Genomic DNA, 110,240 nt, shown 5'->3' with positions numbered 1-110,240 from the left:
GTCATCGCGCATGACGTACACGGTCACGCTGCCCGGGCCCTGCAACCTGGGCGCCGCCCAGGCCCGGGTCACGCCGGACACTTCCATGGCCCAGTTTTCCCAGTCCACTGCGCGCCCGGTTTGCGCGCCGGCCTTGCGCACGGCGGTGATGCGCTGGCGGTAGCTATCGATGCCCTCTGCGTCAGCCCCGCCGGTCAGGCCTCCAGCCTGCACCCGCGCCTGTGCGTCCACACCTTCCACCCCTGCGGACAGCGTCAGCCACACGTCGGCGTCGGTATCGCCGGCGTAGCCGGCCACCACGGCCTGCACCGTAAGGTCCACATACCCCCCCGCGCCGACAATGCCGCCGGCGACGACGGTGAACTCGACCTGATCGTCGCGCTGCAAGCGGCTATCGGCAGGCACGCCCACTCCGACGTTGCCGGTGAAGCGCACCGTGCCGCTACTGGCCACCGCCGCCTGCGGTTGCGACGATAGGTAGAATGGCCCGTGCCACGCCCGCAGCGTGTCCTCGTCAGCCGAACTGGGCAGGATCTGACGCGCCCGGTCCTGTAGGTAGCCGTACACTCCGTGCAGCGCGCCGGCCAGCGCACGGCCGAAGATGTCGGCGTCGGAGCGCTGCAGCGCGTCGGGATATTCCGCGCCAAGGTCGCGCCGAATGTCAGACATGAGCTGGCTCAGGGTCGGAATCTCATACATTGATCAGGCTCCATAGGTCTTGAATCTCCGCAGTCAGGCGGCGGCCATCGTGCAGTGTGATGGCGATGGCGATCACGATGGCCTCATCGCCAACGCGGAAGACATCGATATCCAACGCCGAGGCCACCCGCTGGTCCAGCCACCATTGCAGTGCCTCGCGGGTGTAGTCCTCGGCATCGCGCATCGCCTGCCGGTCCAGCTTGCGCCGCGCCAGCAGCCACAGCCGCGAACCGATACCGGCCGGCAGCGCCGGCTCGATGCCATCGGCCCACCATCCCCGCCGATCGGCGCCGTCCACCGGGTCGCTGTCCTGCGCGCGGCGCCAGGTGAACAGGCTGATCGCCAGCGCGCGCGCGTACGGGTCGCTGGCGGCCAGTGGCTGGCCGGCCAGCGTGGTTACGATGGTGATCATCACAGCACCTTGATGTCGGGTTGATCGGTGTTGCTGCCGGCCACGTTGTTCTCCTTGTGGCTGTGGTCGTTGTGGGCGGCGCGCACCGCGGCCAGCGAGCTGCCGCCGCCAGCGGCGTTGTCGACGATGTCCATCGCCGCCTCAATGCGGCCAGTGGCTTTGAACAATGGCGTATCAGCCACCACCTCGGCGCTGGCCTTGAGCACGATGCGTGGCGCCGTGACCTCGATGCGGTCTTCGTACAGCACGATGGTGTGGCCGGCGGCGTTATAGGCGGCCGACTCGCCCGGCTTCAGGCCGCGCACGCGGTAGCGCCGGTCACTGACGCTGATCACCACGCCGTTGCTGCGGTCGCCGCCCAGAAACAGCGCGAGCGCTTCCGCGCCCTGCTTCGGGCACGCGGTGAAGCCGAATGGCTCGGCGTGCTCCATCTCGTCTTTCAGTTCGTCGGCGGTCAGCACCAGCTGCAGCTGCTGCAGCTGCGCCGCCGGGTTTGCGCGGGTGACGCGCCCGCGGCCGATCAGACCAAACAGGCGTTGGGCCAGCTCTCTCATCAATCAGACCTCCACTCAGACGGCAGCAGATACTCGAACTTGTCGCCCTTTTTCTTGCGCGCCTTTTTGCTTTTCTCTGGATCGGGCGGCTGCGGCAGGTAGCCCTCCGGCGGCGCCACGGCCAGCGTGACGCGCGAGCCCTGCTCGTCCATCCGGTAGGTAACGGCGGTGATCAGCATGTCGCGGTCGAAGCCCAGAATCGGGTCGATCACGTGTACGATCTGGTTGTGCCGCCACAGGGCGCCGTTGCTCTGGCGCCAGCCGGCCACCTCGTACTGCGCCGCCAGCGCCTTGCCGATGCGGTTGTCACGCTCCCAGCTGGCCCGCTCTTTCGCCATGCCAGGCGTCAGGTTGCCGCTCTCGGTGAGGGTGGCCACCCGCTTGCGGGTAATGCGGCTATCGGTCGCGATTCCGGCAATCTCGTTGGCCGCCGCGCCGTTGCGGTTCGCGCTGGTGCCGTGCTGGCCGAGCACGCGGTATTCACTGAAGCAGCCGGCAAAATCAAAGCTGGCGTCGCCGGCCAGCACGTTGCGGCCAAGCTGGATCGGGTCGTAGGCGCGCCCGGCACTGCCCGGCGCGGCCAGTACAAGCCGGCCCTGGGCGTCGTCGGTGGAGATCAGACGGCTGATCTTCAGCAGTCGGTCGATGCTCTCGAATGCGGTTTCGCCCGGCTGGAGGGTGTGGTCGGCCACGGTGTCGCCGTCGCCCACCTCGCTCAGCACGGCGATGCCGTACGGCGCAGCCAACGCCGCAACAATCGCCCGTACCGACTGGCGCTTGAACTGCGGGGGCTTATTGAGTGCGGCGCAATCGACTAGGTCGGCGGTCAGGCTGCGGCCAGCGATGCCGAACGCCGTGCTGTTCTTATCGTGGGCGCGCGGCGTGGCGAACACCCAACCGGTGAGCACCAGGTCGTTGCCAATGCGCAGCTCACAGCGGTCGCCATGCACAATCGGCACCGGCTCGTCGCCACCCGGCAGCAGCCGGGTGATACCGACGGTGAACGAGCGGCACTGATCGTCCAGGCCGGCGCCGATCTCGACGTTGGTCCACCCCTCCCAGCTCAGGCCGTTGACGGTCAGGCTGACGCGGGTCGCCGGATCGAGCGGTTCGGTTCGCTTGTCATTCATGGGCTACCTGCAGTGGCTGGATTGGCACAAAAAGCGGATGGCGGATGGCGTTGCGGCTGACCATCTCATCCGCCAGCATCGCGTTACCGTGCTCCTGGTATGCCAGCACCAGTGCCGGTAGTACCGTGGCAGGCGTGATGGTCTCCAGACGCAGGCTGACGCTCTCAACCGCAGCCAGGTGCGCGCCCAGCGCGCGCGCCAGCTCGAGGTACGACTGGCCGGCGGCATGCGACAACGGCTGCAAGGCCGACACCGTCGACAGGGGCAGCGCACCAATGGCCGGCGTAGCGCAAAACCTAGTCTCATCACTGGCCATGTCCCACAGCGCTGCCTGCATGGCGTTGCGCACCGCGCGGATATCCTCTGCAACAGGTGCATCGCCACGACCTACCCGCCGCGCAGGAAGCTCGGACAGCGCGTCCGCTGCGGACATAGTCGCAGCAACAGTCATGGTTTTGAGAAGCACCCCAGCCACCCTGCCGGCTGACGATTGGTTGCTTCGTCCGAGCACGGCGCTGCTCCTTGACCGCAGCTGACGAATGACCTGAGCCTGTCTTGCGCCCCACTTCGTCAGATCGGACTGGCCTTGAAACTGCTGTCTGGATAGCTCGAACACGCGCAATAGCTTGGCGATCCCCGTAACCGGTGAAGACAACACCTCAGCAACCATCTGCTGAACCCCGCCGAATACAGACCGTATCCCGTCTGCCACGCCAACCACAGACCGGACATGCCCATCCACCAGACCCATCACCGCATCAGCCTTGACCCTTCCATCGCTGACAAAGCCCATCGCTTTTTCGAGCAAAGACTGCGAATGGCCAAGCAGCTCGGCGCGAGCCGCCCGGACCTGGCTAACGGTTTCCTTGAGCGGAACCGGAAACAGCAAATCACCCGTCTCGACAAACTCAAGCTGCACATCCACCCGGCCACCGGCATCAAGGCTCATCGCCCAGCGCGCCGGCCTGGCCGATACCGTCATGCGGCCGAACAAGGGGTGCACAAGCTCGCCGGATCCGGGAGATTCGATCACCGCCAGCAGTTGGTTGAGTTCTTCCAGCCAGCCATCCCCACTACATACCGCCGTGAACGTGAAGGGTCGGACCATCCGCCCCATGTCCTCGACCCACGGCCGGTCGCGTTGCGGGAATTCGTGCTCGGCCAGCCGGCGGCCGGCCTGCCCCTCCTGCGACAGCCACTTGATCGGATGCCCCTTGAACGAGGCGTCGCGCAGTCGGCTTTTCCAGTCCACGGCCTTCTCCTGGCGTAAAAAACCCGCCGGACAGGCGGGCTACGTTAGTTGCTAGTCGGCGCCAACGATCGGCGGCCAGTGTTCTGGTTGACGGTGAGCCGTGTGTTGCTGGTAGCCGGTCGCTCTACCCGTGTACCTGCCGGCGCATTATTCAGGTTGACGGTCAGTTCGGCCCTAGCCGCCTGCGTCGCACCTTTTATGACACTCGTTCCAGCGTTAAGCGCCCTGCCGGCAGCGCCAGAAACGGCACCGCCAAACCCCTTTGCCGCCCCCATCAGCGGCTCAATGATCGGCCTGACTTTTTCCCATAGGCTCTTGAAATAAGCGACGATCGGCTCCCAATTCTTGATCAACAAACCGAGCGGGGTGAAGTTTTCAAAGCCGAACTTGATGCCCTGCCATGCGACGTCAAACAACAACTTGATGCCGCCCCATAGCGCGGAAAAAAACGCCTTCAATGGCTCCCAGTTGTTGAGCACAACTCCGAGCGGAGTCCAGCCAAGATAGGTCTTGACGAATCCAACCCCGGCATCAAACACGGACCTGATCCCTGCCCACATGCGCGAGAAGAACGGGCCAATATCCTTCCAGTTGGCGACAACAAAACCAGCGGCCATGGCAAACATGCCAATCGGCGACATCCTCATGGCCATATTTGCAAGGTTTAGGGCGCCAACAAGTGCCATGCCCGCCACGCGCAAACCAAGCACTGCCGCGCCAGCGCCGAGCAGCCCCTTGATCAACCATGGATTGGCTGCCGCCATGCTCGACATCGACGTGATCATGGGCCCGACTACTGCCATGAATTCGTTGAGCGGTGGCAACAACACGCTGCCTACGGCGATGCCAACATCGGTGATTCGGTTCCAAAACAGCTGCAAGCTGTTGGCCGTGGTCTGGGCACGCAGGTCGAACTCCTTTTGCATCGACCCTGCATAGCCGGTAGAGTCGCCGACCAGCAGTAGATTGGTCTTCAGCATGTCCAGGTTGGACAAGAAAGGCGCGATCGCCTCGATACTCTCCTTGCCGAACAGCTCGGACAGGACCGACGCCTGCTTTGACGGATCGATCGACTTGATCCGCTGCAAAATGTCCAGCACCGTCCCTTTGCTATCCACTTGCATGGACTGCGCAACCTTCGAAGCATCAAGCCGCAGGGCCTGTAGCGTCTCTTTCTGGGACTTTGTGGCCGCGTTGCCTTGCGTCAGCGCCAGCACGAAGTTCTTGATGCCGGTCGCGGCCACATCAGACGGAACCTTTACCGCATCCATGGTCGCTGCCAACGCGGCAACCGTGCCGGAAGACAGGCCGGCAACCTTACCGATCGCGCCAACCCTGGTCACCACCGCTGCTACATTCTTCGCGCTGCTGTTCCCCGCTGCGTCCAGGTAGTTGATCTGGTCGGACAGCGCACGCACGCCATCCTGGGTCAACCCCATGGATGCGCGCCAGGCGGCCATCTGCTCGCCAGACTCCTGAGCGGTAAGCCCGAAGGCCACACCCATCTTTACCGCATCGTCAGCGAAACCCTGCAGCTCCGATCGGGCAATGCCCGCAGACCCGCCCTGCGCATAAATGGCGGCAATATCCTTGGCCGCCATCGGAAGGCGAAGCGACATCTCGCGGATCTCGTCGCTCATCTGCGCGAATTGCTGTGGCGTATCGAAGTCCACAACCTTGCGGACATCCGCCATCGATGACTCGAAGTCAATCGCCGCCTTGACTGCCCCGACCAGCGGGGCGGTCACTGCGGCGACCGCCCCGAAGTCGATCTCTGCCATGCCGGACTGCCGCAGGCTCTTGCGCAAACTTGCGACGTTCTTCCTGATGCCATCCAGCTTTGGCGACAACTGGTCGACGCCGGTAATCAGCGCCTTGAGCTGGAACTTGTCAGCCATCAGCAGCCTCCAGTCTGATCTTGTTGATTCGCAGCGCCTGGTCGCGCATCTCGATCAGGTGATCAAGGCTGCGTCCCGCCAAGACATACGGGTCGATCTGCCACCAGGCTGCCACATCGAACAGCGTCTCGTTCAGCTGCTCTAGGTCTGCGAACCCCGCTGCCAGAAAAAACCAGTCACTGCCCAGCACGCGGTGTTGAGATCTGCGATGTCCATCTGATCGACAGACGACGGCGGGATGCCTGCACACAGACTGACATAGCGGCAGGCTGCCGAGATATTGATGTCAGGGATACTGGAGTAGTCGTTCATGCGGTACGGCAACACGCCGATGGTCTTCGCTTCGTCAGGCGACGGCTTGCGCAGCACCAGTTCGGTAATCTCTTCGCCATGCGCCTTGATCGGCACGGATAGCTGGATACGGACTTCACTCATTGCCAAATTCCTTTCTCGCCATTGAATTCAAGTTCAGCCTTGCCGTCGTCACCCTTGAGCGCCGCCGGGTTGATCAGAAACGCGCCGGACAGCACATACACGCTGCCGTTGGCGAGCTCGACGGTGATGGTCATGTCGTCGGACTGCGTGATCTTCTCGCGCGGAAAATCCTTTGGAATGACCGCCTCCAGCTTGACGTAAGGCGTCAAATCCTTCTCGCTGTAGAACACCCCGGCGCTAGTATTGATCGCCTCGCGCTCGACGGCGGTAAGCGGAACCTCTACCCCACCTGCGACGGCCAGCTGATCGCCATCCACCTTGATGTAGCAAGTGCCTGCCGCTTTCTTGCCCATATGGACCTCCTGAAATGACTACGGCCCGCTCTAGGCGGGCCGGATGGTTACTGGTATTGCAGCCTGAACTGGTTGAGGACGGCCACCACGCGCAAACCGTTGATGTAGTCCGGCGGGTAAAGCACGTCCAGCCGGCTCGGATCGCTTGCGTTGCGCTCCACGATCAGGTTGGCCGAAAACTGCCTGGCGTTTTCCACCCAGCCCTCGGCCTCCATCTTGGCGTACTCGCTCAGCAGCTCGCCGCGGAAAATGGCCGGCGTGACGATCGGCGCGCCAGCGCCAAAGCGGGTGCCATCATCTGCCAGCTTGTGGCGGCCATACTTACTGGTCACTACGCCCTTGAGACGGCGCAGCACGGCGGCCGACAGGTGCAGCGTTTCGCTGTCCAGATAGCTGTTATCCGGACTGCCCCAGCCATTGCGCTGGTAGGTCGTAATCGCGCGCTCGACACGCGCCACGCCACCGTTCGTCACGCTGGTAGCGATGCCGTTGTTGAGCAGCGTCTGGCGCTCGGAAACGATGAAGCGCTTGCCCGGGCGCGCCGGCAACACGCCGACCAGCTCGCCGCTCTGCGTCGGGCGCGCCGGGTCAGCCTTGATGAATACCGCGTTGCGCGCGGCGTAGGCCGCGGCATAGCCCCACGGTGCGGCCTGAACGTCGGTCTCGTAGCCGGCCAGCGTGCAGTGCGGATCGTTACGGGCGCTGCCCAGCGTCACCAGCGCAGAGACCGTGCCGCGCGCGGCACAGTAGACGTGTCCGTAGATCTGGCGCAGGTAGCTCCAGCGCCCAGCGCTGTCGTTCAGTTCGGTCTGCAGCACGTTCAGCGAGGCGCTGTCGGAGAACGGCATCACGATGAAGTCGTACTCGTCGTCGCCCATACCGGTGATCACCGGCGCAAGGTCTGGCGCACCGGCGCCGGACGCCATACCGACAATGGTGCAGGTCAGCGCACCCGGCAGCACCTCACCGCCAGCCTGGCCGTAGTAGTTGGCAACCAGCGGGATTTCGTTGCCGGACAACCCCTTCCAGCGTGCGGTCAGCGTCACCACGCCAGTGGCTGCCGTCGCGGTAACCGGAAGATCGGCATTGGCATTGATGGCAGCGGCCAGCGCCGTCGCCAGCGTAGCCACCGTATCGGTAGTGGCCACGCCGATCTGCACGCGCTTGCCGTCGATGTAAACCGCCAGCGCTCCCGCTGCAGTGATCGTGCCGGCCAGCGTGATCGTGCCGGTGGCTGCAGCGCCAGTCGGCTCGACAGCAGCCATCCCCCAGACCTCGGCGAGAGGATCGGACAGCAGGTAGCGCTCGTACATATTGGCCAGCATCGAGCCGCGGCCGAACAGCGACCAGACAGTTCCGATGTTGTTGAGCAGCGCAGGCACGCCGGTGAGCGCGCTGCCGGCGGCCAGCTTCATACCAATCAGCAAGGTGCGCTGCACAGCACTGGCGGTGTTAGCGGCGCTGTTGTCCATCTCGGCGTAGAACAGCGGCACGCGCATGTTGCGCGGGATGGTATTGAACGGCACGCTCATTCAGCTACCCCTTTCGCTTTTACCGGCCTGGCTCGCTCGACATCGCCATCGGCAAGGCGACGCAGCCAGTATTGTGTTTCGGGAACCTCACGGCCTTCGGCCGGCAGGATGTCGCCACGGCCAGGATCGGTCACGGCCCGATCCTGCGCTGGTTTAACGTACATGGTGGTCCTCACGGGTTGGTTGTGAATTTCACATCGAGCTGATGCTCAATGCGTCCATCAGGCACTGCGTAATCCACACCGGCACGCATGCCGGACAATCCGGGCAGGCCATCTTGCGCGACGTCATGCCAGGTCTCCGGCGGGGCGCCGGCACTACGCACGCCACCGATTTGCGACTCAAGTCGGAAGGCGTAGCGGTAAAGCACCCTGGCGCGGTTGAGCAGCAGCATGTCACCCCCGTCGTACTCGATCGGCTCATACAGATCAGACGGGCGCCAACCAAGCAGCGCTCGCCAGAGTTCGCTTCGCAAGTCGTGCAGCCGGTCAGCCACCGCCTGGCCCCGCTCGTCCGAAGTGGACAGCGCCAGCACCACATCAAATTGCTCGAGCAGGGGCTGCTGGTACGGGGTATTGGTCGTCACGCTTTCCGGATCGTCGCGCGTCGGCACGACATAGGCTGCCGGCAGCGCCATCAGCGGCGCGTTCTCCTCCAGCAACGCGGACAACTCCAGCGCGCCGGCCACACGCCCGGAAAACGACGGGCAGCGGGCACGAAGATGGGTGATGATCGGGGTTATTTTCATGGCGGCTGGCAATAAAAAACCCCGCCGAAGCGGGGTGGAATTGAATTCAGACTACCTAAAGTCTCGAGCTGGCAGACAACTCCAGCTGCACGCATACATTCATGATCAGGTAGCTAACAGCACTCTGACTTCAACGCAGTACGTAAGCAGCAAGTACCGACTGCAAGTCATGCACGTCCATCTTCTTGCCGAAGTTCTTCTGGATCGGTGCTGCCATCCCGGATACCCAGAGTTTCAGCTCAGACTCCATGTCAAACGTTCCAGCCGTTTCGAGGGAGAAATGCGTGATGCTACGGTAAGGAATTGAATGGTATTCAACCTTGCTACCAGTCAAACCCTGCTTGTCGATCAGAATTAGACGCTTGTCGGTAAACACGAACATGTCGCGAACCAGCTTGTACACTCGCTGAACACGCTCACCCTGCGCCAGCAATGGCGCAAGTTCACCCTGCATATCCTCGGCGCTAATCTCCTTGGCATTACCAAGCAACGCATCCATCAGACCCATACCCACCCCCTAACTAACGATTGATCACGTCGTCATGCTAGCTTGATCACAATGAATTCTGCAACGCGACACAAACCCCCGATCAACAACACGCGCTGATTGGACATTGCTCGATCCATTTATCGTCACTTCGGACGCAACGCTCTCGCCATCGCTCTAGATAGCGTGCTTTCCACTTTCCCTGCTGAATCCTGCAGCGCATCGGTGATGTAGTTGTCCCGCGGCGCGATGCGCCACGGACCGGTCTTCGCCTGTGCCCGGCGATCCTTGCGCCGCACGGCACCGCGGCGCACGCCGTAGTGCAGGTAGGCCGGGTAATAGTCTTTCGCGCCGGCTGGCATGTCCGGCATGATTTTGACCAGAAAGCCCGCCCGGCTGACCTTGTAGTTGATCGCGTGCAGCAGCGCGCCGGTACGGTTATTCGGGTATCCGTCCCGCCCCTTTCCAAGAGCCAGCAGCATCTGCGCCCGTGCAGTGACGATCTGTCCCGCCTTGCGGAAGCCGTAGCGTACCTTGCGCTTGTCGAAGTCGATCTGGTCGAACTGGTCGAACCCCCCGATATGCATCTTGACGGAATCAGCCACGGCCAAGCTCCTCGCAATCGAGCCGCATGAATTCAGGCTGATCGTTCAACGGCGCGACGCGCCGGATGCGGTACACCGTACTGCCTCGCACCACCTCCCATTCGGCAGTGATATTGCGGCGCGTCCTCACATACACGTGATGGGTCACAACGCTGTCGACCTGAATGGAGCCCAGGTACACCGCCCCACTCACGGCATCGATGCGCGCACGAGTCTGGATCTCGGTCACCAGCTCCGGCATGGTGGCCATGTCGATACCGGGGAGCTGGCGATTCAGGCGTAGCCTGACCGGGTGGCGCAACTGGCCTGCAACGATTTTCATAGCGCCACCCCATCCGGCCTGTAGTGGCTGATCAGGCTGTCCACAACACAGCCCGGCAGCTCTACAGCATTGCCACTGGAAATTTCCTCACGGTAGGCATACAGCGTGGCCACACGAAAACGCAGCCACTGCCGCAGATCGTCCGGCACGGCATCCGGGGAGGCACCGAAACCGGCCAGATAGCTGATCTCGATGGCGCCAGGCTCACGGTCTACGGGCGGCCAACCATTGCGCGGCTTGAGGCACAACAGGCGGCCATCTGCTGCGACATGAAATGCGGACAGCGCCACAGGCTGGCGCTGACCAGCCTGCCGCACGGTCACGCCGGTAACCTCGCGCGCCCCGGCGATGCCCAAGTGCAACCAGGGCAGGCTAGGCCAGGCATCGAGCGTGTCCGTGCAGACAGCATCCAGCACCGGTCCACCGATCCTGGCCTCAGCGCTTTTCACTGCGGCGCGCTCGATCTGCGCCAGCAGTACGTCTTCATCAGTAATGTCCGGGTCGATGCGGCATTGCTGCTTGATTTCTCCCAGCGTCAGCACCGCCGCCGCGCTGCGCTGGGTCACGACGGCGGGCACGGTTATTGACCGTCCGGCGCGGGGATTTCGTGGCCGGCCTGACCACCATCGGCGTCAGTCGGAGCAACTACATCACCGGCGGGCGAATTTTTGGCCGCGCCCTTAGCCTTGCGCTCGATGTACTCCTCCGCCACGCCGGCGTCCACCAGTTGGCGATTGACGTGTTCGCCAAAGCCGGCGATTTCACCCTCGTTGTAGTGCCTGTACGGCTTGAGCAACTTCACTGCCTTCATGCTGCATTCCTTTCAGCAAAACAGGCCGCGTTTAGCGGCCTGTTGGGTTACAGACCACAGAATCAGACACCCCACTTCACGGCGGTAAGTACGGCTACGTTCTCGACGTGGCGCGGCGCAAAGTCGTGGCGCAGGATGGCGCGCAGCAGGGTAGCGTTCTCCTGGAAGGCGCTGCGCTGGTTACCACCCGCATCTTTCCAGCTCGCCTCGGTAGCCACGGCAAACTCCATCGCACCGTCTTCACCGATGTAGAAGTCGGCCCAGTCGCCGAAGTAGATCTCCGACTCGTTGACCCCAGTGCCCAGGTTGACCGGGATGTTCGTCGACGCGCGGATCGGGTAGCCCATCAGCTGGCCCTGCTCCATTTCAGGGAAGGCCTTGTTGCCGTTACCGTCCACCAGCGCCATCAGGAAGCGGCGGGTGCGCGGTGCCATCGCCCAACCGCCCTTGAGCAGCAGGCTGTTGCCGGCCTCCACCAGCAGGATCAGCAGCGACAGGTCGGAGCGCACCTTCTGCACAATCTCGGCGGCCGTGCCGGCCAGCACGGTGGCCACCTTCTTGTTGGCCGCCAGCGCCCAGTTGAGCAGGCCCTTGGGCGCCTTGCCGCCGTTGTCGCTGCCGCGCAGGAATTGCGCGTCCTCGGCGGCGGCCAGACCCTTGGTGGCGTCCAGTTCGATCAGGCGCAGCATGGCGTCATTGCCGGCGTTGCGCAGGAAGTCGTTGTTGATCGGCATCAGGCCGGCGAAGGTACGCGACTTCAGGGAGACCGGCTCGAACTTTTGTTCGGACTCGCCGATGCGGTCGGTGTCCTTGTCGCCGATCTGGGTGACGTAGCTGCCCTGCATGCCTTCCTTGTTGCGACCCAGGGTCAGGTTGCCGCCTTGCGGCAGCGGCAGCGGCTCGGCGCCCAGCTGGCGAACCACCGCCATCGGGGTAAGGCGCTCGATGATTTGCTGGCCGAGGTTCTGCGGGATCAGCACGCCACCGCCGGTGGCGACGTTGTCGGCCAGCACGGCCGCGACGTCTTCACCGAACTGCTCGGACGCGTACGGCGCGGCGGCCAGCGGGTGCATGCCCTTGAAGGTGGTCACCGCAGCGATCAGGCGACCGAACTGGTGTGGCCGCGCCTCCACGCCGCGGCGCGGCTCGGCCGGCTGCGTGCCGCTGGCGGCCGGCGGTGCGCCTTGTACGTTCAGGGTTTCCACCTGCGTCGCCGTGGCGGCAGCCATGCGCTCGGCGGCTTCGGCGCGGCTGATTTTGGCGCCGAGCTCGTCGAACTCGCCCTGCATCGCATCGATGCTGGCCAGTTGCTCAGCGCTCAGCGCAGTGCCGGCCGCCTCCAGGTCGGCCAGTTTCTTGACCTCGGCGGACAGCTCGGCGCGACGTGCCTTCATTTCCAGAATCTTGGACATCAATTTACTCCAGACGTAAAAAAAGCCGCACAGGGCGGCAGGGTGAGGTGCGCTTGCGCGCGGTTCGCCGTGCGGCGGTCAGAGTTGTGCGGCCATCGCCATGGCAGCCGCGGCCGCCCGGGCGCCACGCGTCCGGTTGCCGCTGGCGCGCTTGCTGGCCACGCCAGCGGCGATGCGGTTGATGGCGGCTTGCTGGCTCTCCAGCGTATCGGCCAGCCCGGCGTCGATGGCCGCCTGGCCGAAGAACAAGCCGGCCTCGGTGGCACGCACGGCATCCGCCGACAAGTTGCGGTTGGCCGCAACGGTATCGACGAACTTGCCGTAGTAGCCGTCCATGCGCTGGTCCACCACCGCCACCACCTCATCCGTCAGCGGAGCATCGGCAGCCAGGTCGTTCTTGCGCGCGCCACGGAAAAACGTGGTGACCACGATGCCGTCTGCGGCCAACTGCTGACTGAAGTCGGCATGCTTCATGATCACGCCGACGCTGCCGACGCCGGCCGACTCGGACAGCGTGATGCTGGTGCAGGCGCTGGCGATGGCGTAGGCCGCCGAGAACGCCGAGAAATGCACGATCGCGTGGATCGGCTTGAGAGCCTTGGCCGCTACGATGTCGGCCACCAGCTCGAAGCAGCCGGTGACGGCGCCGCCGGGGCTGTCCAGCTCCAGCACGATGGCCTCGACGCGCGGATCGTTGACGCCAGCGTTGATCTGGCTGCGGATGCTCTCGTAGCTGGTCTGGTTGGCGCATAGGCTGACGTTGTTCTCGCGCGAGACCAGCACGCCGTACACCGGAACCACCAGCACACCGGTTTGCTGCGCCGCCTGCAGGCGCTGCTCTTCAGGGCTGATCATTTCGGCGTGGTCGCCATCGTCGTGCCAGGCCTGCGGATGGCTCAGCACAGCGCCGACGTTGACGTGGACCTGGTGCAGGTTGACGCCCATGCGGCTGCCCGCCCAGGCCACCGCCTCGTGCAGCATGTCGGGCAGCACCATGTGCGGCTGGTTGAACAGCTGGTGCAGCAGGAAATGGTGTTTCATTTGGCAGGCTTCCCTTCGCTCTGGCGCGGCGGCTGCGGCTGCAGGGTGGCGGCCGGCGACTTGGCCGCCAGCGCGACCACCAGTGCAGCAACCAGCATCGGCGAGCGCATACCGCCGATGACTGCTACCCGCGGCGCGTGTTGTTTTATATCCATGATTCGCTCCTTACAGCCCGCCAGAATGCGGGGTTATTGCTCGACTTGGCGTGCGCGGTAACCAACGACAAGCAACCCAGCAGTAACGCAAGCGCGGTGGCGGCGGGCTGCGCAAAGGCGGCAGCTGCCGGGGGCCGGCATATCCACCTTCCTTACAAAGCAAGCGCAGCATTCCGCAAAAAAACATGCCGCAAGCCAGAAACCAAGCAAGTAGTAGATAGCCCCACATCACGACACCGCCTTTTCCACATCCGCCAGCGCCAGCTCGCTAGGCTCCTTACCTTCGCCCAGGTCGATCTGGTCGCTGGGCACCATGTTGAGCGGCGTCAGGTACACGTCGCCACCGGCGATCGGCGGCAGGTTTTCCAGGCGCCGGATATCGTTGACCGACAGCCAGCCCCACTGCCGAGCGACGGCATAAGCCGCATAGCGCGACTTCTGGTCGCCGCGCAGCAGGCCGCCGACGTTGAACTCGATGAACAGCGTGTCGCGCTCGGACGGCAGCAGCAGGTCGCGCATGCGCGCCTGCTCGTGCCGCCTGATCCACGGCATCAGGCAATAGATGACGAACTCGATCGCCTGGTGTTCGATATTGTTGTTGGTGGCGCGCTCCAGCAGACCGACCTTGTGCGGCGGCATCTTGAAGATCTGCGCCACCTCCAGCGCTGACAGCTTGCGTGCGTCGATCAGCTGGGCGTCGGCGTTGGTCATCGACAGCGGCTTGAACTGCATGCCGTCCTGCAACAACGCCACCTTCATGGCATTGCCCTGGCCAGCGTACTCGTTCTTCCACGCCTGCTTGACCTGCTCGGTTCGCTCCCGTGATAGCGGGTCCAGCTCCTTGCCGTTAACGACCGCCGGGCGCTCAAGTACGCCGGCTAGGTGCGTACCGTTGGCAAATACGGAACTGGCATGTCCGTGCGCGGCCAACGCCAACCCAAGCGTATCGCAGTGCAGCTGCACCGGACTGACGCCGGTGTAGCCGTTGAGCGAGAACCAGCGCACGTGGTGAATCATGCGCTGCGGCACGGGCTCGTGCCCGGGAATCAAGTAGTACGGCAGCCCGTCGCTGCCTCGCAGCACGGTCATTTTTGCCGAATCCAGAGGCAGCAGCGCCACCGGGCGGCCGGCCTCGTCGCGCTCTATGAACGCATAGCTGTTGCCGTGATGACCGGCGGCGATCTGCGCGCCCTCGGTATGCTCGAACTGCGTCTGCCAGCCGTTCGGCTGGCGCAACAGACGGGCCACGGGGTGGTCACTCACCGGCTCGCGCTGATCGCCATTGCGCCGGTACAGCACGCACGGCAGTTGCGCCAGCGACTCGGCAATGGTGGTCAGGCAAGCCTGGTAAGTGGTGATGGCCAGCGCCTTGTCTGGGGTAACCTGCACCCCGGCTGAGCTCTTGCGGGCAGCGCCAAGCAATCCGGCGAACCAGCCATCGCCCCCGCTCGATGCCGATACGACCCGGCCATCGAACTGGTTACTGGTGAACATCAGCTGCCTTTCTGCGCCGCAGCGCGGGCGGTAAGAAACGACCAGGTCAACGCGAACAGCCCGCCAGTCACCCAACCCGCCGCCGGGTGCAGCAACGTGGCGCCCGTAGTCACCGCCGCGGCACCGGCGACGCCAACGGCGAGCGTGAGCTTGTCGGTGTTGGTCATAGATAAACCTCGTCTTCGTAAGCAGATCTGAACGTTTCGGCCGGTGCCTGATACAGGGCGCGGTTGATCGCCATGGCCAGGGCGACGATGCCGTCGATGCGCTCGCGCGACTTCTTCTTGTTGGGGCGGTAGTTGTCGTTGGTGTCCCTGAGTACAACGACGTTGCCGGCCATCCAGCGCAGCACCGGATGTCCGCCGTGGGCAAACTCGCCCGCCAGCACCTTTGCTTCCAGTTCTTTCGATGGCTCGGACAGGTTCTGGAAGTTTTGTGTCAGGGCGACCATCTCCAGGCCATCTTCCATCAGTTCAGTGGCAATCTTGCCGGCGTTCCATTCGTCGAAGCCGATCGACTGCAAGTCGAAGCTGGCCGCATCCTCGATGATCTGGCGGCGGATCGCCTCCTGGTCGATACGGGTGCCCGCAGTGGGAATGATGTGCCCTTGCTGCGCCCAGGCGGTGTAGCTGACCCGGTCTTTCTGGTCCCGTACCAGCATGTTGTCTTCCGGGATGAAGAAACGGCAGAGAATCACCCACTTTTCGCCCGGCTTTTCCGGCGGGAATAGCAGGATCCACGCGGCGATGTCGGTCTTGCTGGCCAAGTCCAGCCCGCCGAAGCACTTGCGGTGCCGAAGCGCGGCCTCGTCTACCGGGTCGGCATTCTTGTCCCATGCGTCCAGCGACAACCAGCTCTCGCTGACCTGCGTCCAGATGTTCAGGCGCTTGGTCAGAAAATTGCTGAGTGCCGCCGGGACATGCCGGGCCTTGGCCGCCTGTGTGCGCAGCTCATCCAGGAACACCGACACACCAAGATTCGGATTGGCCTTGATCCAGTTGGCCTCATCGAACCAGTCGTCGCCATCGTCCAGGGTGTAGATCACGCCACCAAAGCTATCGTCCTCGAGCTGGCCCTCCAGGATCTGGATAAGGTAGTTGCGCTGCTCCAGGCAGATGGAGCCATCCTGGTTGAAACCGGCCGTGGTGATGGCGTGCATCACGCTGCGCCGCCGCGCACCGCGCGCAGTGTCGATCACATCCCACAAGCTACGCGACGGATGTGCATGCAACTCGTCGATAATGGCGCCGTGGACGTTGAGACCGTCCTGCGTATTGGCGTCGGCCCCCAGCGGTACGAACTTGTTGGCCGTACCCGGGATCCACAGCTTGTTTTTGTGGTTCTGGATCAGCTGCCGCAGCGCTGGCGACTTGGCCACCATCATCTCGGCGGCGGCGTGGGTAATCTTGGCCTGATCCAGCTTGGTGGCGGCGGTATAGACCTGCGCACCCGCCTCCTTGTCGGCAGCGAACAGGTACAGGCCCAGCCCGGCCAGCTTGGTGGACTTGCCGTTCTTGCGCGCAACCTCTTCGTACCAGGTACGAAAACGCCTGGTGCCGTCTGTTCGATACCAGCCAAACTCAACCGCCAGCCAGAACGCCTGCCAGCCGGCCAGCTCCACCGGCTTGCCCGACCACTCACCCTCGAAATGGCGGCAATATTTCGGGAAGAACGACAGCGCATGGGCCGCCATTTCCGGGCGCCACACCAAGCCGCGCGCCACCTGCTGCTGCAGATCGCGGTAATGGCGCTCAACGGCCAGCCTCGTGTAGCGGCCGACCGTGACGCGGCCTTTCAGCACGTCGATACCGTACTGATCCCACGGCTGCAGGACGTAACAAGCCGGGATCAATCCGGTCGGTCGTTGATGAACCCGAGCAGTTCGACAAGTTCCTCGCTTAGAACTCGCCCCTTGCTGAGAGCTTTGTTCTTCGCGCATGAGGTCACCGTCATTCCGTTTTTCTTGAGCATCACGCGGACTTGCTTGGCGATTTTCGGCCGGTTGTAACTGGCGCTCACCTCATAGGGGCGACCTGTATCCTTGGCCACAGCGAAGATCGTGCCCTTGTTGGCCTCGATCCACTCCTTGCACGCCAGCCAGTCGGCGATAGCCGCGCAGATCAACCCAAGCGCGATGCCCGCCGTCGAAAAGTCAAAGCCGCTGGAAGAAAGCAGCGGCTGCATGTCCTTCCATAGCCTGCGCTCGGCCTTGGTAAGCTTCCATGGCGGCTCATCCGGCAGGGCAACACTATTGCCATCCAGCCGGTCCATCATCTCGAACGGGTTCGCGGCGAACAGGTCGCCATTGATCAATCGGTCAATGGCCCGCACCCGGCCGGCGGCGATCACCGTCAACCCGGCCTCGTCCAGGTCATTCAGCACTTCCGCGCGGGCCCGCCGCTCGGCACGGCTCTCGTCGGTCTCCAATGACCCGCCGTTGCTGTCTTCTTCGTACCGGCGGCCCGCCTTCTCGATGTTCTCGACGTGGCTGCGCCAACTATCGGTCTTGTCAGCCAGCAGCGCGATCTGCAGCAATGCCGGCGAGTAGTCCATGCCCGCCTGATCGAGCGCGCGGATGATGTAGCGCCACACCTCGCGCGCCCGTTTTGATTTCAAAAAGGCCGGCGGCTTGGGTGTCGCGCCAGAGCCAGCCTTTTTCGGCGTTTCCAGAGCCATGACGGACCTTTCGCAGCTGCGTTGACTTGCAAAATGAAAACAGGTCAATCCGGGGCGCTACGAGCCAGTCCAGACCCCCCCCCCTGAATTTCTACCGAGGAAAAATTAACACTTAGGCGCGCGGTGCGGAGCCTGCGACTGGCCAGAAGGATTTTCCACCCCCTCCCCACGCCGCCAACCACCTGCAACTCACCATGAAGCGCCGAAAAAACACAGTCAGCACGCCGTCCGGCGCTTGTTTCCGAAACCACCATCCTCGCGCGCCGTTTTGCGCGAGTGGCAGGAATGGCACAACGCCTGGTGATTACTGGACTCGATGAACAACGCCCAGTCGCCCCGATGCGGGGTGATGTGATCGCAATCCGTCGCCCGGTTCACGCACCCAGCCGTTGCGCAACGGAACATCGCCGCCCTCAGGCATGCATCGCGTCGCGCATACCAGATCGGCAGCCTGTACCACTTCCGAATTCTTGCCACGGCCTCATCGGATAGGCGACGAGCATCTGCCTCGCGTCTGACTTGCGCGGCATGGACTTCGCAACAGCTGTTCCTCGGCAAAGCCATCTGCCTGCAACCACGGCTGGCAAACTTGCACGGCCTTTGCGGCGCGATCGGCATGGAAGAAACCTAACCAGAAAGGTCTACCGCTGGCGGCCAGCAGCAGACAGGAATAAAAAAACCGGCCGAAGCCGGTAAAGCGACCCACGCCGCAAGGAGTACCAGAAAGCAAAAAGCCCGCCGGATGGGCGGGCCTTGCAGCGGTCGGTGCACTGGACGCACCAACAACTAGAGTACGCGAATCATGCCATTTCAGTGCACGATTGCGCAAGGGGCTGCCGGCGTCTTTTCTCGAGCTCGTGGTAGAACTGGACGCACAGCTCGCGGGCATCGCGCAGGTAGACGAAGAAGCTGCGCCGGCTGACGCCGACCCGCTTCAACATGCCCGCCTCGTCCGTCGTGCGGAAATACCACTCGTTGATCACCACGAAGTGGAAGCGCGGCAGCAGGCAGACGGCCGAGTCGACCAGCGTGAGGCGCTCGTCGACATCCACATCCGGCGGCAGCAGCGCCGCCTTGGCCGGCGCCGGCTGGTCGCTGGTCGCCCAGGCGGCCAACGCGCTGACTTTGTACCCGAGCCCGGCGTCGGCGCGGCGCGCCTTCCAACTGGCCCACGCCACCAACAGCTCGTCCATCTCTTCAAGCTTCATCGCTTTCTTCCACGAATCCGCCCCAACACCCCTTCGACCGGTCATTGCCGGCCGTTTTGTCGGTCGATTATCCCACACAGTATCGAATCAATCGCCGATTTATATAGTGTGCATACCTTGTGCAGACCATGTGCAGGGTAAAAACCTAATAACCATCAGTGTTTGTGCAGGATGTGCAGGGTGTGCAGTGTTTTTCTTACGCGCATACGCGAAAAATATTCAGGCTGCCGGCCATTCATAAAAGGGGAACGGGGAAATAAAAAAGTCCCGCATGCACGCACGCGAGACCTAAAAACCCTGCACATCCTGCACAAACGCCCGCCAATCAAGCGTTTCAGGCCGTGCACACCCCCTGCACACGGCCTGCACACCCTGCACAAATCAAGCTAAATCGTCACGCATCTTCGCCCCGTAGCTGCGGGCACCGGCCTTGAAGCGGCCGATCTCCTGCGAAATCCAGTCGTGCTCGACCTCGCCGCGCGGCTCGCTGCCCACCTTGAACACCATCGACTGCCGGTTCTTGGCGATCGAGCCGAGCGACCAGCGCGCGCGCTTCTTGGTCAGCAGCTTGTGGTCATAGGTGCTGACGTTCAGCGAGAACTTGTTTTCGCTGATGCACCCCTCGCCCTTCCAGTGGCACCACACCTGATATACCGCGTACAAATCGTCGGTCAGGCAAGAGCAGAACGGCACGCCATCCAGCTCGCCGCGCCGCCACTCGTGCAGGAACAGCTCCCAGCCGGACAGGCCGTAGCGGATCACCCGCTCCTTCTCCATGGTCAGCGGCGGCTTGGTGTGCGCGTCAAAGCGTGCCGGCTTGGCCCGCTTCGCCCACCCGCGCCCCTGGCACACCGGGCAATCCGCCTTGCAGCGCTCGCCTTGCTCGGCACCCTGCGGGCAGCGCTCGGTGGTCAGCATCAGCGGCAGCGCCAGCAAGAACGCCATGAACTGTTCCAGACCGCCATCGGCCACCTCGCGGTCGACCTCGTCGTACAGCGCAGCGTCGGCGCTGTCGGTCGGCCAGATCACCATGAAGCGGCGATCGTACGCCTCGACGTGCAGCGGCTGGATATGGTTGGAGAGAAACACGCAATTGCCGTGGTTCTCTTCCTCCCACGCGTTCATGAACTTCTTCTCGATCACCTGCGTCAGGCCGGTGATCAGGTGCTTGATGGTGCCGGCCATCGCGTAGCGCTGCTTGCTGGAGAGCACCTCCTCGAACAGCAAGAACAGTCTACCCGACCTTGAGCCCGTGTATTGGCTTTCCAGCTGGCTTTGCCCAAGTGTGATCGCGTACTTCCCGTAGATGGGCTTGACGCACTTCTCCCAGAACATCGATTTGCCAGAGCCGTGCACGCTGCCGTGCATCAGGATCGCGGTATCCAGCTTGGCGCCCGGGTGCTGCAGCGGGTAGGCCAGCCAGTTGAGCAGCCACTCGAACACCTCGTTGCGCCCGTCGCACAGGTGGTAGGCCAGCGAGATGATCGACTGGCACCTCGGAAACATCGCGATCAGCTGCCACAAGTCGCGCGGCAGATCCGGCGCCGGGCAGTCCGGCTTCATCTCGATGCCGGTATAGAGGTTGATGTAGCGCGCCTCGTCCAAGTCCTCACCCGGGCTGAAGCGCACGTTCGCCAGCGGGATCACCCGCCGCTCGGGCGAGTCGATCCAGATATCGTAGAAGCTGCCCATCGCCGCGCGGGCGGCGGCCAGCGGGATCACCTCCCTGAGCTGCGCGTCCCACACGTTGGTCGAGCCGTCCAGGTAGACATAGCGCTGCATCTGCGGCACCAGCGCCGGGTCGCTGCGCTGCTCGCGCTCGGCCCGCGCCCGCTTGGCCGCCCCCACCTCCGCCTGCGTCACCAGCAGCTTGTCCTCGCGGGCCAGCCACGCCTCGACCGCCTCCTTGCCGTACTGGGCCTTGAGCGCTGGCAGCGAATACTCGGTGCTGCTGCGCTTGTCCCACACCCGCGTCTTGCCTTCGATCAACGCGAAGTGGCGGTACAGCACCCCTGCCACCCCATCATCCTGGCTGGCCGGCGCCGTATCGTCGGCCACATCGCCCTGCGCGCCCGCCTCCGGCATGTCTGCGCCCGCATCCGCCAGGCCGTCATCCGCCTGCCCCGCCTGCGGCGTCCACGGCGTTGCCGTCGCCAACCAGCGGCGTACCGTGTCGGCATCGCCGCCATCGCCGCCCGCCTCGACGCCGGCGGTGACGTCGGCCACATCCCAGCCATCCTTCACCGCGCCCGGCGCCGGGATCTGCACCATCGACACCGAGCAGCCGTCAGCCACCAGGATGCGCGCGATCTGCTGCGCCGTCTTCACGCCCGGCTGCTCAGGCTCGGGCAGCAACGGCAGCGTGTCCGGGTCAACCCCGGCCGCCTTTTGCTCGGCCGTCGGCACCACCCGCTTGCCGTCGCAGTCCGGCCAGATCACCACGCGGCGGCCGGCCAGCGGCCGCCAGTCGGCCTTGCTGACCGCCTTGCCGCCGCCCGGCCAGCTGATCACCGCGTACTCGTTGCCGACCGCCGCATTGGCCGCGTCCGCGCTCTTCTCGCCCTCGACCACCAGCACCGGCAGATGCTCGGGCAATGCGCCCAGTCGCTCCAGCCCGTACAGCGGGCGCGGCAACGGAAACGACATCCAGCGCCACTCGCGCCGGCCGTCCGGATGCACGCAGAAGGTATGCGGCAGCACCTCCTTGCCGCCATCGCTCGTCCTGAAGCGGTACGCGTACCCCAGCAGCGCGCCGTCCAGGTTGCGGTACGCCCAACGGAACTCAGGCATGCCACGCTTGATATGGGCGACGTGGGCAGGGCCGGCGTCCGCCGGCACCGGCGTCACCACCTGCCAAGGCGTTGCTTCCTTGCGCGACTGCGCCGCAGGCAAGCGGGATGGGGCCGGGGAAGCCGGCAGCAAATCGTTGCCCAGCAGCTTGACCGCCCCCACGAAATCGACGTTCTGGTACTGCTTCACGAAGTCGATCACGTCGCCGCCGGCGCCGCAGCCAAAGCACTGGAAGATCTGCTTGACGCCGTTCACCTTGAACGAAGGCGTCTTCTCGTCGTGGAACGGGCAGCACGCCTCGTACTCGACGCCATTCTTGTGCAGCCGGACATAGCGCCCGATCAGCTCGACGATGTCGTAACGGGCGCGCAGTGCGTCGGTGTCCACCTTCGCCAGCGGCGCGCGGTCTTGGATCTCAGCCACTGATCACCTCCGCAAACGTCGCCAGCGGCGTATCCAGCTCGCGGCACGACACATCGCTGTGCCCCGCCAGCACGCCCAGGCGGCGGGCGAGCAGGCGATTGAGCTGGGCGACCGCCTCCATCTCGCTGCGCATGCGCGCCATCCGTTCCGCCTCGACCAGCGTGCAGCCGCGGGCGTCCACCACCTGGCAGCCGCCCAGCGAGACGTCGACCAGGTAGCGCCCCTCCGGCAACGCCTTCGACAAGGCCGAGATCGCCGGCGGCAGCGGGCTGATGCCATAGGCGCGCTCCCACTCGCCCGCGATCGCCTGCCGGTAGGCCTGCCACGCCGTCGCACTGCTGCGCGTCTCGCTCAGCCGCTCCAGCACGCGCCGCGCGTCCCCCTCGCTGAGGGCGGACAGGTCGGCCACGGCGAACTCGGCCAGCGCGGCCGCCAGCGCCGCTTCGCGCAGATGGGTTTCCCAGCGCAGCATGGCCGGCGCCAACACCCGCGACAGCTGGGCGTCGATCGCCTCGCGGGTCAACGCGCTGACCGGCTGGGTATCGAGGGCGGACACGGCGGCCAGCTGGCCGGCGCGCTGGTAGCCACCGGTCTTGCGGATGGCGGGGAGGACTTCAGCGGTGACCCACTTCTTGAAGCGCTTGGCTTCCTGCTTGCGGCTCTTGAGGATGAGCGAGTACAGGCCGGACTCGTTGATGATGATCACCGACTGAGCGCCGGACGGGTACACCAAATCGGTGTACCCCTTTTCATCGTCATCCAGATAGCGCGTTGCGACTTCGGCATCACGGTATTCAAGCGCGGCAGCGACGTCGGACGCGACAAACCAGATCTCGCCGTCGCGGTTGATGGCGCGAACAGCGTGGGAATCGAACGAGAAGATGGCGGGTGCGGACGCACCTTGGGCGGTGTAGCTCATGGCTGAACTCCAACTAAGCGGTTTTGTGTTTCCGCCACCCGCTTCCAAACGGGTGGGACGGAACCGTGCGGGTTGGAAGACCGGTAGTTGGCACCGGCGGGCGCTTGCGCACCCCCCGCACGGCCCGCCCCATTGAGGGTGCAGCCATGCACGGACACAAAAAAACCGCGAAGCGCGGCGTGTCCGCCAACATACACAGGCTTCCAAACCCGTATCGCGCTATTGAACGCGACAGGGGGAGCATAGCCCGTGCAGTTTGGCGGCGTCAACTGCCGCCGGTGGCGACCAGCACCGCCGGCGCGATGGGTCAGCGCGGATAGGGTCATGATGTTTTCCTTGCTTCCTTCCAGCTCGCCTTCAGCGCACGCTCCATGCGTGCGCGGGCGGCTTTTCCTTGTGTCGCTTCGATCTCGGCCAGCGCGGCACGCCGCGCGGCAAGCTGAGGCATGGCGGCGATGCGCCGCACGGTCTGCCAAAACGACAGATCCCAGTGCGCGAGGTAACAGCACGGCCCGTCGATCACCTGCCCGGCGAGGCCGTCGGTGCGCCAGGGCGCGGTCACGGCAGGCGGCGACCGGCGATCAGCGCGCGGATTTTCAGCCGCTTGATCCAGCGCTCGGTGTGGCTGCGCCGCTCGGCAAGCGCCTCGGCCTGCCGGGCTTGCGCCGCCTTGCGCTGGGCCCGCGCTTCGCGCGCGGCCACTTCTTCGAACACCGGGTCGCGGTAACTGCGCGTCTCGCCTGCCATCTCACTTCCCCTGCCCTGCGGCATCGATCATCCGGCGGATTTCGGCGAGGATGGCCCGCCCTTCCGCCCGCTTGTTGGGCGCCACGCGCATCAGCCGCACCCGGCGGCACAGCGCGCGCCAGTCGTAGCGGCTACGCAGCGCGCCGTTCTGCATCGTCGATCCCGAGCAGCCCGTACACCCGCGCGCGGCTGGCGCCGGCGCGCTCAAGCAGCTTGCTGCGCACCCGCTCGACGTCGAGGTCAAACAACACGCAGATCCAGCGCACCGAGCCGACATCGGTGCCGTCTTCGAACAGCCAGCACAGCGAGCGGTACGCATCGCCCGCCGCGCCCGCTTCAAGGCGGTTGCGGCCCTTCAGGTAGCGCACCGCGTCTTCCACCGCCAGGCGCATCGCCTCGGCCCATAGCGCGAGGCAGCCCTGCACGTCTTGCGGCAAAGTCACTGCGGCCTCCGGCGGGTGCTCGTCGTACTTTTGCGCGTCGACGGGGCGCGCGCGGCGGACGGCGCGGCTCATTCGGCCATCTCCTCCAGCCGCATCACCAGCTGCTGCAGCGCCATCTGCACCGGATAGATCGCGCGGCGTACCCGCTCGACCTCGTGCCGCTCGATGCGCCCGTCGGACAGCGCGTCGTTGACGGCCGCACCTACGTCGCCATTGCTGGCCCAGGCCCGCGCGATGATTTCGAGGATGGCCATGTCGCAGGCCGGCGTTTCGCTGCCGGTGCGCACCGCCACATGGCCGTGATTGGCGGCCAGCGCGTGCAGCACGCGATAGTCGGCGGTGAAGGCCATCAGCTTGTCCGCCTCGGCCAGCGTGAGGTGATGGGTGTCTTTGCCCGGGTCGACCTTGCTATTGAGGACGGCCGGCGACATCGAGCCGCCCGCGCGGGTGATGAACCGTGCTGCCAGCGCGGCCGCGCCGCCGGGGTAGTCGTGCACCGTGCCGTGCGCCGCATCAATGACGTTCATACAGCTCTCCTGAAAACGTTTTTTTTCGGCGTCACGCCACGTAAGGTTTAAAAAACGGTGGGCAAACCACCGAAAGCACCCGCCGGGGTCTGGAAAGCGGGCACGGGGGAAATCAGGCTGCCTCGGCCACCGCCGCGGCGCGTAGCAAGGGCCAGTCGAGCGTCGGGTTCAGGCCTTCGCCGCGCACCGCACCGCCGGTGGCACGCTCGATACGCAGGCACAGGAACACCCCAGGCTTGAATCCGGTGTTCAGGATTTGCCAGATCGTTCCTTGCGTGCAGCCGACCCGTCGAGCGAACTCGGTGGGCGTGGTGCCGGTATCGGCCAGGTATTGGTCGAGGGTTTTGTGCATGCGCGAATACTAGCGCGATTAGTAATAGCGCACAAGGACACAACAACTTAGCTAGTTGCCAATCAGTAAAGTGGCCGCTATTAAGATGCAAACACAACATGCAGGGGGTGCAGATGAACGACAAGGACAAGGAGAAGCGGACCCGACACACCAAGCTCGCGCCGTGGCAGGTTGAAGACGCGGCGCGGCTGAAGGCGCTGTACGAGACGTGGAAGAAAAGCGAGGCCGGCGCCGGCTGGAGCCAGGAAAAGCTCGGCGCCGAGTACAAGATCGGCGCGCAGGCGGTGGTGTGGCAGATCCTGAACGGGCGCATCCCGCTGAACGAGCGCACCGTACTGTCGTGGTGCCGCGCGCTGGGCGTGCGCCCGGAAGAGATCAGCCCGACGCTGGCCGCCCGTATCGGCCAGCAGCACGCGCAGATCCGCCAGCTGGTATCGGACTCTTACGCCAACGTAAAAGAGGGTCCCGCCATCCGTGGTAAAGTTCCTGTCATATCTTGGGTAAGAGCAGGAAACTGGATGGAAGCGATCGACAATTTCGAACCGGGCATGGCGGAAGACTGGGTAGACGTCACTGTGCCGGTGCGCCGCGGGACATTCGCCCTGGTGGTACAGGGCGACAGCATGGAGCCGGTATTTACCGAGGGCGGCGTGATCATCGTCGACGCCGTTGCCGACGGCGCAGACCCGCTCCCCGGCAAGTACGTGGTCGCCAAGCGGCGCTCTGACAACGCCGCCACGCTCAAGCAGCTAACCATGGATGGCGGTATCGCCTACCTCAAGCCGGTCAACCCGCGCTACCCGATCCTGACCCTGGACGAAGACACCGACATCATCGGCGTGGTCCGGCAGTTCACCAAGACGTTCGACTGACCATCAAGCGCCCCACCCGCCCGCCGCCCGGCGGGCTTTTTTACGCCCTCACGGCTCCAGCCAGTCGTCCACCAGGCGCTCGAGCAGCGCCAGCCGCGCCGGCGGCAGCTGCCTGATCCGGTCGCACAGCGAACCGACCTGCGCAGGATATTCACCCTGCCGGTACACCCCGCCTGTCATTAGCCAGTCCACGTGCACGTTGAACAGCCGCGCCAACGCCAGCGCGTGCGCTTGCCGAGGGCGCACCCCGACCAACCACCCAGCCACGGCCGTGCGGCTGACGCCAACCGTGCGCGCAACGGCGCCGCGGCTGAGGCTTCGCTGCCGCATCAGCCGTTGCAGGCGGTTGGAAAAGTCGGTTTCTGGCATCGATCGCACCGTGCGTGAACCCTTCGAAAGTTTCAATTTGCAAAGCGGCAAGTTGCGGTTGTCAGGTTGCCATAATCTGACACGAAAATAAAAATGCTATTTACTATTCGCGCTATTAATACTAGCATTACCTCAACCCAACGCAACTGGCCGCGGGCAGCGAAACCCAAGACACCCACACAAGGAAGTAGCCATGAGACTGATCTCCGACGTACTGCGCGACGTCCGCCACGGCGAACTGATCGAAGACGCCACCACCGCGATGGCCGAGCTGGTCAAGCTGGTCGACGAGACCGGCAAGCCCGGCAAGCTGACCATTGAACTGACGGTCAAGCCGGCCTCCAAAGGCACCGGCACCATGGTTGTCAGCGACAAGATGACCATCAAGAAGCCCGAGCTGCCGCGCGGCGAAACCATCATGTTCGGCACGCCGGAGGGTTCGCTTCAGCTGTCCGACCCGCGCCAGAAAACCATCGAGTTCAAGACCGTGCCGAACGCCCCGCAAGGCGAAAGCGCTCCCCTGAAAAAAGTCTCCTGACCCACTGAAAGCACCCCATGGACCAACCGAACATTGTCGGCGCCCTGCTCGCCGCCATCGCCTCCAACCAGCCGACCTTCACCGTCGGGAACACCCCGATCAAGGTCGTCCCGGAGGGCTATACGCTCGAACAGCTCGACGAGTTGCTACCTCAACCCGCACGCAAGACCGGCACCATTTCGCTGCACGATGCGGACAGCTTCATCCGCTACGTCAACGACCACAAAGCCGCCGAATCGCGGATTTATGTGGACGCTGATTTCGAATCCGGCCACGTCAAGTTCGTGGCCGTCCTGAACGAGCACCAGCCCGGCGCGGACGCGGACATCAACTACGCCGCCTGGCGCGATCACCGCGCAGTCTTCGCGCCGCGGCAGACGCCCGAGTGGAAGGCATGGCTCAGCAAGAACCGCAACAAGTTCAACCAGCAGGAGTTCGGCGAATTCCTCGAGTACCACATGCCCGAGATCGTTTCGCCGGAAGGCTCGCGCTATCCGCAACCCGCTCAGCTGCTCGAGTTCGCCCTGAACCTTGAAGAAACCAAGAAGGTTCGCTTCCGCAGCAGCTCGCGCCTGCAGAACGGACAAGTGCAATTCGAGTACGTCGAGGAAGGCGCCGACTCGACCAAGGGCAAGCTCGACGCCTTTGAAGCATTTGCCGTCGGAATCTCCCCGTTCTTCAACGGCAGCGCCTACCAGCTGGACGCCAAGCTGCGCTACCGCATCTCCAACGAAGGCGTGCTGACTTTCTGGTACGAGCTGCAGCGCCCGGACAAGGCGCTCGAAGACGCTGCGCGCGAGCTGCTGGCTCAGGTGCAGGAAAAAGCCGGCGTGCCGGTGCTGTTCGGCTCGGCGTGCTGATCCACCGTTAACAAAATGCCCGGCTTGGCCGGGCCCTACCGCCAAGCCGCTTGCATCAGGCGGCTTGCCAGTAGGCCAGCGAACCAACAGGAGAAACATCATGGCAATGGAGCTTTTGGACCTCAACGACGAGGCAGCCCGCGAGCTGCGCAAGACCGGCTGGATCATCAAGTGCCCGTTTTTCCGCAACGGCCAAGCGGTGTTCGTCGCGGTCAAGGTCACCCGCTAACGCTGGCGCGTCGTGCTCATGAGCAAGCCATGAGCAGCGCATGAGCAACACATGAGCAGGTTATGAGCAAACAAGCATGGGCAACGCAGGCGGCAGGCAGGGTAAAGGCGCTGCCGGCAGCCCGCACCGAGACGAAAGCCGAGCGGTTCCGGGCGATCTACCCGGACATCGAGGCGGCACTCGGCCGCGGCGTCAGCCAGGCCGCGCTGGTCGAGACGCTCGCCCAGAGCGGGCTCGTCATGACGCTGGATGAGCTGCGCAACGCGCTGTACCGCGAGCGCAAGCGGCTGAAGAAACAGGCAGGCAAGGAGCCCACCCATGAAACACAAGCGCCCAAGGCGCCGCGCACACCGGCCGCCACATCCGATCCCGCGCCCGTCGGGCACCGCCCGCTTGATCTTGGTACGCGGTCGAATGATGGAAATACCGGCGCCGGCTTCAACTGGCCGACCTACCGAGACCAACCCACCACCTGGTGAACACAAGGAGCACAACAAGATGAAAACCGCGCATTTCGTGATGCAGGGCAAAGGCGGCTGCGGCAAGAGCCTGATCGCCGCCACCCTCGCCCAGTACCTGGCTGCCTCGGGCGACACCCCGCTGTGCGTCGATACCGACCCGGTCAACCGCACCTTCAGCCGCACCAAGGCGCTGGGCGTGCGCGGCCTTGAGTTGCTCGACAGCGGCCGCCAGATCGACAGCCGACAGTTCGACAACCTGGTCGAGTGGCTGCTGGAGCACGACGGCGACGCGGTGATCGATAACGGCGCCAGCGTGTTCGTGCCGCTCATGGCCTACCTCGCCCAATCCGGCGCGCTTGATCTGCTGGGGGCGAGCGGCGTGGACGTGGTGCTGCATGTGCCGATCATCGGCGGCGACGCGCTGGACGACACGGCCAACGGCTTCAACGCGCTGCTGTCCTCGACCGGCGCCGACGCGGTTGCATGGGTCAACCCGCACTTCGGCGCGGTGACGCGCGATGGCAAGCACTTCCGGGACAGCGCGCTGGCCGCCCGCCACGCCAGCCGCCTGCGCGGCATGGTCGAGCTGCCGGATTGGGACCGCGCCACCTTCGGTAAGGATCTGGCCCAGATGCGCGAGCACGGCCTGACCTTCGACGAGGCGGCCAGCAAGCCGGAGTACAGCGCGATGACCCGCCACCGGCTCTCGCGCATGCGCGGCGAGCTGTTCAGCTTGCTGGACGGCTGCGCGCTGCGCGCCAGCAAGGAGGCTGCATGAACGCCGAGGCGATCAAAACAAGCGCATCGCTTAGCCAGCAAGAGCAGGCGGCGATGGAGGATCTGGCTACCGCTGTCGCGAAACTTGAGCTGGATACGCACCAGGGCGCCCCCACTGAAGCCGCAGAGGTTGCAGCGCAGCTGCTGGCGCTCATGACTCAAACAGCACTGCTGAAAGCCGCCTACCCGGCTATCCACGATGCGGCGATGTTGCTGATTGCGGCGGTGATGGTGGATGCGGGGCTGATCGACATCGAAGCTATCGAAGGAGAGCAGACATGATATCCCGCATGACAATTTTCGGCGGGCAGGAAGTCCGCGTGAAAACTGAAAGAAACCTCAGCGCAGTGACCGGAGCCCCATTCTGGATAAACGAGATTTCGATTATGGAAAAAGGGAGAGCCAGCCCGGCGGCGACCATCTTGGTGTACATGGACGACGAGACAAGCGACCAGCTCGAGCAGGCGCACCAATCCAGCCAGGCCAGCAAGGAGATCGCCGCATGATGCATGCGCTGAAAGTCACCTTGCACGCGGTTGCCGGCGGCCTCGCCCGCGGCACGCTGGTGGCGGCGGCCTTCTTCGGCACCGTCAAGCTGATGGACATGATCTCGAAAGCGGGGGCGTGATGCTGACCGACAACACCCGACTGATCTCGATCGACCTGGAAACCCTGGGCAAGCAAAAGCCGCGCGCGGCGATCGCCACCATCGGCATGGTCGCCGTCGACATCGGAACCGGCCAAGAGGCGGCTGCCTTCTACGCCCGCGTCGAACGCAGCAGCGCCCTGCGCGTCGGCCAGGCCGATCAGGACACGCTCGACTGGTGGAGCCGCCAGCCGGACGCCGCCCGCGCCGAGATCGAACAGGGCGACACGCCGCTGCGCACCGCGCTGCTGTCATTGGCCGAGGCAATCAAGTTCGCCACCGACGGGCGCGACCCGAGCGACGTTGCCTTCGTCGCCCGCGCACCGTCGTTCGATCTGGCCATTCTCGACTACCACTACAGCTACTACGGGCTCGAGACGCCGTGGCAATACTGGCAGGAGCGCGACCACCGCTCGATCGAAGACGCCTGGTGCGAAGCGATCAGGCTCGGCGGCGGCGAGTGCTTGAGTTACCGCGACGCCACCGTGGTCGAACACCACGCACTCGAGGACGCCCGCTGGCAGGCGCTCTACCTGCTCAACCTGCGCGATGCCTTGCGCAGGATCTGCGTGCCCGCTGACGAAAGGCTGCGCCAGGCCGCCCGCAAGATGCTCGACCACGACGGCGGCGCCGACTCTAAAGACTACGACGCCGGCAAATTCATGCTTGCCCGCACCGCGGTGCGCGTACTTGTTGGCAAAGGAGACGAGGCATGATCCGAGACCAGTTCCTGCTCGGCATGGACAACGAGATCATCGTCGACTTGTTCGCCGGCGGCGGCGGCATGTCCACCGCCATCGAGCTCGCACTCGGGCGACATGTCGACATTGCCATCAACCACAACGCCGACGCGATCAGCATGCACATGGCGAATCACCCGCAAACCGAGCACTACTGCGCCGACGTGTTTGAGGTATGCCCGCACGAAGCGACGCGAGGCCGCCCCGTCGGCCACCTGCACGGCAGCCCGGACTGCACCCACTTTTCGCAGGCCATAGGCGGCCAGCCGCGCAGCAAGAAAATCCGCGGGCTTGGCTGGGTGATGGTGCGCTGGGCCGGCCAGGTCAAACCGCGCAGCATCAGCATGGAAAACGTCCACCAGATGAAACAGTGGGGGCCGCTGATCGCCAAGCGCTGCAAGCAGACTGGCCGCGTCATCCGCCTGGACGGGACCGTAGCAGCCCCGGGCGAGCGCGTGCCGGTGCAAGAGCAGTTTCTTGTTCCTGACCCGAAGCACGTTGGCCGCACCTGGCGGCGCTTCGTGCAGACGCTGGAGCAGCTTGGCTACAAAGTCGAAACAGGCGGAATGGTTGCGGCAGACTACGGCGCGGCCACCACCCGAGACCGTCTATTCATGTTTGCGCGCCGTGACGGACGACCAATCGTCTGGCCGTCAGCCACGCACCACAAGCAGGCCGCAAAAGGCCGGAAGACTCACCGCGCAGCGGCTGAACACATCGACTTCAGCAACCTCGGCGAATCCATCTTCACCCGCAAAAAACCGCTGGCAGAGGCCACCATGCGCCGGATCGCCAAGGGCATGCACAAGTTCGTGCTTGGCTGTCCAAAGCCGTTCATCGTTGAGCTGGCCAACTGGAGCAACCGCAATGGCGTACACGATAGCGAACTACCGCTGAACACGATCACCGCACATCCAAAGGGCGGAAGCTTCGCGGTGGCCACGCCGCACTTGGTCAAGTTTCGTGGGGACAGTATCGGCCACGCGATCGATACTCCTTGTCCGACCATCACAGCTGGCGGTGGTGCGAAACGTCCCGCAGGCGCAGCGCATGCTTTGGGCTTGGCATCGGCAATTCTTGTGCAAGCAGCCCACGGCGAAGGAAAGCCCGGGCGCGCGCGGCGCTGGGGAGATGGCAGCAAGCCGGTTACCGGCCCGGTGAACACCATCACCGCGTCTGGAAGCGGAGGCCAGGCGCTGGCCACCGCCTACCTGATGCAAGCCAACGGCGGCTTCAACACGACGGCCGGGCGCAGCCTGGACGAACCGGCAAGCACGATCACCACCACCGGCAGCCAGCAGCAACTTGTCGGCGCGCACCTGGTCACTCTGCGCCGCAACTGCTTCGGCCGCGAGTTCGACGCACCAATGGCGGCCATCACCGCCGGCGCGGAACACCACGCCGTCGCGTCGTATCTGCTGAGCAAGGATCACGAGGACGCAGCCCTGCGCTGCGCCGCATTCCTGATCAGCTACTACGGCACCGACAACGTAAGCGCTGCAGACCAGCCGATGCCGACTGCCACCACGCGCGACCGCTTGGCGCTGGTAACCGTATGGGTACGCGGAGAACCGTATGTGATCGTCGACATCTGCCTGCGCATGCTGACGCCGCGCGAGCTGTATCTGTGCCAAGGCTTCCCTGCCAGCTACATCATCGACCGCGGCCACGACGGGCGGGTGTTCTCTAAATCCGCCCAGGTGCGCATGGTCGGCAACTCGGTCAGCCCGGGCCCGGCAAAAGCACTCATCTCAGCCAACTGCATGGACCTGGCTGCATGGACTCTGGCAGAGATGAAACAGAGGGAAAGGATTGCTGCATGAATACCGCACGACTCGGCCCCAACCAGCGCATGGCGCTGAAGTTGCTCGCCGCAAGCGCCGAAGGCATGACCCGCGCCGAGCTGCAGGCGTCGCTACACATCACCGACCTGCGCAGCGTACAGGCCATGCTCAAGTCCCTGCTCGGGCGCGGGCTGATCCACATCAGCGCATGGCGCTACGAGTCCGCCGGCGCCAGCTGCCCGGCGTGCAGGGTGTTCGCCGCGGGCAAGGGCGAAGACGCCAAGAAGCCAGAGCCGATGGGCGCGATCCAGCGCAAGCATCGGTACGTCGAAAAGGTCGGGAGAGAGCTGTTCCGACAGGCAGACGCCGCCCGGTCGCGTGGCGCGAGCCGCCTGGTGATCGACGGCGAGGTGGTGTGGCAGCGCGGCGACGGCTTCGGCCTGCGCAGTGGTGGAATCAAGCCGGCCAGGCTGGCGGCGTGAATGAGGATGGCCTGATGGGAACACGCATTATCGATACGAAACAAATGCGCGAGGCAGCGGAGCTTACACGCCAGCGCGGCAATGTAGTGATGGCCGTCTACGTCGACGAGCACATCGAACTGCTAGATGAGATCGACAGGCTGCGCACGCAGCTTTGCAGCTGCCCAAGCGGGGACGGATCGCTGCGCTGGCCGTGCAAGGCGCACCCACCGGAGAAAACACCATGACCGGGCAGTGGATACACGTCGGATACCGGCACGGGAAGCCACTACTGAGATACGTCGCGAAAGACCTGAAGGGAAGCAAACCATGAGCAAGACAAAGATCACCGCCCAGCCGCTCTACCTCGACCTGCCATCCGTCGCGGCCGCACTGTGCGTGTCACCGTCTACGGTGCAAAACCTGGTCCGTGCCGGCGACTTCCCGCAACCGCGCAAGCTGTCCGGCAACCGGGTGGGCTGGTTGATGCGAGAGCTGACAGAGTGGTCTGAAGCTCGGCCGGTGAGCGACATCCCGCCGCCGCCCAACACCGGGGCCAAGAAGCCTAGAGCGCGTCGGCAGCCGCCAGCGACTCTAGATGATCGGACAGCCGCATGAGCCACTCGACCCGCTCGGCATCATACGAGTGCTGGTTGTACACCCCCACAACGCCAGGCAGCAGGTGGCCGAGGATAGACTCGGCCACTGCTTCCGGGCAGCCCAGCGCCGCCAGCCGCGTGCGCACCGTTCGCCGCAGGTCATGCGGCGCCCAGTGCGTCACCGGTAAGCGCGGCCGCACTTCTACAGAACGCGTCTGGCTGTACGGCTGGTGATACCAGACGCTGGTCTGGATCGTCTTCTGCTGTACCGGCTCAACCCTGCCGCCCTGCAGCCGCGCAGGGAAAAGGTAGCCATCCCCGTACAGTGCTTTGCGGCGCAACACCACCGCCTGCCCGCGACCGAATAGCGGCACCCGCAAATCCGTCGCCCGCTCATGCCTAGCGTTCTTGGTCTTGGCCTTCGGCAGCACCCACCACAACACATCGCCCTCGCGCACGATTTCGCGCCCTTCCATCTGCACGACTTCCGCGCCGCGTGCCCCAGTCCACAGGTAAAGCGTCAGTACGTCCTCGACGAGACGCGTGAAGTTTGGCAACCAGCGGATCAGCTGCCCGATCTCGTCAGGCGTCAGCACGCGCTTGGTTGTCCCGGTGCGCTCCCCTTGCACCAAGCGCCCGCGCGAGCGGACCTTGCCACGCAGAATCATCCGCCACCAGTTCGGCGACGTATCAGGCAGCCGCCCCGCGTCCAGCGCGTAGTCCCACGCAGCGCCGAGCTCGGCGCGCAACTTGGCCGCCTGAACCGGGGCACGGGTCGAGACAGACTGGATCAAATCGAAGGCCTGGGCGCGGGTCAGCTCGGCCGCCGGCAAAACCGCAAGATCAGGCGGGATCATGGTGTCGAACATGCGCCACACCTCGTCCGCCCCTTTCTTCTGGCGAACTGGCCGAACGTGGCCCGCCCAGTAGTCGTGGCAAGCGTCGAACACGCTATAGGGTCGCTCGGCCTGCCTGGCGCGTCGGGCTTGTGCCGCATGCCTGGCCGCCAACCTTGCTTCCTTGCGCGCCTCGGCCAGATCCACGCCCTGCTCTCGCGCCTCGCGCAGACGTTCCCACTCAACGATCGCAGCGCTGATCGACATCGCTGGCCACTGGCCTATCTTGACCTGACGCAGACGCCCGTCGACCGGGCTCCTGTAGCGATAGGTCCAGGTGCGGCCGCTGGCGCGCGCCTCAAGCCTGAGCCCCGGATGGTCAGGGCTGGTAAGATATTCACCCGCAGCCAGCAGCTTCGCGGCACGCGCATCAAACATGGGCACTCCGGTATAGGTTTTTTGACCCCGGAAAACCTCGGTATAGGTTTTCAAAAACAGGGCATCAAAAAACTATACCAAATTGCCAAGTTCGCGTGTTTGCGCATGTGTGTACATACCAAACACGCCGCACCGCACAAACGCCGCAAACCCTTTACAAATCAGCGCTTTGACCAACAAAACCACACAGAATCAGTCGCTTATGAACGGCCAGAAAACACCACACACCCCGATGATGCAGCAATACCTCGCGATCAAGCGTGAGCACCCGGACAAGCTGGTGTTCTACCGCATGGGCGACTTCTACGAGCTCTTCTACGAGGACGCCGAAAAGGCCGCCCGCTTGCTCGACATCACGCTGACCACCCGCGGCGCGTCCGCCGGCGTGCCGATCAGGATGGCCGGCGTGCCCTACCACGCGGCCGAAGGCTACCTGGCGCGGCTGGTGAAACTGGGCGAATCGGTCGCCATCGCCGAACAGATCGGCGACCCGGCGACCAGCAAGGGCCCGGTCGAGCGCAAGGTGGTGCGGGTGGTCACCCCGGGCACGCTGACCGACGCCGCGCTGCTCGACGACAAGCGCGACAACCTGGTGCTCTCGCTCAACAGCGTGAAGGGCGTGCTCGGCCTCGCCTGGCTGTCGCTCTCCAGCGGTGAATTCAAGGTCATGCAAACGAGCGTCGACGAGCTCGTCAGCGAGCTGGAACGCCTGAAGCCGGCCGAACTGTTGCTGCCCGAGGACAACCCGCTGCCCATCGTCGAGACGCTGGGCGTGCCCTGCCGCAAGCTGCCGTCGTGGCAGTTCGACGCCGAGTCGGGCAAGACCACGCTGACCCGACACTTCGGCACGCGCGACCTCGCCGGCTTCGGCGCCGACGCGCTGACCGTCGCCGTCGGCGCGGCAGGCGCGCTGATCGAATACGTGCGGCTGACCCAGGGCAGCGAGCTGCAACACATCCAGGCGCTGGCGGTCGAGTCGCTGGGCGACTTGGTGCGCATGGACGCGGCGACCCGCCGCAACCTGGAACTCACCGAGACGCTGCGCGGCGAGAGCTCACCGACGCTCGCCTCCCTGCTCGACACTTGCGAGACCGGCATGGGCAGCCGCCTGCTGCGCCACTGGCTGCACCACCCGCTGCGCGACCACGCCGCCTTGCGCGCGCGCCACGAGGCGGTGCGCGCGCTGCTGCCGCGCTACGACGCGCTGCGCGAGACGCTGTCCGGCGTCGCCGACATCGAGCGGATCAGCGCGCGTGTCGCGCTGGGTAGCGCCCGCCCGCGCGACCTCTCCGCGCTGCGCGACTCGCTCGCGGCGCTGGGTTCAACCCGAGCGCTCGCGCTGGCGTTGCCGTCAAGGCTGCTTGGCGAACTGGCCGCCGCGCTGCCGGAAGACTCGCCGCTGGCAGTGCTGCTTGCGCGCGCCATCCTGCCCGAGCCTTCGGTGCAGCTGCGCGACGGCAACGTGATCAACCACGGCTACTCGGCCGAACTGGACGAGCTGCGCGCGATCCAGCAGAACTGCGGCGACTTCCTGCTGGAGCTGGAGGCGCGCGAGCGCGCACGCACCGGCATCAGCACGCTGAAGGTCGAATACAACCGCGTGCACGGCTTCTATATCGAGGTCAGCCGCGCGCAGTCGGACAAGGTACCCGACGACTACCGCCGCCGGCAGACGCTGAAGAACGCCGAACGCTATATCACGCCGGAACTGAAGGCCTTCGAGGACAAGGCGCTGTCGGCCAACGACCGCGCGCTCGCGCTGGAAAAGCAACTGTACGAGGCGCTGATCGCCGAACTCGCCGCGCATGTGGCCATGCTGCAGAAGACCGCGCACGCGGTCGCCGCGCTCGACGTGCTTGCCGCGTTCGCCGAACGCGCCGACGCCGGGCGCTACGTCGAGCCCGAACTGGTGCCGGATGCGCGCCTCGACATCGTCGGCGGCCGCCACCCGGTGGTCGAGGCCGGCCTCGAGCGCTTTATCGCCAACGACACCCGGCTGGCCGACACGCGCCGCCTGCTCTTGATCACCGGCCCCAATATGGGCGGTAAGTCGACCTATATGCGGCAGACCGCACTGATCACCCTGCTCGCCCACGTCGGCAGCTTCGTGCCGGCCGAGTCTGTGGTGCTCGGCCCGATCGACCGCATCTTCACCCGCATCGGCGCGTCAGACGACCTGGCCGGCGGGCGCTCGACCTTCATGGTCGAGATGACCGAGGCGGCCAACATCCTCAACAACGCGACCGAACAGAGCCTGGTGCTGATGGACGAGGTCGGCCGCGGCACGTCGACCTTCGACGGGCTGGCGCTGGCGTGGGCGATCGCGCGCGCGCTGATCGAGAAAAACCGCAGCTACACGCTGTTCGCGACGCACTATTTTGAACTGACGCGGCTCGCCGCCGAGTTCCCGGCCGTCGCCAACGTCCACCTGTCGGCCGTCGAACACAAGAACAGCATCGTGTTCATGCACCACGTCGAGGAAGGCCCGGCCAGCCAGAGCTACGGGCTGGCGGTCGCCCAGCTGGCCGGCGTGCCGGCCAGGGTCATCCGCGAAGCGCGGCGCCACTTGGCCGAACTCGAGGAGCAGTCGGTGTCGGCGCAGCAGCCTGACCTGTTCGCGACAGCGCGCGCACCGGCCGCCCCCGAACCGCACCCGGTCACCGCCGCGCTCGCCGACGTCGACGTCGACGCGCTGACCCCGCGCGAGGCGCTCGCACTACTGTATGAGCTGAAAGCGCAACTCGATTGAAGCGGCTGTCATCGTAGTGAAAAAAATCTTGCGCCGCGATACAAATATTCCATCAGGTTGTCTATAGTCAGCTTGTACAATTCTTATATAGAGAGCTAGGAAAGTGCAGACCATGGCCCACACCGAAACAAGGAGCGGCATCCAGCGCCTGTTCAACCTGCCCGAGGACGCCGAAGGCCTGCCGCTATCGGCGGTCGAGGATAGGGCAAGCCGTCGCCTGAGCGAATTCTCGGCGTTCGCTTTGCAGACCCTGTCCGAAATGGGGATCACCATTCCGCCGGCAGTCAGCTTCGTCTCCTGCCCCAACTGCCAACTGGAGATCAACAGCCAGCATCCGCGCGCGGCAGAGATCCAGGCGTGGCTGGACGAGAGCCTGGAAGCGCAAGAGCGTTTCAAGAAGGTCGAGGTGCTGTACGAGCTGATCCGCGCCAGCGAACTGGCCGGCCAGACCATTCCACAATCGGTCTGTTTTCACGTCGGACTGACCAGCGCCGGCGCGATCGCCTACTTCGAGACGTTCGTCCCCCGCTGCAACTGATGGTGGCGCCGCCGCCGCGGCCGGGCCGCTGGCGGCGACTTTTTTCACCGCCTCAATCCCAATAGCCGGGCGTGCCGTAACACTGCTTCAGGAACTCGATGAACACCCGTACCCGCTGCGGCAGGAAGCGCCGCTGCGCGACCACCGCGCACACCGGGTAGTCCGGCGACGAGAAGCTGTCGAGCACGGTGACCAGCCGCCCGTCGGACAGGTCGTCCTTCACCTCCCACAAGGACCGCCAGGTCAGCCCCAACCCCCTAAGCGCCCAGTCGTGTAGCACCGCGCCGTCGCTGCACTCGAGCGAGCCCGATACCCGCAAATTGACCGGGCGGCCGTCGACGACGAAGGCCCAGCCGCGGCTCTGGCTCTCGCCGAGCGACAGGCAGTTGTGTCGGGCCAGGTCGTCCAGCGTGCGCGGAATGCCGTGCAGTGCGAGATAGGCGGGAGCGGCGACCACCACCCGCCGGTTGCCGGCGAGCCTGTGCGCGATCAGCGAAGAGTCGGCGAGGTCCGAGATGCGGATCGCGCAGTCGATGCGTTCGCGCGCCAGGTCGACCAGCCGGTCGGACAAGTCGAGCGCCACCTTGACGTCAGGGTGCAGCGCCTGGAACGCCGGCAGGTGCGGCGCGACGTGACGGCGGCCGAAGCCGGCCGGCGCGGACAGCCTGAGCACGCCGCGCGCGCGTGCGTTGCCGGCGCCGACCGCCGCCTCTGCGTCGGCCAATTCACCCAGGATGCGCTGTGCTTCCTCGAAGAACGCCGCACCCTCCTGCGTCGGCGTGACGCTGCGCGTGGTGCGCAATAATAGCCGCGCGCCGAGGCGGTTCTCCAGCGCGTCCAGCCGGCGGCCGACCATCGCCGGGCCGACGCCTTCGGCGCGCGCGGCGGCGGACAGGCTGCCCAGCGTGACCACCGCGACAAAGGTTTCCAGTTGTTTGAACGCATCCATGGGAATAAACGGGCAAAGCGCCAATCTTAACGCATCCTTCAGCCTGGCAAGACCGCCTCGCCGGCCAGGCGGGACGTGAGGTAGCCCGCCAGCAACGCGCAGTCGGCGCGAACCCCGTCCGGCGAGTCCAGCAGCAAGGCGTACGCCCGCTCGAGACGCATCGCCAGCGTGCCGTCGCCCGGCCCTGCCGCGACGGCCGCGTCCAGCAGCACCTCGAGCTGCCAGCGCGGCAGCGCCTGCACTTCCGACGAGGGCTGCAGCCAGACACCGCCCTCCACTCCGTGCACCATTTCCGCTTCAACGCGTTGCAGTTGCCGACACTGTCTGCCCATTTGCCTCACCCTTCTTCAGTAAATTCCAATAAACTGCGCGCAGGCGTCAGGATGCCAGCGATGGCCGGCGGGCGGGCGCGAAAATTCCCCAAATAGATAAATTACCAAGCAATAAAATGACAGATATAGGTCTCGGCCACGCCAAGACGGCCATCCTGATGGGCGAGATGACCGTCCCCCATCTGCGGGCGGTCTACCACGCTTTCGACGGGGACCTGCTGCTTGCGCTGGTGCTGGGCGAGCTCTCCCACCGCTCGCTGTCGAAACTGTTCGAGCGCAATGGCGGCGAGCACCCCGACCTCGACCAATGGCTGCGTCTGCCCGAAGATGAGCGCGCCCGCTACCTGCGCCCGTGCAACGCCTTTTCGCTGGCAGAGGCGACCGGCATCCCGCGCGAGACGGTCCGCCGCAAGGTCAAGATCCTCGTCGACAAGGGCTGGGTTCACGAGGCGCCGAACAAGCAGCTGACGATCACCGACGAGCCGGCCCGCCTGTTCGCGCCGCTCTACCTGTCCCTGAGTGAGCAGTGCACACGCATCGGGGAGGCCTTGCGTGGCGGGACGTCGTATACGCGCCCCGCCGGTGCCTATTAACCACAAAAAAGTAAAAGAAGCTGTGCATCACAAGCGCTTTTACGCCAATTAAAATATCAATACACTGACCGAAAACCTGTTGTCCTAAACAAAGGAGTTTGGTCATGTCCGTTCAACTGCCGCAAGGCGTCGAGATCCTCGCGCCCTTCACGCCCGAGTTCGAGTCCATCCTGAGCGCCGACGCGCTCGCCTTCGTCGCCAAGCTGCACCGCAAGTTCGAAGGCACCCGCCGCGAACTGCTCGCCCGCCGCGTGCTGCGCCAGGCCGAGCTGGATGCCGGCCGCCTGCCGGACTTCCTGCCGGAAACCGCCGCCGTGCGCGCAGGTGACTGGCAGATCGCGCCGCTGCCGGCCGACCTGCTGGACCGCCGCGTCGAGATCACCGGCCCGGTCGAGCGCAAGATGATGATCAACGCGCTGAACTCCGGCGCCAAGAGCTTCATGGCCGACTTCGAGGACTCCAACTGCCCGAGCTGGGAAAACCAGATCAGCGGCCAGATCAACGTGCGCGACGCGTACCGCAAGACCATCTCTTTCACCAGCCCGGAAGGCAAGCAGTACGCGCTGAACGACACCATCGCCACGCTGATCCTGCGTCCGCGCGGCTGGCACCTGATGGAAAAGCACGTCAAGGTCGACGGCGAGATCGTCTCCGGCGCCCTGTTCGACTTCGCGCTGTCGTTCTTCCACAACATCCACTACCTGGTCGGCGAAGGCCGCGCGACCTACTACTACCTGCCGAAGATGGAAAGCCATCTGGAGGCCCGCCTGTGGAACGACGTGTTCGTGTTCGCGCAGGACGAGCTGTCCGTCCCGCAAGGCACCATCAAGGCGACCGTGCTGATCGAGACCATCCTCGCCGCCTTCGAGATGGACGAGATCCTGTACGAATTGCGCGAGCACAGCTCGGGCCTGAACGCCGGCCGCTGGGACTACATCTTCAGCTGCATCAAGAAGTTCAAGAACAACAAGGACTTCTGCCTGGCCAACCGCGGCGCGATCACCATGACGGTGCCGTTCATGCGCGCCTACGCGCTGCTGCTGCTGAAGACCTGCCACAAGCGCCAGGCGCCGGCCATCGGCGGCATGGCCGCGCTGATCCCGATCAAGAACGACCCGGTTGCCAACGAGAAGGCGCTGGGCGGCGTGAAGGCCGATAAGGACCGTGACGCGGGCGACGGCTACGACGGCGGCTGGGTTGCCCACCCGGGCCTGGTGCCGGTGGCGATGGAAGCGTTCAGCGCCGTGCTGGGCGACGCGCCGAACCAGATCGGCAAGCAGCGTGACGACGTGGTGGTCAAGGCGTCCGACCTGCTGAACTTCCAGCCCGAAGCGCCGATCACCGAAGCCGGCATGAAACTCAATATCGACGTCGGCATCCAGTACCTCGGCTCGTGGATCTCCGGCAACGGCTGCGTACCGATCCACAACCTGATGGAAGACGCGGCCACCGCCGAGATCTCGCGCGCGCAGATCTGGCAATGGATCCGCTCGCCCAAGGGCGTGCTCGACGACGGCCGCAAAGTCACACAGGAGCTGTTCGCGGCCTTCCACGCCGAAGTGGTCGCCGAGCTGAAGGCGAAGCTGGGCAGCCGCTGGACCCGCCAGTACGAGGACGCCGCGCGCATGTTCGCCGAGCTGACCAGCTCGGACGACTTCGTTGAGTTCCTGACCCTGCCGGGCTACGACTACATCGACTAAGCCCTACCCCCTGCACGCGATCAGCCACCCGCAAGCGGGTGGCTTTTTTACGCACGAAAATAGCCAGCATATTGCGCTGGAATAGCCTGCACGCAATCTCCACGCGCCACTCGAATGCAATTTACAGCAATATAAAACCAATAAATATAAAAAACATGCAGCTTTAAAGCAAAGCAACCACTGCAAGCGATCATGCAGTGCAATAAGATTGCCGAAAATATCCAAACACTACCGGAGCCCGCCATGCACAAGACCACCCAAGCCCTGCTCGCCGCGCTGATCGCCACTGGCGCCGCCCTGCCCGCGGCCGCCGCCGACATGAAGTCGGTCGCCATCACCGCCATCGTCGACCACCCCGCGCTCGACGCCGCCCGCAAGGGTGTCGAGGACGAACTCAAGGCCGCCGGCTTTGTCGCCGGCAAAAACCTCAAGCTGCAGTACCAGAGCGCGCAGGGCAACACGGCGACCGCCGCGCAGATCGCGCGCAAGTTCGTCGGCGACAAGCCGGACGCCATCGTCGCCATCGCCACCCCCAGCGCGCAGGCAGCCGCCGCCGCCACCCGCTCGATCCCGGTGGTGTTCACCGCGGTGACCGACCCGGTCGCCGCCAAGCTGGTGCCGTCGTGGAAGGCCGGCGGCGGCAACGTGACCGGCGTGTCCGACAAGCTGCCGATCGGCGCGCAGGTCGACCTGATCCAGCAGGTCAAGCCGGGCGCCAAGCGGGTCGGCATGGTGTACAGCCCGGGCGAGGTGAACTCGGTGATCGTCGCGCGCGAGCTGAAGGAAGAGCTCGGCAAGCGCGGCATGACGCTGGTCGAGTCGGCCGCGCCGCGCACGGTCGACGTGGCGCCGGCGGCGAAGAACCTCGCCGGTAAGGTCGACGTGATCTACACCAGCACCGACAACAACGTCGTCTCCACTTACGAGTCGCTGGCCGCCGTCGCCGCGCAGGCCAAGCTGCCGCTGATCGCTGCCGACACCGACTCGGTCAAGCGCGGCGCGATCGCGGCGCTCGGCCAGAACTACTACGACATCGGCCGCCAGACCGGCCGCGTGGTGGTGCGCATCCTCAAGGGCGAGAAGGCCGGCGCCATCGCACCGCAAATGGGGCAGAAGCTGAGCCTGGTGGTCAACCCGGCCGCCGCGCAGAAACAGGGCGCGCCGCTATCGGCAGAACTGGCCAAGCGCGCCAGCGAAACCGTCAAGTAAGCATGCATCGCAGGCGGGGGAAGCCCCCCGCCCCAGCCGGCCGCAGAAGCCGGCACTTCCCGGAGCCATACCATGTCCATGATCGCCCTGATGGGTGCGCTGGAAATCGGCCTCGTCTTCGCGCTGGTCGCGCTGGGCGTGCTGATCTCCTTCCGCATCCTGAATTTTCCAGACCTGACCGCCGACGGCAGCTTCCCGCTGGGCGGCGCGGTCGCCGCCACACTGATCGCAGGCGGCCACGACCCGTACACCGCCTGCCTTATCGCCATGCTGGCCGGCGCCGCCGCCGGCTGGTGCACCGCGTGGCTCAACGTGCGGCTGAACATCCTGCAGCTGCTCTCCAGCATCCTGGTGATGATCGCGCTCTATTCGATCAACCTGCGCATCATGGACGCACCGAACGTGCCGCTGATCGGTGCGCCGACCGTGTTCTCGCCGCTGATCGGCGACGACTTCGAAAGCAGCTGGCTGGTGCAGCCGGCCGTGCTCGCCGCGGTGGTGATCGCCGCCAAGCTGCTGCTTGACGTGTTCTTCGCGTCGCAGGCCGGGCTCGCGATGCGCGCGACCGGCGCCAATCCGCGCATGGCGCGCGCGCAGGGCATCTCGACCGACCGCATGACGCTGGCCGGCATGGCGCTCTCCAACGCGCTGATCGCGCTGGCCGGCGCGCTCTACGTGCAGACCCAAGGCGGCGCCGACATCTCGATGGGCATCGGCACCATCGTGGTCGGCCTCGCCGCGGTCATCATCGGCGAGACACTGATCCCGGCGCGCTCGCTGTGGGTGATCACGCTGGCGACCGTACTGGGTGCGCTGCTCTACCGCGTAATGATCGCCTTCGCGCTGAACGCCGAATTCATCGGGCTGGCCGCGCAGGACCTCAACCTGGTCACCGCCTTGCTGGTCGGCTTCGCGCTGGTGCTGCCGCTTTTGAAAGCCAAGGCGAACGCCGCCCGCGGGAGGACTGCCTGATGCTCGCCGCCCACAATCTGACCAAGACCTTCAACCCGGGTACGCCGATCGAAAACCCGGTGCTGCGCGGATTGTCGCTCACCATCGAGAGCGGCCAGTTCGTCACCGTGATCGGCAGCAACGGCGCCGGCAAGTCGACCTTCCTCAACGCGATCTCGGGCGACGTGGTCCCCGATAGCGGCACGCTGGCGATCGACGGCCAGGACGTGACCCGGCTGCCGAGCTGGCAGCGCGCCGGCCTCGTCGCCCGCGTGTTCCAGGACCCGATGGCCGGCACCTGTGAGGCGCTGACCATCGAGGAGAACCTCGCGCTCGCCTGGCAGCGCGGGCAGAAGCGCGGGCTCGGCCCCGCGGTGAAGAAGGCGCAGCGCGAACTGTTCCGAGACAAGCTGTCCACCCTCAAGCTCGGCCTGGAAAACCGGCTGGCCGACCGCATGGGCCTGCTCTCCGGCGGCCAGCGCCAGGCGGTCAGCCTGCTGATGGCGTCCCTGCAGCCTTCGCGCATCCTGCTCCTGGACGAACATACCGCCGCGCTCGACCCGAAGACCGCCGCCTTCGTGCTCGAGCTGACCGACCGCATCGTGCACGAGAACAAGCTGACCACGCTGATGGTCACCCACTCGATGCGCCAGGCGCTCGACCACGGCGAGCGCACCGTGATGCTGCACCAGGGACGAGTGGTACTCGACGTGGACGGAGACGCGCGCGCGCGCATGCAGGTGGCCGACCTGTTGTCGATGTTCGAGAAGACCCGCGGCGAGACGCTGGACGACGACGCGCTGCTGCTGGGCTGAGTGCGGGCGGCAGCTTGCGCGGCTATCATGGCAAACATTGCACCTTGACCCATGGAGCATGCCATGAAGCTGTACAGCCTCGCCCTCGCCGCCCTGTTGCCGTGCGCCTCCCTGCTGGCCGAACCGGTGGTGCTCAACCTGAGCGCCAACGCTACGCGCGAAGTGGCCAACGACGAGATGGTCGCCCGCCTCTACGTGCAGGCCGACGCACAGAGCCCGGCCGCCCTCGCCCGGGAGATGGGCGGCGCGCTCGAGCGCACGCGCAAGGAGGCCGCGCGTTACCCGCAGCTCTCCTTCGCGCAGGCCGCTTACAACAGCTGGCCTGAATACGGAAAGGACAGGAAGGTGAACGGCTGGCGCGGCCGCGCCAGCGTGACGGTCAGCGGACGCGACCTGCAAGCGGCCTCCGAGCTGGTCGCACGGCTGCAGGGCTTCATGCTGATCGAAAACGTCGGCTTCCAGGTCTCGGAGACGGCACGCCGCGCCGCCCAGCAGGCGCTGATTCCCGAGGCGCTCGCCGACATCGCCGCACAGGCACGCGTGGTCGGTCACAGCCTCGGCAAGCCGCGCCAGGCGGTGCGCGAACTGACGCTGAACGGCCCGGGCAGCGGCGCGCCGATGCCGGTGTTTGCGCAGGCCAGGTTCGCCGCCGCCAACGCCGACGCAGCCGCGCCGGACCCGGTTAACTGGCAGCCGGGCGTCAGCCGCATCGGTGTCGACGCGAGCGCCCGCGTAGAACTGCAGTGACAGCCGGCACGCGCCGCGTTACAGTTAGGGCAAGGACGGCGCCAGCCGTCCTGTCCATTTCCCTGCACGCATCATGAAGCTGATTTCCTCCCCTACCAGTCCGTTCGCCCGCAAGACCCGCATCGTGCTGGCCGAGAAAAAGATCGACTGCCCCGTCGTCGAATTGTCACCGTGGGACGACGCGGAAGCCGTCGCCCGCTACAACCCGTTGGGCAAGGTCCCCGTACTCGAGCTGGACGACGGCAGCACGCTGTTCGACTCGCGCGTGATCGCCGAGTACCTCGACAGCATCTCGCCGGTCTCCCGCCTCTACCCGCAGGAGCGGCGCGCGCTGGTCGAGACCCGCCGCTGGGAAGCGCTGGCCGACGGCGTGTGCGACGCGCTGGTCGCCGCCGTTGTCGAACGGCGCCGCCCCGACGCGCAGCAGAGCGCGGCGAGCATCGAACGCCAGCTGGTGAAAGTCGAGCGCGGCCTCTCAGCGATGGCCGACGCGCTTGGCGAGCGCGTCTGGTGCAACGGCGAGGCGTACGGCATCGCCGACATTGCCTGCGGCTGCTGCCTCGACTATGTCAGCCTGCGCCTGCCCGAACTTGACTGGCGCGAACGCCATCCGGTGCTCGCCCAGCACGCGGACAAGCTCGCGGCAAGGCCGGCATTCGCCGAAACCCGGCCGGCCTGATGGACCGCTTGCGTTGCGTCAATAGCTAGCAAGCACACCTATTTTAAGCTGCGGTTTTTGGAACCGCTCCGTGTCCACGTTGACCGCCTTTGCGCCGCATCCGGCGCAGCGGCGCGCGCTCGTGCAACTGACGCTTGGCGTCTGCTGCCTTGCCGCCTCGCCGCTTCTGGTGCGCCTGTCGCACGTCGGGCCGATCGCCTCGGCCTTCTACCGCCTGCTGCTCGCCCAGCCCGTCCTCTTGTTGCTGATGTACGGCCGCCTCGCCGGGGCGCCCGTCCGCGCGCCTGACGCCGTCCGGCACCACCGGGTATGGGCGTGGGTGGCCGGCGCCTGCCTCGGCCTCAACCTGGCGCTGTGGAATTTGTCGCTGACCATGATCAGCGTCGCCAACGCCACGCTGATCGACAACCTCGCGCCGGTCTTCATCGCCCTGTTTGCCTGGCTCGCCTTCGGCGAACGCCCGGGCGCCCGGCTTGGCGCCGGCATGCTGCTCGCCGTTGGCGGCGCGTCCTTGCTCGCGCTGGGAGAAACCGGCGGCGCCAGCTCCGGCGCGGTGCTCGAAGGGCATTTGATCGCGCTGGCGGGCGCCGTGTTCTACGCCGCGTATTTTCTCGCGCTCAAGCCGGCGATGGCCGGCGGCCGCTTCGAGACGGTGATGCTGGAGAGCAGCCTCGCCGCGACGCTGACGCTGGCGCCCTTGATGCTGATCTCGGGCGAACACTGGTGGCCGCAAGGCTGGATGGCGTGGGGCATCCTGCTGATGATGGCGCTGTGCGTGCACTGCGCAGGCCAGGGCCTGGTCGGCAAGGGCTTCGCCGCCTTGCCGGCGTCTTCGGCCTCGCTGTTGCTGCTGTTGCAGCCGGTGATTTCGGCCGCGCTCGCCTGGCTGATGTTCGGCGAGGCGCTGGGCGCGCTGCAGCTGGCCGGCGCCAGCGCAGTGCTCGCCGGACTCTACTGGGCCGGTGGCGCCAGCCACGATCAGCCGCGCGGGTGATGGCGCGCATGCAAGGCGCGCAGGCGTTCGCGCGCGACATGCGTGTAGATCTGCGTGGTCGAGATGTCGGCGTGGCCGAGCAATAGCTGGACCACGCGCAGGTCGGCGCCGTGGTTGACGAGGTGGGTCGCGAACGCGTGGCGTAGCGTGTGCGGGCTGACCCCCGCGATGCCCAGCATGCCCGTATAGCGCTTGATCAAATGCCACGCCATCTGCCGCGTCATCCCGGCGCGGCGTACCGTCACGAACACTTCTTCGCAGGCGCGCCCTGACAATAGCTGCACCCGCGCGTCGGCCAGGTATAGCCCCAGCCACTGCTGGGCGGGCTCGCCCATCGGCACCAGCCGCTGCTTGTTGCCCTTGCCTATGGTCGACACCACGCCGGCGGCGAGATCGAGTTCCGACAACTGCAGGCCGACCAGTTCGGATACGCGCAGGCCGGTCGCGTACATCAATTCGAACATCGCCCGGTCGCGTAGCCCCAGCGGCGTCGCCGTATCGGGCGCCGAGAGCAGCGCGTCGACGTCCGCCTCGCTGAGCGTGCGCGGCAGCGTGCGCCTGGGCAATGGCCCTTTCAGGCGCTGCGCCGGGTCGTCGGCACGCTGCCCGCTATCGAACAGGAACAGGTAGAAACGGCGGCAGGCGGCAATCAGCCGCGCGCGGGTGGCCGGTTTTTCACCGTCCTGCGGTTGCAGGACGGCGGCCAGGTCTTCGGAGGTGGCCGTCGCCAATGCCCCCCCCTCCCCGGCCAGACGGGAGGCGAGCTTGGCGAGGTCGCGCCGGTACGCGTCAAGCGTGTTGCGCGACAGCCCGTCGGCAAGCAGCAGGTGGTCGACGAACAGGTCGATCAGGTCAAGGTCTTCGTTGTTCATGCGCGAGCAGCCAGCGCTTGACCGACAGCATGTCGCCGTCCGTCGAATGGTTGAAGCCGCCCAGCCCCCGCGCGGCGACCACCCGGTGGCAAGGAATGAAGATCGGCAGCGGGTTGTCGCCGCAGGCGGTGCCGACCGCGCGCGCGACCGAACCCACCCGCATCGCCAGCGCCTGGTAGCTGAGCACCTCGCCCGGCGGGATCTGCGCCAGCGCCTGCCACACGCGCAGGCGGAACGGCGTACCGCGCGGCGCGAGCGGCACCGTGAAGCAAAAGCGCGGATCGGCGAACCAGGCGCCCAGCTCTTCTGCGGCCCGCGCGGCGAGCGAGCCGGCGGCAGGCGCGACCAGCGGCGCGTCAGGCCTCAGGAAGTCGACGCGCAGCAGCGCGTCGTCCGTGCACACCAGCCCGAGCCGGGTGCAAGGGGTGGCGATCACCGCGTCGTAGGCGTCCATCTCGGCGCTCCTTACAGGCATGAAAAAAGCGCAAGGCATGCCTTGCGCTTCGGGTCGCGGCAGGTGAAGCGATGCTCCACCCTGCTGCATTAACCAGCCTTGCGGGCCGGCAGCTTTTCCTTGATGCGTGCGGACTTGCCGGTACGACCACGCAGGTAGTACAGCTTGGCGCGACGCACGTCACCGCGGCGCTTGACTTCGATCGAAGCCACCAGCGGGGAGTAGGTCTGGAAGGTACGCTCGACGCCTTCGCCGGCGGACAGCTTGCGCACGATGAACGAGCTGTTCAGGCCGCGGTTGCGCTTGGCGATCACCACGCCTTCGTAAGCCTGCAGACGCTCACGGTTGCCTTCCTTCACCTTCACCTGGACGATAACGGTATCGCCCGGTGCGAATTCGGGAATGGTCTTGCCCAGGCGGGCGATTTCTTCGTTTTCCAGTTGCTGGATCAGGTTCATCTTAATGCTCCGGTTTTTGGGAATCTTGTTCCTGCTGGTACTCTGCCAGCAGCCGAGACTCCTGTTTTGTAAACGGACGGCCTTCGAGCAGTTCCGGGCGACGTTGCCACGTCCTCCCCAGCGACTGCTTGAGCCGCCATTTGGCGATCAGCGCATGATTGCCGGACAGCAATACATCCGGCACCCGCATGCCCTGATACTCTTCGGGCCGCGTATAGTGCGGGCAATCGAGCAGGCCGTGGGCGAACGAATCCTCGTCCGCCGACTGGGCGTCACCCAATACCCCGGGCAGCAAACGCAGCACCGTATCCGTCAGCACCATCGCCGGCAGCTCGCCGCCGGAGAGGACGTAGTCGCCGATGGAAATTTCCTCGTCGACCTCGGTACGGATCAGCCGCTCGTCGACGCCTTCGTAGCGGCCGCACAGCAGGATCAGCCCTGGCCGTGCCGACAGCTCGACCGCCTTGCGGTGGCTAAGCTGCGTGCCCTGCGGCGACAGGTAGACCACGTGACTGTCCGCCACGCCGGCTGCGGCCTGCCGTGCGCGCGCGGCGCCGATCGCCGCGGCCAGCGGCTCGATCATCATCACCATGCCGGGGCCGCCCCCGTAAGGCCGGTCGTCGATGGTGCGGTAATTGTCGTGGGTGAAATCGCGGGGATTCCACGCCGCGAAGTCGCAGACGCCGATCTGGACTGCCCGCCGGCTGACGCCGAAACGGGTGACCGCGTCGAACATCTCCGGGAACAGCGAGATGGCGTCGATCAGCATCAGTAGTCGAGCCCCCAGTCGGCCGTCAGCCGGCCACCGGCAAGATCGACTTCGAGGACCACCTGCTCGACAAAGGGCAGCAGGCGTTCCTTGCCATGATCGTCGAGGACCAGCACGTCGTTGGCCCCGGTCTGCATCAGGTTCTTCACCTTGCCAAGGCGCTCGCCGGCCGGGTTGAACACTTCAAGGCCGATCAGGTCGGTCCAGTAGTATTCCCCCTCACCGGCTGCCGGCAACTCGGCACGGGCAACGGCGATCTCGCAACCGCGCAGCGCGTGCGCTGCGTCGCGGCCGCTGATCCCCTCGAGCTTGGCCACCAGCGCCTTGGGCTGGACGGCACCTTCCTCGAAGGTATACGCCGACCAGCTGCCATCCTTGCCCAGCCACCAGACAGGGTAGTCGAACAGGCTGTCGGCATACTCGGTATCCGCGTGGATCTTCACCCAGCCGCGGACGCCGAAGGCGCCGCTGATATAGCCCATGACCACCAGGTCTTCGCTGCGCATGGTTTCCGTCTTCAATTCAGGACGGATCAGGCAGCCGCCTTGGACTGCTCCTTGAGCAGCTTGGCGACGGAGTCGGTCACCTGGGCGCCGGTACCGATCCAGTGGTTGACGCGGTCCATTGCGAAGCGGACGCGCTCTTCCTTCTCGTTGGCGACCGGGTTGTAGAAGCCAACGCGCTCGATGAAGCGGCCGTCGCGGCGGCTGCGGGAGTCGGTTACAACGATGTTGTAGAACGGACGGTTCTTGGAACCACCGCGAGACAGACGGATCACTACCATTGTCGTTTGTCCTTGAAAAATTCGGAACGTAGAAAAGCGTGCAATTCTAGGGTAGTTTTTCCTTATCTGGCAAGCGTTTAATCCCGCCGCGCACGGCGGCGGGCGACACCTGCCACGCTATAGCGGCTTGCTGACGATGGTCAGCGCGCGGTCCTCCGGATGCGTCTGCACCTCGAAGCCCAGCCTGTGCATCAGCTTGAGCATGCCCTTGTTGGCGGCCAGCACCTCGCCGCGCATGGTGGTCAGCCCCTGTTCGCGCGCCGCGTCGAACAGCACGCCCATCAACAGCTGGCCGATCCCCTTGCCCTGCCAGTTGTCGGCGACCTCGAGCGCGAACTCGCACGAGGCCATGTCCGGGTCGGTGATGTAGCGGGCGACGGCGAGCATTTCCTCGCCCCCGCCTCGGTCGCACACCATCGCCAGCGCCATCTCGCGGTCGTAGTCAAGCTGGGTGAAACGTACCAGCATCTGCTGCGACAGCTGCTTGATGCTCGACAGGTAGCGGTTGTAGCGGCTCTCGTCGGACAGGTTGCGCACGAACGCCTGCTGCATCTGCGCGTCTTCCGGGCGGATCGGCCGGATGCGCACGCGCGTGCCGTCGGTCAGGGCGGCCTCGCTGACGCGGTGCGTCGGGTACGGCATGATCGCCATATGCCGGTAGCGCAGGGTATCGGGCTCGACCGGCTGCACGATGATGCGCGCGTCCAGCGCGAGCACGCCGTTTTCGTCGACCAAGAGCGGGTTGGCGTCCAGTTCGCGGATCTGCGGCAGTTCGCACACCATCTCCGAGACCCGCAGCAGCACCTCCTGCAACGCGTCCCGGTCGATCGCCGGCAGGTTGCGGAATGCGCCCAGCGTCTTGCCGACCCGGGTGCGCGCGACCATGCGCCCGACCAGGTAGTCGTTCAGCGGCGGCAGCGACAGCGCGTAGTCCTGCAGCACCTCGGCCGCGATGCCGCCGGCACCGAACAGCATGACCGGGCCGAAGGTCTCGTCGTGGCTGACGCCAACCATCACCTCGCGCGCGTGCCCGCGCTTCTTCATGGCTTGCACCGAAATGCCCGAGAGGCGCGCGTCCGGGCGCAGCCGGCGCACCCGCTCGACGATGCCGGCCCAGGCCTGGCGCAGGCTCGCCTCGTTGCCGATATTGAGCTCGACCCCGCCGACGTCGGACTTGTGGATGATGTCGGGCGAGTCGACCTTGAGCACCACCGGGTAGCCAATCCCGGCCGCCAGCAGGGCCGCCTCGTCCTCGTCCCGGGCCAGTTCGGTGCGGTTGACCGGCACGCCGAACGCGGCGAGCACTGCCTTGGACTCGCGCTCGGAGAGCAGGCGCCGCCCCTCGGCGAGCGCGCCGTCGATCACCGCGCGTGCGGCGGTCAGGTCGGGCGCGCGCCGCTCGCCCTCGAGCGGCCCCGGTGTCTGCAGCAGCAACTGCTGGTTCTCGTGGTAGGCCGCGAGGTTGCGGAACACCTCGATCGCGAACTCGGGCGCCCTGAAATGCGCGCACTTGTTCTTGGAAAACAGCTCGCGGCTCTCGGACACCTTGGCGTCGCCCAGCCACGACAGGAAGATGGGCTTGCCGGTCTCACGCTGCAGGCCGACCATCAGTTGGGCGGTGGTCAGGTGGTCGGTGCCGGCCTGCGGCGTGAAGACCACCAGTACGCCGTCGACGCCCGGGTCATCCAGGCAGGCCTTGACCCCGCTGCGAAAGCGCACCGGAGAGGCGTCGCCGATGATGTCGACCGGGTTGCCGCGCGACCAGTTGCGCGGCAGTACGTCGTCGAGGCGGGCGACGGTCTCGGGCGACAGGCGAGCGAGCTCGACCCCGTTGGCGCGCGCGCTGTCGGCGGCGAGCACGCCCGGGCCGATGCCGTTGGTGACGATCGCCAGCCGCCGCCCGCCGACCCGGTAGTTGGCCGCCAGCACCTTGGCCGCGGTAAACAGCTGGGCGATGGTCTGCACGCGCAGCACGCCACCGCGCGAGAGCGCGGCGTCGAACACGTCGCTGCTCTCGAGCATGTGCGGGTGCAGCGTCAGCTCGGTCGCGGCCTCGTCATCGTGGCGACCGGACTTGATCACCACCACCGGCTTGGTGCGCGCAGCCGCCCTGAGCGCGCTCATGAAACGGCGCGCGTCGTGGATATGGTGGACGTGCAGCAGGATGCCCTGCGTGAAGCTGTCGGCGACCAGATAGTCGAGGATCTCGCCGAAGTCGACGTCAAGCGCGGTACCCACCGAAATCACGCTGGAAAAGCCGATCCCCTTGCTGTCGGCCCAGTCGAGCATCGCCGTGCAGAGCGCCGACGACTGCGACACCAGCGCCAGGTTGCCCGCCTTGACCCGGCTCGTGTAGTTGGTCGCGTTGAAACCGGCAACCGGGCGCATCAGCCCGAGCACATTGGGGCCGAGCACACGGATGCCGTGTTCGCGCGCGATGGCCAGCGCCTCGGCCATCAGCTCGCGGTCGGACTCCTCGCTGTCGGAAAACTCCTTGGCCAACAGCATCGCCTGCACGCCCTTCTTGCCGCAGTCGCGCATGATCGCGGGCAATGTCCTCAAGGCGGTGGTGACGATCGCCAGTTCGATTGGCGCCTCGATCTGGCGCACCGACGCGGTCGCCGGCACGCCGCCGACCGTCTTGTGGTTGAGGTTGACCGGGTAGAGCTTGCCCTGGAAGTTGCCGGCGAGCAGGTTGGCGAACACGGCCTGGCCGACCGAGCCGGGGGTGTCGCTCGCACCGACGACGGCGACGCTGCGCGGGGAAAACAGAGGGGTCAGATAATGGGGCTTCATGGATCTATTCCGGGTAAGCGGCCGTACACACGGGCGGGCCTGGCAACGCCTGCGCCAGTCTAACCCAAAGCAATTGCCAACCGACGCCCATGGATTACACTAGCATGCACCACCGACAGGGGCCGGGTGGCGCCGGTTACGCAAACTTGTTACGCTGTAGCGTTTCCTGACGAAATATTGCACCGCAACAATCGCCACGTCGAGTCCGGCCTGCATCCGACCACGGAGTTTACGAACAAATCATGACGAACCGCGTCGTCACCCTTGCCCACTACTACACGCAACCGGAAATCCAGCAGATGGCCGACAAGGTCGGCGACAGCCTGGAATTGTCGCTGTACGCCCGCGAGGCGGAAGCCGACACCATCGTGTTCGCCGGCGTGCGCTTCATGGCCGAAACCGCCAAGATCCTCAACCCGCAAGCCCGCGTGATCCTGCCCGACGCCGGGTCGACCTGCTCGCTGGTCACCCAGACCGACGTGGCCGCGCTCAAGCGCTGGCGGGAAAGCCACCCGGACCACGTGCACGTGTCGTACATCAATTCGAGCGCACAGCACAAGGCGCTGTCCGACTGGATCGTCACCAGCCGCAACGTCGACGACATCATCGCCCACCTGTACGCCGAGGGTAAGCAGGTGATCTTCTCGCCCGACCGCAATATGGGCGCGTACCTCAACTACCAGTACGGCTACGATATGCCATTATGGTCGGCGGTGTGCGAGGTACACGACAAGTTCAACGAGGCCGCGCTGCAGGAGGCGTTCGACGCGGTGCCGGGCAGCAAGTACCTGATCGCCCACCCGGAGAGCCCGCTGCCGGTGCTGAAGAAGGCCGACTACGTCGGTTCGACCTCGGGCATGCTGAACTGGGTCAAGGCCTACCAGGGCGATGCGCGCGCGGTGATATTCGTCGCGACCGAGGACGGCATCCTCTACAACATGGGGCTGGCCCGCCCGGACCTCGACCTGCGCCAGGCGCCGATCTACGCCGGCTGCCAGTGCAACTCCTGCCCGTACATGAAAATGAACACCATCGACGCGGTCCGCCGCGCGCAGGCAGGCGAAGGCACCGAAATCGACTACCTGGGCGAGGCCGAGATGGCCGCCGCCCGCGTGCCGATCGAACGCATGCTCGAGTTCAGCCGCCACTACTACGCGTAAGGCTGCCCCGACCCCAAAGCCCTCGCCCGCGCGAGGGCTTTTTGTTGCATGCAGACGCGCGCTTCCCGCCGGGAAGCCAGACCATTGCCGCATTTTTGCGCAACCCGCTTGGGCGGCACCGCCGGCGAGGATACAATCGGACACTCGCACTAGAGGCCCGCCATGAGATTCCTGATCAGCAACGACGACGGTTATTTTGCCCCCGGGCTCGCCGCCCTGGCGGCCACGCTCGGCCGCCACGGCGAGGTGGTCGTCGTCGCGCCGGAGCGCGACCGCAGCGGCGCGAGCAACTCGCTGACGCTGGATCGGCCACTGACGCTGCGCCAGGCCGCCAACGGCTTTCACTACGTCAACGGCACGCCGACCGACTGCGTGCACCTGGCGGTCACCGGCTGGCTGGACTTCCGCCCCGACATGGTCTTCTCCGGGATCAACCACGGCGCCAACATGGGCGACGACACCATCTATTCCGGCACCGTCGCCGCCGCGACCGAGGGCTACCTGCTCGGCATCCCGTCGGTCGCCGTCTCGCTGTGCGGCAAGAGCGGGCAGAATTTCGCGACGGCCTGCCACGTCGTGGATGGGCTGGTCGAACGCTTCCGGGAGCGCCCGTTCGGCGCGCCGGTGCTACTCAACGTCAACGTGCCGGATATCCCGCTGCCGGCGCTCGCCGGCGTAGCGACGACCCGTCTGGGCCGCCGCCACCACGCCGAGCCGGTGATCCAGGCGCGCAACCCGCGCGGCGAAGCCGTGTACTGGGTCGGCGCGGTCGGCGCCGCGCAGGATGCCGGCGAAGGCACCGACTTCTGGGCCACCGCAAACAACCTGGCGTCGGTCACCCCGCTGTCGATCGACCTCACCGCGTACCCCCAACTGGACGGAGTCAAGGCATGGTTGCAACCGTAGGCCCGCGTGCGCACGGCTGGGGGATGATGTCGGAACGCACGCGTGCTCGGATGGTCGAGCGCCTCCATCAGGGCGGCATCCGCGACGAACGCGTGCTCGAGGCGATGCGGCGGGTACCTCGCCATGTCTTCGTCGACGAGGCGCTGGCCAGCCGCGCTTACGACGACGTGTCGCTGCCGATCGGCCACGGCCAGACCATCTCGCAGCCGTTCACCGTCGCCCGCATGACCGAGCTGCTGCTCACCGGCCGGCCGGCCGGCAAGGTGCTCGAGATCGGTACCGGCTGCGGCTACCAGAGCGCCGTGCTGCTGGAGAGCGGCGCCGACGTCTACTCGGTCGAGCGGCTGGGTCCCTTGCTCGCCAAGGCGAGGCAAAACCTGCGCGCGGCGAAACTCATCCACGCGCGGCTGGTCCATGCAGACGGCCACGCCGGTTTGCCCGACGTGGCGCCGTTCGACGGCATCATCATGACCTGCGCGGCGCGCTTCGTGCCGCAGGCGCTGGTCGACCAGTTGGCCGAAGGCGGCCGCATGATCATGCCGCTGGGCGACGACGAGCAGTACCTGCTGCTGCTCGAGAAGACCCCGCAGGGCTTGCGGCAGACCCGGCTCGACCCGGTCAAGTTCGTCCCCCTGCTCAGCGGTCGCGTCTGACCCGGCGGGTCCCCGAATCCAACGCGGACGGCGCACGGCGCCGCCCAACAGATGGCATGAACAGCATGAACAAGAACCGAAACCCACGCTCCACCCTGCTCAAGTTCGCCGGTACCGGCACCCTGCTCCTGCTGACGGCCTGCGCGCAGACCTCGCAGCCGGCCGCGCCCATCGTCAGCGGTGGTGCCCAGGCGCCCGCCTACGGCGCCGCACCGGCCACGCCCCAGATGCAAGGCAGCGCCGAGGCGATCGCCCTGCCGGCCGGCGCGTCCGCGCAGGCACTCGGCGCGAAGACGCATATCGTGCAGCCGGGCGAAAACCTGTACCGCATCTCGCTGAACAACGGCCTCAAGCATCAGGACGTCGCCCGCTGGAACGGCATGGAGACCTTCGACATCAAGGTCGGCCAGGTACTGCGCCTGACGCCGCCGGGCGGCACGCCGGCCATGGCCAGCGCCTCGCCCGCCGCCGCGCCGGTGGTCCGCGCCAGCCCGTCGCCGGCCCAGGCCGCGGTTGCCGGCGGCACGCTCAAGCCCTACCCGCAGGCGCTGAAACTGCCGTACAGCGCCCAGGCTGGGAGCGAGCTGGCCCGCCTGAGCGAAGGTGGTGCGGGTGCCTCGCCGGCCGCCAAGGCGCCGGCGCCGATTGTCGCAGCCGCTCCCGCTGTCGCGGCAGTACCGGCGGCCAAGCCCGCCGCCCCCGCCCCGGTGGCCGCCCCCGTCAAGCAGGCGGAAGCGCCGGCCAGCAAGGCCGCCACCGACAGCACGCCCCAGCCGGTGGCGGCAGGAACGGGCCGCTGGCTGTGGCCGACCGAGGGCAAGGTGGTCGGCCGCTTCAACGACAAGAACAAGGGGATCGACATCGCCGGCAAGGCCGGCCAGCCCGTCCTCGCCTCGGCCGACGGCAAGGTGGTGTACAGCGGCAACGGCCTCAAGGGTTACGGCAAGCTGATCATCGTCAAGCACGACAAGGAATTCCTGACCGCGTACGCGCACAACAGCGACCTCTTGGTCAAGGAAGGCCAGAGCGTCAAGCAGGGGCAGAAGATCGCGCTGATGGGCAATACCGACGCCGACCAGGTCAAGCTGCACTTCGAGATCCGCGAATTCGGCAAGCCGGTCAACCCGGAAAACCACCTGGGCAGCCAGCCCTGATTGGCTTTCCCGCCACACCCGGCGTCCCTTGCGCGCGGCGTCCCGTAACGGGCCGCCGCGCGTTTGCATTCACCGGCCGATTAGAGCAAACTCTATCAAAAGGTCATAATCTGACCGCCCGCCGCAAGCGCAAGCAAGTAAGGACGTTCCCTTGTTTTCCTGGCTCAAGAATCGCTGGCACCGCACCGGCCTGACCGCGTATATCACCCACAAGGACTGCCTCGGCCACAATATGGGCGTCGGCCATCCGGAATGCCCCGAGCGGCTGATCGCGATCCGCGACCAGCTGATGGCGTCGCAACTCTTTGACAGCCTGCAGGAGGTCGAAGCGCCGCAGGTGACGATGCAGCAGCTCACCCGCGTGCACCCGCCGCGTTACGTCGAGTACCTGGAAGCCTGCGCGCCGCATGTCGGCACCTTCCGCATCGACCCGGACACCGCGATGTCGCCGGGCACCCTGGCCGCCGCGCAACGTGCCGCCGGCGCGGTGGTCAAGGCGGTCGAGCTGGTGTGCGAGGACAAGGCGCCCAACGCGTTCTGCGCGATCCGCCCGCCGGGCCACCACGCGGAGAGCGCCAAGTCGATGGGGTTCTGCTTCTTCAACAATATCGCCGTCGGCGTCGCCCACGCGCTGTCGGTGTACAAGTACGAGCGGGTGGCGGTCATCGACTTCGACGTCCACCACGGCAACGGTACCGAGGAAATCTTCAAGGACGACCCGCGCGTGATGATGGTGTCGACCTTCCAGCACCCCTTCTTCCCGTATAGCGGCGACACGCCGGCCGGCAGCAACCCCAACCTGCACAATATCCCGCTGAAGGCCGGCAGCGGCAGCCGCGACTTCCGCGAGGTCGTCGAGACGGTCTGGCTGCCGCTGCTGCACGACTTCCAGCCGCAGATGCTGTTCATCTCGGCCGGTTTCGACGCGCACCGCGAGGACGACATGGGTTCGATGGGGCTGACCGAGGCGGACTTCGAGTGGGTGACCCGCCACCTGGTGCAGGTCGCCGACCTCTACTGCCAGGGCCGGCTGGTGTCGGTGCTCGAGGGCGGCTACGACCTCTCCGCGCTGGGGCGCAGCGCCGCCGCGCATATCCGCGTGCTGTCCGACCTGTAAGCGGCCGGCACGCGCACAAGACAAAGCCTGCTTGCCCCGCAAGCAGGCTTTGTTGCGGATGAGGCCACCGACGCTGGCGGCCGATCGCGTCACACGCCGATCTGGTTCAGCGGCAGCGCGGTGGTCTGCTTGAAATCCTTGAGCACGAAGCTCGACTTCACGTCCTCGACCCCAGGCTGCTGCAACAACTGGTCCATCACGAAACGCGAGAAGTGCTCGAGGTCCTCGAAGTACACCTGCAAAAGATAATCCATCTCGCCGGTCATCGCGTAGCAGTTGACCACCTCGCTCCAGCCCTGCACCGCCTCGATAAAGCCCTTGAGGCTGCTCCCCCCCCGCTTCTCCAGCTTGACCCGCACGAAGGCGTGCAGCCCCAGCCCGATGCGCGCCGGGTCCAGCAGGGCCACGTACTGGCGGATCACGCCCGACTCCTCAAGTTGCTTGAGCCTGCGCAGGCAGGGCGACGGCGACAGCGCGACCTTCTCGGCCAGTTCTACGTTGGAGAGCCGCCCGTTCAATTGAAGGGCGGCCAGCATTTTCAGGTCTGTTTTATCCAGCGCAACAGTCGGCATGATTTCTCCTGTAAAGACGATTTGTTTGTAATTTTTATCCGTGCAGGCCGGCGCGGCACACCGAGAACGCACATTAATTGCAGCGCTCCTACTCTAGAATGAAATGCCAAATTCAGTCCAGATAATGGTGTCAGATTGCGTCGTTTAGTGTTGCAAGGGAGAAACCGCCATGCTCGCAGCCCCTGCCGTCTCCAGGACATCCAGCACGCGCTGGCCGGATATCCACGGCGTGCCGGTACCGGTCTACGATGAGGCCGAACACGCTGTCTGGCGTACGCTGATCGGGCGCCAGCGCGCCCTGTGGCCCGGCCGCGCGTGCGACGAGTACCTGCAGGCCATCGCCGACACCGGGCTGATCTGCGAGCGCATTCCCCGCCTCGCCGACATCAGCGACCGCATCGCCGCGCACACCGGCTGGCAGCTGGTGCGCGTCGACGGCATCGTCCCCGACGATGAATTCTTCGCGATGCTCGCAGAGCGCCGCTTCCCGTCAACCGACTTCATCCGCGACGCCGCCGACCTCGACTACACGCCGGCTCCGGACATCTTCCACGACCTGGTCGGCCACGCGCCGCTGCTGATCCACCCGCGCTTCGCCGCCTTTTTTCAGCAATTTGGCGAAGCCGGCGTGCGCGCGCACAGCCTTGGCCACCCGGTACGCCACGCGCTCGCCCGCCTCTACTGGTACACCGTCGAATTCGGGCTGATCCGCACCGGCGAGGGCTTGCGCATCTACGGCGCCGGCATCCTCTCCTCGCACCAGGAAGTGGGCTACAGCCTGTCAGACGCGACGCGCAAGCACGCGTTCGATCCCGACCTGATCGCACGCACCGATTACGACGTCTGGCACCTGCAGGACGAACTCTTCGTGATCGACAGTTTCGACGCGCTCGAAGCAGGCTTCGCGCGCTGGACCGAACAAGCCGGGCTTTCCGGCTGAAACGGGACGGGGCAAAGACCCCGACCGTCCGACAACAAGCAAGGAGACAGCATGTTCAACCCCCTAGGCTGCGACGGCTTCGAGTTCGTCGAGTACACCGCACCGGACAAGGCCGGCATCGCCGAACTCAAGCGGCTCTTCACCACGCTGGGTTTCACCGAAATCGCGCGCCACCGCCACAAGGACGTCAGCCTGTTCCGTCAGGGCGACATCAACTTCATCGTCAACGCCGAGCACAGCCACCCGGCCCACCTGTTCGGCCAGGCGCACGGGCCATCGGCGTGCGCGATGGCATGGCGGGTCGAAAACGCCGCGCGCGCGTACGAATACGCGCTCGCCAACGGCGCGCGGCCGTACACGCACCCGGCCGGTTTCATGGAGCTGAACATTCCGGCCATCGAAGGCATCGGCGGCTCGGCGATCTATCTGGTCGAACCGCTGGCCAACGGCTGCGAGATCTACGACGTCGACTTCGTCGCGCTGCCCGGCGCCGATCGCCACCCAGCCGGCGTCGGCCTGCACTCGATCGACCACCTGACGCACAACGTGCACCGCGGCCAGATGCAGCACTGGGCAAGCTTCTACCAGGACATCGCCAACTTCCGCGAGATCCGCTACTTCGACATCGAAGGCAAGCTGACCGGCCTGCGCTCGATGGCGATGACCAGCCCGTGCGGCAAGATCCGCATACCGATCAACGAGTCGGCCGACGACAAGAGCCAGATCGAGGAATTCCTGCACGCCTACCACGGCGAGGGCATCCAGCACATCGCGCTCGCAAGCCACGACATCCACGCGACGGTCGAGGCGCTGCAAGGCGCCGGCGTGCGCTTTCTCGACACCCCGGACAGCTACTACGCGCGCGTCGACGCGCGCCTGCCCGGCCACGGCGAAGACGTCGAGCGGCTGCGCCGCAACCGCGTGCTGATCGACGGCGCGCCGCAGGACGGCGGCGGCATCCTGCTGCAGATCTTCACCGAAACCGTGATCGGCCCGATCTTCTTCGAAATCATCCAGCGCAAGGGCGACGAGGGCTTCGGCGAAGGCAATTTCAAGGCGCTGTTCGAGTCGATCGAGGACGACCAGGTCAGGCGCGGCGTGCTGCAGGAGACGTGAGCCGGCAAGGGGTATTTTTTGGAAAAGCGGGGTTTTTCCAAATTCACGCTTGACCATGCCGTTTTTGTCTGGTTAAATGCACGCCTCTGAACGCGATGCAGCAAAGGCGTGAAGGCCAATTAGCTCAGTTGGTAGAGCAGCGGATTGAAAATCCGCGTGTCCGTGGTTCGATTCCGCGATTGGCCACCAACCACCTTTACGCATTGCTTCGAGAGGCCAATTAGCTCAGTTGGTAGAGCAGCGGATTGAAAATCCGCGTGTCCGTGGTTCGATTCCGCGATTGGCCACCAGATTCCACGCCCGACCGTCACCGGCCGGGCGTTTTTCATTTCCGCCCTTCCCCCTAACGTCCCGCCAGGTCCGGCTCGCCCGACTGAGCGAGAACAGCCGCGCGCGCCGCGTCGCGCAGCGCAAGCGCCGATTGCCAGTCCGTACCGGCCGGAAACAGCGGCGGGTGGATCGTGACCGACAGCCGGGCAAAACGCGGCCAGCGCCGCTCGCCCGGCAACAAGGCGCGGGTCCCGCCCAGCGTCACCGGCAGCACAGGCGCCCCCGTGCGCGCGGCCACGAGGAAGGCGCCCATATGGAAGGGCAACAGCCCCGGCGCTTCGACTAAGGTGCCTTCCGGGAAGAACACCAGCGCGTCGCCCGCCGCGAGCCGCGCCTCGAGCGCTACTGAATCCTGAGCACCGCGCGCGGCATCGAAACGCTCGACGAAGGCTGCGCCCAGCCGGCGCAGCGGCAGCGCCGACAAGGCACCGTTCAGCAGTTCGCGCTTGGCGACGTAGCCGAAGCGCGCGGGTAGTGCAGCGCAAAGCAGCAGACCGTCGACGTAGCTTGCGTGGTTGGCGGCCACGACGACCGGCCCGTTCGCCGGCAACCATTCAAGCCCCTCCACGCGCGCCCGCAGGCCGGCGGCCGCGAGCGCGAGCCTTGCGCCTACGCGGGCCGTCTGCCGGCGCAGGCGCAGCGTCGGCCCCAGCGCGATCAGGCACCACACCAGCGGCACGCACAGCACGAACACCACCCACGCCCAACATGGCCACAAGACGCCAAGCGCCCCGCGCAACGCGGCACGCACGCTCGCCAGTGCGGCTGCGCCAGCCACCGCAGCCGCCTGGCGCGGCGCCGAGCGCGCCCGGCGCAGCAGCGTGCCCTGCTCGTAAGCCGCGCGGCAGGCCGCCCGGCGCAACTTGCCGCTGGACGTCTTGAAGACCGTCCCCGGCGGCGCGAGCACCACGTCGTCCGCCGGCAGCCCGGTCAGGTCGACGGCCAACGCTTCGACCTGCCGGCGGATCGCCGCACTCGCCGCCTCGTCCCGTACGCGCACTTCGGCGAGCACCACCAGGCGCTCGGTGCCGGCGCGCTCGTCGGTCGCGGCAAACACCACCACATTGCCGGCGCGTACGCCGGCGATGCGGCCGACCGCCTCCTCGAGTTCCTGCGGGTGGATGTTGTGGCCGCCGCGGATGATGATGTCTTTCTCGCGGCCGGTGATGAACAGTTCGCCGTCGGCCAGATATCCGAGGTCGCCGGTATTCAGCCACGCACCGTCGAACAGTTTCGCGGTGGCGGTCGGGTTGTCGAAATAGCCGGCGCACGCCGACGGCCCGCAAAACTGGACGCGGCCGACCCGCCGCTCGGGCAGCACCAGACCTGCCGCGTCGACGATGCGCAGCGCGTGCCCCGGCAAGGCGTGGCCGCAACCGGGCACGGCCTGCACGCCGGCATCGGCCGCGGGGGCAGGCTCGGCGACGCCGTCGTCGGCCAGCACGCGCCGCGCCACATGGTCGATGCGCGGCCCGCGCCCCACCGGCGGAAAAGCCAGGCCCACCGACGCTTCGGCCAACCCGTATACCGGCGACAGCGCCTCGCGGCGCAAGCCGTACGGTGCGAGGCGCGCGGCGAAACGCTCGAGCGTCTGCGGGCTGACCGCCTCGGCACCGTTGCACGCCATGCGCCAGGAGGAAAGGTCGAGCCCGGCCAGTTCCTCGTCACCGAGCTTGCCGGCGCAGATTTCGTACGCAAAGTTGGGCGCTGCCGACAGCGTACCGCGGTAGCGCGAGATCGCCTCCAGCCAGCGCACCGGCCGCGCGAGGAAGGCAAGCGGCGACATCAGCACCAGCGTGAAGCCGATCACCATGCTGCCAAGGCCGGCGCCGATCAGCCCCATGTCGTGGTAGAGCGGCAACCACGACACGAACACGTCGTCGGGCGTCGCCCTCGCCGCCTCCTGCATCGCGCGAAGGTTGGCGAGCAGGTTGGCGTGGCTGAGCATGACGCCCTTGGGCTCGCCGGTGCTGCCCGAGGTGTACTGGAGAAAGGCAAGGTCACTGCCCTGCCGGCGCGGCAGGGGCGGCAGGGCTCCTGCCGCGTTCAGTTCGCCGACGGTCAGGATGCCTGACAGCGCCGGGCAGCGGGCGGTCAAGGCGCTGGCGAACACCCGCGCACGCGGATCGGTCACCAGCCAGCGCGCGCCCGAGTTGGCAAGAATGGCGGCGATGCGGTGCAGATGCTCTTCCAGTTGCGCCGGACGCGCCGGCGGGTAGAGCGGCACCGGCACGCAGCCGGCGTAGAGCGCGCCGTAGAAGGCGGCAAAGAAGTCGAGCCCGGTCGGCAGCATCAGCGCGACGCGGCTGCCGGGCGCGGCGCCTCGTGCGAAGAGGCCGGCGGCGACCCCGCGCGCCGCGGCAGACAGCCGCGCGTAGCTGACCGCATCGTCCCGCCCCGCCTCGTCCAGCAGGTGGATATGCACGCGCCCGCCCTGATGGCGGACATGCCAGTCGAGCACATCGGTGAGCGTCGCGAGAGCGTGTGGCGCCGCCACGAACGCGCCGCCAAGCGAGGGTGCGCCCTCGGGTGCAGCCGCGCCTTGGCCCTGATCCGCGACCGCGGCGCAGGCCAGCACCACGAGGTCGGCCGGCGTCTCGGCGGCGAACGCGTCCTCCCCCAGTTGCACGCCCAGTTCGCGCTCGACGCGCGCAAAGAGTTCGACACGGGAGAGGCTGTCCAGGCCGAAATCGCGCTCCAGATGGTGATGGAGCCCGTAGCCCGCCACCTCAGGTGCGCCCGGCTTCAGCTCGCCGGCCAACTCGCGCACGATGGCCAGCAGACGCTCTTCGCGGTTCACTCTTTCCTCCTTCACAAACATCCGCCTCATGACAGGGGTGCGGCCATGGGGCGGGCAGCGGCGGTGCGACCCTGCTTCTGCCATCAGGTTAGCGTGTCACAGGTTGGCGCGTGCAGCACCGGCGCGCAGCACGCCAGCCTTGCCAAGCGGGTCGAGGACTTGATGATCCGCCTCGAACACCCCACGCTCTGCCTGAGCAGCTAAGCGTGCAGCGCAGCCGAAACGACGACGCCCGGCCAAAGCCGGGCGTCGTCGTTGACGGACAGTAGGAAACGGTTAACTGAACTGGCGGATATACGCGGCAATGCCGCCTAGCAGCATCTCGATCGAGATCGCGGCGAGCACGAGGCCCATCAGCCGCTCGAGCGCGGTGATCGCCTGCTCGCCCAGCAGTTTCTGCAGCCGGGTCGAAAACAGGAAGACGATGGTGGTCACCAGCATGGTGATGGTCAGCGCGCCCACCCACTCGAGCATGCGCTCGGGCTCGCGGGTCGCCATCAACAGCACGGTCGCCATCGCCGACGGCCCGGCGATCAGCGGGATCGCGATCGGCACGATAAAGGGCTCGCCGCTAACCTTGTCGCTGCCCAGCGCCCCGCCCTCGCCCGGGAAGATCATCTTGATCGCGATCAGGAACAGGATCACGCCGCCGGCGACGCTCAGCGACTCGTCGGTCAGGTGCATGACTTTCAGGAAGGTCTGCCCGCCGAACATGAAGGCGAGCAGCACACAGAAGGCGATCAGGCATTCGCGGTAGACCACCAGCCGCCGCCGCTCCGGCTTGACCTGCTTGAGCGCGGCAATGAACAGCGGGATATTGCCCAGCGGATCGGTGATCAGGATCAGCAGGATGGTCGCGGAAACGAAGGTTGATTCCATGGTCGTCAGACAAAACAGCACAAAATGATAAAGGCGTGCGAATTATCGCACGCCTTGACCCGTTATGCCGTCGCTTGGCGCGTGTTCACGGTTTCGCGAACGAAGGCGTTTTCAACGCCCTACGCCTCGTGAACAGGCGCTTAGCGGTTAGAGCCGGCGACCATCGGGATCACGAACAGACGGCAATCGAGCGCGCCGTTGTAGAGCGGGATCTTGCGCGCCGGCGTCAGCCGCATCAGCTTGGGCATGCGCAAGTCGCCGGTCAGGAAGTTCGCCGTCCAGCCGGCGAAGTGCTGCTTGAGCCAGCTACCCAGTTGCGGGTAGAGCTCGGCGAGCGCGTCCTGCTCGTCCAGGCGCACGCCGTAGGGCGGGTTGCACACGATCAGCCCGCTCTCGGCGAACGGACGCGCGTCGAGCACGTCGCGCTGCGCGAGCGTTACCGCACCGGCAAGCCCCACCCGACCCAGGTTGTGGCGCGCCTTCACCAGCATCTGCACCGCGCGGTCCGAGCCGTGGATGGCCAGCGGCGCCACCGGCTTCTCGGCCTGGCGCGCACGGGCCTTCACGCCTTCCCAGGCGACAGCGTCATAGCTTCTCAGCTCGGTGAAGCCGAATTCGCGTAAGCGCCCCGGTGCGCGGTTGAGCGCGATATCGGCCGCCTCGATCAGCAAGGTGCCGCTGCCCATCATCGGGTCGAGTAGCGGCTGGCTGCCGTCGTAGCCGGCGAGCAGCAGCACGCCGGCGGCGAGGTTCTCGCGCAGCGGCGCCTCGCCGGTCTCCTCGCGCCAGCCGCGCTTGAACAGCGGCTCGCCCGAGGTGTCGAGGTAGACGGTCGCCCACTCGGCGTCGAGGTAGACCTGGATGCGCACGTCCGGGTAGCGGGTGTCGACGCTCGGGCGCGCGTCCTGCGCGCGGCGGAAGCGGTCGCACACCGCGTCCTTCACCTTGAGCGACACGAAGTCCAGGCTGCGCAAGCCGCTGCCGTGGCCGTCGGTCTTGACCTTGATGGTGCGGCTGACGTCGAACCAGCGCGGCCAGTCGACGGAAAGCGCCAGCGCGTAAATGTCGCGCTCGTCGCGGTAGCGGCCGTGCGCGAGCCTGAGCAGCACGCGGCTGGCGGTGCGCAATTCGAGGTTGGCACGCATCATCAGCATCATGTCGCCGACAAAGCCCACGCCGCCGTCGCCCGCCTCGACACGTTCCGCGCCCAAAGCCGCCAGCTCGCGCGCGAGCACGCCTTCCAGCCCGCGCGGGCAAGGCGCGAACAGGTCGAGTTCACGCGGCGGGCGCACGGCCGCCTCGCGCTGGACGGGGGCGCGCCGCTCTGCGGGCGCCTCGGGCTTGCGCGCCTCGTGCTCGGCTGCCGGCCGGATGAAATGGCGGCCAGCCTGGCTGCGCTGGCGGGATCTGAAACTGGACATGCCGACTCCTTGAACAATCCCGCATCTTAGCGGATTTCGCGCGCCGCTTCCTGACCGCGCGGCGGCATTTGGGCTAACATCGGCGGTTTTCCCGCAAAAGATCGCCGCATGCAAGCGCAAGCCTTCGCCCCCCGCCTGATCGCCTGGCAGGCCGAACACGGCCGTCACGACCTGCCCTGGCAGGTGAACGACCCGTATCGGGTGTGGCTGTCCGAGATCATGCTGCAGCAGACGCAGGTCAGTAGCGTGCTCGAGTACTACCCGCGCTTTGTCGCGCGCTTCCCCGACGTGCAACGGCTTGCCGCCGCCCCTCAGGAAGACGTGCTCGCGCTGTGGAGCGGGCTGGGCTACTACAGCCGCGCGCGCAACCTGCACCGCGCGGCGCGCATGGTCGTCGACGTGTTCGGCGGCCGCTTCCCCGACACGCGCGAGGCGCTGGAAACCCTGCCCGGCGTCGGCCGCTCGACCGCCGCGGCGATCGCCGCCTTCTCCTTCAACGCGCGCGAGACCATCCTCGACGGCAACGTCAAACGGGTACTCACCCGGGTGTTCGGCGTCGAGGGCTGGACGGGCGAGCGCGAAATCGAAAAAGCCCTGTGGACGCTGGCCGAGACGCTGCTGCCACAGGACGCATCCTCGATGCCCGCGTACACGCAGGCGCTGATGGACCTGGGCGCGACCTGCTGCACCCGCAGCAAACCTGCCTGCCAGCGCTGCCCGTTCGCCGCCGACTGCGTGGCGCACCGCGAGGCACGCACAACCGAACTGCCGGCGGCGCGCCCGAAGAAGGCGCAGCCGACCCGCTACGCGACCTTGCTGCTCGCCTGCCACGCGGGCCGTGTGCTGCTCGAGCGCCGGCCGCCAACCGGCGTGTGGGGCGGCCTCATGTCGCTGCCCGAGCTGCCCGCCGGCGAGATGAGCGAAGTGTGGCTCGCGCAGTTAGGTACTGGAGAAGTGCTGCCGGCGTGGCCCGAATTCGTCCACGTGTTCACCCACTTCAAGCTGGTGATCACCCCGCAGCCGGTGCAGATAGATACGCTGGCGCCCTGTGCGGCGGACGACACGCGCCAGTGGCTGACGCCCGAGGCGGCGATCGCAGCCGGCGTGCCGACACCGGTGCGTCGTCTGCTCGAAGCGCTCAGTTCGGGTACACTGTCGGTCAGCCACCAGATCAGTACATAGTGATAGTCGTATGGTTTCCGTCGTCCGCCCTGTTGCCGATACCCTAGCCGACGCCGTCGACACGGCGGCGTGGCTGGACCGGCTCTCCGCTTCCCTACCCGCCGCCGAGGGCGAGCTGCTTGCCCGTGCCTTCGCCGAGGCGCAAACGATCTACCAGGACAAGACGCTGCCCTCGACCGGCGAAGACGTGTTCAGCCACGCGGTCGGTGCCGCCGCCATCGTCGCCGACCTCGACCTGCTGCCGGACGCGATCGCCGCGACCTTGCTGTTCGCGGTGCCCGACTACCGCGACAACGGCCATGAATGGCTCGCGCGCACCTTCAACCCGACCGTCGCCATGCTGGTCGAGGGCGTCGGCAAGGTGCGCCGGCTGACTGAACTGGCCCGCCTCGACCGGCTGGCCACGCCGGAAGACCGCGCGCGCCAGGCCGAGACCATGCGCAAGATGCTGCTGGCGATGGTCACCGATATCCGCGTGGTGCTGATCAAGCTCGCGTGGCGCACGCAGACCATGCACTACCTGCCAAAGGTCGACGACGAGGCGCTGCGCCGGCAGATCGCGACCGAGACCATGGACGTGTTCGCACCGCTGGCCAACCGTCTGGGGGTATGGCAGATCAAGTGGGAACTCGAGGACCTCGGCTTTCGCCACCAGGACCCGGACAGCTACAAGAAGATCGCCCGCCTGCTCGACGAGCGCCGGCTCGAGCGGCTCGACTATATCGAGCGCGTGCTGGACACCCTGCGCAGCGAACTGGCACGCGTCGGCGTGCACGCCGAGGTCGCCGGCCGGCCCAAGCACATCTATTCGATCTGGAAGAAGATGCGCAAGAAGAAGCTCGACTTCTCCGAACTTTACGACATCCGTGCGGTGCGCATCCTGGTCGACAAGCTGCAGGACTGCTACACGGCGCTGGGGATCATCCACAATATGTGGCAGCCGATCCCCGGCGAGTTCGACGACTATATCTCGCACCCCAAGGCCAACAACTACCGCAGCCTGCACACCGCGGTGATCGGCCCCGAGGACAAGGCGGTCGAGGTGCAGATCCGCACCTTCGAGATGCACGAGCACGCCGAATTCGGCGTCGCCGCGCACTGGCGCTACAAGGAAGGCGGCAAGGGCGATTCGGCTTACGAGGAGAAGATCTCGTGGCTGCGCCAGTTGCTCGACTGGCGCGAGGAGATCTCGTCCGAGCGCGAGGACCTGGCCGACGCGTTCAAGACCGAACTGTTCGCCGACACCATCTACGTGCTGACGCCGCAGGGCCGCGTGCTGTCGCTGCCGGCCGGCGCGACGCCGATCGACTTCGCGTACGCGCTGCACTCGGATCTTGGCAACCGCTGCCGCGGCGCCAAGGTCGAGGGGCAGATCGTCCCGCTATCGACCCCGCTTGCCAACGGCCAGCGCGTCGAGATCCTCGCCGCCAAGGAAGGCGGTCCCAGCGTCAACTGGCTGCACGAGGGCTGGGTCAAGAGCTCGAAGGCGATCACCAAGATCCGCCAGTACATCCGCCAGCAGAACGCCGACGCGATCCGCGAGACAGGCCACCAGCTGTTCGAGCGCGAACTCGCGCGCCACCCGGCGCACCACCCCAACCAGGCGGCGCTCGCCGAGAAGCTCGGCTTTACCAGGCTGGACGAGGTGTACGCGGCGCTCGGCCACGGCGAACTCTCCTTGCGCGCGCTGGCGCAGGCGATCGAGAGCTTCGCGCCGCCACCGCCCGAGCTCGCGCCGGAGGATCTCGTCAAGCGCAGCAAGGGCGGCCACAACGCGGGCGGCATCCTGATCGAGGGGGTCGACAACCTGATGACCATCCTCGCCGGCTGCTGCAAGCCGGCACCGCCAGACGCGGTGGTCGGCTTCGTCACCAAGGGGCGCGGCATCTCGATCCACCGCAGCAACTGCCTGACGCTCAAGCGGCTGTCGGCCGAGGCGCCCGAGCGGCTGATCACCGCCGACTGGGGCGAGCAGAAGAACAGCGTGTTCCCGATCGACATCGAGATCATCGCGCGCGACCGCGCCAGCCTGTTGCGCGACATCTCGGACACCCTGTCGCGCGAGAAGCTCAACGTGATCGCGATCAACAGCCAGACCAAGGACGCGCGCGCGCGCATGCGCTTCACGGTCGAGGTGCGCGGCGTGCAGGAAATCAGCCGGGTGATCGCGCATATCAACGAGATCCAGGGGGTGCAGGAGGCGTACCGCTGCTGAGGCGGAACGGGAATGCGTCGCGTTTTGTGCTTTGCACAAAAAACTGCTTGCCATTCCGTGATGCAATGCACATAATTCGTATCGCATCATCACGTCGCACCTCATGCACGTTTTGGTGTTGTCTCCTCCATCCTCCTTCTTTAGGTGGAACTTGGCGCGATCTAACCGATTGCGCTTTTTTTTTGCCCGGCCGGCGCCCCTGATATGCCATAAAACTAGACAGCCGACACCGGCTGCGGCAGTCTCGGGCCAAAACCACCGGGAGAAAACCATGCTCACCCGCCGCGACCTGCCCGCACTCGCCGCCGGCCTTGTCACCGTCCTCGTCGGCTACACCAGTTCGGCCGCGCTGGTGTTCGAGGCGGCGCGCGCCGTCGCCGACACGCCGGAGGCGATCGCTTCGTGGCTGATGGCGCTGGGGCTGGCGATGGGGGTGAGCTGCATCGCGCTATCGCTGCGCTACAAGGTGCCGGTAGTCACCGCGTGGTCGACGCCGGGCGCGGCGCTGCTGATCACCGCGCTATCCGGGGTGTCGCTGCCGGACGCGATCGGTGCCTTCATGTTCTCGGCGCTGTTGATCCTGGTCAGCGGCGCGAGCGGCGCCTTCGAGCGGGTGCTCTCGCGCATCCCGCTGCCGATGGCCGCGGCGATGCTCGCCGGCATCCTGTTCAAGTTCGGCGCCAACGTCTTTCTCGCGATGCAGCACGAGACGCTGCTGGTCGGCGCGATGTTCCTGTTTTATCTCACGCTGCGCGCCGGACGCTCGCGCTACACGGTGCCGCTGGTGCTGCTCGCCGGCGTCGCCCTCGCCTCGCTCGAGGGCAACCTGAGAAGCGACCTGATCCGCTTCGAGCTGGCCGCGCCGCTCTGGACCGCGCCGTCGTTCGACCCGGCTGTGTTGCTAGGCGTCGGCGTGCCGCTGTTCGTCGTCACCATGGCCTCGCAGAACGTGCCCGGCGTCGCCACCTTGCACGCGCACGGCTACCGGCCGCCGATCTCGCCCATCATCGGCTTCACCGGCCTCGTCAACCTGGTGCTCGCGCCGCTGGGCTGCTTCGCGCTAAACCTGGCGGCGATCACCGCCGCGCTGTGCATGAGTCCGGATGCGCACCCGGACCCGTCGCGCCGCTACCTGGCGAGCGTCGCCGCCGGCGGCTTCTACCTGTTGCTCGGGGTGTTCGGCGCGACGGTCGGCAGCCTGTTCTCGGCCTTGCCGCCGGCGCTGGTGCTGGCGATCGCCGGCATCGCGCTCTTTTCCACGCTCGCCGGCGCCCTCGCCACCGCGATGCGCGACGAGGCGATGCGCGAGAGCGCTCTGATCACCTTCCTCGTCACAGCGTCCGGCTTCACCCTGTGGGGGGTCGGCTCGGCGTTCTGGGGGCTGATCGCCGGCGCACTCGCCTGGCTCGCGCTCAAGCCGCGCGCCGCCTGAATCAGGCCGCCGGCACCGCCATGCCGCGTGCCACCGCCGGCCGCGCGCCGACTTCGGCGAGCCAGCGCGCGACGTGCGGGAAGGGTTCGAGGTCCACGCAATGCCAGTCGTGCTTGGCTGCCCACGGGTAGAGCGCGATGTCGGCGATGCTGTATTCGTCGCCGGCGACGTAAGGCTGACCGGCCAGCGCGGTGTCGAGCACGCGGTAGAGGCGCAGCGCCTCGTCGTGGTAGCGCTTTTGCGCGTAAGGGACGGTCTCGGGCGCGTAGCGCAGGAAGTGGTGCGCCTGCCCGAGCATCGGGCCAAAGCCGCCCATCTGGAACATCAGCCACTGCAGCACCCGGTAGCGCGCCTCGCCGGCGGCGGGCAGCAGGCGGCCGGTCTTTTCGGCGAGGTAGACGAGGATCGCGCCCGACTCAAAGAGCGCGAGCGGCTGGCCATCGGGGCCATCCGGGTCGACAATCGCGGGAATCTTGTTGTTCGGGCTGATCTCGAGGAAGGCCGGCGCGAACTGCGCGCCCGCGCCGATATCGACGGGGTGCACGCCGTACGCGAGGCCGAGCTCCTCGAGCGCGATGGAAATCTTGCGGCCGTTCGGCGTACCCCAGGTGTAGAGCTGGATCATGACTTGCCTCCGTCATCAGGAAGCCGCCATTGTGCCAGCCGCCACGTCACGCGAAAACGGGCGTATCAGCGCCCGGCGGTGGTGCCCAGTTCGACCACCTGCTCGGGCGGCAGGCGGTAATAATCGGCAAGGCTCTGCCCTTGCCGGGCGAGGAAGCGGAACAGCGCCCGCCGCCAGCGCGGCACCCCCTCCAGCGTCTCCAGCCGCCCGACCTGGCTCAGGAAATACGACACTTCGCCCGACAGAAGCGGCGCGAGTGCCGGCTCGGCCATCAGCGCGGCGGGCACGTCGGGTTCCTCGCGAAAGCCGAAGCGCAGGTAGACGCTCCAGGTATCCGGCCCCAAGGCGTAGAGCGTCAGCCGCTGCCCGGCGCCGGCCTCGGGCGACTCCAGCATGCCGACGTGTACGAACAGGTTGCGCGCATGCAGGCAGTGATAGTGCTTGAGGTTCTGCTGCAGCGCGAGCGGCACCGCGTTGTCGTGCGAACTGAGATAAACCGCCGTGCCGGGTACCCGTACCACGTCGGGCAGGTGGACGACGAAGTCGTGCAGCGGCAGCGCGCACTGGTGGCGGCGCGCCTCGATCGCATCTTGCGCGCGCTGCCAGCTGGTCATCAGTGCGAACAGCGCGAGCCCCAGCGTCAGCGGCAACCAGCCGCCGTCCGGGATCTTGCTCGCGTTGGACGCGAGAAAGACGAGCTCGACCAGCCACAGCCCGGCAAACGCCGCCAAATAGCGCAGCCTTTGCGCGCCGGTGAAAGTCAGCGCGACCAGCGTCAGGCACAGCACGGTGGTGATGTTCATCGAGCCGGACACCGCGATGCCGTAGGCGGCGGCCATCGCCTCGGCCGAACGGAAGCCGAGCACCAACAGCACGACCACCGCGAGCATCAGCCAGTTGATCCCCGGCAGGTAGACCTGGCCGCGCTCGCGCGCAGAGGTGTGACGCACCGCGAACGGCGGCAGGTAACCCAAATGGCCGGCCTGCCGCGTCATCGAGAACACGCCGGCGATGGTCGCCTGCGCGGCGATCACCGTCGCCATGGTCGCCAGCACCACCAGCGGCAGTTGCAGCGCCGCGGGCGCCAGATGGTAGAAAGGGTGGGCGGCGGCTTCGGGCGAGCGCAACAGCGCGGCGCCCTGCCCGAAGTAGTTGAGCATCAGCGCGGGCCACACCGCGCGAAACCAGGCGACACGGATCGGCGTGCGCCCGAAGTGGCCCATGTCGGCGTACAGCGCCTCGCCGCCGGTCATCGCGAGGAACACCGCTGACAACAGCAGGAAGGCCGCCGTCGGGAACTCGAGCGCGAAGCGCAGCGCGTACCAGGGGTTGAGCGCGGCGAGCACCTCGGGCGAGCGCGCGATGCTGGCGCCGCCAAGCAGCGCGAGCACCGCGAACCACAACAGCATCACCGGGCCGAACAGCTTGCCGACTAGCCCGGTACCGAAGCGCTGCACGGAAAAGAGCGCGAGCAAGACGGCGAGCGAGAGCGGCAGCACCAGGGGCAGCAGCGCGGGGTCGGCGACGCCCAGCCCCTCGACGGCGGACAGCACCGAGATCGCTGGCGTGATCACCGCGTCGCCGAAGAAGAGCGCGGCGCCGAACACGCCGAGCAGCACCGCCAGGCGCGCCACGCGCGGGTGCGCGTCGGACTGGCGGTGCACGCGCGCCGCCAGCGCGAGCACCCCGCCCTCGCCGTCGTTGTCGAAATTGAGCACCAGCGCCATGTACTTGAGCGAGATCACCAGCAGCACCGACCAGAACAGCGCGGAGAGGGTGACCAGCACATGGTCGGGCGTCGGCGTGAGCGCGAACGGCCCGGCAAACGCCATACGGAACGCGTAAAGCGGGCTGGTACCGATATCGCCGTACACCACCCCCATCGCCGTCAGCGCCATCAGCCACGGCGTGCCGCCCTTTTTCGCGTCCATCCTGTCCTCCGTCTGCGCGTACTCCAACAGACTAGATGACAGTTCGCCGAATCGCGCGGCTAGGGCTTGTCCGCGTCATCGGGCGCGCCGACCCCCAGCGCGCGCCAGCCGGCCCAACCGAGCTTGTGCAAGGTTTCGATATTGGCGCGGTAGATCGCGTCCGGGTCGGCCAGCGCGGACACCGCGCGCTCGATGCTGGCCTCGCGCAGCAGGTGCAGCGTCGGGTAGGGCGAGCGGTTGCTGCAGTTGGCGACGTCGTCTTCTTCGGCATCCTCGAAGCGGAAGTCGGGGTGGAAATGCGCGACCTGGATCACGCCGGTGAGCGCGTGCTCGTCGACCACCTCTTCGGCGAGCTCAAGCACATCGTTGAAGGTCTCGAAGTCCGGGAACAGCGTCGGGTGCACCAGCAAGGTGGTGTCGATCTTGGCCGGGTCGGCGTCGGACAGGGTGTCGAGCTCGCGGTCGAGGTCCTCGAGGAAGGCGTCGAGGTGGCGCGCGGCGCTCACCACGATGCGCACCCGCCCCTCGACGTAGACGCTGCGGGCGAACGGGCACAGGTTCAGGCCGATCACGGCCTCTTCCACCCAGCGGCGGGTAACTTGTTCAACGGTTTTTGGATCCATGATCCTTCTCTTTCTGGCGGCGGGACGGTAAACGGGGCGGGGCAGCGCCGAGGCTCAGGGCTTGATGTAGGCCGCGCCCGCCTGCTGCAGTTCGACCAGCCGGACGATGCCTGCCGGCACCACCTGGCAGCAGGCCGGCAAGGCCTCGCGGGCGACCCCGAAATTTTGCATCGCATTATGACAGACCTCGAAGCGCAGCCCCTGCTCGGCAAGCGTGGCTGCCAGCGCTGCGCTGTCGCCGGCCAGGTCGCGCACCAGCAGGATGGCGGGGCCGGTCACCACCAGGGTCAGCTCGAACAGCCGCCCCGGCCCTGAGACGGCCTCGAGCGTATGCCGGATATTGCCCAAGGCCATGCGGAATACCTGGAGATCCTGGTGATCGACGTGGAACGCGGCTTTGAACATGCTAGATACTCCCGGGGAATTGAAAGTATCCACAGCATAGGACAGCCGGTGCGCGCGGCGCCCGGGCAGAAAGACGGCCGCCGGGTCTGATGATCCGGCGGCTAAAGGCTAGGCTTGGCGGGGACTTACTTGCCGGCCTTGAACTGCTGCCACAGGCGGGTGTAGCCCTGGATCACCTTGGGCGGCACGGTCAGCATCACGAAGCTCGACTTCAGGCTGTCCTTGGACGGGAAGATCGACGGATTGCTGACGTATTCCTTCTTGATCAGGGGCTTGGCGGTCAGCGCGCCGGGCGCGTAGGTCACCGTGTTGGCGTTGTTGGCGGCGACCTTGGCGTCGAGCGAGTAGTTGATGAACTTCAGCGCGTTGTCGACGTTGGCCGCGCCCTTCGGGATCGCCAGGCTGTCGATCCAGATGCCGGTGCCTTCCTTCGGCATCAGCACGTCGACCTTGACGCCGTTCTTCGCCTCGGCTGCGCGGCGCTTGGCGATGTTGAGGTCGCCCGAGTAGCCCATCGCCACACAGACCGAACCGCCGGCCAGCTCGTTGATATAGCCGGACGACGAGAAGCGGGTGTACGACTTGCGCGCTTCCTTCAATTGCGGCATCACCGCCTTGTAGTCGTCGAGGTTGGTGCTGTTCGGGTTCTTGCCGTAGTAGTGCAGCGCCATCGGGAAGAATTCGGCCGGCGAGTCGAGCACGCTGACGCCGCAGCCCTTGAGCTTGGCGACCACTTCCGGCTTGAACACCAGGTCCCACTGGTTGGCCGGCAGCGAGCCGCCCAGCGCCTTCTTCACCTTGTCGACGTTGATCGCCAGCGTGTTCACGCCCCAGAAGTACGGCACGCCGTACTTATTGCCCGGGTCAAACTGCGCCATGATGCGCAAAAGCTCGGGGTCGAGGCTCTTGTAGTTGGGGATCTTGCTCTTGTCGATGGGCTGGAACATGCCGGCCTTGATGCCGAGTTCCAGCGTGTTGTTGGTCGGCACCACCAGGTCGTAGCCAGAGTTGCCGGTCATCAGCTTCGCGCGCAGCACCTCCATGCTGTCGTACACGTCGTAGCGGACCTTGACGGCGTTGGCCTTCTGGAAATTGGGGACCGTGTCCTCGGCGATATAGTCCGACCAGTTGTAGATGTTCAGCGTACCTGCCGCGTGTACGCTCCCGGCCATCCCCAGCGCGGCCAGCATGCACCCCAGCGTCTTCTGTGTCTTCATTGTTTTCTCTCCTTGCAGGAAATGCCGTCGTCGTGATGCGACGCTACCGGCAAGGCTAAACCCGGACATCATTTTTGTCTAACAATTTCAACGCCATAACCGGACAAACAGAGCACAAGGTCGACCAACAGAACAAACACCGCACCAAAGCCGAAAACCGGCAATAAAATCAACGGCCTGCGCACAGACCGTTTAACAAGTCAAACACCCACCCCCCCCCGTCCGTCCATTCAGCGTGCGCTCTTCAGGCGCTGCCACAGGCGGGTATAGCCCTGCATGGTCTTCGCGCTGAGCGTCTTTGCCATATAGCTGCCCTGCAGGTCCTGCGCGGTCGGGAACACCGAGCGTTCGCGGGTATAGCGAACATCGATGTACGGGCGCGCCGCGCTCACGCCCGGCGCGTAGCTGACCGCGTTGGCGTTGGCGGCTGCCGTCTTCGGGTCGAGCATCGCGTTGATGAAGGCATGCGCCTCGTCGACGTTGCGCGCGTCGACAGGGATGGCCATGGTGTCGATCCACACGTCCAGCCCCTTCTTCGGCAACAGCACCTGGATCTTCACGCCGTTTTTCGCCTCCTCGGCGCGGCGCTTGGCGATATGCAGGTCTCCGGAAAACCCCATGGCGACACAGATCGAGCCGCTCGCCAGTTCGTTGATATAGCCTGACGACGAAAAACGGCTGTAATGGGGGCGCAGCTTGCCCAAGACCGGCATCAGCGCCTCGTAGTCGGCGAGATTGTCGCTGTTCGGGTCCTTGCCGAAATAATGCAGGGCCTCCGGGAAGAACTCGCTGGGCGAGTCGTACACGCTGATGCCGCACTGCTTGAGCTTGGCGACGGTCGCGGGGTCGAACACCAGCGCCCACGGGTCGTCCGGCAACTTGCCGCCGAGCGCTTTCTCGACCTTGGCGACATTGATGCCGATGGTGTTGATCCCCCAGAAATACGGCACCGCGTAGCGGTTGCCCGGGTCGAAAGACGCCAAGAGCCGCAGCAGTTCGGGGTCGACGTACTTCCAGTTGGGCAGCTTGGCCTTGTCCAGCGGGCGGAACATGCCGGCCTTGACGCCCAGTCCCATCGTATTGTGCGACGGCACCACCACGTCGTAACCGGTCTTGCCGGTCATCAACTTGCCCTTGAGCGTCTCGTTGCTGTCGTACACGTCGTAGCGCACCTTGATCCCGGTGCGCTTCTCGAACGCCGGCACCGTTTCCTCGGCGATATAGTCCGACCAGTTGTAGACGTTGAGCGACTTGGCCGCCTGTACGCCGGGCAGCCACGTACAAAGCAGAAGCACACCGCCTAGCTTGCTCATTTTCATGCTGATTTCTCCTGGGATGCATGGATGGGCAGGCGCCGCCGCGCCTGCCCGGGTAGCGCTTAACGCCGGTAGACCTGCCGCCCCATGAACACGGTCATCTCGACCTGGGCGTCGGCGATCTGCTGCGCCTTGCCGGATGCGACAAGGTCGAACAGGTTGCGGTCGAGCACGATGAAGTCGGCGGACTTGCCCTTTTCGATCGAGCCGCTGACGGCATCCTGCCGCACCGCACGCGCGCCGTTGATCGTGTACGCCATAAGCATATTTTGCAAGGACGTCCGCTCGTGCGCGGTGTAGCCCCCCGTGCCGTCGCCCTCCGTCGAACGGGTCACCCCGCTCGCGATGTTGACGAAGGGGCGCGGATCGCGGCTGTCGACCGGCGCGTCGCTGCCGGCCACCAGCACGGCGCCTTCCTTGCGCGTGCTCTCGACCGGGTAGAACGCCTTCTTGACGTAGCCCAGCGGGTCGTACAACACGTCCTCGATCTTCTGCCCGGCCTTGCTCGGGTGGATGAAGGGCGTGACCAGCAGGTCGTACGCCATCGACGGCGCGGTCCAGGCATAGGTGTAGGTCAGGAAGACGCCCAGCGCGCCCAGACGCTTCTGGTCGTCGGGGTGGACCATCTGCAGGTGGGCGACGGTATGCGGGATCCCGCTTTTGCCGTTGCGTTCGCGTGCCGCCTGCAAGGCGTCGACGGCGGCGCGGGTGCTGCGGTCACCGATGCTGTGCATGTGCACGCTGAAGCCCGACTTGTCGAGCGCGCTGACGTAGTCGTTCAGCAGGCCCGCCTTTTCCTCGTAGTTGACGATGCCCCTTTCGCCGGAGTCCTCGCTGTCGGCGCTGACCGTCACCTGACCGTCCGCGTCCTTTTGCAGGTGGGGCTTGTGGAAGTTCTCCAGCATGCCTGCGTTGGGGAAGGCCAGCGGCGAGCTGAACGGGTCGCCTTCCAGCACGCCGTCGACGAAGATCTTCACCGCGTCGGCCTTGATCAGCGGGTTGCCGGCAAACTGCTGGCGGACCGCCTGTGCCTTGGCCAGGTGGGTGTCGACGTACGCCTGCGCCTCGTCGGCGGACTTGTCGCGGTAGTCGTCACCGATAAAGCAGGTCGCGGCCGTGACCCGCATGTTGAGCACCCCTTGTTTTTGCATGTTGAGGTAGCGCTGGCGGATGAAATCGCTGGTGCACGCGTCCTGCACGCTGGTGATGCCGCGCGAGGCAAGCAGGGAAGAGACCGCAGGCAGGATCGCGTCGTAGAGTTTCGCCGCCTTGTCGTCCGACGCGCTGAGCAGGCCGGAGTCGGGTACCGGGATCGCGCTGCGCGCATCCTCGCGCACCACCCCGCTGTCTAGGCTCACATACGGCGCGAACTCCGCGAATACGCCGCCTGCGGCCAGCGTCGACGCGTTGAAGCCTACCGTCTTGCCTTGCTTGTCCTCTGCCAGATCCAGCGCCCGCTGGTTATACGCGCTGGCATGACCGTCGGTCCCGGCCAGCACCACCGGGTTATCCGGTGCCACCTTGTCGAGCGCCTCCCGCACGTTCCGGTAGTTCGCCGTCGGATTGTTGCCTTCGTAGGGAGACCACTGGTTGACCACCAGCCAGTCGCCCTTGGCCGGCGCGTACTTGGGCAGGCAGGCTTTAACCTTGTCAGCCAGTTCGTCCAGCGTCACCCCCTTGCTGTCCAGGTCGCACATGTCGAGGGCGACCGTCCCCATGGTGTGGATGTGGTTGTCGTGTAGCCCGGGCAGGACCATCTTGCCGCCCAGGTCGACCACCTTGAAGCCTTGGCGCCGGTAGGCCTCGACGTCGGCCTCGCTGCCGACCTCGACAAACTTGCCGTCCTGCACTGCAAACGCGCTCGCCTCCGACAGCTTCGCGTCCTGCGTATACACCTTGCCGTTCAGGTACACGGTTCCCGACAGCGGCGCCCCGCCGCCACCGCCCTGCGAACACCCCAGCAGGAGCCCTGCCCCCACGCCCATGACAAGTGCCCTGCCCACGACACGCTGATCGAACCTTTTCATCCTGGCCTCCTCCTTTTGTGCAGTTATTGCTGCAGTATGAAAGCCATTTATCGCACCCCGATCCATTTATTGCAGTAAAAACTTCACTTCAAGACCGGAACCTGTAGTTGCTTTACAACTTGCTCATCTTCTAGAGTGGGCGCTCCGTAGTTCCCGAAGACCATCATGCCGCCAGACCTGCCCGCCTCAACCCTTCCCGAGCACCTGCAGATGCGCCGCCAGCCCAGGCAGGCGCGCAGCCGGGACACTGTCTACAAGATCGAGCAGGCCACCCTGGCCTTGCTTGCCGAGCAGGGGTTCTACGCGCTGAACACCAACGCGATCGCCGAGCGCGCCGGCATCGGCATCAAGTCGCTGTATCACCTGTACCCGAACAAGGAGGCGATCATCGGGCATCTGGTGGAGGAATGGCTGGAGGCGGTCTGTTGCGCGCAAGCGAGGGTCCGCGAGACCTTTCCGCAATGGCCGCTGCTCTACCAGAAATTCGACGAGGCGCTGGACGAACTGGACCTGCGCTATTCAGGCTACGGCCCGCTCTGGCGCGCGGTCACGCTGATCCCTGACCTGCAAGGGCTGGAAGACGCGCACGAACAAAAGCAGGTCCGATTCTGGAGCGGATGCTTTCGCGAACTGGGCTGCCGCTGGCCGGATGAGGAGCTTGCGGCGCTGGCGACCTACTTTTACCGCAGCGGGGACTCCGCCCGCCAATGCGCGAGAGAATGCGGGAAGGCCGGTGGCTGGGTGTGGACGATGCACCGCAACTGGCTTGTCCGCACGATAGACACCGCGCTCGCCGAACCTGACGCCGGCAAGGCACTCGCGGCGCTGGGCCTCGCCACGCCGGACTGAACCGGGCAAGGCGAGGCAGCCCTCCTCAATGCATCAGCCCTTCCATGGCGTCGGCCGCCGCGCTGACGGCGCGGCGCAAGCAGCCGGGTACGCGCGGGCTTTGAGAGAGCGCGTCGTCGAGCGCGAACGACGCGCGAATAAAGTGGTAGCCCAGGTAGCGCAGCGGCTCGGGCTCCCAGCGGCGCAGGCTTGCAAGCGTTCCGTCGCCGCGCACCCACGGCTGGCGGGTCAACACCGTGTCGCGGCCGAGCATCAGGTCGGCCAGCGTGCGCCCCATCAGGTTGCTCGCCCCCACCCCTTCGCCGCCGTAGCCGCCGGCGCAGGCGACACCGCGAACGCTGTCCCGTAGCGCGAACGGCGTGAACGCACGCGGGAGCCCCAGCGAGCCGCCCCAGGCATGGGTGATGCGCACGCCGGAGAGTTGCGGGAAGAACGTGCGCATCAGTTCGGCGCGCCCGGTGAAATCGGCGCCTTGCGGGTCGAAGTCCCAGCGCACGCGCCCGCCGAAACGGTAGCCGCCACGCGCGCCGAACAGCAGGCGGTTATCGGCGGTGCGCTGGCCGTAGGTGATCCCGCGCGACAGGTCGGCAAACGCCGGCCGCCCGGCCAGGCCGATTTCGTCCCACTGTGCGGGGCTCAAGGGTTCGGTCACGACGATCAGGCTCTGCGCCGCCTGCAGCCGGCCGCCAAACTCGGGCAGCGTGCCGCTCGCGCCCTCCAGCGCCGGCACGATCCAGTGCGCGCGCACCGCCCCGTCAGGCAGACGCAACCGGCCGCCGCCCAGGCCCAGCACCGGGCAGTGCTCGTGCACCGCCACGCCAAGGCCGCGCACCGCGGCCAGCAGCCCCTGCACCAGCTTGAACGGGTGCAGCGTCGCGCAATGCGGCGAGAACACCGCGCCGACAGCACCGGCCATCTGCAGGCGCGCGGCAAGCGCGTCCCTGTCCAGCCAGCAAAAGTCGGCTTCGCCGTGGCCGGCTGCGCGCAGTTCGCCCAGCCACAGGGCGGCGCGGCGCGCCTGCGCGTCGCCACGCGCCGCGTACAGCACGCCGCCGTGCGCGAGGTCGCAATCGATGCCCTCGCGCGCGCAGACCGCCTTCACCTCGTCGACGATGCCGTACAGCAGCGCGCGGGTCTCTTCCCGCACGTCGGGCACAAGGCCGCTGAGCCAGCCCTCCTGCCCGGCCAGCCCGCCGATCAGCCAGCCGCCGTTGCGGCCAGACGCGCCGAAGCCCGCGTGCGCGGACTCGAACACCTGTACCGACAACTGTGGCGCGAGCCGCTTGAGGTAGTACGCGGTCCATAGCCCGGTGTAGCCGGCACCGACGATCGCGACGTCGCAGTCGTCGGCGATGGCGGGCGGCACATCTTGGGTGGCCGGTGGCAAGGCGTCTCGCCACAGACAGCTCTCGGGCAGGGTGTTCATCGGCCCTCCCGCTTCCCGCTACGCGCGCTGCGTGGCAGCCCGGCGACTGCCGCCTGCAAGAAAGCAACCTGCCGCATGTCCATCCCCCGTTTCAAGCATGCGCAGATGCTAAGGGAGCAGTCAGGCGATGTCGTTCGCGCGGGACCGCGCGAAATCCGCCTAGCCGAAATAGCGCTGCACGGTGGTGCCGGTCGCGTCGCGGAAGGCCTTGTAGAAGGTCGAGGTGGAAGCAAAGCCTGCGGCGTGTGCCATCGCGAGCGCGCCCTTGGGGCGTTCGGTAGCCGGCAGCGAGAGCAGGTGGGCGACGCGCGCGCGGGAGAGGTAGGTATAGAAGCTCACGCCCAGCACATGGTTGAGCGCGTGCGAGATCTGGTTGCGGGTGTAGCCGCTCGCGTCGGCGACCGCGGCAAGGTCGAGGCCGGGGTCGAGGTAGGGTTGCCGGCTTTCGAAGTAGTCTTCGAGGTCGGCTACCAGCCGCGCCACGCGGATCGGCGACAGGCCGAGACGGCCGGCGCCACGTGTCGTGCCCTGCCCGGCGACCACGCAGTATTCCTTGACCTCGGCGATCAGGCCATCACGCACCCGGATCATTTCGCTGCCGTGAAAGCGCGTCAGCCGGCCGCCGGCGACACGGCTGTTCACCGTGTAGCAGTACTGCAAGAAGGCGGTGTCGCCGTCAACACGGATGCGGTCGGTGTGCTCGAGCGACTCGCCCGCGCCGGAGGGCAGGCTGTCCAGCACGTAGTCGCGCAAGGCCGGCAGCGTGAGCACGCAGCGGCCGTGAAAGTCGTGGTAGCGGATGTCGGGATGATAGAGCGCCATCACCGCGTCGGCGTCGAGCGCCTTCCACGCGCGGTGGTAGCGCTCGACCACCGCGCGGGTTTCCAGCGCCGAAGGCCCGTCAGTGGCGGACATCGCCGTCGCTGGCGGCCTTCACCGCGCCGACCACGTCGGTGCCGAACAGCTCGGTCACGTCGTCCTGGTCGAACACGTAGTTCTGGTTGCAGAAGTCACAGGTGATCTCGACGCTGCCCTGCTCGAGGATCACGTGCGCGACCTCCTCGCCGCCCAGCATCTTCAGCATGTCGCCGACGCGCGCGTGGCTGCAGTTGCAGGCGAACGCCATCGGCTCGGCGTCAAAGAGGCGCAGCGCCTCGTCGTGGTAGAGGCGGTGCAACAGCTCGGTCGCCGGCAGTTCGAGCAGCTCCTGGCTGGACAGCGTGTCGGCCAGCACCTTGACGTGCTGCCAGCCCTCGGCGTCGCCGTGCCCGTCCGGCAGGCGCTGCAGCAACAGGCCCGCTGCCGCGCCGGCGTCGGCGGCGAGGATCAGCCGGGTGTCGAGCTGCTCGGAGCGCTGCATGTAGTTCTCCAGCATCGCACCGATCGAGTCGCCCTCCAGCGCGACGATGCCCTGCCACGGCTCGCCCTGGCGCGGGTCGAGCGTGATCACGAACTGCGCGTGCTCGCCGAAGAGTTCGCGCGGCGACGTGACCTGCGACGGCACCGCGTCCCACTTGGCGGTCGCACGCAGCGTGCGGTCGCTGTTGCTCTCGACCACCGCGAGACGGAGCGGGCCCTTGCCCTGGATCTGCATCACCAGCGTACCGTCGAATTTGAGGTTGGCGGCGAGCAGCGCCGAGGCGGCCATCATCTGACCGAGCACGTCGCGCACCGGCGCAGGGTAGCTGCGGCGCGACAGCACCGCCTGCCAGGCGTCGTCCAGCCGCACCGTCGCGCCGCGCACCGGCGCGCCGTCGAAGATGAAGCGTTGCAGGGTGTCCTTGTGGTTCATGTTCATTCCTTGCTAAGCGGTAGGGTGTAGAGCGACATCGGCAGCGACGAGGACAGGTCGAACTCGCAGCCGGCGAGGATGCCGCGTTCGGCGATCTGCGCCGCGCTCAGGTCGTCTTCGTAACAGGTATACATCGCGCCCATCGCGAACGCGCGGCCCGAGCCGATCGCCCAGAAGCGGGAGAACTCGTAGACCTCGCGCATCGGGTAGACGCCAAAGATGCCGTGGGGGTTGGCCAGCAGCAGCATCAGCTGGCTGGACTCGTACGGGTCGTCGTCCTCCTCTTCCGGACGCAGGAAGAAGTGGTCCTTCAGCTTGGGATGCAGCTTGCGGAAGGTCTCGAAGATGCCGGCGCGGCTCTTGAGGTCGCGGCTCTTCAGGCTGCGCAAAGCGTTCTGCAGCACCAGGTCGTGCGCGGCGGAGCCGGCGATCGCCAGGTGGTGCTCGCCGATGCTGAAGATCTTGTCGTGGTGGAGGTCGTAACCGGCCAAGAGCTTCTGGTCGTCGCCGAACGTCGTCTGGCTGTCCGCGGCGATCGCGACCTCGCCCCCCTTCCTTACCACCACTATGGTCGTCATGCCCTCACCCAAAGCGTTCAAAACCGGTAAGATGCAGGCCGAAACGCGAAATTACAAGGGCGCGCCCGCCGCCGTACCGACACCATGTGCCAGCTACTCGGAATGAACTGCAACACCCCGACCGACATCCTGTTCTCGTTCGAGGGGTTCCACCGCCGCGGCGGACTGACCGACCATCACGCCGACGGCTGGGGCATCGCCTTTTTCGAGGGGCCGGGCGTGCGCGTGTTCCTCGACGACAAGCCCTCCAGCGAGTCGCCGGTCGCCGACCTGGTGCGCCGCTACCCGATCAAGTCGGAAAACGTGATCGCGCATATCCGCAAGGCGACGCAGGGCGAGATCAGGCTGGAGAACTGCCACCCCTTCGTGCGCGAGATGTGGGGACGCTACTGGATCTTCGCGCACAACGGCGACCTCAAGTCTTTCGACCCGCCGACCGGCCACTTCTACCGGCCGGTCGGCGGCACCGACTCCGAGCGCGCGTTCTGCCACATCCTGGAGACGCTGCGCCACAAGTGGGGCGCGATGCCGGAAACCGGCGCGCTGTACGCCGAACTTGCCCGCCTCGCCCGCGAGATCCGCGCCTTCGGCGTGTTCAACTTCATGCTGAGCAACGGCGAGCTCCTGTTCGCGCACTGCTCGACCCACCTGCACTTCATCGTGCGCCAGGCACCGTTCAACACCGCGCACCTGGTCGACGACGACGTGTCGGTCGACTTCGCGACGGTGACCACCCCCAACGACCGCGTCGCGGTGATCGCGACCCAGCCCTTGACCGACAACGAGGCGTGGACCGCGCTCGCGCCGGGCGAACTGGTGCTGTTCCGCGACGGCACGCCGCTGTACCGCGACGCCTGAGCACGCTGTTGCGCCGGCCAGACAGCCGGCATGCCCCTGATGGCCACGCGGCCAAGCTGCCGTTATGCTATAGGAATAACTCTAGACCGCGTGCCCGCCATGACCCGTTTCGACTTCAACCACCCACCGTTCGACCAGCTCGAACCCGCCGAACGCCAAACCCTCGAGGCGCAGGCCGACATCGTGTTCTTCGGCGACGACGAGACCATCCTCGGCCCGGGCGACACGGTCGACGCACTGTGGATCGTGCTCAAGGGTATCGTGCGCGAGATGGCCGGCGACGAGGTGATCGGCGTCTACCGCAAGGACGACGTGTTCGACGCGCGCGCGCTGGTCACCGGCGCCACCGCCCACCGCTTCGTCGTGCACGAGGAGGCGCTCTTGCTGTCCCTGCCGCGCGCGGCGCTCATCGCGCTGACCGAGCGCAACCTGCGCTTTGGCGCGTACTTCTTCGCCAGCGTCTCCGAGAAGTTCGGCGTACTCTCCGAGCGCTCGGGCTCGCGCGAGCTGCAGACCCTGCTCACCGCCACGGTCGGCGACGTCGAACTGCGCACGCCGGTCTGCGTCGAGGGCAGCCTGAGCCTGCGCGAGGCGGCGCGCACGATGAAGGAAAACAAGGTCAAGTCGCTGCTGGTGCGCGACGGCGAGCGGCTCGGCATCTATACGACCACCGATTTTCGCGAGGTGATCATCGAGGGCATCCCCTACGACACCCCGCTTGCCTCGCTCGCCAACTTCAGGCTGGCGAGCGTCAGCCGCGACGACTTCCTGTTCAACGCGCTCTTGACGATGACGCGCAGCAATATTCGCCGGCTGGTCGTGCTCGAGGGGGGCGAGGCGGTCGGCATCCTGTCGCAGGTCGACGTGCTGTCGTACTTCTCCAACCACTCGCACCTGATCGCGCAGCGCATCGCGCGCGCCACCACCCTCGCCGAGCTCGCCGGCGCCGCACGCCAGATCACCCGCCTCACGTCCATCCTCAACAGCCACGGCGTCAAGCCGGTGCAGCTCGCGCGCCTGGTGCAGACGCTCAACGCACAGCTGTTCGAGCGCACCTGGGCGCTGGTGGCGCCGGGCGAACTCGTCGCCAACAGCTGCCTGGTCGTGATGGGGTCGGAGGGGCGCGGCGAGCAGATCCTGAAGACCGACCAGGACAACGCGCTGATCATCCGCGACGGCTTTCCCGCAGACGGCGTCGAGGCGGCCTGCCAGGCCTTCTCGGCCGCGCTTGAACAATTCGGCTACCCGCCCTGCCCCGGCGGCATCATGGTCAGCAACGCCGCGTGGCGCTTCACCGAAAGCGCACTCGCCGGGCAGCTGCGCCAGTGGACCTGGCAGCCGGCCGGCGACGCGCTGATGAACCTCGCGATCTTCGTCGACGCCGAGGCGGTTACCGGCGACGCCGGCCTGCTCGCGTCGGCCAAGGCACGCCTGCGGGAGCTGATCGCCGACGACGCCGCGTTCTACGCGCGCTTCGCCGCCGCGATCGAACAGTTCGACACCCCGCTTGGCATGTTCGCGCAACTGCTGACCCGCGAGGCTGACGGCGAGGCGGTGCTCGACCTCAAGAAGGGCGGCATCTTCCCCATCGTGCACGGCACCCGCGCGCTCGCGCTGGAAAACGGCGTGCACGCGTGCAACACGCACGAGCGCCTGCTGGAACTCGCCCGCCTGGGCGTGCTCGCCGACGAGATGGTTGAGGAAGTCGGCGAAGCGCTGGCCTTCCTGTTGGGGATCAAGCTTGAGAGTGGCCTGGCCGCGCTGGAGGATGGCCAGGTGCCTGGCAACCTGATCGCGCCCGAGCGCCTGAGCGCGCCCGAGCGCGACCTGCTCAAAGACGCGTTTGCCGTGGTCAAACGCTACAAGCAGCAGTTGCGCCACCACTTCAAGCTGGGGAGCTTCTGATGCTCGCCGCCATCAAGCGCGGCTGGCAAAAGCACAGCCTGCGCGACGAACGCTACCTTGCGCTGTTCGACGAGCATCCGGACGAACTCGTCAGCGTCGACTGCGAGACGACCAGCCTCAACGTCGGCGAGGCCGAGCTGCTGTCGATCGGCGCGGTGAAGATCCGCGGCAACCGCATCATCGCCAGCGAGACCTTCGACGTACTGGTCCGCCCTGAACACCGGCCCGAGGCGAAGAACGTCAGCGTGCACGGGCTGCGCCCGCGCGACCTGAGCGCGGGGCTCACGCCGGCCGACGCCGTCGGCCGGCTGCTCGACTTCATCGGCGGGCGGGCGCTGGTCGGCTACTACCTCGAATTCGACGTCGCCGTGCTCAACAAGTACGTGAAGCCGCTGATCGGCTGCACGCTGCCCAACCGGCAGGTCGAGCTCTCGGCGCGCTACTACGACTACAAGTTCCGCCAGCACCCGGACAGCCACGTCGACCTCAAGCTGCAGACGCTGATCGACGAGCTGAAGGTACCGGCGCTGCCGCGCCACGACGCGGCGGGCGACGCGATTACCGCGGCAATGCTCTACCTCGCCTTGAAACAGCGCGGCTTCGGCTAGTCGGCCGCTACGCATCAGAAAGGCTTATCCATGAAACGACTGGGACTCAAGGGACGCATCATCGCCGCGTTGATGCTGGCGAACATCCTCTCGGTGCTGGCCATCGTCGCCTACGCGCAGTGGGGCAAGTGGCAGGATTTGCGCGCCGAGGTCGACGGCAGATTGCGCGCCGCCGCCCACGCGACACCGTGGCTGCTGCCCGAGAGCTACCTCAAGCGCCTGGACGCAGGACAGGTGCCCGCTGACGAGTATCGCGCCAAGGTCTCCGCCAACGGGCAGTTCGTCGAGCGGGTCAACCTCGAATACCTGTACGCGCTCGTCCTGCGCGACGGCAAGATCGTCTATCTGGCGGACTCGGCGACCAAGGCGGATTTTGGTGAAAACAAGTTCGCCCAGTCCGGCGATGTCTACGAGGACGCCCCGCCGGAGGCGCTGGCCGCGCTCAGGAACCGCCAGCCGTACTTCGCCGAATACACCGACAGCTTCGGCGAGCACCGCTCGCTGTTCCAGCCCATGCAGACGCCAGGCGGGCTGGAATATATTGTCGGCATCGACGTGTCGCTCTCCACGATCGAAGCGGCCGCGAAGCAGAACTTCATCAGGCTCTCGCTGATGGGGGTTTTCCTGATCGTGCTGGGCAGCGTGGTGGCCTGGCAGGTCGGCAGCCGTCTGAGCCGTCGCCTGGAGACCATGCAGCACACGCTGGTCGGCATGGCGCAGGCGCGCGACCTGAACGCGCAACTGGACGAGGGGAACGACGAGGTCGGCGCCATCGGCCGGGCACTGAACACCCTACTCGCAGAACTTCGCCAGTCGCTGAACGGGGCACGGCAAGGCGCGCAGCACGCCAGCGCCCAGGCCGAGCGCTTTTTCCGGCAAAGCCTGGACATGAACGGCGAGCTCTCGGGCGCCGGCCACACCCTGCACGCTTTCTCGGCACAGCGCGCGCAGATCGAGGAAACCGCCGACGCGGCAGCGCAACTCAGCCGGGAGGCGGCCGGGCTGATCGGCGAGAGCCACCATCAGCTGACCCAGGCGGCCACCGGCCTCACCCTGCTCGCCGGCGAGGTGGATGCCAGCGCGGCGCAGACCACCGAGCTTGCCGGACAATTGGGCAAGGTCAGCCAGCAGGCACAGGAAATCAACGGCATCCTCGCCGTGATCGAGGACATCGCCCAGCAAACCAATCTGCTCGCGCTCAACGCCGCGATCGAGGCAGCCCGGGCCGGCGAAAACGGCCGCGGCTTCGCGGTGGTCGCCGACGAGGTACGCAAGCTCTCCTTGCAAACCTCCAGCACGCTGACGCGCACCAAACAGGCGATCGGCGGCATCGTCGCCAATATCGACCAGCTATGCGCCGGCATGGACAGCACCCGGAGCGACGCGCAAAGGGTCGCCGACGAGTCAAAGCAGGTCGCCGCCCGCATCGAGGCGGGCATCGCCGGCCTGGGTGCGTCGCTGGGCCAGGTCGAACACGCCGGCGAGCGGGCGCAGCATATCCATCAAGCGGTACGCGCGACCGGCCAGATGCTGGAGCAGGCAAAAACCGAGGTCGACCGCGCCATCGAACAGGCCAGCCAGATCAGCCGCGACAGCGAGGCACTGCAGCGCACCTCCGGCGAACTGGCCACCCAGACCGAGACCTTCCGCATCTGAGCGCCGGCCTGCCGGCCCTCCCGGCTCAGGAAAGCGGACTGCGGGTAAGCGCCCCCAGCGCACTGTTCGGGTTCAGGAACCGTGCGCGCACGCTGTCTACGCCAAAGGCGTGCAGCCGGGCGCTGTGCTTGGCCAGATAGGTGTCGGCGGCCTCGCGCGAGGTAAAGGCATACCAGCCGCCCGCGACGCCCTCTTCCCGGTTCTCGGTCCAGATCTTCCAGATGAGCGCAGGCTCGGCGGCGATGTCCGCCGCCAGCGGCGCCGCAGCGGCGGCCAGGTCTTCTCCCCAAGGGCCAGCGTAGTCGAAGTCGATTTGCAGAAGGACAGGATGGGTCATGGCTCGGGCGCTCCGTTTATGGATATTGGATCCATTACGGTACGCCAATGGCAAGGGCTTGTCAGCCGGCGGCTAACGCAAGAGCGTCCATCCGGCAAGCGCCACAGCCCCGCCGCGCTGCGGCAATGCTCACCCTCGCGTTGAAACAGCGCGGCGTCGCTTAGCCGGCCGCGCGCAGATCGATCCCCTCGATGTTCTGCTCGATATCGGCGCCGGGCGCGCAGCGTACGGTCGCGGCCGGACGTCCGCCTATGCTCACGTGCACGCCGGCCTCGACCTCGTGTTCATCGCTCAGGCGGTCCATCCCCCAGTACACGCTGTACTCGGTGTTGCCGTTGGGCAGGTTGACCGCGTACGAGACATAACGGCCGACGCCCTGCCACTGCCAGGTCGACGCCGCCGCACGCGGCACGCGCAGGACGATCTCGGGGCGCCCGGGGCGGCCGAAGGCGTAGCTGAGGGTACGCCCGGCGTCGCACACCTCGATTTGCTTGCCCTGCGTGCTCTGGCAGGCAAACACGGTCGACTCGCCGCGCAGGCACGCGGCCTCCGCCAACGCCGGTGCCACCGCCAGCAACAGGACGGCCAGTATCCCGGCTGGCCGCCCGCGCTCAGTAACCGCTCTCGGCATGGCGAGTCTCTACCAGCTGTCCTGCGCCCAGCGACATCATCAGCAACGCGACGCGCTCGTGCACGATCACGGTATGCGTGTTGCCGCCTTGCTGCATCAGCGTACGCAGCCGCTCGCGTACCGCCGGCACGCCGGTGACGTCGATGATCACGTCGACGTCGGGCCCGGCTTTCACCAGCGCCTCGAAGTCGTCGCTGACCGCCACGCCGCGCGCGCGGGCAAGCGCGATGCCCGGCCGCGTCAGGTCAAGGTCGGCGACGCCGCGCACGTCGACGAACGGCGCGTCCAGCAGCTGCGTCAAAAGCGGCGCGCCGGTCTCGCCGGCGCCGATCACCAATACCGAAATGCTTTTCATCGGATGTTTCTTTCCAGTCGTGACAAAAGGCACAGCGTAGCCAGCAAACCCAAAAGGCATATTGCTGCAGGTCAATAAAAATGGCGCCGCAAGGGCGCCATCTTGGATGGGAGAACAAGCGGGGCTTACTGCTTGACCAGCTCGAGCGGCACCGGGATGTTCTTGTCGACGCTTTGGCCGTCGATGATCTTCTTGGCCGTGTCGACACCGGCCTTGCCGATCAGCTCCGGCTTCTGCGCGACGGTCGCGGCCATGCGGCCGGCCTTGACGGCGGCGACCGCGTCGTCGGTCGCGTCGAAGCCGACCACCACCACGTCCTTCAGGCCGGCGGATTCGAGCGCCTGCAGCGCACCCAGCGCCATCTCGTCGTTGTGCGCGAACACGCCGGCGACGTCCTTCTGGCCCTGCAGGATGTTTTCCATCACGCTCATGCCGCGCGCGCGGTCGAAGTCGGCCGGCTGCTTGGCGGCAACCTGGATGCCGGTTTCCTTGTCGATCACGTTGTGGAAGCCCTGGCCACGCTCACGAGCAGCGGACGCGCCCGGGATACCTTCCAGTTCGACGACCTTGCCCTTGCCTGCCAGTTTTTCCTTCAGGAAGTTGGCGGCCATCTCGCCGCCGGCCACGTTGTCCGACGCGATATGCGCGACCACCTCGCCGCCTTCGACCGAACGGTCGAGGGTGACCACCGGAATGCCGGCTGCGTTGGCGGCCTTCACCGCGGAAACCACGGCCGCGGAGTCGGTCGGGTTGACCAGGATGACCTTGACCTTCTTCTGGATCAGGTCCTCGATGCTGGCGATCTGCTTGGCCGGGTCGTCCTGCGCGTCGACCACCACCAGGTTCAGGCCCTGCGCCTTCGCCTCTTCCTCGGCGCCGTGCTTGAGCGAGACGAAGAAGGGGTTGTTCTGCGTGGAGACGGCCAGACCAATGGTCGGCACGCCGCTGTCGGCGGCGGCGGCGGACGCCTCGGCCGAAGCTTCCGGGCCCTGCTTGCTGCAACCGGTGGCGATCAGGGCCGCGAAGGCGGTACCCATCAGCGTTTTCACGAGCGAGTTCATCTGTATTTCCCTTGAGACTTGGTACGGATTATTTGCGTCAGCGTCCCTGGCGACGGTCGAGCAGCACCGCCAGCAGGATAACTGCACCCTTGATCACCTGCTGGTAGAAGGACGACACCTCCAGCAGGTTCAAGCCGTTGTTCAGCACGCCGATCAGCAAGGCGCCAATCAGGGTGCCGACGATCCAGCCGCGGCCGCCGGCGAGGCTGGTGCCGCCCAGCACGACGGCGGCGATCGCGTCGAGCTCGTAGCCGGTTCCCGCCGTCGGCTGCGCCGAATTGAGGCGCGAAGTCAGGATCAGGCCGGCCAGTGCGGCGAGGAAGCCCGAGGTCGCGTAGATCATGATCTTCACGCGGTCGACGCGCACGCCGGAGATGCGCGACGCCTCCTCGTTGCCGCCGACCGCGTAGACGTGGCGGCCGAACGCGGTGCGCTTGAGGATGAACCACAACACGCCGAAGGCGATGAACATGGTGATCACCGGCATCGGCACCAGCGCGCCCAGGTAGCCGTTGCCCAGCATGAAGAAGAAGTCGCTGTTGAGCCCGGTCACCGGACGGCCGCCGGTATACACCAGCGCGAGGCCGCGGAAGATGGTCATCGTCGCCAGCGTGACGATAAAGGGCGCCAGACGGCCCTTGGTGATGGCCAGACCGTTGAACGCGCCCATCAGCGTGCCGCAGGCGAGCCCGGCGAAGGTCGCGAGCACCGGATCGGTACCCGAGGCCATCAGCCCGGCGGTCACCGCGCCGGAGAGCGCGAGGATGGCACCGACCGACAGGTCGATGCCGCCGGACAGGATCACAAAGGTCATGCCGAACGCGATCAGCGCGTTGATCGAGACCTGGCGCATCACGTTGAGCAGGTTGCCGACGGTGAGGAAGTTGTCGCTCATCACGGCGAGTACGACGCACAGCGCGATCAGGCCGATCAGCGGGCCCAGCTTCTGCACGAGTTTCTTGGTTTGACTGACGGCCACTTAATACCCTCCGGTAGCCAGATGCATGATGGATTCCTGGGTCGCGTCGGCCGCGGCGATTTCACCCGCCAGCCGGCCTTCGTGCATCACCAGGATACGGTCGGAAATGCCGAGCACTTCGGGCAGCTCGGACGAGATCACCACCACCGCCACGCCGTCGAAGGCGAGCTGGTTGATGATCTGGTAAATCTCGGCCTTGCCGCCGATGTCGACGCCGCGGGTCGGCTCGTCGAGGATCAGCACGCGCGGCTTCAGGCTCAGCCACTTGGCCAGCACCACCTTCTGCTGGTTGCCGCCGGACAGCGACTTCACCTCGAGCTCGGCGTCGCGCGTGCGGATCTTCAGCATGTCGATGCAGCGCGCGACCAGGCTCTTCTCCTCGCCCTTGGCGACGATGCCGGTGCGGCCCATGGTCGGTACCAGGGGCAGCGTGATGTTCTCGCGCACCGACATCTCTAGCACCAGGCCCTGCGCCTTGCGGTCCTCGGTGACGAAGCCGACGCCGTAGGCGATCGCGTCGGACGGCTTGGTGATCTTCACCTCGGCGCCGTCAACAAAGATGCGGCCGCCCGCACGCTTGTTCAGGCCGAACAGGGTGCGCGCAATCTCGGTGCGCCCGGCGCCCATCAGGCCGGCGATGCCGACCACCTCGCCCGCACGCACCGAGAAGCTGATGTCCTCGATATGGCGGCCGTCGGACAGGTGCTCGACGCGCAGGCGCTCGACGCCGTGGCTGACCTCGCGTTTGGGAAAGCGCTCGCCCAGCTCGCGGCCGACCATCATCTGCACCACATGGTCGAGCGAGGTGTCGACGATGCGCTCGGTGCCGACGAACTCGCCGTCACGCAGCACCGAGATGCGGTCGCACAGCGCGAAGATCTCTTCCATGCGGTGCGACACGTAGACGATGCCGACGCCGTCGGCGCGCAGTTCGCGGATCACCTTGAACAGCGCGTCGATCTCGCGCTCGGTCAGCGCGGCGGTCGGCTCGTCCATGATCAGCACGCGCGCGTTCAGCGACAGCGCGCGCGCGATCTCGATCATCTGCTGCTGGCCGATCGACAGCGTGCCGACCTCGGCGTCCGGATCGAGCTCGACCGCGAGGCGCGACAAGTACTCGCGCGACAGGCGGCGCATGGTGCCCATGTCGAGCAGGCCCGCACCCACCGTCTTCTCGCGGCCGAGGAACAGGTTCTCGGCGACGGTCAGCTCGGGGATCAGGTTCAGTTCCTGGTGCATGATCGCGATGCCGAGCGACTCGGCGTGCTTGGGGTCGCGGATGTTCACCGTCTCGCCGGCGACGGCGATCTGCCCCGCGTCGGCACGATAGAGGCCGGTCAGGATCTTCATCAGCGTCGATTTGCCGGCGCCGTTCTCGCCCATCAGCGCGTGGATTTCCCCCGCCGCCAGCGAGAACGCGACGTCCTTCAGCACGTTGACCGGGCCGAACGACTTGGCGATACCGCGCATTTCTACCAGCGTACTCAAGCGCATCCCCTTTAGAACACGACGCCGGAGAACAGGATCACGTTGGCGTAAGGCGTCGCCTCGCCGGTACGGATCACCGCACGGGCGCCCTTGCTCAGTGCCTTGAAGTCCGTGTGGCTGATGAGCCGCACGCCGATGCCGGCCTCCTGCAGCTCGACCGCGCACTGGGTCGCCCTGGGGTTGAAGCGGCGCACCTCCTCGGCCATCACCGCGTGCTCGACCTGCATCTCGGAAAGCACCACCTGCAGGGTATCGACGAAGGACGGGATGCCCGGCGTCAGCGCAAGGTCGATGCGCTCGACACCCGGCGGGATAGGCAGGCCGCAGTCGGCGATCACGATGCTGTCGCCGTGGCCGAGTTCGGCCAGTACCCGCGCCAGCTGCGCGTTCAGCGTTCCTGTCTTTTTCATGCTTTATCCTTGATGAACGCGGTAAGTTCGTCCGCGTGCGGCATGCCGCCCTGCGCGCCCAGCCGGGTGACCGACAGCGCGGCCGCGGCGCACGCGTAACGCATGGCGACGGCAGCGCCCTCGCCCAGGTAGGTGGCGAACGCCGCGTTGAAGGTGTCGCCGGCGCCGGTGGTGTCGACCGCGTCGACCGCAAAACCCGGCTGGTGGACAAACGCGCCTTGCGCGTCGACGTGATAGGCGCCATGCGCGCCCTTGGTCATCACCACCTGTCCGGGCAGGCGGGCCATCATGTCCGGGAACGGCGTGTCGCCGGCGTCCAGCACGATGGAGAGTTCGTGTTCGTTCGGCGTAAGGTAGCTCACCTTGGCGAGCAGCTCGGCCGGCAACGCGGTGGCCGGCGCCGGGTTGAGGATCAGCGGCACGCCGTGGCGGCACGCGACGCTTGCGGTCGCCTCGACCACCGCAAGCGGCACCTCGAGCTGGGTCAGCACCACGTCGGCCGTGGCGATCTCGGCCTCGGCCGCCTCGACGTCGGCCACCGTCAGCCGGTGATTGGCGCCGGGGATCACGATGATGTGGTTCTCGGCACCGCTGACGGTGATGCAGGCGACGCCGCTGGCCGTCCCTTCGGCGGTGTGCACGTGGTGGGTGTCGACGCCTTCGCGCTCGAGGCCGGCCTTGAGGTCGCGGCCGAACAGGTCGTCGCCGACGCAGCCGACCATGGTGACCTCGGCGCCGAGGCGGCGCGCGGCGACCGCCTGGTTCGCGCCCTTGCCGCCGGCGAAGGTCGCGAAGCGTTCACCGCTGAGCGTCTCGCCCGGCTCGGGAAAGCGGCTGGCCAGCGCGACCAGGTCCATATTGATACTGCCGACAACGACAACCTTGGGCATCTTGTTCTGTTTCCGTGTGTTCCGAGACTGCACCCGTGGTCGGCGGGCACTATAAAAGCCGCGAATATTAAAATATTCACAACTACAAGCCAAACCCGACCAACACCGAACGTTGCCGATTACGCAAAGCTCGTGCCCCTCTTTTATTCATATCGCGCAATCATCACTTCCGCAAAACCCCATGGAAATATTGCGCACGGTGGGCGCCCCCCCTCCGGCGCCTCCTCGCAGCGCCTGCAGGGAAATCAGGCTCCTGCCTGGCCCGGCAGCCGCTGGCGGCCAGAACTGCCGCCGCGCCCACTTGCAAAAAAATCACGCCGCTAGCGCAGGCGGCCGGATTCGGCGAGCGAAACGGCCGCCTGTGCGGTCACCACGAAGTGGTCGAGCAAGGCGATATCGACCAGCGCGAGCGCGTCGCGCAGCGTCGCGGTCAGCGCGACGTCGGCCATCGACGCCTCGGCGCGCCCGGACGGGTGGTTGTGCGCGACGATCAGGGCGGCGGCGTTGTGCAGCAAGGCACGGCGCACCAGTTCGCGCGGGTAGACTCGGGTCTCGGTCAGGGTACCGGCGAACATCTCCTCGACGGCGAGCACTTCGTGCGCGGCGTTGAGGAACAGCGCGACAAATACCTCGCGCTCGCGCGCGCCTAGCAGCAAGCGCAGGTAGTCGCGCACAGCGCCGGGGCTCTCCAGCACGTCGGCTCGGGAAAGTTGCTCGGCGAGCGCGCGCCGCGTCAGCTCGTGCGCGGCCATCAGCTGCGCGTACTTGGCGCGGCCGACGCCGGGCTCCATGCACAGCTCGGCTTCACTCGCGCGGCACAAGGCACCGAGCGAACCGAAACGCGCGAGCAGCCGCCGGGCGAGCGCCAGCGCCGAGACACCCGGCACGCCGGTGCGCAGGAAGATCGCCAACAGCTCGGCGTCGGAAAGCGCCGACGCGCCGCGCGCGAGCATTTTTTCCCGCGGCCGCTCGTCAGATGGCCAATCGGCGATCGCCACCACACCCTCCCCGCCTGTCGACAACGGTTTAGTTGTAGCAAGCCGCCGGCCTCGCCGGCCGGCAAATTCCGGTAAACTCGCCTTTTGCGTAGCCCTCCCCCGTCCACACCATGACAGCCAAACGCATCCTGCTGGGCGTCACCGGCGGTATCGCCGCGTACAAGTCCGCCGAACTCACCCGCCTGTTCGTCAAGGCCGGCCACCGTGTCGAAGTCGTGATGACCGAGGCGGCGACCCGCTTCGTCACCCCGCTGACCTTCCAGGCGCTGTCCGGCCACGCCGTGTACACCGACCTGTGGGACGAGCGCCCCGCCGGCGGCATGGCGCATATCGAATTGTCGCGCCGCGCCGACCTGTTCTTGGTCGCGCCGGCCAGCGCTGACACCCTGGCCAAGTTCGCGCATGGCCAGTGCGACAACCTGCTGACCACGCTGGCCGCCGCGCGCACCTGCCCCTTGGCCGTCGCGCCGGCGATGAACCGCCAGATGTGGGAGAACGCGCCCAACGCGCGCAACGTCGCGCAGCTGAAGGCCGACGGCGTCGCGGTACTGGGGCCGGCGTCGGGCGCGCAGGCATGCGGCGAAACCGGCGACGGTCGCATGCTCGAGCCGGAAGAATTGTTCGAACTGTCGCTGGGCCTGTTGGAAGAGAAGGTGCTCGCCGGACAGCGCGTGCTGCTGACCGCCGGGCCGACCTATGAGCCGATCGACACCGTGCGCGGCATCACCAATATCAGCTCGGGCAAGATGGGCTACGCGCTCGCGCGCGCCTGCCGCGACGCCGGCGCCGAGGTCACCCTCGTCTCCGGGCCGACCGGGATGGCGGCGCCCGCCGGCGTGCGCCGGATAGACGTGCAAAGCGCGCACGACATGCACGGTGCGGTGCTCGCCGAAGCCGCGCGCTGCGACGTGTTTGTCGCGGTCGCCGCCGTCGCTGACTACCGGGTGAAAAACCGTTCGGAACACAAGCTGAAGAAGGGCGACGCGCCGCCGCTGCTCGAACTGACCGAAAACCCGGACATCCTCGCCACCATCGCGTCCTTGCCGGCCGCGCCGTTCTGCGTCGGCTTCGCCGCCGAGAGCCGCAACCTGCTCGAGTTCGCCGACGCCAAGCGCCGCCGTAAGCAGGTGCCGCTGTTGGTCGCCAACCTCGCGCAGCAGGCGATGGGCGCCGACGACAACGAAGTCGTGCTGCTCGACGACGCGGGCAACCACCCGCTGCCGGCGATGCCCAAGCGCGACGTCGCCCGCGCCATCGTCCACCACCTGGCCGCGCTGCTAAGCCAACGCGCCGCCACTCACTGATCAAGGAAGACAAAGATGCCCGTGACGCTAGACGTCAAGATCCTCGACCCCCGCCTGCACGAGCAGCTGCCCGCGTACGCGACCCCCGGCTCGGCCGGCCTCGACTTGCGCGCGATGCTGGACGACACCACCGTGATCGAACCGGGGCAGACGCTGCTGGTACCCACCGGCATGGCGATCCATATCGGCGACCCGTCGCTCGCCGCGATCATCCTGCCGCGCTCGGGCCTCGGCCACAAACACGGCATCGTGCTGGGCAACCTTGTCGGCCTGATCGACTCCGACTACCAGGGCCAACTGTTCGTGTCGGTGTGGAACCGCGGCCAGACGCCGTTCACGCTGAACCCGCTCGAGCGCATCGCCCAGCTGGTGCTGGTGCCTGTGGTGCAGGCCAGCTTCAATATCGTCGAAGACTTCGACGCGAGCGAACGCGGGACCGGCGGCTTCGGCAGCACCGGCCAGCACTGAGCCATCCGACGGGCTTGCTTTGCAGGTGCGCTGCCTATACTGCAAGCGCCGCATTCGCGGCGCATGGCAGGAAAGGACGGATCATGCGCATGCCCAGAATCTTGGCTGCCGTACTGTTGGCCGCGCTCGCCGCGGTCACCGTCAGCGGGTGCAGTAGCACACCCGAACCCGTCAACTGGAGCACCGGCGGCGGACCCGCCGACCCCAGCTGACGTTTCGCCACGCGACCGCCCGGGCTTTGTCCCGGGCGACTTGCTTTTCAGGCCTTGCGGGTGCGCATGCGCTCGGCGCGGCCGCGCAGCCATTCGAGCGTCAGCAACAGCGCGACCGAGAACAGGATCAGGATGGTCGCCGCCGCCGCGATCGCCGGGCTGATGTTCTCCTTGATGCCGCCGAACATCTGCCGTGGCAGCGTCATCTGCTCGGGCGCGGCGAGAAACAGCGTGACCACCACCTCGTCGAACGAGGTCGCGAAGGCGAACAGCGCGCCGGAGATGATGCCCGGCGCCACCAGCGGCATCACCACCTTCATGAAGGTGGTCAGCGGCCCGGCGCCCATGCTGGCGCTGGCGCGGATCAGGTTGGTGTTGAAGCCGGCCAGCGTCGCGCTGACGGTGATCACCACGAAGGGCACGCCCAGCGCCGCGTGCACCAGCACGAGGCCGAGGTAGCTGCCGGTCAAGCCTAGCGGCGCGAAAAACAGGTAGGCGCCGACGCCGACGATCACCACCGGCACCACCATCGGCGACACCAGAATCCCCATCAGCAGCGACTTGGCCGGAAACTCGCGGCTGGCGAGGCCGACCGACGCCAGCGTGCCCAGCACGGTCGCGATCAGCGTCGCCGCCGGTGCGACGATGAAGCTGTTCATCAGCGCGCGCGTCCATTCGCCGTCGGTCAGGAAGGCCTCGTACCAGCGCAGGGAAAACGCGCGGATCGGGTAGACCAGAAAGGAGTCGGCCGAGAACGACAAGGGCACAATGGCGAACAGCGGGCTGACCAGGAACAGCAGCACCAGCACGTTGAAGATACGGAACAGCCAGAACCAAGCCTTCTCGGGTAGGGAAGCGTAAGCAGGCAGCATGGTTTACCCCAGACTCAGTTTGTCGCTGCCGACCAGCCGCTGGTAAACGGCGTACAGCAGCAAGGTGGCGACCAGCAACAGGGTGCCCAGCGCGGCGGCCATCCCCCAGTTGATCGTCACGTTGGTGTAGAAGGCGACGTAGTAGCTGACCATCTGCTCTTCCGGACTGCCCAGCAACGCCGGCGTGATGTAGTAGCCGATGCACATGATGAACACCAGCAAGGCGCCGGCGGCGACGCCGGAGACGGTCTGCGGGAAATAGATCTTCCAGAACGCGGCGAACGGATGGTCGCCCAGCGAGATCGCCGCACGCATATAGCTTGGCGGGATGCTCTTCATCACGCTGTACGCGGGCAGGATCACGAAGGGCAGCAGGATGTGCACCATCGCGATGTAGACGCCGACGCGGTTGAACGCGAGCTCCAGCGGCGCGTCGGTCAGCCCGAGCGCCATCAGCGCGCTGTTGATCAGGCCCTCGCGCTGCAACAGCACGATCCACGCGGCGACACGCACCAGCACCGAAGTCCAGAACGGCAACAGCACCAGGATCATCAACAGGTTGCTGCGTCTGGCCGGCAACTGCGACAGCCAGTACGCCAGCGGGTAGCCCAGCAGCAGGCACCACACCGTCACCCAGAAGCTCATCCACAGCGTACGCCCGAAGATGCTCAGGAAGGCGCGCTCCTCCTCCGCCTTCAGCTCGGGCGTGCCGTCCGCGCCTTGCTGCATGTCGAGCGCCGAGAGCAGGTAGTAAGGCGTGACCGTATGGCCGTTGCGCGCGATGGCGCGCCAGTACGGCAGCTCGCCCCAGCGCTCGTCGATGTCCAGCAGCGCGGCCTTGGGCGCTTCGCCCGCAGCGAGCGGCATCTTGCGCGCGGTTTTCTGCAACAGCGAGCGAAAGCCCGGCTCTTCCATATTGAGGCGCTTGGCCAGCTCGGGAACGGTCTTTTCCTCCTTGGCGCGCGCAAGGTCCTGTGCGAGCGCCAAAAACGCGTCGTCGCCGGGCAAGGCACGGCCGTCCCAGCCGGCGAGCGCGCGGCCGGTCTGCGGCAGCACGGCGGCAACCTCGGGGTTGTCGACGCTGCGGGTCAGCAAGGCGCCGATCGGCAACAGGAAGGTCAGCAGCAGGAACAGCATCAGCGGCAGCACCAACAGCACCGCCTTCAGCTGGCGCAGGCGGCGCTGGCGGGCCAGGCGCGCCTTCAGCGGCACGCCGTCGGCGGCAAGCAGCGCACCGGGCATGGGTACACTTTCGGACATGGCAGTCCCCGGGAAAAAACGGCCGGCGTCAGGCGCCGGCCGCGGGTGGTACGACAGAGACCGAACTTACTTCGCGGCCCAGGCGTTGAAGCGCTCCTCGAGGTCTTCGCCGTGCTCGACCCAGAACGCGACGTCGATCGGCAGCGCGCCCTTGAGGTTGGCCGGGTCGGTCGGCAGGTTGGACGCGACCTTGGCCGGCAGCAGCTTGATCGCCTTCACGTTGGTCGGGCCGTAGGCGATATTGCTCGCGTACACCTTCTGCTGCTCGGGCTTGCTGGCGAACGCGATGAACTGGGTCGCCTCGGCCGCCTTGGCGCCCTTGGGGATCGCCCACGAATCGACGTCGTAAATGCTCTGGTTCCACACCACCTTGAGGTTCTTGCCCTCCTTCTGCGCGGCGTCGATGCGGCCGTTGTACGCCGAGCTCATCACCACGTCGCCGGAGGCGAGGAACTGCGGCGGCTGCGCGCCGGCTTCCCACCACTGGATGTTCGGCTTGAGCTGGGTCAGCTTCTTGAACGCGCGCTCGACGCCGGCCTTGGTGCCGAGCACCTTGTACACGTCGGACGCCGGCACGCCGTCGGCCATCAGCGCGAATTCGAGGGTGTACTTGGCACCCTTGCGCAGGCCGCGCTTGCCCGGGAATTTCTTGACGTCCCAGAAGTCCTTCCAGCTGGCCGGCGCCGCCTTCAGCTTGTCGGCGTTGTACGCCAGCGCCGTCGACCACACGAAGATGCCGACGCCGCACTCGGAGATGGCCGGCTTGACGAAGTCAGCCTTGTTGCCGACCTTGGCCCAGTTGATCTTCTCGAACAGGCCTTCCTCGCAACCGCGCAACAGCTCGGGCGACTCGACCTCGACCACGTCCCAGCTCGGGCGGCCGGCGTCGACCATCGCCTTGATCTTGGCCATCTCGCCGTTGTAGTCGCCGGCGACGACCTGGGTGGCGGTCGCCTTCTCGAAAGGCTTGTAGAACGCGACTTCCTGCGCGGCCTTGTTGGCGCCGCCGAACGACACCACGGTGATGCTCTTCTGCGCGAAAGCCGGCGCGGCAAAGGTCAGGGCCAGTACGGCGGCCAGGGTGGTCTGTTTCTTCATGTGTTCCTCTCCTTGATATTGTCTGCCGGCCTGTTCAAGCGTCCTGCGGCGCCAGCGCCCGCAAATCCTTCACCATCCAGCCCACGTCCAGCGTCTGCCCGGCCTGCCAGGCGGTGTCGACGTCGCTGATCGGCACCTTGACCATGAAGCCCTGCGTCGGCCCCAGCGCCAGGCGCAGCCGCACATGGTCGCCCAGGTAGATCTGCTCGATCAGCCGCGCCGAGAGGCGCGTCTCGCACGGCGCGGCAAGCGCGCCCAGGCGCACCCGCTCCGGGCGGATCGACATCGCGGTCGGGCGGGCAGCCTCGGCGCCGGCGCGTTGTGCGCGCACCAGCGAGCCGTCGCCCAGGCGCACGCTGCACTGCTCGCCGTCGACCGACACCACCTCGCCGTCGAGGCGGTTGTTCTCGCCGATGAAGCTGGCGACAAAGGCGTTACTCGGCGCCTCGTACAGCGCGTTCGGCGTGTCGATCTGCTGGATGATGCCGTCCTTGAACACCGCGACGCGGTCGGACATGGTCAAGGCCTCGCTCTGGTCGTGCGTCACGTAGACGACGGTCACCCCGAGGCGCTCGTGGATATGCTTGATCTCGAGCTGCATGTGCTCGCGCAACTGCTTGTCGAGCGCGCCCAGGGGCTCGTCCATCAGCACGAGCTTGGGCTCGAACACCAGCGCGCGCGCCAGCGCCACCCGCTGCTGCTGGCCGCCGGAGAGCTGGCCCGGATAGCGGTGCGCGAGCGCGTCCAGCCTGACCATGCCGAGCGCCTTCTTCACGCGCTCGGCGATCTCGCCGGCGGACAGCTTCCTGAGCTTCAGCGGGTAGGCAAGGTTCTCGCCGACGGTCATGTGCGGGAACAGCGCGTAGTTCTGGAACACCATGCCGATGTCGCGCTTGTGCGGCGGCACGCGGTTGAGCAACTTGCCGTCCAGCCAGATCTCGCCGTGGCTCGGCGTCTCGAAGCCAGCGAGCATCATCAGGCAGGTGGTCTTGCCCGAGCCGGACGGCCCGAGCAGGGTCAGGAACTCGCCGCGGCGGATGTCGAGGTCCAGGTGTTTGACGATCAGGCTCTCGCCGTCGTAGCTCTTTTGTACGCCACGAAAACTGACGAGGGCGTCGCCGGACTGGGTTTCGCTCATGGGCTCTCCTAGGGTGGCCTACCATGTTCCGCTTGGCGGAATCTAGTTTTGCATTTGCAAATACATTAACCACATCGTCATTACATGTAAAGAGCTAAAGCTCTACTGCACATGCTCGGAAGCGTCGCGGATATCCAATGCAAAAGGCATGCCTGCTCATGTCGAACCCGCAGCACCCGCCGGACAAAGAAAAAGCCTGCCCGCCGAGGCGGACAGGCTTGCTGGCAGCAAGAAACGAAGGTCAGTCGAGCAGGTGGTTGTTCAGCTCACGCATGCCGGCCGACAGCATCGCCAGGTCGAGCACGGCGAAGCCCTGCAGTTCGGCGAAGATCGCCCGGCAGGCGTCGACCTGCGCGCCGCGCGCCGCGCTCCACACCTCAACCGGGTCAGCCTCGCCTGCCGCGTGCTCGAACGCGCTCTTCGCCAGACGGCGGTGCAGGCGGTACAGGTCGTCGCGCAGCGCCGAGCGTGCCAGCGACTGCCAGCGGTTCTCGCGCGGCAGCGCGGTGATCGCGCCGCGCAGCCAGTCCAGTTGCAGCAGGCGGCCAAGCGTGAGGTAACCGGCCAGCACGCGATCCGCGTCGAGCGCGACGCTGTCGGCCACTTCGATCACGTCCATCAGCGGCACCGCGAACTCGAGCCGCGCCACCAGATGGGCGAGCTCGGCCGGCACGCCGGCGGTGAGCAGTTCGGACTCGCGCACGCCAACCTGCGGGTAGTCGTCGGCGCCCAGCATGGCAGACAGGCGCGCTTCCAGCGCCTGCACCTTGCCCGCGAACAGCGAAATCTGCTCGCTGACCGCGCCCAACGGACGGCGGTTACGCAGCACCCAGCGCGTCGCACGCTCGATCAGCGTGCGCACGGCGACCATCATGCCCACCTGCACGTCGGCCGCGACGCGGTTGTCGAGCGCCTCGATCTGACGCCACAGCGCCTCGCCGCCGAACACATGGTCGGCGACCCACCACGCGCGGGCGATCTCGGCCTCAGTCAGCGCCATCTCTTCCTTCAGGCGGAACACGAAGGTGGTGCCCATGCGGTTGACGATGCGGTTGGCCAGCTGGTTGGCGATGATCTCGCGCTTCAGGTAGTGACCCTTCATCGCCTCGCCGAAGCGTGCCTGCAAGGGCTGCGGGAAGTAGTCGGTCAGCACCGGCAGGAAGTCCGCCTCGTCAGGCAGTTCGGACGCGAGCAGCGCCTGGTCGAGCGTGATCTTGCTGTACGCGAGCAGCACGGCGACCTCGGGCGAGGTCAGCCCGCCGCGGGCGGCACGGCGCGCCGCGATCTCGCCGTCGCCCGGCAGGTACTCGAGCTCGCGGTTGAGCTCGCCCGCCTTCTCCATCGTGCTCATCATCCGGCCCTGCGCGCCGAGCATGCCCGGCGCGTTCAGGCGGTTGACCGCGAGGATCTGCGTCTGCAGGTAGTTGTTGCGCAACACCAGCGTCCCGACTTCTTCGGTCATCTGCGCGAGCAGCTCGTTGCGCTGCTTGAGCGTCATGTCGCCCTGCTGCATCACCGCGCCCAACAGGATCTTGATGTTGACCTCGTGGTCGGAGCAGTCGACGCCGGCCGAGTTGTCGATCGCGTCGGTGCAGATCAGCCCGCCCTTCTGCGCGAACTCGATGCGGCCCTTCTGCGTGCAGCCGAGGTTGCCACCCTCGCCGACCACCCTGACGTTGAGCTCGCCGCCGTTGACGCGCAGCGCGTCGTTGGCGCGGTCGCGTGCGTCGGCGTGTGTCTCGTCGCTCGCCTTCACATAAGTACCGATGCCGCCGTTGTAGAGAAGGTCCGCCTCGGCCTTGAGGATCGCGTGCATCAGCGCGGTCGGCGCCATCTGCTCGGCGTCGGTCTTCAACCACGCGCGCACCTCGGGCGACAGCGGGATGCTCTTGGCGGAGCGCTCGAACACGCCGCCGCCCTCGGAGATCAGCGAGCGGTCGTAGTCGGCCCACGACGAGCGCGGCAGCGCGAACAGGCGCGCGCGCTCGGCGAAGCTCGTCTCCGCGTCCGGGTTCGGGTCGAGGAAGATGTGCTGGTGGTTGAACGCGGCCTTGAGCAGGATGTGCTCGGAAAGCAGCATGCCGTTGCCGAACACGTCGCCGGCCATGTCGCCGATGCCGATGACGGTGAAGTCCTCGTTCTGGATGTCGACGCCCAGGTGGCGGAAGTGGCGCTTGACCGACTCCCACGCGCCGCGCGCGGTGATGCCCATGCCCTTGTGGTCGTAACCGGCCGAGCCGCCGGAGGCGAACGCGTCGCCCAGCCAGAAGCCGTACTCGGCCGACACGCCGTTGGCGATGTCGGAGAAGCTGGCCGTGCCCTTGTCGGCGGCGACCACCAGGTACGGGTCGTCGGCGTCCAGCCGCACCACGTCACGCGGCGGGACGATCTCGCCGGCGACGATGTTGTCGGTCAGGTCGAGCAGCGACGCGATGAAGATCTTGTAGCAGGCGATGCCCTCGGCCATGAACGCCTCGCGGTCGGATGGCGCCGGCAGCTGCTTGCACACGAAGCCGCCCTTGGAGCCCATCGGCACGATCACCGAGTTCTTGACCATCTGCGCCTTGACGAGGCCGAGCACCTCGGTGCGGAAGTCTTCCATGCGGTCGGACCACCTCAGGCCGCCGCGGGCGACCTTGGCGCCGCGCAGGTGCACGCCCTCGATGCGCGGGCTGTACACCCAGATCTCGAACAGCGGGCGCGGCTGCGGCAGGAAGGGGATCGCGCCGGACTCGAGCTTGAACGACAGCGCGGCCTTGGCACCACCGTCGGCAGCTGCCTGCCACAGGTTGGTGCGGCGTACGGCGAGGATCACGCTGAGCAAGCCGTTGAGGATGCGATCCTCGTCGAGGTTGGCGACGCCGTCGAGCAGGGTCTTCACCTCCTGCTGAAGCGCCTCGGCGCGCGCGTCGTCGCGCGCGGTGGGCGACAGGCGCGCGGCGAACAGGTCGACCAGCGCGCGGGTGATCGCCGGGTAGTGCGCGACGCACTGCTCGATATAGCTCTGGCCGAACGGCAGGCCACCCTGGCGCAGGTACTTGGACAGCGCGCGGATCAGCGTGATCTCGCGCCAGTCGAGGCCGGCCAGCAGGGCGAGGCGGTTGAAACCGTCGTTCTCGACACGGCCGGCGAACACTTCGGCGAGCAGCTGCTGGAAGTCCTGCTGGGTTGCCTCGTCGCACAGCTTGTCGAAGGCGTCCCCCAGGTCCAGGCCGTAGTCGGAGATCCACACCGCATCGCCACCGGCGCGCTCGATGCGGTACGGGTGCTCGTCTTTCACGCGCACACCCATGTTCTCGAGGATGGGCAGGCTGGACGACAGGCTGGCCGGCTCGCCGGCACGGAACAGCTTGAGGTTGAACTGGCGGGCGCCCTGCTGGAACGGGCGGTACAGCTTGATCGCCAGCGACTGGCGGCTCGCCGCGTCTTCGATGTGGCGGATGTCGACCAGCGCGTTGCGCGCGCCGAATTCCTCGCGGTAGGCGACGGGGAAGGCGTCCGCGTAACGGGCGAACAGCGCGTTGCCGCCCTCCTCGCCGCCTGCCTCGACCAACAGGCCGTGCAGCTCGTCGCTCCAGCCGCGCACCACGCGCGCGATCTCGGCTTCGATCTCGCTCTCGCGGTAGGCCGGCAGCGTCGAAGTCGGCACGCGGATGATGTAGTGCACGCGGGCGAGCATGCCGTCGCCGATCTGCACGCTGAACTCGCAGCCGCTGCCGCCGAACGCGCGGCGCAGCACCTGTTCGATCTTCAGGCGCACCTCGGTGTTGAAGCTGTCACGCGGCACGAATACGAGGCAGCTGACGTAGCGGTGGTAGCGGTCCTTGCGCACGAACAGGCGCACGCGCGGGCGCTCCTGCAGGTTGACGATGCCCTCGGCGATCGGCTGCAGCACCTCGGCCTCGATCTCGAACAGCTCGTCGCGCGGGTAGGTCTCCAGCACGAAGGACAGCGTCTTTGCCTTGTAGCTGTTGTCGACGAAGTCACAGGTGCGGGTCACATAGTCGACCTTCTCGCGCAAGATGGGGATGTCCTTGGGCGAGGCCTGGTAGGCGCGCGCGGTATAGAGGCCGAGCAGGCGCGACTCGCCGATCACCTCGCCCGCCTCGTTGAAGCGCTTGACGCCGGCGAAGTCCATGTACGCCGGACGGTGGATGATCGAGCGCGACTGCGACTTGTTGAGCACGATGCGGTGCGGCAGGTGCGCAAGTTCTCGTAACTCCTGCGGCAGCGCGTCGAAGCTGGCCGAGTATTCCTTGCCGCCCTGGTCCTCGAGGATGCCGAGGCCCGAACCCTTGACGATCTTCAGGCTGTCCTGGCCGTCGCGCTTGACGAGATCGTAGTCGCAGTAGCCGAGGAACAGGAAGTGGTTGGCCGCCATCCACTGCAGGAAGGCGCGCGCCTCCGCTGCGTCACCGTCCTGCCCGGCGAGCGCCTCGCACAGGGCCTCGACACGCGCGCGCATCGCCGGCTCGTCACGCACGGCCAGCTGAATATTGGAGAGCACGCGTTCGAGCTCGGCCTGCAGGGCGGCCAGACGGGCCGGGTCGGTCACCCGGTCGACCTGCGCATGGATCATCGATTCGAGCGGCAACGCACGCGCCTCGGCACGCTCGATCGCGAGCAGCCGGCCCTCGGCGTCGCGCTCGACCTCGACCACCGGGTGCACCAGGAGGTGCAGGCCTAGGCTGTTGCGCGCGAGGAACATGGTCAGCGAATCGATCAGGAACGGCATGTCGTCGTTGACGATCTCGATCACCGTATGCGTGCTCTGCCAGCCGTCGCGTTCGAAGTCCGGGTTATAGATGCGCACCTTGGGGACGCCCGCGCGGCGCTCGGCGGCGAACTCGTAATGCGCGACCGCCGCGCCGAACAGGTCGGCTGCCGGCAAGCGCGACAGGTCGGCGTGCTCGGTTTCCTCGAAGTAGACCGGGAAGAATGCGGACAAACGCGCCGCCTCGGCGGCGGACAGCTTTTGCGCGCCGACGGCCTGGATATCGGCGATCAGGCTGGCCAGCTCGGCCTTGTTGCTCAACGACATGATGTCTCCTGTTTTATTATGGAGAGTGGATAGCGTGGCGATTGTAGAACCCGCCAGCCAGGCGGCATTTCCGGATTGCGACACGTCCGTACACATCCCTCTTAGATAGAACGCGCCTCGACAGGATGATTCCTTGAACCGGGCGAAGCGGTTAGAATTGCCGCCCCGCGCCAGCCAAACACTGGCACGCAGCCTACCCCGATGGAGAGCATGATGCCGCGCCCGGCCCGCCTGTTAGCCCTGACCTTCAGCTGCCTGCTGACGATGGCGCACGCCGAAACCCTGCGCTTCGGCATGGACCTCAACTACCCACCGTTCAGCTCGATCAGCGCGGGCGGCAATCCGCAGGGCTTCGACGTCGACATCGCCTACGCCTTGTGCCGCGAGATGAAGGTCGACTGCCTGATCGTCTCGCAAGACTGGGACGGACTGATCCCCGCGCTGAAGGCCGGAAAGTTCGACGCGATCCTCTCGTCGATGCAGATCACCCGCGAGCGCAGGCAACTGGTCGACTTCTCCGACCGTTACTACAAGATCCCCAGCCGGCTGATCGCCCGCGAGGGCAGCCGCCAGCCCCCTCGGCAGTTGGCGGGCTGGCGCGTCGGCGTACTGACCGCGTCGACCCAGGCACGCTTCGCCGAAGCACAGTGGGAGCGCCAGGGCGCCCGCGTGGCTGGCTACCGCAAGATAGCCCAGGCCTTCGACGCGCTCGCCCAAGGCAAGCTCGACGCGGTTTTCGTCGACAGCGCGGTCGGTGACTACGCCTTCCTGCAAAAACCGCAGGGCCAGGGCTTCGCCTTCGTCGGCCCCGAATACCGCCAGAGCGAATACTTTGGCGAGGGAACCGGCATCGCCGTGCGCAAGGGCGACCTCGCGCTGGCCACTCGACTCGACCGGGCCATCGCCTCGCTGCGCGCAAGCGGCCAGTACCGCCAGATCGAACGCCGCTACTTCGGCTTCGACCTGTACGGCAAAGATAGCCGCTAGGCAAGCCAGATGCTCGCCTGCCAGGGGGCATTGGTCGTACAATATGCATAATCTGCCGTCGCAATCCCGCAAGCGGACGGCACCATGTTTTCTTCACTCATCACCAACCGGCCCGACCTTCTAGATGGCTCCTCCCAAGATGCAGGCCAGCAGACCGTTACGCTACGGCTTCCTGCTGCTTCCCAATGCCTCGATGGCCGACTTCGCGATCGCCAGCGAGGTGCTCACCTGCGCCAACCAGCTGGCGGAAAACCGCTGCTTCGAATGCCTGTCGCTGTCACTGGATGGCCAGCCGGTCGCCCTGCTGGGCGGACAACGGCTGCCGGTCGAGCTGCCGCTCTCCCATGCCCCGCGGCTGGACGCGCTGTTTGTCCTTTCCAGCGACACCCATTGCGAGGTGAATACCGATGAGATCAGCCGTGCCGTCAACCAGTCCGGCAACGACAAGCTGCTGGTCGCCGCCATCGGCTGCGGCAGCTACTGGCTGGCACGCGCGGGCCTGCTGACGGGTTTTCGCGCGACCATCCACTGGCAGGAAATCGGCCGCCTCTCCGAGGACTACCCTGAAGTCATCGTCTCGTCCAACCTGTTCGAGATCGACCGCAACCGCGCCTCCTGCGCGGGCGGCGCGGCGACGCTGGACTTCATGATCAGCCTGGTCTCTTCGCATCTGGGCGGGGAATTCGCCGCCCGCCTGTCCGAACGTTTCAGCATGGAACGCATCCGCCCCGGCAACGAACGCCAGCGCATCCCGCTGGCGACGCGGATCGGCGGTAGCCAGCCCAAGCTGACCGAGGCGGTCAGCCTGATGGAAGCGAACATCGAAGAGCCGCTGTCGACCGACGACATCGCCTTCTACGTCGGCGTTTCGCGCCGCCAGCTCGAGCGCCTGTTCAAGCAGTACCTGAACACGGTGCCGTCCAAGTACTATCTGGAGCTGCGGCTCAACCGTGCCCGCCAGTTGCTGCAGCAGACGTCGAAATCCATCGTGCAGATCGGCCTCGCCTGCGGCTTCTCGAGCGGCCCGCATTTCTCGAGCACCTACCGCAACCACTTCAATATCACGCCGCGCGAAGAGCGCGCGCAGCATGCGAACCAGCACAGCGAACACTCGCTGTAAGCAGCCGCGACGCAAAAAGGGGCGTGTCCGTCAGGACACGCCCCTTCGTTTTTATGGGTGGTGGAATGCAGTGGTGCGCGCTGTGGATGAGCTCTTTAGCCCGCGCGCAAAGCAAAACCCCCAGCTCATTGAGCTGGGGGTCTGCGGATGGGGCGTCTGGCGGTGTCCTACTTTCACATGGCGAATGCCACACTATCATCGGCGCTAAGGTGTTTCACGGTCCTGTTCGGGATGGGAAGGCGTGGGACCACCTCGCTATGGCCACCAGACATTAACTTGTCAAATTACAGAAGCCGAATCGTGGAACCTCCACGACGGTAGAATCTTGTATCGCGTACTCTGCCTATCCTGGCAAAGCCACTCAAATGATAGGATCAAGCCTCACGAGCAATTAGTATCGGTTAGCTTCATGCCTCACGGCACTTCCACACCCGACCTATCAACGTCCTGGTCTCGAACGACTCTTCAGGAGGG

Annotated in this window: 116 protein-coding genes, 2 tRNA genes and 2 rRNA genes (1 of these 120 running past the window's edge); 46 read left to right on the top strand and 74 right to left on the bottom strand. The window is 66.3% G+C overall.

Features of this window, described 5'->3' with window-relative positions; all coding sequences use genetic code 11:
• The 32 genes from GZH52_RS02565 to GZH52_RS02415 all read right to left on the bottom strand — a co-directional run.
• A protein-coding gene (locus GZH52_RS02565) for a baseplate J/gp47 family protein (RefSeq protein ID WP_163314952.1) crosses the window boundary here: on the bottom strand, nt 1–699 show its 5' portion. It extends 393 nt beyond the left edge of the window; only the first 699 of its 1,092 coding nucleotides appear in the window; the start codon lies at nt 697–699; its stop codon lies beyond the left edge, outside the window.
• Entirely contained in the window at nt 692–1,111 is a 420-nt protein-coding gene (locus GZH52_RS02560; protein ID WP_163314951.1) for a phage GP46 family protein, read from the bottom strand. The genes GZH52_RS02565 and GZH52_RS02560 overlap by 8 nt, the downstream gene beginning before the upstream one ends.
• On the bottom strand, nt 1,111–1,665 hold the full coding sequence (locus GZH52_RS02555; RefSeq protein WP_163314950.1) for a phage baseplate assembly protein V: 555 nt from the start codon (nt 1,663–1,665) through the stop codon (nt 1,111–1,113). Before GZH52_RS02555 ends, GZH52_RS02560 begins: the two co-directional genes overlap by 1 nt.
• The gene (locus GZH52_RS02550; RefSeq protein WP_163314949.1) at nt 1,665–2,795 is read right to left on the bottom strand and encodes a phage baseplate assembly protein; all 1,131 of its coding nucleotides are present in this window, start codon (nt 2,793–2,795) and stop codon (nt 1,665–1,667) included. The genes GZH52_RS02555 and GZH52_RS02550 overlap by 1 nt, the downstream gene beginning before the upstream one ends.
• Nucleotides 2,788–4,047, bottom strand: a complete 1,260-nt coding sequence (locus tag GZH52_RS02545; RefSeq protein ID WP_163314948.1) for a DNA circularization N-terminal domain-containing protein — start codon at nt 4,045–4,047, stop codon at nt 2,788–2,790. Before GZH52_RS02545 ends, GZH52_RS02550 begins: the two co-directional genes overlap by 8 nt.
• Nucleotides 4,048–4,091: 44 nt before the next feature.
• Complete coding sequence (locus GZH52_RS02540; RefSeq protein WP_163314947.1) at nt 4,092–5,945, bottom strand: phage tail tape measure protein; 1,854 nt, start codon at nt 5,943–5,945, stop codon at nt 4,092–4,094.
• Nucleotides 5,946–6,086: 141 nt separating this feature from the next.
• Nucleotides 6,087–6,380, bottom strand: coding sequence for a phage tail assembly protein (locus GZH52_RS02535; RefSeq protein WP_163314946.1), 294 nt, complete (start codon nt 6,378–6,380; stop codon nt 6,087–6,089).
• Entirely contained in the window at nt 6,377–6,733 is a 357-nt protein-coding gene (locus tag GZH52_RS02530) for a phage tail tube protein (protein ID WP_163314945.1), read from the bottom strand. Before GZH52_RS02530 ends, GZH52_RS02535 begins: the two co-directional genes overlap by 4 nt.
• A gap of 47 nt (nt 6,734–6,780) precedes the next feature.
• Entirely contained in the window at nt 6,781–8,265 is a 1,485-nt protein-coding gene (locus GZH52_RS02525; protein ID WP_163314944.1) for a phage tail sheath subtilisin-like domain-containing protein, read from the bottom strand.
• Complete coding sequence (locus tag GZH52_RS02520; RefSeq protein ID WP_163314943.1) at nt 8,262–8,429, bottom strand: DUF2635 domain-containing protein; 168 nt, start codon at nt 8,427–8,429, stop codon at nt 8,262–8,264. The genes GZH52_RS02525 and GZH52_RS02520 overlap by 4 nt, the downstream gene beginning before the upstream one ends.
• 8 nt (nt 8,430–8,437) lie before the next feature.
• On the bottom strand, nt 8,438–9,013 hold the full coding sequence (locus GZH52_RS02515; RefSeq protein ID WP_163314942.1) for a phage tail terminator protein: 576 nt from the start codon (nt 9,011–9,013) through the stop codon (nt 8,438–8,440).
• Between the two features lie 130 nt (nt 9,014–9,143).
• Nucleotides 9,144–9,521, bottom strand: coding sequence for a PH domain-containing protein (locus tag GZH52_RS02510; protein ID WP_163314941.1), 378 nt, complete (start codon nt 9,519–9,521; stop codon nt 9,144–9,146).
• A gap of 125 nt (nt 9,522–9,646) precedes the next feature.
• Complete coding sequence (locus tag GZH52_RS02505) at nt 9,647–10,105, bottom strand: hypothetical protein (protein ID WP_163314940.1); 459 nt, start codon at nt 10,103–10,105, stop codon at nt 9,647–9,649.
• Nucleotides 10,098–10,427, bottom strand: coding sequence for a phage head closure protein (locus GZH52_RS02500; RefSeq protein ID WP_163314939.1), 330 nt, complete (start codon nt 10,425–10,427; stop codon nt 10,098–10,100). Before GZH52_RS02500 ends, GZH52_RS02505 begins: the two co-directional genes overlap by 8 nt.
• Nucleotides 10,424–11,005 carry a head-tail connector protein gene (locus GZH52_RS02495; RefSeq protein ID WP_163314938.1) on the bottom strand — a complete coding sequence of 194 codons (582 nt, stop codon included), beginning with the start codon at nt 11,003–11,005 and terminating at the stop codon, nt 10,424–10,426. Before GZH52_RS02495 ends, GZH52_RS02500 begins: the two co-directional genes overlap by 4 nt.
• Nucleotides 11,006–11,007: 2 nt before the next feature.
• Nucleotides 11,008–11,238: a hypothetical protein gene (locus GZH52_RS02490; RefSeq protein WP_163314937.1), complete on the bottom strand. Its 231-nt coding sequence runs from the start codon at nt 11,236–11,238 to the stop codon at nt 11,008–11,010.
• A 62-nt stretch (nt 11,239–11,300) separates the two neighbouring features.
• Nucleotides 11,301–12,650 carry a phage major capsid protein gene (locus GZH52_RS02485; protein WP_163314936.1) on the bottom strand — a complete coding sequence of 450 codons (1,350 nt, stop codon included), beginning with the start codon at nt 12,648–12,650 and terminating at the stop codon, nt 11,301–11,303.
• Between the two features lie 78 nt (nt 12,651–12,728).
• On the bottom strand, nt 12,729–13,691 hold the full coding sequence (locus GZH52_RS02480) for a S49 family peptidase (RefSeq protein WP_163314935.1): 963 nt from the start codon (nt 13,689–13,691) through the stop codon (nt 12,729–12,731).
• A complete protein-coding gene (locus tag GZH52_RS02475) occupies nt 13,688–13,846 on the bottom strand; it encodes a hypothetical protein (RefSeq protein WP_163314934.1) in 159 nt (52 codons plus the stop codon). The genes GZH52_RS02480 and GZH52_RS02475 overlap by 4 nt, the downstream gene beginning before the upstream one ends.
• Nucleotides 13,847–14,074: 228 nt before the next feature.
• Nucleotides 14,075–15,340: a phage portal protein gene (locus tag GZH52_RS02470; RefSeq protein WP_163314933.1), complete on the bottom strand. Its 1,266-nt coding sequence runs from the start codon at nt 15,338–15,340 to the stop codon at nt 14,075–14,077.
• Nucleotides 15,340–15,507: a hypothetical protein gene (locus GZH52_RS16645; RefSeq protein WP_203525593.1), complete on the bottom strand. Its 168-nt coding sequence runs from the start codon at nt 15,505–15,507 to the stop codon at nt 15,340–15,342. Before GZH52_RS16645 ends, GZH52_RS02470 begins: the two co-directional genes overlap by 1 nt.
• The gene (locus tag GZH52_RS02465) at nt 15,504–17,141 is read right to left on the bottom strand and encodes a terminase TerL endonuclease subunit (protein ID WP_163314932.1); all 1,638 of its coding nucleotides are present in this window, start codon (nt 17,139–17,141) and stop codon (nt 15,504–15,506) included. The genes GZH52_RS16645 and GZH52_RS02465 overlap by 4 nt, the downstream gene beginning before the upstream one ends.
• Before the next feature lie 47 nt (nt 17,142–17,188).
• Entirely contained in the window at nt 17,189–18,016 is an 828-nt protein-coding gene (locus GZH52_RS02460; protein ID WP_163314931.1) for a death domain-containing protein, read from the bottom strand.
• An 800-nt stretch (nt 18,017–18,816) separates the two neighbouring features.
• Nucleotides 18,817–19,224, bottom strand: a complete 408-nt coding sequence (locus GZH52_RS02455; RefSeq protein WP_163314930.1) for a hypothetical protein — start codon at nt 19,222–19,224, stop codon at nt 18,817–18,819.
• A 381-nt stretch (nt 19,225–19,605) separates the two neighbouring features.
• A complete protein-coding gene (locus tag GZH52_RS02450) occupies nt 19,606–22,437 on the bottom strand; it encodes a CHC2 zinc finger domain-containing protein (protein WP_163314929.1) in 2,832 nt (943 codons plus the stop codon).
• Nucleotides 22,430–23,356 (bottom strand): BRO-N domain-containing protein, encoded by a 927-nt coding sequence (locus tag GZH52_RS02445; RefSeq protein ID WP_163314928.1) that lies wholly within the window; start codon nt 23,354–23,356, stop codon nt 22,430–22,432. Before GZH52_RS02445 ends, GZH52_RS02450 begins: the two co-directional genes overlap by 8 nt.
• Before the next feature lie 322 nt (nt 23,357–23,678).
• Complete coding sequence (locus tag GZH52_RS02440) at nt 23,679–23,918, bottom strand: hypothetical protein (protein ID WP_163314927.1); 240 nt, start codon at nt 23,916–23,918, stop codon at nt 23,679–23,681.
• A complete protein-coding gene (locus GZH52_RS02435; protein WP_163314926.1) occupies nt 23,915–24,103 on the bottom strand; it encodes a hypothetical protein in 189 nt (62 codons plus the stop codon). The genes GZH52_RS02440 and GZH52_RS02435 overlap by 4 nt, the downstream gene beginning before the upstream one ends.
• 1 nt (nt 24,104) lies before the next feature.
• Entirely contained in the window at nt 24,105–24,257 is a 153-nt protein-coding gene (locus GZH52_RS02430; protein ID WP_163314925.1) for a hypothetical protein, read from the bottom strand.
• Complete coding sequence (locus GZH52_RS02425) at nt 24,235–24,618, bottom strand: hypothetical protein (protein ID WP_163314924.1); 384 nt, start codon at nt 24,616–24,618, stop codon at nt 24,235–24,237. Before GZH52_RS02425 ends, GZH52_RS02430 begins: the two co-directional genes overlap by 23 nt.
• Entirely contained in the window at nt 24,615–25,073 is a 459-nt protein-coding gene (locus tag GZH52_RS02420; RefSeq protein WP_163314923.1) for a phage regulatory CII family protein, read from the bottom strand. The genes GZH52_RS02425 and GZH52_RS02420 overlap by 4 nt, the downstream gene beginning before the upstream one ends.
• A gap of 112 nt (nt 25,074–25,185) precedes the next feature.
• Nucleotides 25,186–25,425 carry a transcriptional regulator gene (locus GZH52_RS02415; protein ID WP_163314922.1) on the bottom strand — a complete coding sequence of 80 codons (240 nt, stop codon included), beginning with the start codon at nt 25,423–25,425 and terminating at the stop codon, nt 25,186–25,188.
• A 113-nt stretch (nt 25,426–25,538) separates the two neighbouring features.
• On the opposite strand from GZH52_RS02415, the gene GZH52_RS02410 reads away from it, so the two are divergent.
• Nucleotides 25,539–26,297, top strand: a complete 759-nt coding sequence (locus GZH52_RS02410) for a LexA family transcriptional regulator (RefSeq protein WP_163314921.1) — start codon at nt 25,539–25,541, stop codon at nt 26,295–26,297.
• Between the two features lie 48 nt (nt 26,298–26,345).
• Here the strand turns inward: GZH52_RS02410 and GZH52_RS02405 are convergent, their stop codons facing one another.
• A complete protein-coding gene (locus GZH52_RS02405; protein ID WP_163314920.1) occupies nt 26,346–26,666 on the bottom strand; it encodes a helix-turn-helix domain-containing protein in 321 nt (106 codons plus the stop codon).
• A 193-nt stretch (nt 26,667–26,859) separates the two neighbouring features.
• Here GZH52_RS02405 and GZH52_RS02400 point away from each other — a divergent pair, with 193 nt between their 5' ends.
• From GZH52_RS02400 to GZH52_RS17095, 13 genes are all read left to right on the top strand, one after another.
• Nucleotides 26,860–27,204: a YfdP family phage-associated protein gene (locus tag GZH52_RS02400; protein ID WP_163314919.1), complete on the top strand. Its 345-nt coding sequence runs from the start codon at nt 26,860–26,862 to the stop codon at nt 27,202–27,204.
• Between the two features lie 17 nt (nt 27,205–27,221).
• A complete protein-coding gene (locus GZH52_RS02395; protein WP_163314918.1) occupies nt 27,222–28,064 on the top strand; it encodes a YfdQ family protein in 843 nt (280 codons plus the stop codon).
• A gap of 100 nt (nt 28,065–28,164) precedes the next feature.
• Nucleotides 28,165–28,293 carry a hypothetical protein gene (locus GZH52_RS16955; RefSeq protein WP_275405019.1) on the top strand — a complete coding sequence of 43 codons (129 nt, stop codon included), beginning with the start codon at nt 28,165–28,167 and terminating at the stop codon, nt 28,291–28,293.
• A 62-nt stretch (nt 28,294–28,355) separates the two neighbouring features.
• Nucleotides 28,356–28,772, top strand: coding sequence for a hypothetical protein (locus GZH52_RS02390; protein ID WP_163314917.1), 417 nt, complete (start codon nt 28,356–28,358; stop codon nt 28,770–28,772).
• Between the two features lie 19 nt (nt 28,773–28,791).
• Nucleotides 28,792–29,532, top strand: coding sequence for a nucleotide-binding protein (locus tag GZH52_RS02385; RefSeq protein ID WP_163314916.1), 741 nt, complete (start codon nt 28,792–28,794; stop codon nt 29,530–29,532).
• Nucleotides 29,529–29,813 carry a hypothetical protein gene (locus GZH52_RS02380; RefSeq protein ID WP_163314915.1) on the top strand — a complete coding sequence of 95 codons (285 nt, stop codon included), beginning with the start codon at nt 29,529–29,531 and terminating at the stop codon, nt 29,811–29,813. Before GZH52_RS02385 ends, GZH52_RS02380 begins: the two co-directional genes overlap by 4 nt.
• Entirely contained in the window at nt 29,810–30,037 is a 228-nt protein-coding gene (locus tag GZH52_RS02375) for a hypothetical protein (RefSeq protein ID WP_163314914.1), read from the top strand. The genes GZH52_RS02380 and GZH52_RS02375 overlap by 4 nt, the downstream gene beginning before the upstream one ends.
• Nucleotides 30,034–30,159, top strand: coding sequence for a hypothetical protein (locus GZH52_RS16950; protein ID WP_275405018.1), 126 nt, complete (start codon nt 30,034–30,036; stop codon nt 30,157–30,159). The genes GZH52_RS02375 and GZH52_RS16950 overlap by 4 nt, the downstream gene beginning before the upstream one ends.
• Nucleotides 30,159–30,893: a 3'-5' exonuclease gene (locus tag GZH52_RS02370; RefSeq protein ID WP_163314913.1), complete on the top strand. Its 735-nt coding sequence runs from the start codon at nt 30,159–30,161 to the stop codon at nt 30,891–30,893. Before GZH52_RS16950 ends, GZH52_RS02370 begins: the two co-directional genes overlap by 1 nt.
• Complete coding sequence (locus GZH52_RS02365; protein ID WP_163314912.1) at nt 30,890–32,740, top strand: DNA cytosine methyltransferase; 1,851 nt, start codon at nt 30,890–30,892, stop codon at nt 32,738–32,740. The genes GZH52_RS02370 and GZH52_RS02365 overlap by 4 nt, the downstream gene beginning before the upstream one ends.
• Nucleotides 32,737–33,183: a hypothetical protein gene (locus tag GZH52_RS02360; RefSeq protein ID WP_163314911.1), complete on the top strand. Its 447-nt coding sequence runs from the start codon at nt 32,737–32,739 to the stop codon at nt 33,181–33,183. Before GZH52_RS02365 ends, GZH52_RS02360 begins: the two co-directional genes overlap by 4 nt.
• Before the next feature lie 14 nt (nt 33,184–33,197).
• Nucleotides 33,198–33,410 carry a hypothetical protein gene (locus tag GZH52_RS02355; protein WP_163314910.1) on the top strand — a complete coding sequence of 71 codons (213 nt, stop codon included), beginning with the start codon at nt 33,198–33,200 and terminating at the stop codon, nt 33,408–33,410.
• Nucleotides 33,310–33,780 (top strand): helix-turn-helix transcriptional regulator, encoded by a 471-nt coding sequence (locus GZH52_RS17095; RefSeq protein ID WP_432417424.1) that lies wholly within the window; start codon nt 33,310–33,312, stop codon nt 33,778–33,780. The genes GZH52_RS02355 and GZH52_RS17095 overlap by 101 nt, the downstream gene beginning before the upstream one ends.
• Here GZH52_RS17095 and GZH52_RS02345 read toward each other — a convergent pair.
• Nucleotides 33,728–35,035: a tyrosine-type recombinase/integrase gene (locus GZH52_RS02345; RefSeq protein WP_163314908.1), complete on the bottom strand. Its 1,308-nt coding sequence runs from the start codon at nt 35,033–35,035 to the stop codon at nt 33,728–33,730. The genes GZH52_RS17095 and GZH52_RS02345 overlap by 53 nt on opposite strands.
• Nucleotides 35,036–35,237: 202 nt before the next feature.
• Here GZH52_RS02345 and mutS point away from each other — a divergent pair, with 202 nt between their 5' ends.
• Nucleotides 35,238–37,784, top strand: a complete 2,547-nt coding sequence (gene mutS, locus GZH52_RS02340; RefSeq protein WP_239057989.1) for a DNA mismatch repair protein MutS — start codon at nt 35,238–35,240, stop codon at nt 37,782–37,784.
• Between the two features lie 112 nt (nt 37,785–37,896).
• Nucleotides 37,897–38,322: a hypothetical protein gene (locus tag GZH52_RS02335; protein WP_163314907.1), complete on the top strand. Its 426-nt coding sequence runs from the start codon at nt 37,897–37,899 to the stop codon at nt 38,320–38,322.
• 52 nt (nt 38,323–38,374) lie between these two features.
• Here the strand turns inward: GZH52_RS02335 and GZH52_RS02330 are convergent, their stop codons facing one another.
• Nucleotides 38,375–39,271 (bottom strand): LysR family transcriptional regulator, encoded by an 897-nt coding sequence (locus GZH52_RS02330; protein ID WP_163314906.1) that lies wholly within the window; start codon nt 39,269–39,271, stop codon nt 38,375–38,377.
• A 38-nt stretch (nt 39,272–39,309) separates the two neighbouring features.
• Nucleotides 39,310–39,561, bottom strand: coding sequence for a hypothetical protein (locus GZH52_RS02325; protein WP_203525592.1), 252 nt, complete (start codon nt 39,559–39,561; stop codon nt 39,310–39,312).
• Nucleotides 39,562–39,719: 158 nt separating this feature from the next.
• On the opposite strand from GZH52_RS02325, the gene GZH52_RS02320 reads away from it, so the two are divergent.
• From GZH52_RS02320 to GZH52_RS02285, 8 genes are all read left to right on the top strand, one after another.
• Complete coding sequence (locus GZH52_RS02320) at nt 39,720–40,196, top strand: helix-turn-helix domain-containing protein (RefSeq protein WP_163314904.1); 477 nt, start codon at nt 39,720–39,722, stop codon at nt 40,194–40,196.
• A 104-nt stretch (nt 40,197–40,300) separates the two neighbouring features.
• Nucleotides 40,301–41,896, top strand: a complete 1,596-nt coding sequence (aceB, locus tag GZH52_RS02315) for a malate synthase A (protein ID WP_203525591.1) — start codon at nt 40,301–40,303, stop codon at nt 41,894–41,896.
• Nucleotides 41,897–42,139: 243 nt separating this feature from the next.
• Nucleotides 42,140–43,105 carry an ABC transporter substrate-binding protein gene (locus tag GZH52_RS02310; RefSeq protein WP_163314902.1) on the top strand — a complete coding sequence of 322 codons (966 nt, stop codon included), beginning with the start codon at nt 42,140–42,142 and terminating at the stop codon, nt 43,103–43,105.
• 72 nt (nt 43,106–43,177) lie between these two features.
• Entirely contained in the window at nt 43,178–44,077 is a 900-nt protein-coding gene (locus GZH52_RS02305) for an ABC transporter permease (RefSeq protein ID WP_163314901.1), read from the top strand.
• Nucleotides 44,077–44,871 (top strand): ABC transporter ATP-binding protein, encoded by a 795-nt coding sequence (locus GZH52_RS02300; protein WP_163314900.1) that lies wholly within the window; start codon nt 44,077–44,079, stop codon nt 44,869–44,871. The genes GZH52_RS02305 and GZH52_RS02300 overlap by 1 nt, the downstream gene beginning before the upstream one ends.
• Nucleotides 44,872–44,934: 63 nt before the next feature.
• Nucleotides 44,935–45,618 carry an SIMPL domain-containing protein gene (locus GZH52_RS02295; RefSeq protein ID WP_163314899.1) on the top strand — a complete coding sequence of 228 codons (684 nt, stop codon included), beginning with the start codon at nt 44,935–44,937 and terminating at the stop codon, nt 45,616–45,618.
• Between the two features lie 73 nt (nt 45,619–45,691).
• Nucleotides 45,692–46,297, top strand: coding sequence for a glutathione S-transferase N-terminal domain-containing protein (locus tag GZH52_RS02290; RefSeq protein ID WP_163314898.1), 606 nt, complete (start codon nt 45,692–45,694; stop codon nt 46,295–46,297).
• A 70-nt stretch (nt 46,298–46,367) separates the two neighbouring features.
• A complete protein-coding gene (locus tag GZH52_RS02285) occupies nt 46,368–47,291 on the top strand; it encodes an EamA family transporter (protein WP_163314897.1) in 924 nt (307 codons plus the stop codon).
• On the opposite strand, the gene xerD is transcribed toward GZH52_RS02285, so the two are convergent.
• The 7 genes from xerD to GZH52_RS02250 form a co-directional block, all read right to left on the bottom strand.
• Complete coding sequence (gene xerD, locus GZH52_RS02280) at nt 47,276–48,163, bottom strand: site-specific tyrosine recombinase XerD (RefSeq protein ID WP_163314896.1); 888 nt, start codon at nt 48,161–48,163, stop codon at nt 47,276–47,278. The genes GZH52_RS02285 and xerD overlap by 16 nt on opposite strands.
• Entirely contained in the window at nt 48,144–48,617 is a 474-nt protein-coding gene (locus GZH52_RS02275) for a methylated-DNA--[protein]-cysteine S-methyltransferase (protein ID WP_163314895.1), read from the bottom strand. Before GZH52_RS02275 ends, xerD begins: the two co-directional genes overlap by 20 nt.
• Nucleotides 48,618–48,706: 89 nt before the next feature.
• Nucleotides 48,707–49,075, bottom strand: coding sequence for a 50S ribosomal protein L19 (gene rplS, locus GZH52_RS02270; protein WP_136553588.1), 369 nt, complete (start codon nt 49,073–49,075; stop codon nt 48,707–48,709).
• Nucleotide 49,076: 1 nt separating this feature from the next.
• Nucleotides 49,077–49,844 carry a tRNA (guanosine(37)-N1)-methyltransferase TrmD gene (trmD, locus tag GZH52_RS02265; protein WP_136553586.1) on the bottom strand — a complete coding sequence of 256 codons (768 nt, stop codon included), beginning with the start codon at nt 49,842–49,844 and terminating at the stop codon, nt 49,077–49,079.
• Nucleotides 49,844–50,350: a ribosome maturation factor RimM gene (gene rimM / locus GZH52_RS02260; RefSeq protein WP_163314894.1), complete on the bottom strand. Its 507-nt coding sequence runs from the start codon at nt 50,348–50,350 to the stop codon at nt 49,844–49,846. The genes trmD and rimM overlap by 1 nt, the downstream gene beginning before the upstream one ends.
• Nucleotides 50,351–50,376: 26 nt before the next feature.
• Nucleotides 50,377–50,628 carry a 30S ribosomal protein S16 gene (rpsP, locus tag GZH52_RS02255; RefSeq protein WP_136553582.1) on the bottom strand — a complete coding sequence of 84 codons (252 nt, stop codon included), beginning with the start codon at nt 50,626–50,628 and terminating at the stop codon, nt 50,377–50,379.
• Nucleotides 50,629–50,745: 117 nt separating this feature from the next.
• On the bottom strand, nt 50,746–53,424 hold the full coding sequence (locus GZH52_RS02250) for a bifunctional acetate--CoA ligase family protein/GNAT family N-acetyltransferase (protein ID WP_163314893.1): 2,679 nt from the start codon (nt 53,422–53,424) through the stop codon (nt 50,746–50,748).
• 242 nt (nt 53,425–53,666) lie between these two features.
• Between GZH52_RS02250 and nadA the strand changes: the two genes are divergently transcribed.
• The 5 genes from nadA (at nt 53,667) to GZH52_RS02225 (ending at nt 58,414) form a co-directional block, all read left to right on the top strand.
• Nucleotides 53,667–54,584, top strand: coding sequence for a quinolinate synthase NadA (gene nadA / locus GZH52_RS02245; protein ID WP_163314892.1), 918 nt, complete (start codon nt 53,667–53,669; stop codon nt 54,582–54,584).
• Nucleotides 54,585–54,746: 162 nt separating this feature from the next.
• Nucleotides 54,747–55,490 (top strand): 5'/3'-nucleotidase SurE, encoded by a 744-nt coding sequence (gene surE, locus GZH52_RS02240; protein ID WP_163314891.1) that lies wholly within the window; start codon nt 54,747–54,749, stop codon nt 55,488–55,490.
• On the top strand, nt 55,475–56,143 hold the full coding sequence (locus GZH52_RS02235; RefSeq protein ID WP_163314890.1) for a protein-L-isoaspartate(D-aspartate) O-methyltransferase: 669 nt from the start codon (nt 55,475–55,477) through the stop codon (nt 56,141–56,143). Before surE ends, GZH52_RS02235 begins: the two co-directional genes overlap by 16 nt.
• A 65-nt stretch (nt 56,144–56,208) precedes the next feature.
• Nucleotides 56,209–57,297, top strand: a complete 1,089-nt coding sequence (locus tag GZH52_RS02230; protein ID WP_163314889.1) for a peptidoglycan DD-metalloendopeptidase family protein — start codon at nt 56,209–56,211, stop codon at nt 57,295–57,297.
• A 151-nt stretch (nt 57,298–57,448) separates the two neighbouring features.
• Nucleotides 57,449–58,414, top strand: coding sequence for a histone deacetylase family protein (locus GZH52_RS02225; protein ID WP_163314888.1), 966 nt, complete (start codon nt 57,449–57,451; stop codon nt 58,412–58,414).
• An 89-nt stretch (nt 58,415–58,503) separates the two neighbouring features.
• Here the strand turns inward: GZH52_RS02225 and GZH52_RS02220 are convergent, their stop codons facing one another.
• The gene (locus tag GZH52_RS02220) at nt 58,504–58,986 is read right to left on the bottom strand and encodes an Lrp/AsnC family transcriptional regulator (protein WP_136553568.1); all 483 of its coding nucleotides are present in this window, start codon (nt 58,984–58,986) and stop codon (nt 58,504–58,506) included.
• A gap of 169 nt (nt 58,987–59,155) precedes the next feature.
• Between GZH52_RS02220 and GZH52_RS02215 the strand changes: the two genes are divergently transcribed.
• The 4 genes from GZH52_RS02215 to GZH52_RS02200 all read left to right on the top strand — a co-directional run bounded on the left by GZH52_RS02215 (nt 59,156) and on the right by GZH52_RS02200 (nt 61,332).
• Complete coding sequence (locus tag GZH52_RS02215) at nt 59,156–59,926, top strand: phenylalanine 4-monooxygenase (RefSeq protein ID WP_163314887.1); 771 nt, start codon at nt 59,156–59,158, stop codon at nt 59,924–59,926.
• 51 nt (nt 59,927–59,977) lie between these two features.
• Nucleotides 59,978–61,042, top strand: coding sequence for a 4-hydroxyphenylpyruvate dioxygenase (gene hppD / locus GZH52_RS02210; protein WP_163314886.1), 1,065 nt, complete (start codon nt 59,978–59,980; stop codon nt 61,040–61,042).
• A gap of 113 nt (nt 61,043–61,155) precedes the next feature.
• Nucleotides 61,156–61,231 (top strand) — tRNA-Phe (locus GZH52_RS02205).
• A gap of 25 nt (nt 61,232–61,256) precedes the next feature.
• Nucleotides 61,257–61,332 (top strand) — tRNA-Phe (locus tag GZH52_RS02200).
• A 53-nt stretch (nt 61,333–61,385) separates the two neighbouring features.
• On the opposite strand, the gene GZH52_RS02195 is transcribed toward GZH52_RS02200, so the two are convergent.
• The 3 genes from GZH52_RS02195 to GZH52_RS02185 form a co-directional block, all read right to left on the bottom strand.
• Nucleotides 61,386–64,172, bottom strand: a complete 2,787-nt coding sequence (locus GZH52_RS02195; protein ID WP_203525590.1) for an AMP-binding protein — start codon at nt 64,170–64,172, stop codon at nt 61,386–61,388.
• A gap of 276 nt (nt 64,173–64,448) precedes the next feature.
• Complete coding sequence (locus GZH52_RS02190) at nt 64,449–65,051, bottom strand: MarC family protein (RefSeq protein WP_163314885.1); 603 nt, start codon at nt 65,049–65,051, stop codon at nt 64,449–64,451.
• 140 nt (nt 65,052–65,191) lie between these two features.
• A complete protein-coding gene (locus GZH52_RS02185) occupies nt 65,192–66,472 on the bottom strand; it encodes a THUMP domain-containing class I SAM-dependent RNA methyltransferase (RefSeq protein ID WP_163314884.1) in 1,281 nt (426 codons plus the stop codon).
• 108 nt (nt 66,473–66,580) lie between these two features.
• On the opposite strand from GZH52_RS02185, the gene mutY reads away from it, so the two are divergent.
• The 3 genes from mutY (at nt 66,581) to GZH52_RS02170 (ending at nt 71,301) form a co-directional block, all read left to right on the top strand.
• A complete protein-coding gene (gene mutY / locus GZH52_RS02180) occupies nt 66,581–67,654 on the top strand; it encodes an A/G-specific adenine glycosylase (RefSeq protein ID WP_163314883.1) in 1,074 nt (357 codons plus the stop codon).
• Nucleotides 67,655–67,664: 10 nt separating this feature from the next.
• Nucleotides 67,665–69,869: a RelA/SpoT family protein gene (locus GZH52_RS02175; RefSeq protein WP_163314882.1), complete on the top strand. Its 2,205-nt coding sequence runs from the start codon at nt 67,665–67,667 to the stop codon at nt 69,867–69,869.
• Between the two features lie 271 nt (nt 69,870–70,140).
• A complete protein-coding gene (locus GZH52_RS02170) occupies nt 70,141–71,301 on the top strand; it encodes a benzoate/H(+) symporter BenE family transporter (protein WP_163314881.1) in 1,161 nt (386 codons plus the stop codon).
• A gap of 1 nt (nt 71,302) precedes the next feature.
• Here GZH52_RS02170 and GZH52_RS02165 read toward each other — a convergent pair whose 3' ends face one another.
• The 7 genes from GZH52_RS02165 to GZH52_RS02135 all read right to left on the bottom strand — a co-directional run bounded on the left by GZH52_RS02165 (nt 71,303) and on the right by GZH52_RS02135 (nt 79,445).
• On the bottom strand, nt 71,303–71,926 hold the full coding sequence (locus tag GZH52_RS02165; protein ID WP_163314880.1) for a glutathione S-transferase family protein: 624 nt from the start codon (nt 71,924–71,926) through the stop codon (nt 71,303–71,305).
• Between the two features lie 65 nt (nt 71,927–71,991).
• Nucleotides 71,992–73,857: a potassium transporter Kup gene (locus tag GZH52_RS02160; protein ID WP_163314879.1), complete on the bottom strand. Its 1,866-nt coding sequence runs from the start codon at nt 73,855–73,857 to the stop codon at nt 71,992–71,994.
• Nucleotides 73,858–73,916: 59 nt separating this feature from the next.
• The gene (locus tag GZH52_RS02155; RefSeq protein WP_163314878.1) at nt 73,917–74,480 is read right to left on the bottom strand and encodes a DUF1415 domain-containing protein; all 564 of its coding nucleotides are present in this window, start codon (nt 74,478–74,480) and stop codon (nt 73,917–73,919) included.
• Nucleotides 74,481–74,534: 54 nt separating this feature from the next.
• Complete coding sequence (locus tag GZH52_RS02150; protein WP_163314877.1) at nt 74,535–74,885, bottom strand: DsrE family protein; 351 nt, start codon at nt 74,883–74,885, stop codon at nt 74,535–74,537.
• Nucleotides 74,886–75,010: 125 nt separating this feature from the next.
• Nucleotides 75,011–76,102 carry a polyamine ABC transporter substrate-binding protein gene (locus GZH52_RS02145; protein ID WP_163314876.1) on the bottom strand — a complete coding sequence of 364 codons (1,092 nt, stop codon included), beginning with the start codon at nt 76,100–76,102 and terminating at the stop codon, nt 75,011–75,013.
• A gap of 230 nt (nt 76,103–76,332) precedes the next feature.
• Entirely contained in the window at nt 76,333–77,421 is a 1,089-nt protein-coding gene (locus GZH52_RS02140) for a polyamine ABC transporter substrate-binding protein (protein WP_163314875.1), read from the bottom strand.
• Between the two features lie 59 nt (nt 77,422–77,480).
• Nucleotides 77,481–79,445 (bottom strand): amidohydrolase, encoded by a 1,965-nt coding sequence (locus tag GZH52_RS02135; RefSeq protein ID WP_203525589.1) that lies wholly within the window; start codon nt 79,443–79,445, stop codon nt 77,481–77,483.
• Nucleotides 79,446–79,610: 165 nt separating this feature from the next.
• Between GZH52_RS02135 and GZH52_RS02130 the strand changes: the two genes are divergently transcribed.
• Entirely contained in the window at nt 79,611–80,294 is a 684-nt protein-coding gene (locus tag GZH52_RS02130; RefSeq protein ID WP_203525588.1) for a TetR/AcrR family transcriptional regulator, read from the top strand.
• Nucleotides 80,295–80,319: 25 nt separating this feature from the next.
• Here GZH52_RS02130 and GZH52_RS02125 read toward each other — a convergent pair whose 3' ends face one another.
• The 4 genes from GZH52_RS02125 to GZH52_RS02110 form a co-directional block, all read right to left on the bottom strand.
• Entirely contained in the window at nt 80,320–81,720 is a 1,401-nt protein-coding gene (locus GZH52_RS02125) for an NAD(P)/FAD-dependent oxidoreductase (protein WP_163314874.1), read from the bottom strand.
• Nucleotides 81,721–81,879: 159 nt separating this feature from the next.
• On the bottom strand, nt 81,880–82,635 hold the full coding sequence (locus GZH52_RS02120) for a nuclear transport factor 2 family protein (RefSeq protein ID WP_163314873.1): 756 nt from the start codon (nt 82,633–82,635) through the stop codon (nt 81,880–81,882).
• Nucleotides 82,622–83,512, bottom strand: a complete 891-nt coding sequence (gene hslO, locus GZH52_RS02115; RefSeq protein ID WP_163314872.1) for an Hsp33 family molecular chaperone HslO — start codon at nt 83,510–83,512, stop codon at nt 82,622–82,624. The genes GZH52_RS02120 and hslO overlap by 14 nt, the downstream gene beginning before the upstream one ends.
• Nucleotides 83,513–83,514: 2 nt before the next feature.
• Entirely contained in the window at nt 83,515–84,090 is a 576-nt protein-coding gene (locus GZH52_RS02110) for an Ntn hydrolase family protein (RefSeq protein WP_136553523.1), read from the bottom strand.
• 84 nt (nt 84,091–84,174) lie between these two features.
• Between GZH52_RS02110 and GZH52_RS02105 the strand changes: the two genes are divergently transcribed.
• The 4 genes from GZH52_RS02105 (at nt 84,175) to GZH52_RS02090 (ending at nt 89,117) form a co-directional block, all read left to right on the top strand.
• On the top strand, nt 84,175–84,948 hold the full coding sequence (locus tag GZH52_RS02105; RefSeq protein WP_163314871.1) for a class II glutamine amidotransferase: 774 nt from the start codon (nt 84,175–84,177) through the stop codon (nt 84,946–84,948).
• Nucleotides 84,949–85,047: 99 nt separating this feature from the next.
• Entirely contained in the window at nt 85,048–86,853 is a 1,806-nt protein-coding gene (locus GZH52_RS02100) for a putative nucleotidyltransferase substrate binding domain-containing protein (protein ID WP_163314870.1), read from the top strand.
• The gene (locus GZH52_RS02095; protein ID WP_163314869.1) at nt 86,853–87,461 is read left to right on the top strand and encodes a 3'-5' exonuclease; all 609 of its coding nucleotides are present in this window, start codon (nt 86,853–86,855) and stop codon (nt 87,459–87,461) included. The genes GZH52_RS02100 and GZH52_RS02095 overlap by 1 nt, the downstream gene beginning before the upstream one ends.
• Nucleotides 87,462–87,491: 30 nt before the next feature.
• Nucleotides 87,492–89,117 carry a methyl-accepting chemotaxis protein gene (locus GZH52_RS02090; RefSeq protein WP_163314868.1) on the top strand — a complete coding sequence of 542 codons (1,626 nt, stop codon included), beginning with the start codon at nt 87,492–87,494 and terminating at the stop codon, nt 89,115–89,117.
• Between the two features lie 25 nt (nt 89,118–89,142).
• Here the strand turns inward: GZH52_RS02090 and GZH52_RS02085 are convergent, their stop codons facing one another.
• From GZH52_RS02085 to radC, 9 genes are all read right to left on the bottom strand, one after another.
• Entirely contained in the window at nt 89,143–89,454 is a 312-nt protein-coding gene (locus GZH52_RS02085; RefSeq protein WP_163314867.1) for a monooxygenase, read from the bottom strand.
• A gap of 160 nt (nt 89,455–89,614) precedes the next feature.
• Entirely contained in the window at nt 89,615–90,085 is a 471-nt protein-coding gene (locus tag GZH52_RS02080) for a hypothetical protein (RefSeq protein WP_163314866.1), read from the bottom strand.
• Nucleotides 90,066–90,440 carry an oxidoreductase gene (locus tag GZH52_RS02075; protein ID WP_163314865.1) on the bottom strand — a complete coding sequence of 125 codons (375 nt, stop codon included), beginning with the start codon at nt 90,438–90,440 and terminating at the stop codon, nt 90,066–90,068. The genes GZH52_RS02080 and GZH52_RS02075 overlap by 20 nt, the downstream gene beginning before the upstream one ends.
• 125 nt (nt 90,441–90,565) lie before the next feature.
• Nucleotides 90,566–91,501: a ribose ABC transporter substrate-binding protein RbsB gene (gene rbsB, locus GZH52_RS02070; RefSeq protein WP_163314864.1), complete on the bottom strand. Its 936-nt coding sequence runs from the start codon at nt 91,499–91,501 to the stop codon at nt 90,566–90,568.
• 37 nt (nt 91,502–91,538) lie between these two features.
• Nucleotides 91,539–92,480 (bottom strand): ABC transporter permease, encoded by a 942-nt coding sequence (locus GZH52_RS02065; protein WP_349290630.1) that lies wholly within the window; start codon nt 92,478–92,480, stop codon nt 91,539–91,541.
• Entirely contained in the window at nt 92,481–93,974 is a 1,494-nt protein-coding gene (locus GZH52_RS02060) for a sugar ABC transporter ATP-binding protein (RefSeq protein ID WP_163314863.1), read from the bottom strand.
• 5 nt (nt 93,975–93,979) lie between these two features.
• A complete protein-coding gene (rbsD, locus tag GZH52_RS02055) occupies nt 93,980–94,378 on the bottom strand; it encodes a D-ribose pyranase (protein ID WP_163314862.1) in 399 nt (132 codons plus the stop codon).
• Nucleotides 94,375–95,268 (bottom strand): ribokinase, encoded by an 894-nt coding sequence (gene rbsK, locus GZH52_RS02050; RefSeq protein ID WP_163314861.1) that lies wholly within the window; start codon nt 95,266–95,268, stop codon nt 94,375–94,377. The genes rbsD and rbsK overlap by 4 nt, the downstream gene beginning before the upstream one ends.
• Nucleotides 95,269–95,588: 320 nt before the next feature.
• Entirely contained in the window at nt 95,589–96,266 is a 678-nt protein-coding gene (gene radC, locus GZH52_RS02045; RefSeq protein WP_163314860.1) for a RadC family protein, read from the bottom strand.
• 110 nt (nt 96,267–96,376) lie between these two features.
• Between radC and coaBC the strand changes: the two genes are divergently transcribed.
• The 3 genes from coaBC (at nt 96,377) to GZH52_RS16945 (ending at nt 98,250) form a co-directional block, all read left to right on the top strand.
• Entirely contained in the window at nt 96,377–97,570 is a 1,194-nt protein-coding gene (gene coaBC, locus GZH52_RS02040) for a bifunctional phosphopantothenoylcysteine decarboxylase/phosphopantothenate--cysteine ligase CoaBC (protein WP_163314859.1), read from the top strand.
• A 15-nt stretch (nt 97,571–97,585) separates the two neighbouring features.
• Nucleotides 97,586–98,038, top strand: a complete 453-nt coding sequence (dut, locus tag GZH52_RS02035) for a dUTP diphosphatase (protein ID WP_163314858.1) — start codon at nt 97,586–97,588, stop codon at nt 98,036–98,038.
• 89 nt (nt 98,039–98,127) lie between these two features.
• Complete coding sequence (locus tag GZH52_RS16945; RefSeq protein ID WP_275405015.1) at nt 98,128–98,250, top strand: hypothetical protein; 123 nt, start codon at nt 98,128–98,130, stop codon at nt 98,248–98,250.
• Nucleotides 98,251–98,297: 47 nt separating this feature from the next.
• Here GZH52_RS16945 and GZH52_RS02030 read toward each other — a convergent pair whose 3' ends face one another.
• The 5 genes from GZH52_RS02030 to GZH52_RS02010 all read right to left on the bottom strand — a co-directional run bounded on the left by GZH52_RS02030 (nt 98,298) and on the right by GZH52_RS02010 (nt 107,659).
• A complete protein-coding gene (locus tag GZH52_RS02030) occupies nt 98,298–99,122 on the bottom strand; it encodes an ABC transporter permease (RefSeq protein ID WP_163314857.1) in 825 nt (274 codons plus the stop codon).
• Between the two features lie 3 nt (nt 99,123–99,125).
• On the bottom strand, nt 99,126–100,382 hold the full coding sequence (locus tag GZH52_RS02025) for an ABC transporter permease (RefSeq protein ID WP_163314856.1): 1,257 nt from the start codon (nt 100,380–100,382) through the stop codon (nt 99,126–99,128).
• 66 nt (nt 100,383–100,448) lie between these two features.
• On the bottom strand, nt 100,449–101,480 hold the full coding sequence (locus tag GZH52_RS02020; RefSeq protein WP_163314855.1) for an ABC transporter substrate-binding protein: 1,032 nt from the start codon (nt 101,478–101,480) through the stop codon (nt 100,449–100,451).
• A gap of 34 nt (nt 101,481–101,514) precedes the next feature.
• Nucleotides 101,515–102,618: an ABC transporter ATP-binding protein gene (locus GZH52_RS02015; RefSeq protein WP_163314854.1), complete on the bottom strand. Its 1,104-nt coding sequence runs from the start codon at nt 102,616–102,618 to the stop codon at nt 101,515–101,517.
• 241 nt (nt 102,619–102,859) lie between these two features.
• A complete protein-coding gene (locus GZH52_RS02010) occupies nt 102,860–107,659 on the bottom strand; it encodes an NAD-glutamate dehydrogenase (protein ID WP_163314853.1) in 4,800 nt (1,599 codons plus the stop codon).
• 210 nt (nt 107,660–107,869) lie between these two features.
• On the opposite strand from GZH52_RS02010, the gene GZH52_RS02005 reads away from it, so the two are divergent.
• Nucleotides 107,870–108,646 carry a transporter substrate-binding domain-containing protein gene (locus tag GZH52_RS02005; RefSeq protein WP_239057988.1) on the top strand — a complete coding sequence of 259 codons (777 nt, stop codon included), beginning with the start codon at nt 107,870–107,872 and terminating at the stop codon, nt 108,644–108,646.
• A 139-nt stretch (nt 108,647–108,785) separates the two neighbouring features.
• Nucleotides 108,786–109,766 carry a GlxA family transcriptional regulator gene (locus GZH52_RS02000; RefSeq protein ID WP_239057987.1) on the top strand — a complete coding sequence of 327 codons (981 nt, stop codon included), beginning with the start codon at nt 108,786–108,788 and terminating at the stop codon, nt 109,764–109,766.
• Between the two features lie 154 nt (nt 109,767–109,920).
• Here GZH52_RS02000 and rrf read toward each other — a convergent pair.
• A 5S ribosomal RNA gene (rrf, locus tag GZH52_RS01995) occupies nt 109,921–110,035 on the bottom strand.
• A gap of 101 nt (nt 110,036–110,136) precedes the next feature.
• Nucleotides 110,137–110,240, bottom strand: a 23S ribosomal RNA gene (locus tag GZH52_RS01990); the annotation flags it as partial.

Origin of the sequence: Crenobacter caeni (assembly GCF_010435965.1) — a bacterium.
Taxonomy (GTDB): domain Bacteria; phylum Pseudomonadota; class Gammaproteobacteria; order Burkholderiales; family Chromobacteriaceae; genus Craterilacuibacter; species Craterilacuibacter caeni.
This window is presented reverse-complemented; position numbering and strand designations above follow the sequence as displayed.

Coding starts and splice junctions, on each gene's coding strand:
- GZH52_RS02560 (WP_163314951.1), bottom strand. CDS start 1,111: ATGATCACCATCGTAACCACGCTGGCCGGCCAGCCACTGGCCGCCAGC.
- GZH52_RS02555 (WP_163314950.1), bottom strand. CDS start 1,665: ATGAGAGAGCTGGCCCAACGCCTGTTTGGTCTGATCGGCCGCGGGCGC.
- GZH52_RS02550 (WP_163314949.1), bottom strand. CDS start 2,795: ATGAATGACAAGCGAACCGAACCGCTCGATCCGGCGACCCGCGTCAGC.
- GZH52_RS02540 (WP_163314947.1), bottom strand. CDS start 5,945: ATGGCTGACAAGTTCCAGCTCAAGGCGCTGATTACCGGCGTCGACCAG.
- GZH52_RS02535 (WP_163314946.1), bottom strand. CDS start 6,380: ATGAGTGAAGTCCGTATCCAGCTATCCGTGCCGATCAAGGCGCATGGC.
- GZH52_RS02530 (WP_163314945.1), bottom strand. CDS start 6,733: ATGGGCAAGAAAGCGGCAGGCACTTGCTACATCAAGGTGGATGGCGAT.
- GZH52_RS02525 (WP_163314944.1), bottom strand. CDS start 8,265: ATGAGCGTGCCGTTCAATACCATCCCGCGCAACATGCGCGTGCCGCTG.
- GZH52_RS02520 (WP_163314943.1), bottom strand. CDS start 8,429: ATGTACGTTAAACCAGCGCAGGATCGGGCCGTGACCGATCCTGGCCGT.
- GZH52_RS02515 (WP_163314942.1), bottom strand. CDS start 9,013: ATGAAAATAACCCCGATCATCACCCATCTTCGTGCCCGCTGCCCGTCG.
- GZH52_RS02510 (WP_163314941.1), bottom strand. CDS start 9,521: ATGGGTCTGATGGATGCGTTGCTTGGTAATGCCAAGGAGATTAGCGCC.
- GZH52_RS02500 (WP_163314939.1), bottom strand. CDS start 10,427: ATGAAAATCGTTGCAGGCCAGTTGCGCCACCCGGTCAGGCTACGCCTG.
- GZH52_RS02490 (WP_163314937.1), bottom strand. CDS start 11,238: ATGAAGGCAGTGAAGTTGCTCAAGCCGTACAGGCACTACAACGAGGGT.
- GZH52_RS02485 (WP_163314936.1), bottom strand. CDS start 12,650: ATGTCCAAGATTCTGGAAATGAAGGCACGTCGCGCCGAGCTGTCCGCC.
- GZH52_RS02480 (WP_163314935.1), bottom strand. CDS start 13,691: ATGAAACACCATTTCCTGCTGCACCAGCTGTTCAACCAGCCGCACATG.
- GZH52_RS02475 (WP_163314934.1), bottom strand. CDS start 13,846: ATGGATATAAAACAACACGCGCCGCGGGTAGCAGTCATCGGCGGTATG.
- GZH52_RS02470 (WP_163314933.1), bottom strand. CDS start 15,340: ATGTTCACCAGTAACCAGTTCGATGGCCGGGTCGTATCGGCATCGAGC.
- GZH52_RS16645 (WP_203525593.1), bottom strand. CDS start 15,507: ATGACCAACACCGACAAGCTCACGCTCGCCGTTGGCGTCGCCGGTGCC.
- GZH52_RS02460 (WP_163314931.1), bottom strand. CDS start 18,016: ATGGCTCTGGAAACGCCGAAAAAGGCTGGCTCTGGCGCGACACCCAAG.
- GZH52_RS02455 (WP_163314930.1), bottom strand. CDS start 19,224: ATGAAGCTTGAAGAGATGGACGAGCTGTTGGTGGCGTGGGCCAGTTGG.
- GZH52_RS02445 (WP_163314928.1), bottom strand. CDS start 23,356: ATGAGCTACACCGCCCAAGGTGCGTCCGCACCCGCCATCTTCTCGTTC.
- GZH52_RS02435 (WP_163314926.1), bottom strand. CDS start 24,103: ATGGCAGGCGAGACGCGCAGTTACCGCGACCCGGTGTTCGAAGAAGTG.
- GZH52_RS02430 (WP_163314925.1), bottom strand. CDS start 24,257: ATGCAGAACGGCGCGCTGCGTAGCCGCTACGACTGGCGCGCGCTGTGC.
- GZH52_RS02425 (WP_163314924.1), bottom strand. CDS start 24,618: ATGAGCCGCGCCGTCCGCCGCGCGCGCCCCGTCGACGCGCAAAAGTAC.
- GZH52_RS02420 (WP_163314923.1), bottom strand. CDS start 25,073: ATGAACGTCATTGATGCGGCGCACGGCACGGTGCACGACTACCCCGGC.
- GZH52_RS02415 (WP_163314922.1), bottom strand. CDS start 25,425: ATGCACAAAACCCTCGACCAATACCTGGCCGATACCGGCACCACGCCC.
- GZH52_RS02410 (WP_163314921.1), top strand. CDS start 25,539: ATGAACGACAAGGACAAGGAGAAGCGGACCCGACACACCAAGCTCGCG.
- GZH52_RS02405 (WP_163314920.1), bottom strand. CDS start 26,666: ATGCCAGAAACCGACTTTTCCAACCGCCTGCAACGGCTGATGCGGCAG.
- GZH52_RS02400 (WP_163314919.1), top strand. CDS start 26,860: ATGAGACTGATCTCCGACGTACTGCGCGACGTCCGCCACGGCGAACTG.
- GZH52_RS02395 (WP_163314918.1), top strand. CDS start 27,222: ATGGACCAACCGAACATTGTCGGCGCCCTGCTCGCCGCCATCGCCTCC.
- GZH52_RS16955 (WP_275405019.1), top strand. CDS start 28,165: ATGGCAATGGAGCTTTTGGACCTCAACGACGAGGCAGCCCGCGAGCTG.
- GZH52_RS02390 (WP_163314917.1), top strand. CDS start 28,356: ATGAGCAAACAAGCATGGGCAACGCAGGCGGCAGGCAGGGTAAAGGCG.
- GZH52_RS02385 (WP_163314916.1), top strand. CDS start 28,792: ATGAAAACCGCGCATTTCGTGATGCAGGGCAAAGGCGGCTGCGGCAAG.
- GZH52_RS02380 (WP_163314915.1), top strand. CDS start 29,529: ATGAACGCCGAGGCGATCAAAACAAGCGCATCGCTTAGCCAGCAAGAG.
- GZH52_RS02375 (WP_163314914.1), top strand. CDS start 29,810: ATGATATCCCGCATGACAATTTTCGGCGGGCAGGAAGTCCGCGTGAAA.
- GZH52_RS16950 (WP_275405018.1), top strand. CDS start 30,034: ATGATGCATGCGCTGAAAGTCACCTTGCACGCGGTTGCCGGCGGCCTC.
- GZH52_RS02370 (WP_163314913.1), top strand. CDS start 30,159: ATGCTGACCGACAACACCCGACTGATCTCGATCGACCTGGAAACCCTG.
- GZH52_RS02365 (WP_163314912.1), top strand. CDS start 30,890: ATGATCCGAGACCAGTTCCTGCTCGGCATGGACAACGAGATCATCGTC.
- GZH52_RS02360 (WP_163314911.1), top strand. CDS start 32,737: ATGAATACCGCACGACTCGGCCCCAACCAGCGCATGGCGCTGAAGTTG.
- GZH52_RS02355 (WP_163314910.1), top strand. CDS start 33,198: ATGGGAACACGCATTATCGATACGAAACAAATGCGCGAGGCAGCGGAG.
- GZH52_RS17095 (WP_432417424.1), top strand. CDS start 33,310: ATGAGATCGACAGGCTGCGCACGCAGCTTTGCAGCTGCCCAAGCGGGG.
- GZH52_RS02345 (WP_163314908.1), bottom strand. CDS start 35,035: ATGTTTGATGCGCGTGCCGCGAAGCTGCTGGCTGCGGGTGAATATCTT.
- mutS (WP_239057989.1), top strand. CDS start 35,238: ATGAACGGCCAGAAAACACCACACACCCCGATGATGCAGCAATACCTC.
- GZH52_RS02335 (WP_163314907.1), top strand. CDS start 37,897: ATGGCCCACACCGAAACAAGGAGCGGCATCCAGCGCCTGTTCAACCTG.
- GZH52_RS02330 (WP_163314906.1), bottom strand. CDS start 39,271: ATGGATGCGTTCAAACAACTGGAAACCTTTGTCGCGGTGGTCACGCTG.
- GZH52_RS02325 (WP_203525592.1), bottom strand. CDS start 39,561: ATGGTGCACGGAGTGGAGGGCGGTGTCTGGCTGCAGCCCTCGTCGGAA.
- GZH52_RS02320 (WP_163314904.1), top strand. CDS start 39,720: ATGACAGATATAGGTCTCGGCCACGCCAAGACGGCCATCCTGATGGGC.
- aceB (WP_203525591.1), top strand. CDS start 40,301: ATGTCCGTTCAACTGCCGCAAGGCGTCGAGATCCTCGCGCCCTTCACG.
- GZH52_RS02310 (WP_163314902.1), top strand. CDS start 42,140: ATGCACAAGACCACCCAAGCCCTGCTCGCCGCGCTGATCGCCACTGGC.
- GZH52_RS02305 (WP_163314901.1), top strand. CDS start 43,178: ATGTCCATGATCGCCCTGATGGGTGCGCTGGAAATCGGCCTCGTCTTC.
- GZH52_RS02300 (WP_163314900.1), top strand. CDS start 44,077: ATGCTCGCCGCCCACAATCTGACCAAGACCTTCAACCCGGGTACGCCG.
- GZH52_RS02295 (WP_163314899.1), top strand. CDS start 44,935: ATGAAGCTGTACAGCCTCGCCCTCGCCGCCCTGTTGCCGTGCGCCTCC.
- GZH52_RS02290 (WP_163314898.1), top strand. CDS start 45,692: ATGAAGCTGATTTCCTCCCCTACCAGTCCGTTCGCCCGCAAGACCCGC.
- xerD (WP_163314896.1), bottom strand. CDS start 48,163: ATGAACAACGAAGACCTTGACCTGATCGACCTGTTCGTCGACCACCTG.
- GZH52_RS02275 (WP_163314895.1), bottom strand. CDS start 48,617: ATGGACGCCTACGACGCGGTGATCGCCACCCCTTGCACCCGGCTCGGG.
- rplS (WP_136553588.1), bottom strand. CDS start 49,075: ATGAACCTGATCCAGCAACTGGAAAACGAAGAAATCGCCCGCCTGGGC.
- trmD (WP_136553586.1), bottom strand. CDS start 49,844: ATGCTGATCGACGCCATCTCGCTGTTCCCGGAGATGTTCGACGCGGTC.
- rimM (WP_163314894.1), bottom strand. CDS start 50,350: ATGCGCAGCGAAGACCTGGTGGTCATGGGCTATATCAGCGGCGCCTTC.
- rpsP (WP_136553582.1), bottom strand. CDS start 50,628: ATGGTAGTGATCCGTCTGTCTCGCGGTGGTTCCAAGAACCGTCCGTTC.
- GZH52_RS02250 (WP_163314893.1), bottom strand. CDS start 53,424: ATGAAGCCCCATTATCTGACCCCTCTGTTTTCCCCGCGCAGCGTCGCC.
- nadA (WP_163314892.1), top strand. CDS start 53,667: ATGACGAACCGCGTCGTCACCCTTGCCCACTACTACACGCAACCGGAA.
- surE (WP_163314891.1), top strand. CDS start 54,747: ATGAGATTCCTGATCAGCAACGACGACGGTTATTTTGCCCCCGGGCTC.
- GZH52_RS02235 (WP_163314890.1), top strand. CDS start 55,475: ATGGTTGCAACCGTAGGCCCGCGTGCGCACGGCTGGGGGATGATGTCG.
- GZH52_RS02230 (WP_163314889.1), top strand. CDS start 56,209: ATGAACAAGAACCGAAACCCACGCTCCACCCTGCTCAAGTTCGCCGGT.
- GZH52_RS02220 (WP_136553568.1), bottom strand. CDS start 58,986: ATGCCGACTGTTGCGCTGGATAAAACAGACCTGAAAATGCTGGCCGCC.
- GZH52_RS02215 (WP_163314887.1), top strand. CDS start 59,156: ATGCTCGCAGCCCCTGCCGTCTCCAGGACATCCAGCACGCGCTGGCCG.
- hppD (WP_163314886.1), top strand. CDS start 59,978: ATGTTCAACCCCCTAGGCTGCGACGGCTTCGAGTTCGTCGAGTACACC.
- GZH52_RS02190 (WP_163314885.1), bottom strand. CDS start 65,051: ATGGAATCAACCTTCGTTTCCGCGACCATCCTGCTGATCCTGATCACC.
- GZH52_RS02185 (WP_163314884.1), bottom strand. CDS start 66,472: ATGTCCAGTTTCAGATCCCGCCAGCGCAGCCAGGCTGGCCGCCATTTC.
- mutY (WP_163314883.1), top strand. CDS start 66,581: ATGCAAGCGCAAGCCTTCGCCCCCCGCCTGATCGCCTGGCAGGCCGAA.
- GZH52_RS02175 (WP_163314882.1), top strand. CDS start 67,665: ATGGTTTCCGTCGTCCGCCCTGTTGCCGATACCCTAGCCGACGCCGTC.
- GZH52_RS02170 (WP_163314881.1), top strand. CDS start 70,141: ATGCTCACCCGCCGCGACCTGCCCGCACTCGCCGCCGGCCTTGTCACC.
- GZH52_RS02165 (WP_163314880.1), bottom strand. CDS start 71,926: ATGATCCAGCTCTACACCTGGGGTACGCCGAACGGCCGCAAGATTTCC.
- GZH52_RS02160 (WP_163314879.1), bottom strand. CDS start 73,857: ATGGACGCGAAAAAGGGCGGCACGCCGTGGCTGATGGCGCTGACGGCG.
- GZH52_RS02155 (WP_163314878.1), bottom strand. CDS start 74,480: ATGGATCCAAAAACCGTTGAACAAGTTACCCGCCGCTGGGTGGAAGAG.
- GZH52_RS02150 (WP_163314877.1), bottom strand. CDS start 74,885: ATGTTCAAAGCCGCGTTCCACGTCGATCACCAGGATCTCCAGGTATTC.
- GZH52_RS02145 (WP_163314876.1), bottom strand. CDS start 76,102: ATGAAGACACAGAAGACGCTGGGGTGCATGCTGGCCGCGCTGGGGATG.
- GZH52_RS02140 (WP_163314875.1), bottom strand. CDS start 77,421: ATGAAAATGAGCAAGCTAGGCGGTGTGCTTCTGCTTTGTACGTGGCTG.
- GZH52_RS02135 (WP_203525589.1), bottom strand. CDS start 79,445: ATGAAAAGGTTCGATCAGCGTGTCGTGGGCAGGGCACTTGTCATGGGC.
- GZH52_RS02130 (WP_203525588.1), top strand. CDS start 79,611: ATGCCGCCAGACCTGCCCGCCTCAACCCTTCCCGAGCACCTGCAGATG.
- GZH52_RS02125 (WP_163314874.1), bottom strand. CDS start 81,720: ATGAACACCCTGCCCGAGAGCTGTCTGTGGCGAGACGCCTTGCCACCG.
- GZH52_RS02120 (WP_163314873.1), bottom strand. CDS start 82,635: ATGTCCGCCACTGACGGGCCTTCGGCGCTGGAAACCCGCGCGGTGGTC.
- hslO (WP_163314872.1), bottom strand. CDS start 83,512: ATGAACCACAAGGACACCCTGCAACGCTTCATCTTCGACGGCGCGCCG.
- GZH52_RS02110 (WP_136553523.1), bottom strand. CDS start 84,090: ATGACGACCATAGTGGTGGTAAGGAAGGGGGGCGAGGTCGCGATCGCC.
- GZH52_RS02105 (WP_163314871.1), top strand. CDS start 84,175: ATGTGCCAGCTACTCGGAATGAACTGCAACACCCCGACCGACATCCTG.
- GZH52_RS02100 (WP_163314870.1), top strand. CDS start 85,048: ATGACCCGTTTCGACTTCAACCACCCACCGTTCGACCAGCTCGAACCC.
- GZH52_RS02095 (WP_163314869.1), top strand. CDS start 86,853: ATGCTCGCCGCCATCAAGCGCGGCTGGCAAAAGCACAGCCTGCGCGAC.
- GZH52_RS02090 (WP_163314868.1), top strand. CDS start 87,492: ATGAAACGACTGGGACTCAAGGGACGCATCATCGCCGCGTTGATGCTG.
- GZH52_RS02085 (WP_163314867.1), bottom strand. CDS start 89,454: ATGACCCATCCTGTCCTTCTGCAAATCGACTTCGACTACGCTGGCCCT.
- GZH52_RS02080 (WP_163314866.1), bottom strand. CDS start 90,085: ATGCCGAGAGCGGTTACTGAGCGCGGGCGGCCAGCCGGGATACTGGCC.
- GZH52_RS02075 (WP_163314865.1), bottom strand. CDS start 90,440: ATGAAAAGCATTTCGGTATTGGTGATCGGCGCCGGCGAGACCGGCGCG.
- rbsB (WP_163314864.1), bottom strand. CDS start 91,501: ATGAACTCGCTCGTGAAAACGCTGATGGGTACCGCCTTCGCGGCCCTG.
- GZH52_RS02060 (WP_163314863.1), bottom strand. CDS start 93,974: ATGCGCTTGAGTACGCTGGTAGAAATGCGCGGTATCGCCAAGTCGTTC.
- rbsD (WP_163314862.1), bottom strand. CDS start 94,378: ATGAAAAAGACAGGAACGCTGAACGCGCAGCTGGCGCGGGTACTGGCC.
- rbsK (WP_163314861.1), bottom strand. CDS start 95,268: ATGCCCAAGGTTGTCGTTGTCGGCAGTATCAATATGGACCTGGTCGCG.
- coaBC (WP_163314859.1), top strand. CDS start 96,377: ATGACAGCCAAACGCATCCTGCTGGGCGTCACCGGCGGTATCGCCGCG.
- dut (WP_163314858.1), top strand. CDS start 97,586: ATGCCCGTGACGCTAGACGTCAAGATCCTCGACCCCCGCCTGCACGAG.
- GZH52_RS16945 (WP_275405015.1), top strand. CDS start 98,128: ATGCCCAGAATCTTGGCTGCCGTACTGTTGGCCGCGCTCGCCGCGGTC.
- GZH52_RS02030 (WP_163314857.1), bottom strand. CDS start 99,122: ATGCTGCCTGCTTACGCTTCCCTACCCGAGAAGGCTTGGTTCTGGCTG.
- GZH52_RS02025 (WP_163314856.1), bottom strand. CDS start 100,382: ATGTCCGAAAGTGTACCCATGCCCGGTGCGCTGCTTGCCGCCGACGGC.
- GZH52_RS02020 (WP_163314855.1), bottom strand. CDS start 101,480: ATGAAGAAACAGACCACCCTGGCCGCCGTACTGGCCCTGACCTTTGCC.
- GZH52_RS02015 (WP_163314854.1), bottom strand. CDS start 102,618: ATGAGCGAAACCCAGTCCGGCGACGCCCTCGTCAGTTTTCGTGGCGTA.
- GZH52_RS02010 (WP_163314853.1), bottom strand. CDS start 107,659: ATGTCGTTGAGCAACAAGGCCGAGCTGGCCAGCCTGATCGCCGATATC.
- GZH52_RS02005 (WP_239057988.1), top strand. CDS start 107,870: ATGATGCCGCGCCCGGCCCGCCTGTTAGCCCTGACCTTCAGCTGCCTG.
- GZH52_RS02000 (WP_239057987.1), top strand. CDS start 108,786: ATGCAGGCCAGCAGACCGTTACGCTACGGCTTCCTGCTGCTTCCCAAT.